This is a genomic window from Paenibacillus eucommiae (assembly GCF_017874215.1).
Lineage (GTDB): Bacteria > Bacillota > Bacilli > Paenibacillales > NBRC-103111 > Paenibacillus_AI > Paenibacillus_AI eucommiae.
The window spans coordinates 1-115343 of the sequence record NZ_JAGGLB010000014.1; the positions used below are offsets into that span (position 1 = coordinate 1).

Consider the following 115343-nt stretch of genomic DNA (forward strand, 5'->3'; position numbering starts at 1 on the left):
AGCCACGCGTTCCCATCTCGAACACGACCGTTAAGCCCTCCAGCGTCGATGGTACTTGAACCGCAGGGTTCTGGGAGAGTAGAACGTTGCCAAGCAAAAGAAAAGAAAAAGAGTGTTTCTGGAAGAACTTCCAGAAACACTCTTTTTTTGCATGCTTACATTTCCTCCATTTGTTTCATACTAACCCAAAGCAGAGGGAGGGATGCCAGTTGGTTAGAAAGATGAATTTTCTCAGGAATTTTTTCGGGTTAATCGTGATCCTTTTTTTAGGCGGATTGTTTCTAACTAATTGCTCTAATGGTGGAATGGCAGTTAGGCAAGCACCCGTTTCGATCAGCTCGCCAGCCAGCTCAACAGCGCCCCAAATCACTAAAATGCTCAAATCAAGTCAAGATGCACCAGCAGCACCAGCAGCACAAGTGGCACCGGAATCATTAGTACTGCCGCCACCATCGCCAGCTTCTTTTAAAAAAGGAGCTTATGCATCATCTAAACACCAAAAAGTAAAAGGTATTTATGTCTCGGCCTGGTCACTAACAAGTTCTAAATTTCCTAAATTGCTTGAGCTCATGGATGCAACAGACTTAAATGCGATGGTCATTGATCTAAAGACAGATGCCGGTCAGGTTACCTATCGTTCGAGCGTTCCAATGGTGGGAAGCATTGGTGCAAATAGCAATGTGATTATTTCTGATATCAAGGGAAAGATCAAACAATTAAAAGACAAGCATATTTATACGATTGCAAGAATTGTGGTGTTTAAGGATCCTTACTTAAGCATCCATCAAAAAGACTACGCATTAAAGGAAAAGTCAGGTAAAGTTTGGTTAGATCCAAAAGGAGTTGCTTGGGTAGATCCTTATAAAGAGAAGGTTTGGGAGTATAACATTCAGATTGCCAAGGAAGCAGTTCAGCTTGGTTTTGATGAAATTCAATTTGATTATGTCCGGTTTCCGGAAAATGGGAAAAGGTTGGATCAGGAGGTCCGCTTTGATAATGAAAAGGGATGGTCAAAAGCGCAAGTTATAGAAGCGTTTTTGAAAAAGGCCAAGGAGGAAGTTGGCGCTTATATTTCTGCAGATGTATTTGGGTTAACGACTTCTTCTAAAGATGATATGGGAATCGGTCAGGACTGGATGTTGATCAGTAAAGAGGTTGACGTTATATCCCCCATGATTTATCCTTCTCATTACTCAAGAGGTGTATATAATATCGAAAATCCGGATTTACAGCCCTATGCAGTTGTAAACAAAGCTGTTGCAGATGCGAATAAAAAGAACGACCAATTGTATCAAGCACAGATAACTCCTGCTCTTATAAGGCCATGGTTTCAGGATTTTACTGCCACATGGGTTCACCCTCATAAGAAATACGGACTTCTTGATGTAAAAGAGCAGATAAAGGCAGCGCATGAGCTGGGGATCGAGGAGTTTTTATTATGGAATTCCGGAAGCTCCTATTCCTATCAATAATGGTTCAATTTGGCATACTGAAAGCTTAAACGACAATTTATGAGCTTTTCCTTGAATTAAAATGGGCACTTTGATAATATTGCAATCATATCAATTGAACGAGGAGGAATTTTTGTTGTGAGGGAAGATAAATTTGGCAAGGAAGGGTTAACCTTCGATGATGTGCTGTTGGTACCAAGAAAATCAGATGTGTTCGGTAAGGAAATAGACCTGGCGACCACACTTTCTCCTAAAGTAAAATTAAATATTCCTTTCATAAGCTCGGCTATGGATACGGTAACGGAAGCAGCTCTGGCCATAGCGATAGCGCGTGAAGGCGGCATCGGTATTATTCATAAGAATATGTCGATTGAACAGCAAGCTGAGGAAGTGGACCGGGTCAAGAGGTCGGAGAGTGGAGTTATAACCAATCCGTTCTCACTCACAGCTGAGCATCATGTATACGATGCGGAAGAGCTTATGGCAAAGTATAGGATTTCAGGTGTTCCTATTGTCGATGAGCATAACAAACTGGTTGGTATTCTGACGAATCGCGATCTGCGCTTTGTGCATGATTATTCCATTAAGATAAGTGAAGTAATGACAAAGGAAGAATTAGTAACAGCTCCGGTGGGTACTACGCTTCAGCAGGCTGAAGGAATTCTGCAAAGGCACAAAATCGAAAAGCTTCCTCTTGTAGATGAGAAGAATGAGCTTAAAGGCTTAATTACTATTAAGGATATTGAAAAAGCGATTCAGTTCCCAAATGCCGCTAAAGATCCTCTGGGCCGCCTGCTAGTAGGAGCAGCGGTAGGAGCATCCAAAGACGTCTTAGAGAGGTCAGCGGCGCTGGTGGAGGCTGGTATAGACGTCATAGTCGTCGATTCCGCACATGGTCACCATATTCATATTGCAGATGCGGTTAGAAAACTGAGAAAGCAGTATCCTGAGCTGCCTATTATTGCCGGAAATGTAGCTACAGGGGAAGGCACTAGAGATTTAATCGAGGCAGGGGCTTCGATGATCAAAGTGGGAATTGGTCCCGGCTCGATATGTACAACTCGTGTTATTGCCGGTATTGGAGTTCCGCAGGTTACTGCTATTTACGATTGTGCTGAAGTAGGAAGAGCTTACCAAGTCCCGATTATTGCTGATGGCGGGATCAAGTATTCAGGAGATGTTGTCAAGGCTATTGCCGCGGGAGCCAGTGCGGTTATGATTGGCAGCTTGTTTGCTGGTACTGAGGAAAGTCCTGGAGAATCGGAAATTTTCCAAGGCCGCAGATTTAAGGTGTACCGGGGTATGGGGTCTCTTGCAGCTATGAAGGAAGGCAGTAAGGACCGCTATTTCCAAGAAAACGAAAGCAAGCTGGTTCCGGAAGGCATTGAAGGCCGCGTCCCTTACAAGGGACCGTTGGCTGATACGATCTATCAGCTGGTTGGAGGTCTAAGATCGGGTATGGGGTACTGTGGCGCCAAAAACATTCTTGAATTGATCCATGATACCCAGTTTGTACGCATTACGGGTGCGGGCCTTAGGGAAAGTCATCCACATGACGTGCAAATTACTAAAGAATCACCGAATTATTCGATGTAAACAAACTATTTTTCAAAAGCAGGCAGAGGGATTGAACCTTTGTCTGCTTTTGTTTGTCTACTAGGTTGTGTTACAATATTACGAGATATAATAGAATATAGGAGAGTGAAAAAGTGAAGAAGTTTGTTTCCTTTAAAAGAAAAATGGCCTGGATACTTGGTGTATGCTTACTTGCGCAAACCGTTCTTTTTCATATAAATCCTACCTCTGTGAACGCAATAGCGGGAGAGGCGGATTTAAAGCTGGACGTAAAGTCGGCGATTCTAATGGAAGCTAGCACAGGTCAGGTTATCTACGAATACAATGCGGACGAGCCGCTGCCGCCTGCTAGTATGACAAAGATGATGACCGAATATTTAACGCTTGAAGCTATAAAGGATGGAAAATTAAACTGGGATGATATCGTGACTGCCAGCAAGAACGCTGCTGAGGTAACCGGTTCAGGACAGTTAATCGCTGAAAATGAGAAATTAACTGTAAAACAGATGTTTTCAGCGATGTCGATCTATTCAGCAAATGATGCTTCTGTTGCTCTTGCCGAACGATTGGGAGGTACAGAAGAGAAATTCGTACAGATGATGAACGATAAGGCCAGAGAATTAGGATTGTCTGATCAGGCCCATTTCATTGATCCTACGGGATTATCCAGGGCTGACTTGAAGAACGTGGCACCGAGCATTCAGGGAGAGACCTTAATGAGTGCAAGGGACTCTGCCAAGCTCGCCTACAATATTATTAAGGATCACAAAGAGGTTCTGGAATTCACCAAAATTCCTGCACAGAAATTGAGGGAAAGAGATAAGGATCCAATGATCAATTGGAACTATATGCTGGAGGGAAATGCTAATAGCTCTGGCTTAAAGATGTATGCTTACCCTGGGCTGGACGGTTTGAAGACTGGAAGCACCGATGATGCCGGCTATTGCTTTACAGGTACAGTTGAGCGTGATGGTATGCGTCTGATTAGCGTCGTTATGGGAACTGTAGGAAAGATTACTAAACGTTTTGATGAAACAAGAAAGCTGCTCGATTATGGTTTTACCAATTATGAGATTAAAACCGTATTAAATGCAGATACAGAAATAGAATCCTTAAAATTAGTGAATATTAAAAAGGGTGTACAAACTAAGGTTTCTCTTGTGACTGGTGGAAATATGACTTTTGTAGTAAAAAAAGGAACCAAAGATGAAGAATTCAATATAACAGCTGAACAGGTCGAAGAGAGCAAACTGGTTGCTCCTATAGAGAAAGGCGCCAAGCTTGGTACAGTAAAGGTTACTTATGATGGGAATGAGAAGACGATAGATTTGGTTGCCAAGGATGAAGTAGAGAAAGCCGGGATGTTTCGTTTGTTCTTCCGGGGCATCAAAAACTTTTTCACCGATATGTTCCAAGGTATTAAAGACATGTTCTAGTACGAACTAGTACGAAAAATAGGTTGTATAATGTACCCTCATCATGTAAAATATTTGTTTAGAAGTTTACAATCGAAACATGTAGGGAACTGCATGATTTTGACATAAAAATATCAGGTAAGCTTAAAAATGTTTTCCACAAGGAAAACTCTTAGGAGGAGTAAGAACAGATGGAAACAGGTACACCGAGAGTTAAAAGAGGAATGGCTGAAATGCAAAAGGGTGGCGTCATCATGGACGTCATGAATGCTGAGCAAGCAAAGATCGCTGAGGCTGCTGGCGCGTCCGCAGTTATGGCTTTGGAACGAGTACCTGCAGATATCCGTGCAGCTGGTGGCGTAGCCCGTATGGCTGATCCTACTGTTCTAGAGCAAGTAATGGCAGTTGTCTCCATTCCTGTAATGGCGAAAGCAAGAATTGGCCATTTCGTTGAAGCTAAGATTCTTGAAACATTGGGTGCTGACTATATTGATGAAAGTGAAGTATTGACTCCTGCGGATGAAGTATTTCACATTAATAAAAAAGACTTTACGGTTCCCTTTGTTTGTGGAGCCAGAGATTTAGGCGAAGCTTTGCGCCGTATTGGCGAAGGTGCCTCCATGCTTCGTACTAAGGGCGAGCCAGGAACTGGCAACATTGTAGAAGCCGTTCGTCATATGCGTATGATCGTTGGACAAATTCGTAAGGTACAAGCTCTGTCCCTTGATGAATTGATGGCTGAAGCCAAAAACTTAGGAGCTCCTTACGAGCTGCTTCTGAACGTACACCAAACAGGCAAACTGCCAGTTGTAAACTTTGCTGCGGGTGGAGTATCTACGCCTGCTGATGCTGCTCTTATGATGCATTTAGGTGCTGACGGTATTTTTGTAGGATCCGGTATTTTCAAATCCGAAAACCCTGAGAAATTTGCCAGAGCAATCGTTGAGGCGACAACTCACTATACAGATTACAAACTCATTGCTGAAGTTTCCAAAAATCTGGGAGCCCCAATGAAAGGAATCGAAATTTCCAAAATTGAGGCTTCCCAGCGGATGCAGGAGCGCGGCTGGTAATGATCAAGATCGGAGTTCTTGCCCTTCAAGGTGCAGTAGCGGAGCATATCCGGGGAATTGAACAATCGGGTGCCCAAGGTATTGCAATTAAAAGAATTGAGCAGTTGGATGAAATTCAGGGAATTATTATTCCTGGTGGTGAAAGCACAACGATCGGTAAGCTGATGCGCACCTATCATTTCATCGAAAGCCTGCAGCAATTTTCCGAACGGGGAAAACCGATATTCGGAACTTGTGCAGGACTTATCCTTATTGCCAAGGAAATAACCGGACAAGCTGAAGCCCATCTGAAGCTGATGGATATGACAGTTGCCCGCAATGCCTTTGGACGGCAGCGTGAGAGCTTCGAAACGGATTTGCCGTTGAAAGGGATCGAAGAAAAGGTGCGGGCCGTTTTCATACGGGCGCCTCTTATTGAAAAGGTTGGAGCCGGTGTTGATGTGCTCTCAACTTATCAGGATCAGATTGTAGCAGCGCAGCAGGGTCACCTGCTGGCCGCTTCCTTCCATCCTGAGCTTACGGATGACTACCGGATGCATGCTTATTTTCTAGATATGGTGAAGCAAAGCCAGGCATAATTCAAGCTGACAAGCACCTTATAGTTACCGTTCATACGGTATGGGTGCTTGCTTCCATATAATCAACTATTTTGCGCTAACGGAGGAATCTTCCTTGTTTGATGTAAAACTACTTCGCAACGATTTGGCGGCTGTTCAAGCAGCTATGGAGAACCGCGGAAAGCGGATAGAAGAACTAAACGGCTTTACGGAATTAGACCTGAAGCGCAGAGAACTGCTTCAAGAGGCCGAGCAACTGAAAAACCGCCGCAATGTTGTTTCCCAGGAGGTTGCCCTGCGCAAACGTTCCGGAGAAAATGCCGATGAGCTAATCGCAGAAATGAAGGTCGTTGGAGAGCGGATCAAAGAGCTTGATGACATTATCAGAGGCTTGGACGAAGAATTACAGCTAATCCTGCTGGCCATTCCTAATATGCCGCATCATACGGTTCCTGTAGGCGCTTCGGAAGAAGATAACGTGGAGCTTAGACGTGTCGGTGATGTGCCACAGCCAGCTTTTGAAATAAAGCCTCATTGGGAAGTCGCTCAAGAGCTTGGCATTCTCGATTTTGAAGCAGCTGCTAAGGTTACGGGCTCACGCTTTGTTTTCTACAAAGGTCTTGGAGCACGTTTAGAGCGGGCTTTATTGAACTTTATGATGGATTTGCATAGCGACGAGCATGGCTACCAGGAAATGCTGCCTCCTTATATTGTTAATCGGGACAGCTTGACAGGTACGGGCCAGCTTCCGAAGTTTGAAGAAGATGTCTTTAAGCTGAAGGATTCCGATTATTTCCTGATTCCAACAGCTGAGGTTCCACTTACAAATTACCATCGTGACGAAATTCTGCATGATGAGCAGCTGCCGGTAAATTTTGTAGCTTTCAGCGCATGCTTTCGCTCGGAAGCAGGATCAGCAGGGCGCGATACCCGCGGGTTGATTCGTCAGCATCAGTTCAACAAAATTGAGCTGGTCAAGCTGGTTAAGCCTGAAGATTCGTACGATGAGCTGGAAAAGCTCACACAACACGCTGAGAAGGTCTTACAGCTGTTGAAGCTTCCATATAGGGTTTTGACCCTTTGCACGGCTGACGTAGGCTTCTCGTCCGCCAAAACGAACGATATTGAGGTGTGGCTACCAAGCAGCGGCACTTATCGTGAAATTTCGTCCTGTAGTAACTTTGAGGATTTCCAGGCACGCAGGGCCAATATCCGTTTCCGCAGAGATGCCAAAGCTAAGCCAGAGCTCGTACATACGCTCAATGGCTCGGGTCTGGCGCTTGGAAGAACTGTAGCGGCTATTCTGGAAAATTATCAGCAGGCGGATGGTTCTGTGACGGTTCCTGACGTTCTGGTTCCCTATATGAGGGTAAAGGTTATTAGCAAAAATTAGAGTGAATATTCATGTGAAAATTAAAGTAAAAATTAGAGCTTGAAATGGCAAAGCGTATATGTTAAAATGCTCTTTGTGACCACATTAGAAAGTTTAGCTTTTTGAAGCGGCACATGTTTCCTGCTAGCAGGAGACGTCAGCTTGGAGAGGTGGTCGAGTGGTTTAAGGCAGCGGTCTTGAAAACCGCCGAGGTCGCAAGGTCTCCGTGGGTTCGAATCCCACCCTCTCCGTATTATTTTTCTAGAAAATGATTTAGCTTACTAAGCCATGTGATCCTAATTGGATCATGTGGCTTTTTTAACTTTTAGGACAAGTATAAAAAGCTTAAAGCTTCCGCATTTTATATAGGTGGAGGTGAGAGGATGAGCAAGCCAGATAAACCGGTAATCAATCAGGAGAGGCTCGTGGAGGAATGGAAGGCAACCTTGCCAGAAACCCTGGAAGCATCGGACCAAGCCCGGATATGGGCTGATGAGAGCAATCCGCAAGCACTGCGCGTTCATATTACAACAGCTGGGCATACCGGCTATACGTTTGATTTTATGGTGACCTATGTGGATTCCCGGGAAGTGAAAGTAGAACTGGTGGATGTGGAGCAGGGGCAGACTCATATTGATGAGCACAGTGACATTGTACAGGGATTAATAAATGACTATGTCAGACATATTCATGAGTGCGCACAGGCTCTTAAAAAGGTCACGCACGCTTAATTATGGTTATGGGAGGCAGATTAAGCATGACGCAACAGAAGAGCAGGGATAAGAATCTGCAAAACGTCGTCAAGGATCTGGATAAAACAGCTGTAAATAGCCATCAAGCCCAGCAAGTGCAGCAGCAAACCAATGATCGCAGACACAAGGATGCTTTGAATCATGAGGAATAAAGGCTAAGGCTGATGTTAATGCTAATCTAATGCAATTAGCCCCTTAGCTAGAGCATGCTTAGGAATGCTGCATAGTAAAATACTGTTTAATAAATAGTGTTTAGCAATATATGCCTAGCTTCTAACGCTTAGCAAATACACGAATACAACTAATCCTATTATTAATGTGGGGAGCTGTCTACATGTCTAAACCAAAAACTCAGCCTGTAGGATCAGGGGAACCAAGTCGGGAAAGAGAAGATAAAGGTTCCATAAACGAGCCGCTATCTGGTTCCAAAAAAGTAAAAAATGCGCAGCATTCCCGTCAAAATCATGGCGAGGGCTCCTAGCACCTATAACCTATGAACCGTCTGGTAAATTACCAGGCGGTTTTTTGTTCTGGGTTTATTAGAAATAAGTTTGGGGTGTGCCTGGAGTGGAAAATTTCTGATTTCACAGTGAAGCATAAGGAATGTGGGGAGGATGAGAGTTACTAGCAGCCCGCCCTCCGCCGAAATGAGCATGTAATCCACTTAGCGATGTTTTTCATCGTTAAAGGAAGTATTCCAGGTCAATCCGTCACGTTAATGATGATTTTCATCGTTAAAAGAGGGAGGATGGCAACTCAGGATGGTTAAAAGGGATTTTAACGATGTTTTGTATCGTTAAAGCAAGAATGTGGAGAGGAAATGGATCTATGTCAATAGAGTGGACGGTCTGAAAAAAGCTTGTTTTTATAAAGCGTTGCTATAGTACATGGCTTCGAAGCGATCAGGTGACATGTAATTCAGATAGCTATGTGTCCGTTTTCGATTATAGAAAAATTCAATATATCTAAAAATCCGTTCCCGAGCTTCTTTTTTGGTTTTAAATCTGTACCGGTAGATAAGTTCTTTTTTAATCAAGCTATGAAAAGATTCGATGCAAGCATTATCATAGCAGTTGCCTTTTCGGCTCATACTTGCAATCATATTGTATTCAAGGAGCTTGTCACGGTAGTCTGAAGACGTATACTGGGAACCACGATCAGAGTGATGGATAAGTCCTACGGAGGGAGCCTTAGTCTTATTTGCCTCTGCCAGGGCTTCTAAGACAAGTTCATTGGTCATGCGGTCCATGAGCTGCCAGCCTACGATTTTACGCGTGAAGAGGTCCATAACGCACGCTAAGTACAATTTCCCTTCTCGGCAGGGAACATAAGTAATGTCAGTTACCCAGACTTGATTAGGCGCTGTTGTTGAGCTGAAGTCCTGATCCAGTAGGTTCGGTGCAATAGGGTTATCATGGTTGGAATCTGTCGTTTGTACCTTAAACTTCTTCACCGTACACGAACGTAGTCCATGTTCTCTCATAATCTTTCCCACTGTGCGCTCTGATACTTTCCAGCCTTCTTTCCACAATTCATTTGTAATCTTTGGGCTCCCATAGATCTCGTCTGTGTCGACAAAGTGCCAGGTAATCCGCTCTACTAGCTTCTCTTTATGCAACTTCCGTTCACTTTTGGGTGCAGTACGCCACTTGAAATAGCCGCTCTTAGAAACTTCCATCACTTTGCACATCTTCGCTAACCGAAACTCAGAGCGATGATCTTCGATGAACTGGAACCTTAGTTCCTTTCTTTGCTGAAGATGTGCTTGGCCTTTTTTAAGATGGCGATCTCTTCCTTGAGGTCAGCAATTTCCTGATCCTTTTCTTTGTTTAATTGATCTTGAGATCGAAGATGTCCGCTTCCTACAAAGGGTTCATCTGGGAATTTTCGGTATTTTCCCATCCACTGCCGCAACGTTCCTATTGGTATATTCATTTCTTCTGCAATCTCAGGCAATGATTTCACCTGTTCTTGAATATATTTCACTGCATTTTCTTTAAACTCTTGGCTATAACTCTTTCTTTGTTCCTTCATCCGTGGTCACCTCTTATTTTGGTTATGCCTATTTTCCCACACTCCTTTCAAGTGGTCCACTCTATATACTAAATAAAAACTGATGCTTGAACAATGAAAAACATCGTTAAAGTCGTTAAAGTTGCAGATCCTCTCAGCTGCGCGGGCACTTCATCTCCCGCGCCTGCACCCGCTAGGAAATCTCCTCTAACCAAGAGAAAAACCTTGCGGGCAGTCCGTTTGAGCGTGGTGTTCGTGTGATTGTAGCTGAATGAGGGAGTGACTGTGGGAGGAAGAGCAATAGCGTTCGCCTTTAAAGATTTGTTCCTACCTCCTCATGTATACCATTCAAGGGAACAAATCTTTAACAGCGGCTGGAGCCCACAACCATTCCCTCCCCGAACCACCAATATTACGAACACGCACTCAAAGGGCGCCGCAAGGCTTTCATAACTGGATTTACAATTTGATGCGTGCTTTCGCCAATTAAGAGGGGCTTTAAAGAGTTTTAATGGTTCTTGGTCAGGACATCCGCCAAAACATCGACTTGTTTCATCGCGAAGATGGGATCGTTAAACAGAAATTGATCGAAGTCAATCCTATATACATGGTTGTTTTTGACGGCATCGAGATTTTTCCATAGCCCGCTAGCCATAAGCTTGTCAACAGCGTCTTGAGCGTTGGAATCCGCGGCCAAAATGATATGATCGCCGACGTATTCCGGAATGGCTTCTTCAGAGATGTCCAGATAGGAGGATTCGTCGTCAATGCCATTAATGACATCTTGCAGCACCTTCTCCTGCGGCTTTAATCCCCAATACGAGTACAAAATATTGCCTCCCATATTGCGATCCCGATAAATCATCCGAGCTTTCTCACTCCGAACATTCAGTATCGTGAAGGTCTCGTCAGGACCGAACACTTGCTGTACCTGCTCTTTAGTTTGAGCGATCTTATTCTCAAATTGAGTGACCCATTGTTCAGCCTCTTCTTGCTTGTTCAGCAAATCCCCAATCAACCGGATATCTTTCACCGGATCCTGATTAGCCTCGACGACGACGGTCGGGGCGATTTTTTTGAAGCCCTCATACCCTCCGCTCGGCTCGAGATAAGCTTCAATGAGTATAATCAGATCCGGCTCTAGAGCAGCAATGGCCTCCAGACTAAGGGGAGCGCCTAAATCTGCGACACCAGTCGTATCCATAGTGTTTTCGGAGTATTGCAGAATGTAAGTCGCGGCGCCAAGCGGTCGTACGCCTAATGCGAGCATATGCCCAAGATGGTAGGCGGTGACTACACGTTTCGGGTTCGTTGGAATTTCTGTCTCGCCGTACTTATGCTTGTACATTCTAGTCTCGGAAGCTGACTCAGCATCTTTATTTGCAGCGGCAGAAGCAGGATTGGCGGCGCTCGCTGCCGGGGACGCAGTGTTTTCCGAGCTTACATTGTTGTTGCCCGCTTGGCAGGCGCTGATGAGCAGCGACAGGCACAGTACGACCAAGGCGGTCATTGAAGATTTGGGACGGTTGTTCGAAATCAATTGTATCTCTCCCTCTTTTTGATAATCATTTTCATTTACATTCTGATTATAGGAGAGTGGCTTAGTCGGAACAATGGAGGATAGTGACGGATTTAATGGATTAAGGTTGTGATCGTTATTTTCCGGCTTTAGCTTGCGAGATTGAAGCGGCGAGACCCCGAACTGTTTTTTGAACAAACGGCTGAAGTAATACACATCCGCGTACCCGACGGATAGGGCAATTTCCCGTAAAGTGAGCTGAGTGGTCAGTAAGTACTGCCGGGCTTGCTCCATTCGTATTCCGATCATGTAATCGTTTGGGCTTTTGCCAATCTCCGCCTTGAACAGTCTGTACATATAGCTAATGCTGCAGCCGAGCAGATCGGCCAATTGATCCATGGTTACGGCTTCGGTGTAATGCTCATGGATGTAACGCAGTGCGTACGCCACAAGATCCGAGGGGCTGCCCCTATCTTTGGAATTTTGCAATTGGCTGAACAATTCATATATAAATTCAAACAGCATCGATTTCATTCGAATCTGGGCTAATACGCCGGTCTGCTGCCAGCCCTCGTACATCCGGCGAACTTGGCTGTGCAGCAGTCCGGGTTCCGGAAGGATAACGTGGTAGAATAGGCCGAATGGTTGTGCCTGCACGATCAGGCTCTTAGCGACTAAGCTTTTTGCGGAAGTGGGCAGAACTGCCTTATAGTAAATGAGGTAAAAAGAAAAATCATGCTTAGCAGGCATGATGTCCACCTTCATCCCCTTGCCTGCATGCAGTAGATGATGCCGCTTGAGATAACATTTACGCTCATCTATTCGCACATAAGCACTACCGCTAACTACAAGCAGAAAGATGTTCGCAGGAAGCTGATAAGAGAGCATATCCTGCCCCTCCCACAGTACTTTATAGCGAATATCCGATATGCTAACAGCCGCCTGATTCCACAGCCCCATCTGCTCGTCCCAGTTCAATGTCTACCACCTCACGATCACCATTTGCAGAATTGGGGTTATTATAATCGATAATGATTCTCATATCAAGGCTCAAACCAGATATTCTGCTATGATTGACAACTTCAAGCTTTCTAACAAACTAGAAAATTTTATTGCTGCAAATTATTTATTGTAATCACTATCCCTTTGCCTCAGGAGCAGATGTCTAATGGCTGTCCGTTTGAGCTTGGTTTTTTCGTGTGATTCGTGTGATTGTAGCTGGGAGGGAAGGGCTGTGGGTGGAAGAGCAGCAGCTTCATTCAATAAAGGACGCCTCAAGCATTTTTCTAAATAAATTGGGACAAGTTGAGGCTTTCAGCTGCATATATTGTTATAATCTGGTTTGTTCTTTATAATAGGATATTATGTGTGTAATTAGTAATAGTTACTGTTAAAATGGTATAAGGAAGTAAGGATGTTGCTAAGTCTGTTGATATGGGAGGTTAATCTTGCGCTCCTTTTTTTCATTTGTAGGAATTAATGCGTTGTTTATTGCTATTGTATTGATTAGTATCGTTATTGCTGTGAATCCTGGTCTTTTTTCTATTTCATTTGGAGGGCCGGAATCTTTACAATCAATGCAATCTTTGCAATCTTTCAAGACCATATTTATTAGTATTATTTTAGAAGCTTTTCCTTTTATTTTGCTTGGGGTATTGGTCTCTTCTTTTATGCAGATTTTTATTTCGGAGAAAACGATTCAACGCTTTATTCCGCGGAATCCGATACTCGGCATTTTGTTTGCATGTATATTAGGCATTGTTTTTCCGGTCTGTGAATGCGGGTTGATTTTGATTATTCGAAGGCTGATTGCCAAAGGTATGCCGCTTTATATTGGTGTCGTGTTTATTCTCGTTGGGCCGATCGTTAATCCTATCGTGTATGCGGCTACTTATATGGCCTTTCGTGCACGTCCGGAGCTGCTTTATGCCCGAATGGGGCTGGCTCTGTTCGTTGGTGTTTTCATAGGTCTGTTTATTTATTATTTTGTAAAAAAGAATCAGCTGAAGAACAGTGCGGCAACACTTTATGCCGGGTCTAAAGGTGATACGACGGAGCATCAGCATGTCCGCGGCGGCAAGTTTTTATCTATGATGGAGCATGCCGGCGGGGAATTTTTCGATATGGGTAAATATTTAATTTTTGGCTGTATGGTTACGGCAGCGATTCAAACCTTCGTCCCGCGGGGAAGTCTGGTTGAAATTGGCCAGGATCCGTTTAGTTCCCAGATGTTTATGATGGGGCTGGCGTACATTCTTTCGTTATGCTCTACTTCGGATGCTTTTGTTGCTTCCTCCTTCGTCAGCACTTTTTCTGCGGGTTCGATATTGACCTTTCTGGTTTTTGGCCCGATGTTGGATTTCAAAAGCACTTTGATGCTGCTTTCCGTTTTTAAAACCCGGTTTGTAATTTTACTCTCTTTACTTATTATTCTGGTTGTCTTTGTTGGAGCGAATATTGCTGAGCAATTTTTTCTATGATAGTGGGGATAAAACAAACAAAAGAAGAAGGGATGGATGGAGATGAATGAAGAGCGTTCGCTGACGTTTCATTACTTTTTCCGTGCTGCCATTTTGCTGGGCTTTTCCATTTATATTATTTATTTATCGAAGTCCGGTAATTTGATGTACTATATTGCTCCCCGTATGGAATCGTATGTGAAGTATGCGGCAGTAGCCCTCTTTGTCATTGCAGCGTACCAGGTATTTCTGGCTATACGAACGTATTCGGATCAGACGGAAGCGTGCGATTGCGAGCATGTGCCGCCGCGGTCTTTTTGGCGAAACTTTATGATTTATGGTTTGTTTCTTTTTCCTTTGCTGCTTGGTTTTAGTATGCCGGATGCCATCATGGGAAGTGATATTGCTGCAGTAAAAGGAATGAATTTAAGCAGCAATATTCAAGTTAAAGCACCACCTACAGACGATGGTTCCGATGGCTCTGACAAGCTTGCAGCCCCAAAAGACAGTATGCCAACGGATTCCAGTCAGAGCAATGTGCTCGACGAACGGCTAACAGAACCGATAGAACCAACAGAATTAACAGAACCTATAGAATCAACAAAATTTACAGAAGACAGCAGCAGCGTCTCAGTTGAAGACGAAAAGCTGAAGGCGTTGTTTGTCGCTGATAAGTATACGGAGGATTTTGCGAAGTTGGGCATGAGGTTATACAAAAAGGAGCTTATTCAAGTCAAGGAAGAGGGCTTTATGGAATTGCTGACCGCGGTGGATTTATTTAAGGATAATTTTGTTGGCAAGGCTATGGAGATTGAGGGGTTCGTCTATCGTGAAGATAATATGGGACCGAATCAGTTTGTAGTGTCCAGGCTGGCTATGCAGTGCTGCTCTGCGGATGCTGAGCCTTACGGAGTTTTGGTGGAATCATCCCTGGCTACTGGCTTTTTGAAAGATACATGGGTTAAAATAAAAGGAACCATTGGAAAGACGACTTATAATGAAATGGAAATTATGAAATTGGACGCAGTGCGTATTGAAAAAATAGAGAAGTCTGAGACTCCATACGTGTATCCTTATTTTGATGATTTCGACACCTTGGAGTGATAGAAAGGGAGAATGAAGATGTCTGAATCCAGTACGATAAAAGAGATGCTTGATGTGATGTCCAGAAATGGATGGAGAATCACAGACCAGCGTAAAACGTTAGCACAAATATTTGTAAGCACGGACGGGTATTTATCCCCAAAAGATGTTTATGATCAAATGAGAGCTAAATATCCGGGGGTCAGCTTTGACACTGTGTACAGGAATCTTCGTATGCTTAGTGAGATGGGCGTCTTGGAGCAGTTCTATTTCCTGGAAGGCGGATTGAAGTTTAAAGGAAGCTGCCTGGCCCATCATCACCATCACTTGATTTGCACGAATTGCGAGAAGACATTGACGTTTGATTATTGTCCTATGGACGAATCGCTCCACCTGCCAGGCAACTTTAAAATTGTGAATCATAGGTTCGAAATCTATGGCATATGCGAACAATGTCAAGAATCTAATTTGGCTTAAGTCCCAACAGCGCAGACCATTCCGCAGCCAACTGTTCTTGATCCAGATCCATGCCTATAAATACGACATAGGGGTCTCCGGTGAAGCTGGAGGGCGCCCAAGTTGTCCGCTTGCCTGCATGCTGCAGCAATTGTATCGGCTGTTCTTTGGAAAAAGAAACGTAACCCTTTGCCCGTAAAATGTGCGCTTCCCATTTATGCAGAAACTGTTCTATTCTCACAGGGGAGATGTCTCCTGCGGGCTTCCATGGCAGCGTGATGCTTTGAACACGAGAATAGGAGAGAGCTTCGTCTTTATTGGGACGAGGCTCTTTGTCAGGGATCAGGGGCGCTGCCTGCACCATCCGGAAAGAACGGACTGGGAGCGGGCTGTGCGCATGCGGCAGTATAGCAGATAAAAGAGATTGTACATCGATTTGGCTGTGTTTTGCATAAACAATCTGTGCTTTTTCATTGTGCTTTCGTATGGCTTTTTCGATTTTGACTAGTACTCGAGAAGTCACAAGATCAGTTTTGTTAACGATAAGCAAGTCTGCAACTTCCATTTGCCGGCGCAGGGTTCGGACAAGCTGTTTATCGGAAGAAAAGATGCTGTTGTAGTCCAGCATATGCTCAGCATCAAGCAGGGTAATGATTTGGTTGAGTTTTACAAGTCCTAGTAAGCCAGGCTCGGTTAAAGCGTCAGCAATTTCCTCTGGATTAGCGACACCTGTTAATTCTATAAAAACAATATCCGGTTTTTGGCCCAGCAGTTTTTTGAGGCAGTCTGCCAATTCTTCCTTTTTACTGCAGCAAACGCAGCCATCCAATAGCTTCTCAATAGCTGTATCTGAATGCTCATCCAGGATCAATCCGTCTACATCTTGTTTTCCTAATTCATTCATTAGAATTCCAGGCTGCAGCCCGCGTCTTCTTGTTTCTTCTAACAAACGCAGCAGAAGTGTAGTTTTGCCGCTGCCTAGAAATCCGCTAATGACCATAACAGGAATTTTCATATCACACTAACTCCCTTCCCCAACTAATATCCAATGCATCATAAAGTAAATATTACGATTTTCTTTTTATTTTACTACATTCCTAATGGTCTGGTATATACTTTCTGGCAGGGTAATCTTGTGTTAAGATGATGAGAATATCAAGTATATCTTTATGGAGGCAGGTCAGATGACCAAATATCCAACCATTGATAGTGAGCTTACACAAGAAACTTTCTCTTTTCCTTTCGTGATAGGGATAACCGCAAGACAATGGGTTGAGCCTCATCATCATCAGTTTTATGAAATATCGTTCTATGCACAAGGAAGCGCGTTGGATCTGGTGAATGGTCAGATGATCAAATCGTCCAGGGGAACAGTGGTCTGCAAGCTGCCTCACCGCATTCACGAAACGAAGCTTGTTAAGGGACAAACCTATACCAAATTCAATTTAATGTTTGATATGGATATTTTGCTGGAGTCGGAAATCGATGCTGGATTGAAGCATTTTTTTTATTTTAGTGCCGACAATGAGAAATCTCCCTTCTTTCAATTGGATAACGAACAAACGGTTCTTATGGAGCGATTATTTCATGAAATTTTTAAGGATTTTAAAGCGGATGATCCGTTCAGGCATTCCTATATCCGTTCGAAGCTGATCGAGATCCTTGTGCAAATTTCAAGAAGTCAGGGACGTATTGAGAACACAGCTCCTGTGGAAGCTCCTGCTGATTCTACGAATACGGGGCTGAACAATAACAAAATCTCTCTGGTGCTGCAGTTTATTAACCGGCATTTCTTGACTGAGGTGTCACTTGGCAGCTTATCTCAAAAGTTCAATGTCAGTACCCCTTATTTAAGCAAAATGATCAAAAAAGTAACCGGCATGAACTTCACGGACTATTTGCATGAACTGAGGATTGAAATGGCCTGCAGCCTGCTGATCTCTACCCGTATGAATATTCTAAACGTATCTGAAGAAGCGGGTTATAGCTCTTTTAAAACCTTTTCCCGTGTTTTTCTCAAAAAGAAAGGTGTTTCTCCGTCCAAATACCGCCTTCAATTTGCTAAGATTAAATATTGAGATGATCTCATTAATAGCTGGCCTGAAATAAGGGCAGGAATGAATTAAACTCTACGTATCAAGGGATACAAGGAGTGGGAGATTTATGGTCGTTCAGGAACAATTGGCTCTTTTTGGCGGTACCGCGGCAGTAAAATCGGTTTATTCAGATATGTTTAAATGGCCCATTATTACGGAAGAGGATGAGGTCGCGGCCCTCGATGTGCTCCGTAATGGAAATATGTCGGGCATCGATATCACTGTACAGTTTGAAAAAGAGTTTGCGGCTTGGCTGAAGACGGACTATGCGCTGGCCTTCAATACGGGTACCGCATCCATTCATGCTGCCATATTTGCTTGCGGGGTAGGCGTAGGTGATGAAATCATCTGCCCTAGTTTGACGTACTGGGCATCGTTGCTGCAAGTGTATTCTTTGGGTGGTACGCCCGTATTTGCGGAAGTCGATCCGGATACGTTATGTCTGGACCCGGATGATATTGAACACCGGATTACGGAACGGACGAAAGCAATTGTCGTTGTTCATTATATAGGTCATCCTGCTGATATGGATCGGATTATGGCCATTGCAAAGAAGCACAACTTGAAAGTGATTGAGGATGTTTCCCACGCGCAGGGAAGCCTATACAAAGGGAGCAAGGTGGGGACGATCGGTGATGTTGGCGCGATGTCACTTATGAGCGGCAAATCGTTTGCGATTGGGGAAGGCGGCATACTGGTAACGAATCAACGCGATATTTATGAGCGGGCTGTCGCATTCGGCCACTATGAGCGGTTCGGAGCCAATATCCAATCCGAGGAGCTGAAGCCCTTCGCAGGACTGCCTCTTGGAGGCTATAAGTACCGGATGCATCAAGTGAGCTCTGCGGTAGGAAGGGTCCAGCTGAAATATTATGAGCAGCGTATTGCGGAAATCGACAAAGCGAGTAACTATTTCTGGGATCAATTGGCGGGCTTGCCGGGAATCCGGGCGCATCGCCCGGCCCAGAATTCGGGAAGCACTATGGGCGGCTGGTACAGCCCCCACGGCTTTTATGTGGGCAGCGAATTGGGCGGGTTATCCGTAACCCGGTTCTGTGAAGCGCTCCAAGCAGAAGGAGCTGTTGACTGCAGCCCAGGCTGCAATCTGCCGCTGCACCTGCATCCGCTATTCCATGAGGCGGATATTTATGGACACGGCAAACCGACACGGATTGCGCACTCACAGAAGGATATCAGACAGGGAGCGGGGAGTTTGCCTGTAACCGAAGGCGTGAATGCGCGGGTATTTGCGATTCCGTGGTTTAAGCACAACGATTCCTCAATTATTGATGAATATGTGCATGCCTTCCGCAAGGTTATCGGAAATGCGCATCTCTTACTGGAGAATGATCCAGGTAATCCGCCCATGACAGGAAACTGGAATTTGTCTACCCGTGTGACGGTCAAAAAGTAACGACGAAGGAAGCTTCACCGAGAGCAAAGCATAAGATGCTTCTGGGGATGAAGAGGTAGGAATAGAGTAGCTCAATAGAGGAGCTCAGCTAGAGTAGAGGTTTCTTTTGTACTTCAGTAAGCGACCCAGGAGGCTGAATAAGGGCCTCCTGGGTTGCTTTATTTTTATTAACTTTGCTGGAAAGTAGAGTAGGTTTTTGAAGGGGCCTAGAGTGATTTGATTACTATTAATTGATTCGGTTCGGTTAACATGGTAATGTTTTACAGCGATAAAGGATTCTTGGGGAATCAGAAAGGAAAAGTCGTTTTATCCTCTCGCCACTATCCCTTTCCCTCAGGAGAGCAACTTCTGCTGGCAGACCGTTCGAGCGTGGCATGTTATGTTCGGCACTTTGAAGCTGAGATGGGAGGGATGTGGGAGGAATAGCAGGGCAATAGTAGAGCAATAGTAAGCAGCCCGTTTTCCTCGAGCAGAGCGTGTGCTTTGTGCTTCACTTAACGATGTTTTTCATCGATAAAGCAGTGTTTCGAGGTCAATCAGTCACTTTAGTGATGATTTTCATCGTTAAAAGAGTGGAGAGAGCCTCTCTGGGGGGCTAAAAGGGATTTTAACGATGTTTTTCATTGTTAAAGTAAGGATGTGGAGGGGACTGATGCTTTTAACGATGAAAAACATCGTTAAAGCTAAAGTAACAGATCTTTTCAGTTCATCATCCACATCCACATCCACATCCACATCCCCTTTGCCTGCTAGGAAATCTCCTCTAACCAAGAGAAAACCCCTTGATGGCTGTCCATTTGAGCTTTGGTGCTCGTACGATTGTAGCTGAGAGGGAGGGGATGTGGGGAGGATGGGCGTTAGTAGATCCTAGTAGCAGCCCGCCCTCCGCCGAAATGAGCATGTACTCCACTTAATGATGGTTTTCATCGTTAAAGCATGTGTATCAGGCCTTTCTCAGCTGCGCTCTCTCTTACTCCCCGGCGCCTGCGTCCGCTAGGAAATCTCTTCTAACCAAGTGAAAAACCCTAACCTGGTGTTGTGCGATTATAGCTGAAGTAGGAGGGGGGATGGGTGTAAAAGCGGTATCGTCCGCATATAAAGATATGTTCCACCCTTTACTTTCAATTCAGGGAACAAATCTTTAGCAACGGCCATGAGCCCATACTCCCTATCTCGCCCAAGCACATCAAAGGACGAACAAGGAATCTTTCCAATTCATCATTCAAATCGGACAGTCCTGTTACTTTCGCTTCCTATCACCTTCTTTTCAACCTCTTTCCATCCTCCCATCAATCCCTTTCCATTCTCTTTCCAACCTCTTTTAAGCCTTTTTAAACCTCTTTTAGCTTATTTTAACCCCTTTTATCTCCATGGAGCACTTTAAGTTTAGTTCAATTGTAGAGGTAACACTTCGTTACCGAACACAGAGTTAACTATGCAACGTTGTGACGATTAATTGTGCGTCTTCGTTAGCCTCTACAGCTGCTTTGGTAGCGGCTAGAATGTCTTCGTGTGTGATCTGGTGCGTATTTTGGTGCGTATTTTGATATACAATCTGATTATTTGTCTTACGTGTTGTCTGGGAAGTGTCTGGATTTGTATTGCCTCTCTCATTGCTAGATATACAAGATATACGATCCAAGAAATCTCCGCATATCGTATACGGGGCCTGATCAAGCGGCAGCTCTGTCCAAATATTGTTGTTGGTCACCATAAGCAGCATGGGTTCACTGGATATCAACGGATCTCCACTAAGTCTGAGCTCAGCATAAGCTTCTGTTCCTGTTACAAAAACCCGCATGTCTCCCCATGCCCAACACGCATCCCTTGTATGCCAATCAGCATATAGTTGTGCTGTCGCACCGCCATTTAATTGCACCTGAACGTTGGCAGAGTCATAGAAGGATGGGTGCTCAGGAAGGATAAGCTTTGTCAAACTTCCACTGGACGATTCGATCTCTTGACCTGTAAGCCAGCGCAGCAGATCGTAATCATGGATAAAGAGGTCATGGATGATAGTTCCGTTAAGAGTTTTGTCAAAAAACCATGATGGACGGCTTTCCTGGGCAAGTCTGTGCGGTTTGCGAATGCCTATTTGAACGATTTTTCCGAAATGGCCAAGATCGATTTGTTGTTTAAGCGTGAATAGTGCTTTGTTCACACGCTCAGTTAGAAGCATGCCAACCTGTATGCGGCCCCTTTGAATAACGGCCAATAGTCTTTCATATCCATCCCGATCTACCGCAGCAGGTTTATCCAGCATAACATGCTTGCCATATTGGTCACACAGCTCGATAATCTGTATTTTCTCCTTATTGATGGCCGAGGTTCCAATGATTCCGATCTCAGCGTCATTCCATATCTCGGAAATGGCATAACCCTCCTGCAGGTATAAGGGAATACCGTATTTAGTGGATAAGCTTTGCGCTACAGGAAATGGATCCCTTTCATATATACCTGCGCAATCGTATCCCATGTTTTGCATTTCCTCAATAAAAATTCCGATATGCCCGTGCTGGCAGCCAATAACTGCAAATTTCTTTTTCTCCGATGCCATAGTGTCGTTGCTCCTTTGTACCATTTTTATATGTTTATTTGTATGTTTGTTACTTGCAATCCTTATTTAGATTAAACGACAATCAGGTTTTGGTCAGGCCTAATCATAACCCTGATATCTCAATGTTTAAACTTCACCTGCGAGTACTGACAAACAAGCCTCCCGTTAAATAACCGGGAGGCTGATCGTCATTGCTGCAACTGAACTATGACTTCATTGTTTTCGTATGATAAGCGGATTTAATGAAGGAACGAATTCAGCGCTTTCTCCTGGCACAGCCCATTTTACACCCATATAGGTTTGCAGGAATGCCTTGACTCCACTTACTGTTCCCGCTTCAGTCAGGCTCATAATGACAATTTTGTCCTCATCCACCTTGATGAAATATTGATCACCCTGCAAGTCTGATACGGCGTCAGCCAGTGCTTCGTCTCCTGCAGGAATAACTCCAATGTAGATTCTGACATCGTCAGGGAATGCAGCAGGTTCATTGTTTAGCCGCTCATTGCTAAATGTCGGCAGGTTAGCTTGAGAAGATTTCCAGACATACTCGGCGAACAAGTCAGATGCATTCGTTGAAATCTGTTCAAAGCCTGCATTTTCAAGTGCCAGCGGCTCTTCATTTGCATCTAAGATCACGACATCATCTGCATAAAAGCTTCTCTTTCCGCTGACATCTGCGAACATCACTACTGACATGTAAGCGGCATTGGCAGGTGCGGTGAACGTTTTTGATAACACCGTCCATGCACCCTCTTGGCCACCTGCAATGAAGGGATATTCATTCAACTGATTGAATTGCTCATCATATAAATAGACCATAACAGCGGGGGCGTCACCCCACTCCAGATACACAGAAGTGTTGAAGGTGTAGCTCGCTCCACCTGTAATCGCAACCCGGTTACTTGCTGCTCCAAAGTTCTTATCATCAGCATCATCGAGAATATGCAAGCTGTATTGCCCGCTTAATTTCTTGTCAGAAACTACACCAACATTTCCGAGACCAGCCCCGTTTGTGTTCGGTGTCCACCAGCCGGCAATCTTCGCATCTTTCTGCTGTGGCACTACAAGCAAGGCTTGAGGCTGCTCATCTTTAACGATGACAAGTCCACCCTTTACAACGAAAGCAACGGTTTCAACACTCAGATCGTCTTTGTAGCTGATCTGGTAAACGACGGACTGATCAGCTGAGTTCTCTTCGACCGTTGGTACGGATAATTGCACGATACGAGAATTCTCGTTCCAGGATTTAGCGGTAGGCGTAACCGTTACAGGAGCACCGCCATTCACAACCTGCTTAATGCTGAAATCGCTTAGTGATGGTTCCGGGGCTTCAGCCGGAAGCTTGACGCTAATGGTTCCATTAACAGCGGAAGCATATAGTTCTTCCTCAGCTGGCTGCTCTACTAAATGAATGATATTGAAATCTCCCCGTGACCAGGTATTTCCGCCATACCAACTGAAATGTACGACAGGGCTGTGATAGTTTCTCAGGAAGAAGCCCATTAGAGAGGAAACCTCATTCGGATTAACTCCCAGGCTGCTAAATGGTATAGCCTGAACTGTATTCCAGCGATCACTGTATACCTGTGACCGTACTTCCCACGGCATGCCAGGGTCTCCCTGTTGGCTCGTTGCACTGGCTTTCCAGCTAAGCTTCACATCATTGAAGTTGCTGAAGAATGCTTTATAGCTCGCATTGATATCGCCGCCCAGGAAGGTTTCAACGGAGTCAGGAGTCGCACCATTCCACCAATTGTTAGTCATATTAACGTCATCATTGGTGACCATCAAGTTGGGATGAGGGTCAAAGTTTTCATAACCGACATAAACATTTTCGTCGTCCCAAAGTATTCGTACTTTGGTTTCAACTGGCGGTTGCAGCTTATCCGGTGTCGTCAGGAAATCGCCAATTGGCTTGGCATGCACCCACGGACCTTGATTGAAATTAAGTGATTGCAGGATGATCTCTTTGCCTGCATCTGTTTTGACCGCATAAGCAGGACGTCTAACTAATCCCGGATATTCAGTCAGGACTTGATCAATAGCCTGTCGGATAGGTCCATTTTCATCCTCGTGAAGATCCACGTAGCTCTGAAGCGCATGGAGTAGAACTTCCTGCACACCATTCCATTGCTGCATGTACCTCATTTGCTTCTCAGCTATATATTGTTTACGAAGCTCAGCCATTTGCAGGCTTTGTCTAAATTCTGCAAGCATGGTGAGTGCTGCCGCTTCGTCAGCAGGAGCTGCAACCGGCTCTATCCGCGGGAAGCTTAGCGCTGAGGCTTCGTAAAACTCAAAGCCTTCCATCAGGAACTTAGCCCGCTTGTATTGATTCTCTGTACCGGAATTCTCCGCTAGATCAAGGACCTGTTCCATTAAAGCACGAGTTTTCTGCAGATCCTCTAATGTAATTGACGTTAAGTACTCATGGGTATAGATATTCAAGTAGTTGTATCGCGGAACTGAATTTTTCCATTTTAAATACCAATCAGTTTCAAACATCCGTGTGGTCCAGAAAAGTTCCCAATGATCGTAATATTGTTCCAGATAAGGAGCTGCTGCTGCTCCAACTGCTGTTTCATACCACTCCCGGGTCAACGCCTCGGCATCCTGCTCCGAATTCCACTGCAGCTTCGCAGCAAGCCATAGCTTGGGTCCTTCTTCAAATCCGGGAAGCCATTCTGCTACGTGTCCGATCACATTGTGCTGCGTGGCGTATTGATAGTTTTCTGCCATCTTCTTCAGATACATACGAGGCGAATTATAGGGAGAACCGTATAAATACTCGTAAAATCCAATGTTTTCTGCCGCTTGGGTCCAATCTGCCATTAAGGCTTGCGCTTCTGCATTGATCTCCGGGTCCAGCCAGGTCAATCGATCGTCCGTAATATAAGGCACTACATTCGGATGCAGCTTATAAATGGATCCATCTTCATTTCTTGGCGGATCATACACTTGTGCATAGGCAAGCAGACCAAAGTATTTATCGTTAAGCTTACCTTCATTTTCCTGACCATCATAATAATGCAAAACGCCTTCCACAATACTGTTTACCCAAGGATAATACAAATCCGAAATGTTCAAGAGCCCCACTGAATTGACATGATCCTCTCCAGGGTAGTTCGGATGATTCGGATCAGATTCACAATGTGTCCGGCTGTCGGTCACGCCCAGTGAATACGAAGTAGCATCGGGATACTTTTCAAAATACTCGACAATTCGCTTCACTGCGGCCGCTGCTGTCTCATCGTTCAAGCAAGGATTCCAGTCCCACGATCCAGCTTCAGGAACTTTGCCTCCGGAATAATATTCAGGATGGTCTTTAAAGACAGTAGGATCAAATAAATGTTCGAGATTATGATGGAACTGAATATTATCATGCATCCGATTATGGCGCATCCATTCCACGTTGTCGGCCAGCCTATCCATAAAGAAAACATGACGCGAGATAGAGGTAGGCTCCTCCACAATCAATTCAAGCGGTACGGCAATTGCAGAGCTTTGTGGTACATGCTCTCCTTCCTCACCTGGCATAAGCCACCGAACGCCGAGATAACGCTCCAAAAACTCAAACACGCCAAATTCGACTGCCCGATCTGTTAATCCGGCAATTCTGATTTCATCATTTTTGGTTTGAATAATAAAGCCGTGTGCATTTAAATCCTGCAGCTTTTGCTTAAGGGCGGACTCTTCAGCGGGAATAGTTCCGCCGACATAAATCGGTATCATGCCCGAGTAGGCGTTGCCTGCTTGCTGCAGCTTTTCTTCCGTTACAATCGGCAATTCGACTCCTGAGGACTTTTGAATATACGAAACCAAGGTTTTGCTTGCAAAGGTAGATATTTCTTCAAACCCGGGATTGTCTATAGGCAGTGCAGCCCCATTTGTTTCTTTTAAACTAATATCATCAAAGTAAACACTTCTTTTCCCAGAAGAGTCTGACTGCAGCACCACAGATGCATATTTGGCACCAGCAGGAGCTACACCTGCAGCCGTCAAGCTTTTCCACGAATTTCTCTGATCGCCGAGGGAGTAAGGATAAGTATCCAGCAATGACTCGCTCTCATCAAAAAAATAAATGTACAACACCGGGTTCAAGTCTCCGGATTCGAGATAATAATGGGCGTTTGCTGTATAGCTTTTGCCTGGTGTTACCGCTACTTTATTGCTCATCATGGAGAAATTAATAGCCCCGTCATCGTCGTTAATATGAAGGCTGTTTTCGCTGCTATTCTTTTGTGTGCCCGAAACATTAACCTTCGTTTTATCAATGGTACCCAGAGGTTTCCAGCCTGTAACGCCATCAACGCCTTCAATAGCCTTGATAACCACAACAGCATTGCCTTGCATATTCCCAACTATCGGAATGCCAGCCGCGATCACTAACTCATTTGACTGTACGGCTGAAGCTTCTTTGTAGCTGATCGTGTAGATAACAGACTGCAGCACATTGCTTGAGGAAATCGCTGGAAGTGTTAAAACAGCCTCCTTGGCATCCGCATCCCAATGAACTGAACGTATCGCTACTGAGACTGGGCTACCCCCATTAATAATTTGCTGCACGTTAAAATCACCTGAGGCCGGCTGTGTATCCGGAGCTGCATCGAACGTAACGGTCGCTTCCCCATTTTCAGCATGGACCGAAACGATAGCTGCGTGTACTGGCGCTGGCGTGTTTGTTGGTGCTGGTGTCGATGTCGGCGATGTTGTTGGCGTAGAAGTTGGTGTAGGTGTAGGAGAAGTACTAGGGGTCTCATTACCGCCACCAGTATTGGTGCTCCATCCTCCTCCTGCTGAAGGAACCGTGCCAGCCCCGCTCGTCTGCTGCGGTTGCTTCTCGAACGTTGTGCCCTTGGCTGATTCGCTGATTGCTGCATGCTCAACTACACCTGGCCCAGTGATTTTTGCAATCGCATCCAGGATGAGACGTATAATTTTTGCTCCATCAGCAATGGTAACGACATTCTCTTGGGCCTGCTTTGCCAATGAAAGCTGCTGAATTACACCCTTAAGCAAGTCAATGGCGATGCCTTTGGCTTTTACTTCGATTTGCTTGAATTGACCATTCAAAGTAATGTTTGATCCAGAGGAAAGCGCTTCCTCAATTTGGATTAAAGGAATGCCATTTTCTTTTTCTGTACTCAATTGCTCCAGAATGACAGGTGTTTTTATGAAAAGTTCAGCTATCGTTGTTTTTCCCTGAGTTACGATACGTACGATTCCCGTCTTGCGATCCACAGTAAGCGTGGTCAGAGCACTATCCTCTATATGGATACTGTTCTTGCCTCCTCCTTGAACCGTTGTCATCCCGGAAACTCTAACATTACGCAGGGTTACGTCCCCTTCTTGAATGCCCTCAGCCAATAGCAAATTTCCGTTAATTTTAATATTTTGCAAGATCACGCCTGAAGCATGGATGGTTACGTCGCCATTCAAAACCTGCATACCGGAACCGGGGCCATATGTACCTGCCTCTGTATAATCCAGCATAGTATTGAAATTCAAAGCCCGGTCGAGGGTAATGATCAGCTCAGCCCTGGTAATGTTTGCTTCTGGCTGGAAACTGCCATCTTCATAACCTAGCATGATATTGGCCTCAGCAACTACATTAACGGCTCCTTTACTCCAGGAAGGAATTTGAGCGGCATCCGTGAAAGGAACTGTACGATTCCCATCATCCTTGGCTTCAAGCCCTAGTAAACGCGTGATCACAATAGCAGCTTCCTGTCTGCTGATCTGCCGTTGTGTACCTATAGTGCCATCCGGGTAGCCTTCTGTATATCCAGCTTTAACCGCTTTCAATACATCTGTGTATACCCAATCGGTTGCGGATAGATCAGAGAATTGCGCATCCACCTGCTCATCGAACCCAAAAGAACGGTTGATCAAGGCGAAAGCCTCACCTCTGTTTATGTCCTGGTCAGGCCGAAAGCTGCCATCCGGGTATCCTTGGATTCGTTCTGTTGAGATCCACTCTGCAAGTGTTTGCTCCGCCCAATGTCCAGCTATATCAGACGAGAGTCCTTGGAAAAGAGAAGGTGAACCCTCCACACTTGTGGATGTCTTCGCTGCCGCAGCATTTACAGATGAAAAGGTCGAAATCATGAGAGAAAACATGATCGTCCATATCAAAAACTTTTTGCATATTAATTGGTGCTTCCTATTCATTTTGCAGCCCTCCGGTTTCATTATTGCGAAACATCTAACTTCTTTTTGAATGGATACCTGCTAACTTGCTTCAATGGTTTCCTCCTTTCATTTTTCGCTACCAAGACTATCCGTGTATCAAGGCTTTGACTCTGTGCGGACATCAACTCATTTAATATGCTACAGCACGGTTTTCTCACTGTCAGGCCTATTATTACTCCCGAGTTCTCAAAATTTAACCTCTATTTCATTCAAGGGAGGTATTTAAAAAAAAGAATTTGACGAAAATAGGGATGGCTGGTAAACTAACATAATGTTATTATCGTAATAATTACTAACAGATGTTAATAAGATAGGATTAGGCCTTGTGAGGACACTGCTCATGCTAGGCAAATCCCCTGTTGATATGTTTGATATAAGAAAGGAAGAGTGCGATGCTCCTGGCATCTATGAAACAAGTGGCTTTCGGCTACACAGATGTTCCTTGTCTGGAAGACGTTAATGTTGATATTTTCTCAGGCGAATTTGTTGCCGTAACAGGGCCGAATGGCGCCTCGAAAACTACGCTGCTTAAGCTTGCTCTTGGTTTATTGGAACCTTGGAGCGGCGAAATATTTCTATCTCCCAAAGGAGAGGAAGGACGAAAGCTCGTTGTTGGTTACGTTCCTCAGCAAATAGCTTCGTTTAACAGTGGATTTCCCAGCAAAATCGAAGAGTTTGTACGCTCTGGCAGATATACAAGAGGCTCCTGGCTGCGAAAGCTGCGGCCGGAGGATTATGCTTTAACGGAACAGGCTTTGCGTCAGGTCGGGATGTGGGATCTGCGTGATCGTAAGATTGGAGAGTTGTCTGGTGGACAAAAGCAGCGGGTTTGTATCGCCCGGGCTTTGGCACAGGAGCCGGATATTCTAGTATTGGATGAGCCTACGACGGGGATGGATCAAGAAAGCCGGTTTGGTTTCTACGAATTGATGCGTCATCAGGTGAAGGATCACGGAAGAACGGTCGTTATGGTTACACACGGGCTCTCGGAAGTAAGTGATTACCTCGATCGCATTATTGAGCTGGAAAGAAAGGAGAACGGTGGATGGAAATGCTGCACTACGACTTCATGCAGCGGGCATTTTATGCCGGTGGGATCATTGCAATAATTGCATCGGTATTGGGCGTCTACCTAATGCTGCGAAGGCAGGCCTTGATGGCTGATATGCTGTCGCATGTGTCACTTTCCGGAGTGGCCGCAGGGTCGCTTCTCCATGTTAATCCAGCTCTTACAGGGTTTGCAGTAGCGGTTATTGGGGCAATTATTGTTGAATATGTCAGACGGGCCTATAAGACATACAGTGAAATATCGATCGCGATTATTATGATAGGCGGTTTATCTACAGCTGTTGTCTTAATGAGCTTGAATAATGGAATTAATAAAGGGTTTACTGCGTATTTGTTCGGCTCTGTCGTTGCCGTTAACCAGACGGAGATTATTATGATGCTGGGTGTGGCTGTCGTTGCAGGGATTTTCTTTTATACATTTAGAAGACCTTTATATCAAATGACATTTGACGAAGAGACGGCCAAAACGAACGGATTGCCAGTCAATCACATTTCCCTTCTATTTAGTATTTTTACAGGAATGATTGTTGCTGCTGCAATGCCTATTGTTGGAGTTCTGCTGGTTTCTTCTTTAATTATACTCCCTGCCGCGTTAGCCATTCGAATAGCTCCCAGCTTTGTTGCTGCTTTATTTTTGGCAATGATCATTGGTTTGGTCGGGGTGCTTTCCGGTTTAACAGCTTCGTATCAGCTTAGTACGCCACCTGGTGGAACAATTGCTATCGTACTTTTGCTCTTTCTCGTAATAGGCATCGGTATTCAAAAGGTCGTATTGAAGCTAAGGAAAAGTAGAAGTAAAAAATTCGCAGCGACAGAAACTGCTTTTTATGGCGATTCTAAACGGTTCTCGAAAGACCCCAAATAAAAAGGAGGTACAGGTTGTGAAATCATGGTTAAAGCACTCATTTATCCTTGCGGTAACATCAAGTTTAATCCTTTCAGGCTGCGGTAATTCAGCAAAAACCGATAACAGTGGAGCCGAATCGGATCCGGGCAGCAAAAAAATAAAAATAGCGGCTACGTTTTATCCTATGGCGGAATTCAGCAGACAGGTAGCCGGAGAGCATGCAGAGGTTATTACATTGGTTCCAGCTGGTGTAGAGCCTCATGATTGGGAGCCATCCCCTAAAGATATGACGGTTATTAAGGAAGCTGACGTATTTGTCTATAATGGCGGCGTAGAAGGTTGGGTCGATAAAGCTTTAGAGAGTGCGGCTAATGATAAGCGCATTGTGGTGGAAACCATTCACGACTTGGAGCTGATCGAAGGCGAGGAGCACAGTCATGAAGGTGAAGAGGCAGGCCATGAAGATGAGCACGCCCATGAAGGGGAAGAAGCGGGGCACGCGGATGAAGACGTTCATGAGCACGGACTCGACCCTCACGTGTGGTTAAGTCCTGTATTGGCGCAAAAACAAGTAGCTGCTATTCAAGCGGCCTTGGAAAAAGCAGATCCTGCTCATAAAGAAGATTATAAGAAAAACGCAGATATCTATATTGCTAAGCTGAAGGAACTGGATGAACTATTCAAATCCGGGTTGAATGGAGCTAAACGCAAAGATTTTGTCACACAGCATGCCGCTTTCGCTTATTTAGCAAAGGAATATGGATTGACACAAGTTCCGATTTCGGGAATTTCTCCTGAGCAGGAGCCTTCTCCTAGCCAGATGGCAGAGGTTATCAAGTTTGCCAAGGAGCATGACGTCAAAACGATCTTTTTTGAAACCTTGGTTGATCCCAAAATAGCTCAAACGATTGCGAAGGAAGTAGGCGCCAAAACCGATGTGCTGAACCCAATCGAAGGATTGACAGAGGAAGATCAGAAGGAAAACCTGGATTACATCGGAGTAATGAAAAAGAACCTGGAAGCTTTGAAAAAAGCTTTGAACGAATAATGCTACTTATGTAATAAAAAATGCAGCTAAGGGAAACCCCTAGCTGCATTTTCTTAATTCATCTTACCAAGAAAAAGTTACGGAAATGATAACCAAGAGAATAAAGAGTACCAAGATTGCTGCAGTGTTTGTTCCACAACCACCTATACCACCTACTGGACCTCCACAACCTACTCCGCCAACTCCTCCAACTCCATAACCCATTATTCATACACTCCTTTGATGTTTAAGTTTTGACTACACCCTAAGTATATGTGTGAGGTTTACCTATTGATTGGACATAAGTCCAGAGTGGATGTTTTTGTTGTAAAATTTATTGAGGAACCGCTGCGCTCTTTTTTTTATGCTGAGTGGCCTTATCAATAAAAATTGCAAGAGCAAGAATAATGAAGAGCAGCAGTGCGAAGCCAGCAAAGATTCGATACGTATTGGCCACGTCAAAGCGATCCAGGCTCCAGCCGGATATTAGCGGAATAACCGCGCCACCAACGCCTCCAGAACCTATCAAGAGGCTTGTAATGCGGTCCGTATTGCCTGGCATCAGATGATCCGCATAAACCAAGGCAATTGAGAAAATACCCGCCATAAAAAGTCCTATGGCAAACACGATAACAAGATTCATCATATAAGTAGTTGCAGCCAAGAGCAGACATAAACTAAGCACAGTACCAACGCTAGCCCAAATTAAAAATTTGGCATAGCCTACACGGTTGGACAAGCTGCCTGCAACAATTCGCCCAAGAGCCATAGCTAACCAGAAGATGGTAACGCTGATCGCCGCTGCGGATTGAGTAACTGGGAATTGTTCAATAAGCATAGAAGGAAGAAAGTTAGCCATACTCATCTCTAATCCGACATAAAAAATAAAGAATAGGACGAGCATAGGAAGTAAAATTCGTTTGATGCCTTTGTAGGAAGGGGCGCTTGAAGCTTGAACGGCTCCTTGTGAATGTTTTCCCGCTCTGTGATCTAATGCATGATCGAGCTCAACACCAAAGGACATCCACCGCCAGCAAACAGCTGTAGAAGCGGATATCACGGCAATAGTCAGAAAAGAAAGCTGCCACATCTCAAAGGAAATAAAAAATCCGGATATTAACGGGATGCTTAGAGCACCTACGCCAAAAAAGATTTCAACACGCGACATGGCAACTGCTTTGTAGCTGCCCAAATGTCCAATAATCATGGCTCCAATTATAGCCTCCACCATCCCGAACCCTAGTCCGGCAATGGGTGACACGCTTAGCATGACAGACCAAGGGGGCAAGAAGACATAAATCAGCTGGGCGATTGTGAGACAGCATAAAGCCATAAATAGTGCGCGACGCGCCCCCATGAATCTGAGAATGCGGGGAGTAAACAGTACGCCCAGTAGAAACCCTGCGAATTGCATGAAGATCAGCCGTCCGCCGTCCTCATACGTAAGCCCATATTTGTTCAACAGCTCGGAAAGCAGTGAGCCAATGACCACATGTGCTAAGCCGATTAATAAGTAAGAAATACAGCCGATCCATAGAAAGCGTTTCATGATAGTCTCCCTTTAAGATGTTAAATGAATTTCCAGTGATATAAATTTCCGGTGATATAGTACCGGCAGTAGCTACTGATGCTATTATCTACACGGGAAGTGCCAGGTGATAGGATTGCGTGTCAGTCATAACCATAGAAAAACCTCCTACAATTTCCGTAGGAGATTTATATAATTTGTTTACTTATGTCCGACGCCAGCTTTGAAAGGAACATCTTTGATGTTACCTTATCGCACAATGAAATACAAGATAAAGCTGTGTAAAGTTGTGTTTTATGAATACTTTTAGTTGACGTAGTGGTATTTTAAATTGATAAAGCGGTAATGTGGTGAAGTATTAGAGGATTATAGAGTTAAAATGTTTGAATAATAATATTTTCATTGTAATCACTATCCCTTTCGATCAGGAACGCTAGTTTTCGTATTATGAAAAGGACTTTGTAAAAAGCTTGCAGCATTACCTACCCAAAAAAGCCCCCAACCCCACTTGAGTAGTGGTTTTGGAGGCCTTTTTTTACGTTATCTGGACACATTCACTCGTTGACACTCTTTTGGAATAACCCCTGGTAAGCTGGTCTAGTCTTTGACTTAGTCCTTCATCCTATGCAAAGACATATTATCGATATAAACTTTACCCGTGGAATCAAGCCCCCAAACAACGGGTCCTAGAATCAATTCATCGGGTACAATTCCATCATATTCAGCCTGGATCTCGAATATAAGCTCCAGCTTCGCCCATTCGCCCCTCGTCCAAGATAACTGCTTCTTGTCGGATGAAAAAGAGAACAATCTGCCATTCCCTGGTAAAGGACCTCCAACGCTTAAGTCAATCTCCCCTGGGGAGGTGGAATCCAACGGGGTATAATAATAGAGAACTATTTTATATTTGCCCGGTGTTATTGGAATAATCTGGTAGGGGCCCGCTGGCTCTTCTGAGCTAATCTCTAAACTATAATTGCCTTCTTTGGCAAATGCATTTGTCCGCTTAAATCCCATAGCAGGCCAGCGATTCCAAAGCGGAAATACTTCCGGATTATCCGGATCTGCCATCTCAAATCCCGGATTCTGTATAAGATTGTTCGGATCAACAAGCTGAATGGGCTTAAAGTCATCCTTCTTCCAGGTCATTCCGCCCCCCCAGCCCATAAATGCCGCGTGACCGTGATAATTTCGGAAGAAATAACCCATTAATGTCTTTGTCTCTTGCAAATTGACGCCAATGCTGGAGAACGGAATCACTTGAATCGTATTCCAGCGATCGGTTCCGATATACGCGCTCGCTTCCCACTCATCGTCCACACCTGGTGCAGGACCCGCGTTCGGTTCCTTATTATAGACGAATTTAACTGCATTGGGATTCGTGAAGAAACCGGTAAAGGCCCCTTCCGGATTACCCGTCACATAAGTTTCAACCGAATCATCAAAAGTGTTCCTCCACCATCCTTCCGGCGCATCATCGCTCAAAGTCATCGCCGATAAGTCACTATCGAAATTTTCATAGCCAACATAGAGGTTTTCATCATCCCACAGTAAGTACACTTTCGTCTCGGCAGGCGGCGTCTCATCCTTAGTTAAAACCGCCAAGAAATCATTGAACGGTATGGCATCTGTCCATGGACCCTGGGAGAAGTCGAGCGATTGTAATATTTCTTCTTTGCTTGCTGTCGTTCTGACAGCAGATGCCGACAAATTGTCTATGAACACATTCATATCCGCTAATGCTTGATAGAAAAGCACACGCACATTCCCGTTCTCCGGTTCCATATCCACATAGCTTTGGAGTGTGGTAATAAGGTCTTTTTGAATACCTTTCCAGGGTCCTTCCCACTCCGACAATTTTGCCGAAAAATCCAGAATCGGATTCCCGCTAAATTCATCCGCCAATACTCTCCGTTTTTTCGCCATCTCATAGCTTTCTTTGATTTCAGCAAGCATATTTAGCGCGTCCTGTTCATTTGCCGGGATTGTGAACGGACCTTTCCGGGGATAGCTGATCACAGAAGCTTCATAGAACTCGAATGCGCGCAAGATAAGTTCTGCACGTGTTTTTTGCTTACCTCCACCTGCATGGGCAACAACCAATTCAAGCAGTCGGCGGCTCTCAGCCATGTCTTCTAGGGTCACACCTTTTAAATAGCTGGCATCAAATAGATCCAGGTAATTGCTTCTATTGGGGGAATTAGCCCACTTCTGGTACCATTCTGTATCAAATATACGCGTTGTCCAGAAATTCTCCCAATAATCATAATACTGCTTCAAATAAGGCGCAGCAGCGGCACCTACTGCCCGCTCGTACCAGTCGTTCAACAATAAGTCTACATCCTGATTTGGATCCCATTGAAGCTTAGCCGATATATAAGGCTTTGGTCCTTCGCCAGCGAAATTTGGAAATAATTCCGCCACATGGCCTATGACGCCGTGTTCGTTTGCATATTGATAATTTTCGGCCATCTTATGCACGTAATTACGCGGTACAAGGTATGCCGATCCGTATAAGTATTCGTAGAAGCCCAAGTTTGACGCCTTGCTTTCCCAAAGCTCCGTATGCTCTTTACCAGAAATCCCGAACGTTTGATCCGTCCATGTCATACGGTCGTCCGTTATATAAGGAATAACGTGGTCATTCAATTGGATTGCAGAAGGCGGATCATACATATGCCAATAAGCGAGCAATCCAAAATATTTATCCGGGTGGACAGCCAGAACACCTTCCGCGATTTGATTCACCCAAGGATAATACACATTGGACAAATTCAACACGCCATTTGAATTCTTTTCGCCATTAGCTAGCGCAGTGTCTGCCGCACAATAGTTGCTGCTATCATTAATTCCTACCGAGTATGATAGCTCGTTTGGATTCTCATCGAAGAAATCAATGATCCGGTCGATAGCCGCAAGAGCTGTTGCATTGTTGAAGCAGGGCTGCCATGCATACGAACCCGGTGACGGTACAACGCCTCCCGCATAATACTCTGGATGAGCAGTAAATTTGGTCGGATCGAACAATTCCGTCATATTATGGTGAAATTGAATATTATCGTGCAGCCGGTTGCGCAGCCCCCATTCTAACTGGCTGCCATTGACCGAACCGAGATCCAGCCCAAAGAATTTGCGAGATATCGCTGCCGGCTCATCGCTTACCGTTTCAAGCGGGACTTGAAGGTCCTGCAGCTGCGGCACATCCTCGCCGTCATCTCCTGGCAACAACCAGCGGACTCCGACGTATCGCTCAAGGAACTCGAAGACGCCAAATTGTGTTCCCCAAGAAGTAGGCCCGATTATTGTTATCGTTTTCTCTTGCGAATCGATAATAAATCCATCGCTATTCAAATTCTGCAGCAATTGCTGATGATCGGCCTCATCTTCCGACTTGCTGACACCGATGTAAATACCCGCCAAATCGCTGCTGGCTAGCCCGCTTCCCGCCACTTCTTCCTTCGTGATAATCTGCAGCTCGGCTCCTGTCGACTTCTTTACATACTCTTTTAATGTCTCGGATGCTTTGCTTATGTCCTGGCTGGCGTTCGTTGCAACAACGATATAAGCACGAGCCTCCCCATTCTCAACTACCTTGATTTGATTGGGCTCAATAACAGGTATTAATGGAACAATAAATGCCGCCGATTCAACCGCTGCTGCGTTTTTAAAACTTACCCGATAAACAACGGACTGCTCGACTTCCGCTCCGGAAACGACAGGAACCGATAATAAGGCTGTCTTCGTTCCGGAATCCCAGTCAGTAAGATTTGCTGCAATAACAAGTGGAGCATTGTTATTAATAATTTGCTCTATTGTAAAATCGTCATTCATTAGTTCTTCGTACGTATTCATCGTAACGCTTATCGAACCATTTACCGCAACTACCGAAATAATCTTTACCTCATCTTTTTGAGGGTTCTCATAATTCCAGCCGCCTGTTCCTCCCCCATAGCTTTGAGTTACGGCTCCGGGTCCTTCCAGTAAAAGCGGCTGCTTCTCAAACGTTGCTCCTTTTGCTTTGGCACTAAGGTTTGCTTTATTAATCTTTCCTTGACCCAACACCTTGACGGCCACATCCAGAAACAGCGAAAGTATCCTGGCTTCAGTGCCTATCGTTAAGCTGGTATCAGTCGCTTGTTCGGCAATCGTTAATTGATTGATTACGCCTTGCGGAATTTCAATAACGATCCCTTTGGCAGCAACGTTGACTTTATCGAAATGGCCGATCATCGTAACCTTTGATCCTGCAGGCAGAACATCCGCAAGCTTAACTAAGCTAAATGGAGCAGCGCCAGCATTATCCGAGCCAATTTGATCCAAAATAACCGGAGATTTCACGATCAGCTCAGCGATTGTCGTCGTTCCTTCAGCAGCAATCCGCACGGTTCCCGGCGTTTTATCGACGATGACGGCAGCCAACATGCTATTGGCCAGATGTATGCTGTTCATGCCTCCGCCCTTAACGGTCGTCGTTCCCGAGACCGCTACATTTCGCAGGGTAACATCGCCTTCTGCGATGCCTTCAGCCAGCAGTAAATGTCCGGTAATCCTCATGTTTTGCAGCGTTACGCCGGAAGCATTGACAACAACATCGCCGCTAATGGATTGAACACCGTCCGCAGGTCCGTATGTGCCTGCTTTATTGTAATTTCTTAGCTTTAACGCTCGATCCAGCGTGACTATCACTTCGGCACGAGTAATGGAGTCCTTAGGTCCAAAACTTCCGTCCCCGTAACCCTCCATAATATTTGCAGCCGCTACAGCTGCAACAGCCCCCTTGCTCCACTTAGCAATTAGACTCGAATCTTTAAATCCATCCGCAGCCTCAACCGGGGTTACTATATCAAGATCTAGCAACCGAGCAATTATGACAGCCGTCTCTTCCCTGCTGATGGGATGCTTGGCACCGATTGTGCCATCCGCATAGCCTTGGATATAGCCTGCCTTTACCGCTTTGGCAGCATCTTCGTACGCCCAATCGGATACCGGAAGATCCGTAAAATCAATGGACGTCTTTTCACTAAAACCAAATGAGCGATTGATAAGTGCGATCGCTTCTCCGCGAATGACCGTGTGATCAGGCTTCATCGTATCGTCCGCGTAACCCTTAACTAGGCCAGCTTCTATCCATTCCGTCAAGGTCTTCTCTGCCCAATGGTTCTTTACGTCTGAGAACGCGATAATGGATGGCGTATTGGAATGGCTGCTTGAACCTGCTTCAGCTCCAACCACCGATCCGACTGCTTGACCATAAGTTGAAAAAATAAGACAAAACACGATGAGTAACAACCATTTTTTTCTTTTGCTATGATGATTTGGAACCATGACACACCTCCATTAGTGTAAGACTGAAACTCTTGTTTTTATTACCTTTGCAAGCATGCATAAACGATCGGTACAATCCTATAATCAACTTCCTTCTGCGGATCCGGTCTAGACCGCATCGCTATTCTTACACTCCCTTTCATCAAGATTGGTAACGCTTACTATTATATAAGAGAACCTTTCCGATTTCTTTAACCCTATTTAATCATGAGTTGTTCATTTTTTACGATTCCAACAAGTAAATTAACATTAATTGGAAACCTAAACTAATTTGAGAGACTGACCTTTCTTCTGGAAAAACAAATAACGCTTGGAAGCCAAGCGTTACAAATTTTTATCGATGAATGAATGATCTCTGTACAACCTTAAAAGATTAATCGTATTTCTGCTTGTATAATGCTTGGAATTCAGTCGGAGCTATGCCAAAGTTTTTACGAAAAGCTTTGCTAAACGTATGAATCGATTGATAATGAAGCTTTTCCGCAATCTGTGTCACTTTCAACTCTCCGCTTTTTAGCCATTCAACTGCCTTCTCGAATCTTTTGAGGTTGTAATAATCTTTAATTGTAAGTCCGACTTCTTTGGAGAATAAATGCGACAAGTGGGGGTAGCTGTAGTGCAATTTATCTGCAATCTCTGTCAGTTCTGCAATCTGATGCAGATTTAAATCGATATAATTAATGACCTCGTATACCGTCTGTTTGGATTCGGAGTCATCGCCTCTCATAACGGGTGCATATTCGGTTGCCCAGTTACTATAGAAGCTGCGATAGGCCAAGACGATGATTTGACGAAGATACGCTTCGACCATAAACGCTGAATAGTTATTTAAGTCAAGCAACTCTTTGAATATATTTACGAAGGGTGTATCGATACCAACCTTATTTGTGGTTATCGGATTTGGGATTTGATTAAGCATTTTTCTGATATGGGTAAATGGACTTTGTTCTCCCGAGTTGTTAATAAAGTCGAAACCAAGATAGAAATAACGAAAGGGCGCAACATCATCAGCCCTGCAGTCATGCAGCCCTCCAGGCACATTAACTATAATGTCTCCCTCTTGTACGGGATAACTTTGTCCATTCATATAATAAAAGCCTCTACCCGAGACGATGTAGCTAATTTCGTAACAGTATTGCTTGTGCTCTCCAACAATATATCCTGCTTTACAGCTTAGGTCACCTATTTGATAAAGTATGATTGACTCATAACGCTTGGGATTCCTGAGGTAAATATTATCAAAATGGAAGTTGGTTTGTTTATCCTCTCGATTATTTGCTACTTCGATCTTCATGATCAAAACCCCCAAGTAAAAGTTTGCTTTGATACGATCATCGAGAAAACGCCAAATAACCCTTTGAACACTGCTATTGCATTATTATGTGTGGGGGAACGTTGCCAAGCGAAGACGCAGGAGTGATTAATGTCGAAAAATTGAAGGAGGAACCTTAATCATTTTCACATGCGGGTTGGAAATTCGTAAAAAGGTGGTGATACAAGTTGGTAAAGATTTAGAAGCGTCGATCGATAAAAAGACTACGGACTCACGTATAAAATATACTAGCATGAAGCATATGGCGATGCAAGGGAGCAGACCTTTAACAGCGATTGAAGCCCACATCGATTCTCTCCCTGAAGTACTGCTGTACGAACACGCTCATCAAAGGACGCCGTAAGATCTTTTTCTTATATTATAAACAGTGGATAACTTCGGGTGTGTGGTTATGAACATGTTAATAACTTCTCGGACGGTGTATCTTTTTAGCTGATTCGTTTGTTGTCCATTGACTATCCTATATAATGGTTTGATCACATTGCGTAAGGACAACGGGCATGAAAAAGGCACTCCTTCATATAGGTGCGCCTTAACTTAAGTGTTAATTTTTATAAGGAAAGCTATTTGTTCGCACTCTGAAATAGACTTTGTAAAAAGCTTGCCGAATTTATCAGTGAAGGCAGAATATATATGGTGTCCAAAATGAATGTAGAACCATGATTTATCCTTTTAAAAAACAAAAAACCTTGCTATATCAAGGTTTTAATCATACAAACGCACCCGAGAGGTCTCGAACCTCCGACCTACAGTTTAGGAAACTGAATAATACCCTATGCATATATATTCACATGTTATCAAAACCTATATAAAACAAGGGTTTTAATGCATGATGTTTTTCAATATTATCCACCATTAAACAATAAAAATCAACATTTGGTTCCCAAATCGTTCCCAAAGAGGGGATTATATTTTTCCAGTATATCTGCTGTATGCCTGCCTATCAAATCGGATTTTTCTGTATAGATATTTGATGTCGTTTCTAGTCGAGCGTGTCTCAAACGCTCTTGTATGGATTTCATATCAACACGTTCTTCGCGAAGTAACATTGCTGTGGTGTGTCTGAGATCGTGCAAGCGTATAGCAGGCAAATTGTTAGATGCCAATAACCTTCCCCATTTAAGAGTAGGAGCATCCGGATAAAATGCCTTTCCAAATCCGGCATGGAAAAGGTATTGTTTGTCCCCACCAACCCAACGAGCACCTGCTTGATTTTTATTATCTTCCCAAATTATTTTGTACTGTTGGAGGGCTTTCATATAGAAGTCTGGCATTGGCACAAAAGCAGCAGATTCTACTGTCTTTACTTCATCTTCAATAACATTTCCCACTTCGTCAAATGTTATTTGTTTTTCGATGTGAATGCCACCAGCAACAAAATCAACAGTTGACCATTCCACGGCTAACATTTCGCCGCGGCGAAATCCTCCAAGTAATACGCCGATGAAGTATAGACGCCAGTGTTCTGGTTCCTCACCAAGTACTAAAATAGCTTGTCTAGCTTCATCTGGTGTAAAGGATTTTTTTCTTAATTTCATTTCACGTTTCTCTTTTTTACTGGTGGTTGGCCTATCGACACCGAGAATAGGATTAACGGAAATGAAATTCCACTTTTTTGCAGCATCAAAAATAGATTTTAAGGCTGTGTATATGTTCAATAAGGTATTTGTAGCCAAAGGCTTGCTTTTGCCGTCTTTGCGGCCTTCAGGAGTTCGGAGTTTAGTCATGTATTTAACTATATGCATAGTCTTAATTTTACCGATTTCCATATGGCCAAATTCCGGACTGAGCTGTGATCTAATCGATGCATAATAATTTTTTCGTGTGAACTTTCCAAGATTGCTTTCTGCATAATCTTTCTTCCATGTTTGTTCTACGAATTGATCAAAAGTTACTCTGCCTGGTTTAATGTACTCCCCTGACTCAACTTGCATTTGAAATTTACGCAGTTCTAATTCAAGGTGGTCTTGTAGTTTTCTCGAAGTTTTGAGCAGGGCTTTGTCATCTACAGTTATTGTTATTTTCTCTTGATTCCGTTGACCGTTGGGTTTGTAACCGTTCTCGACGATTAGCCGCCAGGATCGGGGACCACGCTGTTCGATGCTAGGCATGGCAGTTCACTCCTTTTTTAAATAAATATCATAAACTAATAGAAAACAATCAAAACAAACACCTCCTTTCGAACGTATGTTCTTTTTTATTTATAAGTAAACAGCCCCACGGCTGAAGACGTGCGAAGTTAGATGAAATCAAACATTTCGAGAACTCCTAAAGGTTCAAAACAAATAGTATGCTGAACATCAAATATAAAAAATAATCCATATATTTCTTGATAACGCTTAAGTGCTGATTCTAAAAAGTCCTCAGTTATCTCCATAAAAATGGCTAACTCATGTTTATTCCTAACACCGATTTTATGAGCTTGTATAATTTTTTCAAGATGGAAAAGTTCTTTATAAGCCCAAGTCCTCGCTCGTAATTCTTGTTTGCGATTTTGAAGTGATTTTTGATCCAAAATGTTCCCTACAGAAGTGTAATAGTGCCCTACTTCTTCTCCCAAAATACATGTTTTTTCATTTTGTGTATCAATGAGACAGCTAAGTAGTATTGCTTCTCCTGTAGTTGTTTTAAGATAGAGTCCTTTCATACCATCTGGAAGGTCAGCTTTTTCGTTAATGGGTATAGGGACTAATCGTAATAACCGTTCGTACATGTGACCTCCGTTTTTTTATTTTTTTGCGAGCGCAATTCTCATTGCAAGTTTTATTTTCTCCATTTCTTGTTCGGAGAGATCTCCTTGATGACCTATCCGATGTGCAGCCATTGTTATTATATCTTCGTCTGATAACTCATTATCACGATGTTCTTGTACAATTTCACCATCCACTAAATCATCCAGTTTAACGTTGAAAAAGGAAGCTAGTTTTCGCATTGTTGACAGTTTAATATTATCGGCGCCTTTTTCGAATAATGCAACGATTGTTGTATAAGGAATACCTGCCCCTTTTGATAATTCAGAGCGGTTTATTCCTCTTTCTTTCATAAGTTCGACCAATCTATCAGTTACCGTCATTTTTTTACCCTCCAACGTAGTTTCTCTTACATATTAATACACAAATGATACATTGTAAAGGTATATATTACGTCCCATGGTATTTTGTTCGATAAAATCAGTTGACAAACTACGTTGTAACGTATATATTATGAAACATAACTACCATGCAACGTAGAAAGGAGGGGCGACATGTTTCCTAATATACGAGCAGAAATGGCTAGAAAAAATTTGACAATTGCTGCAATGGCCGAAGTTTTAAAAATTAATGAGAGAACCTTGGGAAGTAAGCTTTTAGGAAAAACAGAGTTTACATGGACAGAAGTTTCAAAAATACGTCAGTTATTTTTTCCTTCCTGCTCAGTTGAATATTTGTTTGAACCAAGAGAACAAAACACCGCCTGAGTTTTCGGGCGGTAGGAGAAAGGGGATGTAATTTTGACAACAACCGATTTTATCCAAGCAATCCGGCAAGACGTTAAAAGTGCGACGAAAGAGGAATTACTTGCTGAAATTATGCCAATCATCGAAAAGCGCCTATATGCCAACGTGTTTACACTGCATCAGGCTGCAAAATACCTAAACATTTCCGAAGCGACTTTGCGGCGGATGGTCAAGGATGAGCAAATCCCATCTTTCCGGATTCGCGGACAAATTCATTTCAGACAGACTGACATTGACTGTTGGATTGATTCGCAAGTTAAAGAGAACTATTCGAAGAAAGGATGAAGGGGTGAGAATTTTGAATAGACACGACAAAAAGCGCAAGGATGATCTTATCTCAGCCCTTGAAAAGGCGAGGCAGAAAGCGGAACTAACCAAATTGTACTTAAACCGCCATAACAGCACGTTTGAGGATATGACTGAGCTTACCCAAGCCATCCACAGTATTGACACGGCGCTTTTTCACTTAGGAGTAGTGGAGCCAGCTCTATGAGGAAGATTATTACAGGCAAGATTTTGAGGTCGGAAGGTAACAGAGTTTTTGTTCAAGAGGGAAACGCGGTTGCAAGTTACAATCTCGATTACTACGTGGTTTTCCCGAGAGGGGGTGAGATCCTTGAAAATAGTCCCAGAGATATGGTTATGCATGAGCAAGGCAGCGAGATTGATGCTGCTGGAGCTGCAAGCAGAGAGGAATTCAAAACGCTGGACACAATGATCTGGATCAGACTATGTGTTAATGGAGACCTGTTTACTAAGGAGAGAGATATACAGACCCTTAGAAAAACTTATACTCTCGAAATTGCAATTAGGGAGTATGAGGCATTAACAAAAAGAAAATCAGCTGCCTGGCACGGCAACTGATCGGGTACATCAAAAATATAGTTATCGGCATTATACCACGCTGAGGGAAGGTTGTGAAGCGTGATTATCTTAAAGGGCGATATCGTCCGTACCAAATCCGGAGAAACAGGCGAGGTAATCGAAACATGGGGAATCGCTCGCACCTTCATACGGCTTAAACGGGACTCTGACGGGAGATCAATACCTATGTTTGAATCAGAGGTTGTCGAACTTATCAGACGCAAGGTGAAAAAATAAGGAAAATAACAAGTTAGGGAGGGGCGTACATGCATGATACGTACCTACAACCGTCCCTGGAAAGCCTGCTTGACCAATATGAGGACATTAGCGGACCCGAAACCTATGGACCGAATGGAACAGCAATTATCTTAGCCTTATGGCGTAAATCAAGGAAACTCGGATGGGACGCATCTTTTAGCATGACCCTTACAGAGCTGCATTACCAAACAGGAATTAAGAGCCGTACAACCATTGATACGTATCGTGACATGCTTGCAGAAGCAGGAATTATAGCTTATAAAGCTCCACCTCGGGGGAAATCGAGAGGTGAATATATCTTGAATTTCGATTTTCTTAGAATAAAAGCAGTCCAAAATATGGACAGGTTAGAGGATGTAGGTGGAAAAGCAGTCCAAGAAATGGACAGGTTTGAGGGTGTAAGTGAAATAGCAGTCCAAAATATGGACAGGTTAGAGGCTAAAAATGAAAAACCTGTCCAAAATTTGGACACTGTATTAAAAGATACTATTACTATTACTACTACTATTGCTGACCCGTTCGAATTCATTTTTAAAGAATTTTGTAACATCCATAAAAAATTAGACATACATGTCAAGCCCACTGACATTACTCTGATGGAGTCAATGATTGATAAAAAGAAAATACCAGCTGGTTTCATCGCTAAAGTAATGGCCCTAATTTATGAGAGAGAAACCCCAAAAGGTACAAAGATTAACACTTTTGCGTATTACGAAGATGCTATTTTGGAAGCTTGGAAGTCTCGGAAAGCCATAACTGACAGGGTGCCATCCCCTACAGTCGCCCTTGGTGATGAGTCCATAACCAGCGGGGTTCCAGTCCCTGGGGTCGCCATTGGATCGCCAAAACGTACAAAGCAGCAGCAAGCACTCGATGATCTACGTAGAAAAGCAGAGGAGGAACGGCAGCGTGAACAGAGCAGAGGTGATAGACCTCATGATTGAGATCAAGGAAGAGTACCCCACTTTTGATGTAAGTGAAGAGGAAATAGAGCGACATTACAAACGACTCAAAGATTTCCCCTTAGCCGCTGCACTGAAAAATGTGGATGATCATGTGAAGACAAATAAATATTTTCCAAAGATTTCAGATATCCGTGGATGTCTCGGTGATCAGCTTGATAGCCAGCGAAGCAAGGAGCAAGCAGCTGCACATGAGGCAAACATGAATGAATGGGCTAAGATTGATAGTCCGCCACCTGATGGATATTGGGAAACAATGAGAACTAGACTGCGAGGCGAACAATTTGATAGCTAACCTGTCTGACATAGAATTACCTGCAGATATCGGCGCGGAGCAATCGATTCTTGGAGCTATTCTCTTGGATGAAACCATGTTCGAAATCGTAAAAGAAAAGCTAATAGGTGGCGAATTTTTCGATAAGAAGAATTCCCGAATTTTCAGGGCAATGTCCCACGTCCGTAACGCTGGAAATCCTCTAGATCTTGTATCGTTGACTGGACAATTGGAAGATTCTGAGGAGCTTGCAATTGTGGGCGGTGTAACCTACTTGTCCAATCTGGCTAATGCGGTGCCGACAGTTGCAAACACTGGATATTACGTGGAACGTGTGAAGGAAATGTTTCTCAAGCGTGAAGCCATTCAAATTGCTCTTGATTTATTAAAGCAAGCGGCTGAGGAGCAAGACATCAAAGGGTTTGTCGCGATGGCAGAAACATCAATTGCTAAGATATCGGATAAATCAGCTAAGGCGAAAGAGTTTGTGGGAATACGAGATGTCCTGATGGAAGTATGGGAAGATGCAGAGCACCGGTATAATAATAGATTTGCTAATCGGGGTGTTACGGGTATTAGATCCTGTTATGACGATTTGGACAAGATGACAGCTGGTTTCCAGGACGGGGACTTGATTATAGTCGCTGCCAGGCCTTCGGTTGGGAAAACAGCATTCGCTTTGAACATCGCTCAGAACGTTTCTATAAAAACGGGGGAAACAGTAGCTATTTTTAGCTTGGAAATGTCAGGGTCCCAACTTGTCCAGCGTATGATTTGCGCGGAGGGTATGATTGATGCAAGTCGGATGCGGAGTGGTTATTTCGAGGGCGATGATTGGGAGAAAATGACGATGGCAGTTGGAAAATTGTCAGAAGCAGATATTTATATCGATGACACACCGGGAATTACGGTGAATGAGATCCGCTCAAAATGCCGGAAGCTTAAAAAGGAGAAGGGACTCGGCATGATCCTGATCGATTACCTGCAGCTCATTCAGGGGACGGGCCGCGGATCGAATCGTCAAGAAGAGGTATCTGGTATTTCTCGGACATTAAAACAGCTGGCGCGTGAATTAGAAGTTCCAATAATAGCTTTGTCTCAGCTCAGCAGGGGAGTGGAGCAGCGGCAAGATAAACGACCTATGATGTCTGACCTTCGTGAATCTGGAGCAATTGAACAAGATGCCGATATCGTAGCTTTTTTGTATCGGGATGACTACTACGATAAGGAATCCGAGAAGAAGAATATCATTGAAATCATAATAGCCAAGCAGCGAAACGGACCTACCGGAACAGTGGAGCTCGCGTTCCTGAAAAATTATAATAAGTTCGTCAGCATGGATAGAAATGTATCTTAAACCAAGTAACATAATGAATATTGTGTTACTAAATAAAAATAGCCCTCAAAAATGGAGGGCATTTCCAGAGTCAGTCAGTATAAACGGATTGTATTATAGCAACCCCATGAGTAAAGCAAACAAAACCCTTCCAACAGTTGCGATAAAGATACCTAACAACACTTTAAGGATGATAGCTTGTCTATATCGCTTGTTTTTCAAGAATTTTTTAAACCAGTTCATGCACATTCCCCCTTTCTACGATAAACATCGTTTTACCCTGTATCATAGTTGCGAAATTTTTTACTTATTCCGAAACAGGGGGGGAGTAAAACGTAGTTGAACCGTTTCAGATTAGATAGGAGGATGTACGTATGGGAGTTCCAAGGATACTCCACTATCCCGGCAGCAAGTGGAGTATGGCAGAATGGATTATCGACCACATGCCGCCGCATGCTGTCTATCTCGAACCATACTTTGGATCCGGCGCTGTTCTTTTTAATAAACAGCCTTCGGGATTGGAAACTATCAATGATATTGACGGTGACGTGATTAATCTCTTCAAAGTGATTCGTGATCAACCAGATCAGCTTGCCCATGGAATTCACTGGACACCATATTCAAGACAAGAATACTTGGACTCACATAAGCCATCTGGAAATGAAATTGAACGAGCAAGGCGCTTTCTGGTTCGCTGCTGGCAGTCGATCAGGGTGAAGACTGGTTCAATATCTGGATGGAAATGCAGAGGTACGGCAGACGATTCTTATCGTGTGAAGCAATGGAATGACCTACCGACAAAGATAATGGATGTAGCTGAAAGGCTTAAAGACGTTCAAATCGAGAATCGGCCAGCGCTTCAGGTAATCACTAGATATAATCGTCCAGACGTTTTGATCTATGCGGATCCGCCGTACCTCATGGAAACTCGTAATGGAAAAATTTACGACAACGAAATGACGGATGCCGATCATATTGAACTTATACGCACGCTGCAGGCGCACACTGGACCAGTCATCTTGTCTGGCTATACTCATCCTTTGTATGAATCAATGCTTTCTGATTGGACACGAGAAGAGCAAAAACAAATTATTGAGAATGGATCCGTACGGACAGAAGTTATCTGGATTAACCCGGTCGCTAGTGGAGTAATGGGCCGACAGATGACGCTTTTCTAACGAACATTCGATGAATATGGAAGGACATGGGAGGTAGGAAGGGATGCAAGAAGCCCGCGTTTTAGACGCTTGCTGCGGCAGTCGGATGTTTTGGTTCGACAAGAAGAATGACAATGCGCTGTTTATGGATAACCGCCAATTAAGCGACACACTGTGTGATGGTAGAAAGCTGGAGGTTAGTCCAGACATAGTAGCTGATTTTAGAAACATGCCTTTTGAAGACAGTTCATTCTATATGGTGGTATTCGATCCGCCGCATTTGTTAAAGGCTGGTGAGGATTCGTGGTTGGCCAAGAAATACGGACGCCTTGGGCCTGATTGGAAAGAGGACATAAAGCAAGGATTTTATGAGTGCATGAGGGTTCTCAAGCCGAACGGCACGCTCATATTCAAGTGGAATGAGGATCAAATCAGCATTAGCGAAATCCTCAAAGCGATAGACCACAAACCGTTATTCGGGAATCGTAGAAGCAAAACACATTGGATTGTGTTCATGAAAGATGACGGGCAACTTTGAATATTAAAGAATTTTAGGAGGTATAAACGTGAATAAGAAACAGTCATTGATAAATGAAAAGTTGTCAGAAATTATGTTATTGTGTGTCCTTGTGAACAATCATACAGACTATTGCGTATTTATGAATCTTTCCGGTCACGTTGATCAAATATCGTTTCGAGTATGTGAATCTAAAGCGCGTTGGCAACGTTCTCTCATTGAGCAAGAGTTTTATTTCAGTCATAACGCTCCACCTAAATTAAATCAGAAACTGGATAAGATTATCGACACTTTAACCGAAATACTTAAAACCAATCACATTGATTTCGGAAAATTCAAGTCAGTTAGAACAACACATACAACGTATGCAATGTTCAATGCTTAGGTAGGCAGATCATGGGAGGAGAATATGATTAGTGATCGTGCATTGCAAATGATCGAGCAGAAGCTAACTCCTATTATTAAGTCGGGCAAGCGGATCGATAGCATAAAATTAATGGTTTGTCCTGTGTCACCGATAGCCAAAGCCGCTATTATAGAAACAAGGTTTGGGCCGCTACGAGTTGTTCCAGGCGAATACCTGAAGATGGGATTTTCATACCTGATAGAAAGTCCCATAAGTAGAGGGGGTATTGGTTTCAATTGGGTATCGAAAAAGGTAAAAACCTCTGATGAGGGGATTGTTGGCAATGGAAAATGATTTTGATAATCAAATAGAATTATTTCAAAGGGCAACGTTAGCCGATATTAAAGAATCAAAGAAACATTTAAAATTATTTATGAAGTATCAAGCAATGATTGCGGAATTTGAGCGGCGCGGCTTAGACACGCTATCTACCCAGCAACATGAAGTATACCAATTGCTTAAAAATAGGGTGCTAAATCTTCAAAGTGCTATTAACCTAATTATCGATGCAGAGATTAAAGAGATGATAGAATATCGGTATATTAAAGGGAACAAGCATGTTGTAACTATTGAACATTTTGCTGAGAACATGGATGACCGAACGGTTGAACGGAAGTTATGCAAAGGAATCGAATCAGTTGCAGAATCGCTTAAAATTATGACGGTAAAATGACGGCAAGTAGACGGGGAACAGTCGGTTATATGTCGTTATGATGCCGCTACGAATTACTCACAATAAGGGTACAGTTGAATTCATAGAGCAGAACTTTGCTCGGGTGAATCCTACTGTACCCTTATCACTTGTAGGACTCGGTCACGCGGTGGGTTTCGATCAACCTTAGGCGCAAGTCGCCAGGCGTGTGATGATGAGGTGGGGTTAAATGCCCTTAACAAGGTTGACTTGTCCCTTGTTCAGCGTTTCGGATAATATCCGGAAAGCTGATGAATGGACAATAGTTTGCATTTCCGCCCTAAGGGCGGTTTTTATTTTGTCTAAAAATGAGGTGGTGATATGAAGTTTGTCCAGCCGATCCGCGACATTCGCAATGTGGAGGCAATCAAACATTATTTAAAAGTCCGTAGCGAACGGGATTATATTTTATTTATGGTTGGTATTAATACCGGCTTTCGTATTTCAGATATCCTTTCCTTATCGGTTAAGGATGTTCGGGGTACGCATATTGAAATTATAGAGGGTAAGACACAAAAGCGTAAGAAAATAAAAATACGTAAGACGCTCAGGAAGGCGTTAGATGACTACATTAAAGGGAAACAAGATTATGAGTACTTGTTCACAGGCAGAAGCAAGAAACACTCAGGACTTATAGGGGAACCGATAGATAGCAGCACGGCATATAAAGCATTAAGTAAAGCTGCTCATGCTAATGGCGTTGAAGAGATTGGGACGCATTCCATGCGGAAAACGTTTGGCTATCATTTTTACCTTAAAACAAGGGATATAGCGTTACTAATGGAGCTATTCAATCACAGCGAACAGACCATTACTTTGCGCTATATTGGGATCAAACAAGATAGCTTGGATGAGGCTATGGACGAATTTGAGCTATAGACTTCCCTTTAATAAGGGTAATGTGGAACTGATTTTAAGCAATCATGTAATTAGTCATATTTCACAATAGTTTAAGCAAAGTTACTCAATTCCCTTCCCTATACACTGAGGGGAACTCAAATGGCCATTTTAGGGCTAAAAGTGGTGGCTAGGTGGAAATGAACCAAGCTGCTGAATTGGCTATCTGGAAACAATTGTTAAAAAATAGGAAAACCAACTCAATTCCCTTCTGAAGGTAGGTGAGATGATGTAATGTCGAGGGGTAGAAGCCCGGATAGAGACCGTGCATTTAAAATTTGGTGTGAGAGTGGCAGAAAAATGAAGCCCTCTGAGATCGCCTTTGAGATGGGTTTAAACGCGTCTCTAATTCGTAAGTGGAAGAGTCTGGATAGGTGGGATGAACAACCGGATCCACTTCCTAGAAGTCGCGGTGCTCCTACAGGGAATAAGAATGCTGTGGGGAATCGAGGCGGGCCAGGCGGACCGTTGCGCAATCAGAAAGCTTTTAAAACTGGCGAATATGCAACGATCTGGCTTGATACATTGGAAGCAGATGAAAAAATACTGCTGTTTGAAGTTGAGACTGATCCAATCGCTCAGATCGAAAATGAAATCAGGCTACTTGATCTTAGGGAACGGCGTATGCTTCAACTGAGGGCAAAGGTGCTGGAGGGATGGGATGCCGATAACGTTTCGAGTAAAAGCGAATTGTTTCGTAGAGAAATCGGAGAGCAGCCGAAATTTGACGGTGACGGCAATATAGAAATGGTTCCGGTTTATGAAGAGTCTCTGAAGGAAATCGAACGAACGATTAAGACACCTCAGAAGCTGGAGCGAATCCTTGCTATTGAGGATGCGCTTACTAGGGTTCAGGACAAAAAAGGAAAGTATCTTGATCTTAAATACAAGGTAGCTGCTAAAGCGTTAACGGAAGAAGAACAGCAGTTGCGTATTGAGAAGCTTAAAGCAGAAGTAAAAGCAATGAATGAAAAGGCGTGGTGACATGGCAAAGTATGTGGTGCTTCATAACTTCTACGGCAGCGAGAAGTGGCAAACATTCCGGATGCTCATCATTAACCAGCGTGGCTTGAGCTGTGAGTATTGTGGAAATCCTGTGGCTAAATCAAGCGAGCTGACGCTTCACCACATAAAGGAGCTTACGCCTGAGAATGTACACGATACCAATATCTCACTTAATCCGGAGAATATCATGGTTGTCCATCATGAGTGTCACAATAAGATTCACGGGCGCTTCGGTCATCAAATGACCAATGGCGTTTTTATTGTGTTCGGTCCGCCGATGGCTGGTAAGACAACCTATGTTCGTGATCGTATGAGCCGTGGTGATTTGGTCGTTGATATGGATCAGTTGTATTCGGCGGTGTCTTTGCTGCCCGACTACGATAAACCCAACAATCTATTTGGCAATGTAATCGGGATCCACAATCTATTGATCGATAACATTAAGACTAGGCTTGGCAAGTGGAGCAGCGCTTGGGTTATCGGGGGTTATGCAGATCGTTACAAGCGCGAGCGTTTGGTGAGTAACTTGGGCGCTGAGCTTATCTTCTGTGATGTGAGCAAGGAGGAATGTATGAGGCGCTTGGAGATCGATGAGGATAGACGATACCGAAAAGCCGAATGGAAAGAGTACATCAACAAATGGTTCGACAACTATCATCCATAATTCCAAACGATTGTAATTTTCTTAATTACCCCATTATGATAACATATATAATTATGTAGAATATTGGGAAATGGGGATCTCAAATGTCGAGAAAAGGTGATGTGTTCGAAAAGGCCGTTGCTTCAATACAATCTAAGATAGATCCAAATTCAAAAGTGACTCATGATGAAAAAATTGTTGATAAATATGGACATTTTCGGCAGTTTGATGTTGTTATACGTGGTAAATTAGGGGGACGCAATTTACTTGGTGTGATTGAGTGTAAGGATTGGAAAGCTAAAGTGGACTTACCTGTTATTGATGCATTTCTTACTAAAATGAGGGGCGTTAACGCTCACTTTGGTATCATCGCTTCAAACTCAGGATTTACAAAAAGTTCTCTAGAAAAATGTAAAATGGAGCAAATTGGTGCTATTTCGCTTATTCCAAATGAAAACACTGGAGTAGGATTCGCTATTAAAATGAGCGTATGCGCAAGAGAGTATAGTTGGACAAATATGTATGCTGAAATGTCAGGAACAGGCTATGTGGTGATTGATCGAAACACGACCATTGAAGAGATGTTTGTCAAAGGAAAAGAAGATTTCAGTTTAGCAGATTGGTTCAGGTATCACCTTGATAATGAATATGAGCATGATGATTATGTAGGAGATTATAGGAAAGAAATTACATTTGTAAAGCCTCAGTTAATTATCGCAAAAGGGTATGAGTTCCCTGTTTCGAAATTTGTGTTTTGTGCATCAAGAATAGTTAAGTATAAACATAGATATATAAACGTTAATGGTGATGGAATGTACGAATGGAATGATGATTGTTTGTTAATTCCACCAGGCGGTGAAGTATTATTCGGTCCATTTACAAATGATCCTTCGGATTGGGAAGAATATGAAGGTGAAGAGTTAAAACGTGAGGGATTTGATTTTATAGTTGCTGCAATAGTGAGACTTTATTACGATGAAAAAGTTCCATTTGATATTAGTAAATTATAGCTTATACATTAAAAGCTGCTCAAAAGAGTGGCTTTTATTTTGATCAATGATCTCAAGATTTGGGGATTTGAATTTTTTTATTTTCCCAGCCCCCCGGTCCAAATTTTAAAAATAAAACCCAAGGGACCGTTGGGGGGAGGCTTTTTGCACACAAACCGAAAAAATTGAAAATGGAGGGAGAGCGAATGAACTTTGAAAAAAAAGGATGTTTATGAGGCAGAACTTGCGAAATTGAATGAAATATTTGAGGATGTAGAGCCTACAAAAGCGAAGCTAGTCGAGGGCCTGGTTGAGGATGCGGCATTCTTGAAAGCGGAAAATCATATGCTCAGGCAATCAATTGCGATAACGGGCATGGTTAAGATCCATCCGCAAAATCAAGACTTGCAGAAGCCGGTTGAGACTGCAAAACAGTACCTAAAAAACGTCAACGCTTATTCTGTCGTGATTAAAACATTAAACGGGATATTAAGCAAAAACGGGCTTGAAGGTGATGATGAGTTTGATGAATTCATCCGAAACGAAAATGCAGGGACATAGCTATCTACAGGAATATCACACCGCGATTAAAAATGGTGAGATTATTGCAGGGATGGAGCTCATCCAGCAACTTGATAATCTTATTGAAGACTTGGTTAACCCTGCTTTTATATATGATACGAGGGATGCTCATTTTCGGATCGACTTTATTGAGAAATTTTGCAAGCATACAAAAAGCCCGTTTTATGGAAAACCGTTTCATTTGGAACTATGGGAGAAAGCTTTCATCGAGGCGTTCTATTCTTTCAAATGGAGTGAAAAGGGGTATGAGGACTATTACGGCGAGAAGCCTCCCAAGAAGTTATTGCGGCGCTTCAAGAAAGCAATATTATTAATCGCCCGTAAGAATGGAAAGTCAACGCTATGTGCTGCTCTGGGTCTAACTGAAATGATGTGCGGCACAGGAGGCAATGATATCGTTTGTTCTAGTAATGATGATGCCCAAGCAAACATTATCTTCGAAGAAATTAATAACATGCGAGAGCAGTTTGACCCAAAGGATAAACGTACCCACAAGAACATGAAAGGCATATTCAATCTTAAGAACAAAAGCAAAGTATTCAAAATCTCGGATCGGACGCGAAATAAGGAAGGACGCAACATTGACGGGGCAATCCTTGATGAGTCCAATGAAATGACGGATAACGTTATTGCAAAATCTATTGATCAATCGCAATCCACGAAGGATGAGCCATGGTTTATTAACATCACAACCGAAGGATTCGTAAATGATGGATATTTGGATAAAGAATTGAAATATGGACGTTCTGTTCTCGAGAAGGAAATCGAGGATCATACACTCTTGGTATGGTTGTATACGCAAGATTCCGAGGCAGAGGTTTGGCAGAATCCGAAATCGCATCAAAAATCAAATCCGAGTTTGGGCGCGATTAAGAAAGTTAAATATATCAAAGATCAAATCCGTAAGGCCCAACACGACAAGGCCGAGCGGGTTTTTATGTTGGCTAAGGACTTTAATATTAAGCAGAACAATGCAGCAGCTTGGCTACTTGCTGAAGAAATTGCGAATGAAGATAAATTTGATATCGCAGATTTTCGAGGTTCGTTTGCAATTGGAGGGGTGGACCTTTCCAAATCAGGTGACCTTGCTTGCGCTCGATTGCTTTTCATTCGAGCTGGACAAAAATACACCTTATCGCAGTATTTCATACCCGAATCCAAACTTGCCATACTTCCTAAAGAGGATTTGCCGAAATTCAAAGAATGGATTCGACTTGGCCGGATAACGGTATGTGATGGAAATGAAAATGACTTCAGTAAAGTGACAGCTTGGTTTGTCAAAATGGTAAAGGAATTCGGAATTAAAATTTACAAGGTTGGCTATGACAAATGGTCCGCAGTTTACTGGGTGAAGGAGATGGAGGGACTTGGTTTTGACATGCAGCGCGTTGTCCAAGATTGGGCTCCAATAAGCGAACCAATGAAACTTGTCGAAAGGGATCTTCGAGGCAAGCTTATTAATTATAACGAGGATTCGCTAGATCGCTGGTGCCTGGAGAATACAGCATTAACTATTAATAACAAGTTGGAAATTATGCCAGTAAAAGTACAAGGCAAAGAGGATAAGAAAATAGATGGTGCGGTCACTTTGATTTTTTGCTATCGCGTCTATATTGACAATCGTTCTGAATTCCTTGAACTTGCCAAGAGAGCGGGGTGAAAAAATGGCCTTACTAAGCAGCTTCAAAAACATGTTGGTCAAAGGAAAAGAATACGTTCGAGCAAAGATGTTGAACGGCTATGTGCCTATATTCAGCCAGTTCGGACAGGACATATATGCTTCCGATGTTGTTCAAAACTGTATCGACGTGATAGCTACAGAAATAAGTAAACTCCAGCCGAAACATATTCGGACAGATACTGGTGGTATGCAGGCAACGCCAAAGGGTAGCCTTAACCGACTATTTAAATTCGCTCCAAATGAGATCATGACGACACGCGATTTTCTTGAAAAGGTCGTATGGTTGCTGTTTTTAAATTACAACGTATTCATTTATCCGACATACGAAATAACTGAGCTCCCAAACGGAAACCAATCAAGAAATTACACGGGATTTTATCCCTTGAATCCGCACCAGGTAGACTTTGTACAAAATGAAGCGGGTGTACTTCACGTAAAACTTTATTTCCGCTCTGGCGATAACTTCACGATCCCCTATTCGGATATCATTCACATCCGGAAGAAATTTTCGGTCAATGACATCATGGGTGGTGGGTTAAATGGGCAGCCAGATAATGCAGCCTTGCTTAAGGTGCTGCAAATTAATGATGCTGTGCTACAAGGATTAGAGAAAGGCATCAAGACGAGCCTTTCCGTTAGAGGCATTCTGAAAATAGCAACAATGTTGGATGATGATGCACAAAGGGCAGAACGGACGAGGTTCGAGAAGCTTCTCGCTTCTGGCGATAGTGGCATTCTTCCGGTTGATCTCAAGGGCGATTATACGCCTGTCAACCTTGATCCTAAGTTTGTGGACAAAGATACATTGTCATTCCTTAAAAGCAGCGTTTTGGAATGGTATGGAGTTTCGATGGCCATTCTTTCTCGTGATTATACCGATGAACAGTACCAGGCTTTCTACGAGAATACGTTGGAGCCATTGGTGATTGGTCTTGGTCAGGCTTTTTCAAAGACTATCTTCACGCCTCGTGAGCTAGATATGGGGAATGAGATTGTCTTTTACCAAAAAGACATGATGTACCTAAGTACAAGCGCCAAGTTGAGTCTTCTTAAGACAGCAGGAGAGCAAGGATTGCTTACAGATAATCAGAAGTTAGCACTTCTTGGATACCCTCCATTAGAGGACGGAGACAGACGCACACAATCACTCAACTATGTAGACACTCGCCTGATAAACGCCTACCAGATGGGAAAAAATAATATATCAAAGGGAGATAACGGAAATGAGCCAAATGAATAAACTCCCAGGAAAAGATGATCCTGTTAAGCGGAGCTTTGGATTAGTTGACTTGAGAGCTGTTGATGATGGCAATTATATCGAGGGACATCCTGCCATCTACGATCAGAAGACAAGTATTGGGGGATGGTTCTTCGAAGTGATTGAACGCGGCGCTTTTGATGGCTGCAACTTCGATGACGTTCTCTTCAGTGTCAACCATGATCTTCAAAAGATACCTTTAGCTCGCAGTCGTCGTAACAATGGAAATTCAACCATGTTATTGCGAACAGATGACTTGGGCCTCTATGTAAAAGCAAATTTAGACGTGGAAAATAATACTGAAGCTAAATCATTATACAGTGCTGTGAAGCGGGAAGACATCGATGGGATGTCTTTTATTTTTTACGTGGACAAAGAACAGTGGGATGATCTTTCAAGCGATACGCCAACTCGCCGTATCCAGAAGATTAAAAAGGTTATTGAAGTCAGCGCAGTCAACTTCCCAGCTTACTCCGGGACTGACATAAATGCTCGTGATCAAACCGTATTGGATAATGCGGTGAAGGCATTGGAGAATGCCCGATCTCAGTTGGATAACTCGAAAGACGAGCTTGAAGTATTGAAACTAAAAAACCAAATTTTGATGAAGGGCTAAGGTGCAAACACATGAATAAGAAAAAACTATTAGCATTACTTGCGAAAAAAGAGGCTCGTAAGGCTGAGCTTGGTACGAAAGCCAATGCTGCTGAGGCAATTGCTGAGTTGCGTAGTATTAATGCGGAGCTTGAGACGCTGAATGCTGAAATTGCTGAACTACGCAGCATTACGGACGCTATGCCTGACGATGAACCCGAAATAATTGCTGGTGGTTCTGGATTAGAGCAACGTTCAGGTAATTTAGGCGGAAATCCTCTGGGATCAGCACATATCCTTGGAACGTATGGCACAGGGAGTGGGCAAGGACAGCAACAGCGAGCGGCTGAACCGGAGGACTTCTATGGAACATTGGAGTATCGAAAGGCGTTCATGTCATTTGCTAAGACTGGAGAAATGAAGCCGGAGCTTCGAGCCAATGCAATGACGACTACAGCAGATGTTTCCGCAGTAATTCCGACGACGATCCTAAATGAGATCATTAAAAAGATCACAGTCTACGGTCAAGTCTTTGCCCGTGTTCGCAAACTGAATGTTAAAGGCGGCGTTGACGTTCCGATTCTATCTTTGAAGCCTGTTGCAACGTGGATAGGGCAAACTCCAACGTCCGATAAACAAAAGTTACAGGCGAACACGAAGGTTTCATTCAGTTACTACGGTTTGGAATGCAAAGTATCGATTTCGCTTTTGGCTGACACGGTGACACTTGATAGCTTTGAGACAGTCATTACGGATTTAATTGTCGAGGCGATGGTCAAGGCAATCGATCTTGCTGTTATTAAAGGTGATGGTGTAGGCAAACCACTAGGTGTAACCTTGGACCCGCGCGTTCCTGCAACTCAAATCGTAACCATGTCACCGCTACAGTTCGCTAATTGGGAAGATTGGGCTAAAAAGGTCCTTGCTAAAATGCCGCTGTCATATAAGGCAGGGGCTACTTTCCTAATGGCTTCTGGAACCTTCGAAGGTTACATCAATGGCATGGTGGATGACAATGGGCAGCCGATCGGACGTGTTAATTACGGAATTACCGAAGGTCCACAAGAACGATTTGGTGGTAAGGAGGTTATTCAGGTTGAAGACGATGTTATTGCACCATTTGCCGATGCTGCGACGGGTGATGTAGTTGCTGTGTACTGTAACCTGAAGAACTATGGTTTTAATTCTAATATGCAAATGACAATGTTCCGTTATTTCGATCATGATACGAATGAATGGGTGGATAAGGCCATTCTAATTGCTGACGGAAAGCTAGTTGATCCAAACGGAGTCGTAATCATTAAAAAAGGTGCAGCAGTATAGTAAGAGGGGCTTCCTTGCCCCTTAAAAAAAGGTGGTGATAATATGACAAAAAAAAATATTGCAAATAAGGTTGATGGCGTAGAACTAAAAAGTACTACAGGTCAAACGGTTCTACTTTGGAAAGCAACAATGCCTCTATCGCATGAGGAACACGAGCAATTATCCGCTAGACTGCGCTATGAGCATGAAAACAGCGGCGTGGTTATTGTATTAGTTCCTTATTCTGTAGAAATAGAAACAACTGAATTGGATTCGACTGAAACAGAAGAAACAGAGGACTCGAATAACACGGACGGTGTTGTAAATGACAAATGAGGATTTAATCATCCAATGTAAAATAGGTCTGAATATCTCTTTGAGCAGCACGGCTTTTAACGGTATATTGTCACAAAAGATTCTAACAGTAAAAGGATTTATGCAGGGAGCTGGCGTATCGGCAGAAAGTTTTGAAAGTGAGCTAGCCGTTGGCGTTATCGTCATGGGCGTTGGTGATTTGTGGAATGTGAAGAGTGGGGAAATTAAATTTTCCCCTGTTTTTCATACGTTATTAACACAATTGGCAATGAGGTGAGGATATGCGACTTGATAGTGTGATTTACTTGATTAGCAAAACTACTGAAGAAAACGAAATTGGCGACCCGATTTTCACAACCGTAAAACGCGAAATCTTTGCTGAGAAAAATTCGGTACGGCAGTCTGAATTCTATCAAGCAGCTGCTCATGGATTGAAACCGGAGCTGACGTTTATTGTTTGGAAACAAGAATACCTGGATGAAGAACGCTTAGAGTTTGAAAAGCGAATATATGACATCATACGTACCTTTGAAAAGGACAGTGAATTCATAGAACTTGTTTGTCAGGGGATTTCTGGCCATCTAATCAGAGGGGATGCAAGACTTGATGGAAATGCGTCGCTAGATTCGGATTTTTTATTGAGCGGCAGCGAAACGGAGGCATAAAGCAATGGCAATGCCTAGAACAGTCCGTGTTAGAAGGAATGGCGTTGAATTTATCTCGAACATTGACCGCACCCAATACACACTCAAGCAATTGCAAATGGCTGGCTTACGAGAAGTAGGCAAAATGATCCGAAAACGTGTCATGCAGCAGGCTAAGCTTCAGGTAGGGATGAAGCGATCCAAACGGATCATGCGATCATTTCAATACTGGGCAAGAAAGAGAGAAACCGATTTAATAGTTGGTATCAAGCATAATACCTGGTATGGATTTGAGCAGGAGCTCGGTACACATGGACAAAGAAAAAAGGCGATCCTTATGAATGCTGTTTTTAGCAATATCGACGACATCCGCCGAATCATGGGGATCTACATTGAATCTATTGAAAATGAGAACAGAGCTGCTGGGCTTATCCGTGATGATGGTGGATGGGGGCCAGACAATGAGTAAAGTAGTTGAAATGAGGAAAGCTCTTCAATCCATCATTAAGGCTAAGCACTCACGAGTGTATTATGAGATGGCTCCTGACGACGTGCAATTTCCTTATGTGACCTACGAGCTACCAAACTCCTATGATGATGGCACCATGGAAAACTTTGTGCTTCATGTAGATGGATGGGATGCGCCGGCAAAGGGGGATACAATGCCGCTTGAAATGATAATGGAAGAGATCGACAGTGTTTTACAAAGACAGGTCATCCGCACAAATGGGATGGCCTTTGTTATTTATCGGGATAACAGACTTTCAATCCCCGATGACGATAAGCGTATTCGAAGAAGGAAAATTGTATATCAAGTCAGAACATTCGGAGGTAATTAAATGCCACAATATTCAGGTTTTACAAGCGGGACTGCGGATCGTTTGGTCATGGACGCCGGGGCGTTCTATAAGAATTACGATCTGCAGGGCGGGACGGGTACGCTGTTGGGAGCGACACGGGGAGGCGGTGAGTTTAAAGCAGTACCCACGGTTCGCGCAATTGAGGTAGATGGGGTAAAGGGCCGCGCTAAGGGGCTTAACGCTATAGATGGCTGGGATGTATCTATCATGGCTAATATGCTTGAGATCACGCCGGAAATACTTAAAATAGCTCTTTCGACGGGTTCTATAGATTCTGTTACAAATGCTGATTATGAAGTTGTTACAGCTAAAAATACAATTGCACTTGCTGATTATATCGACAATATTACATGGGTCGGTAGACTATCAGGCAGCAATAAGCCGGTTATCATTCAAATTTTCAACGCACTGAATACAGAAGGCGTTACACTGACGACTGAGGACAAGGGCGAAAGTGTTTTGCCTATCACCTTCATGGCTCATTATGACGCTTCTGATTTGGACACCGTTCCTTTCAAAATCTATTACCCTAAACTTACACCGGATACAGCTCCACCTACCGCTACCATCGTTCCTGCTGCCAATGCGACTGCTGTTGCCGTTGGAAGCACCATTAAATGGACTTTCAGCGAAGCTATTCAACCGCCTACGGTAAACTCTTCGAACTTCCTTGTGCAGAAAGCCGACGGATCGGCGCTAGTGCCTGGGACTTTATCGCTTAATGCAGCACGCACCATCGTTACATTTACACCAACAGCTGCTTTAACCGCGGCCACGGCCTATATGACAATAGCGGGAACAGGTATTAAGGACATTGCTGGAAATTCACTTGCCGCGCCTATGATTACCAAATTTACAACAGCCTAATATCAAATAAAGGGGAGCCCAGGTGCTCTCCTTTTTCTATTTCTGGGAGGGAACAATTATGAAAATCAGAAAACTCAAAATGAAAGATGTATTCCCAATGTCACGGATCATTAAGAAGATCGGTATCAAAGAAATCATGAAGCAGGCTACGAAAAATTTAACAGGCAAAGAGGGTACGGCCGAAGCACAAAAGCAGGTCGGTACCGAAATGTTTGCCGTAATTTTAGAAAATCTCCATCTTGCAGAAACGGAAGTCACGGCTTTTCTTGCTGATTTGGTAGGTATGAAACCAGAGCAATTTGCGGAATTGGAGTTTGACCAGCTTGCCAGCGTATACGATCAATTGAAGCAGCTCCCAGGCATAGCAAGTTTTTTGAAGCAAGCAAGTCAATAGACGATGTTGAAGTGATTGACTTGCTTTTGAAGCGTTACGGTAACCTGGAGTACATTATGGAACTGGATATAGAAAGCGGCCTCTTACAGATACAAAAGGCTGCTGAGAAGGAAAATGAGCAACGTCACTGGGACATGTACCTATCTCGGTATCAGCACATGACCAAACAAACCTTCAAGCCATTCCATGAGTTCTATAAAGCTCCAGGGGCGGCGGGAGATGCTCCAGTAGAAAACCAAAAATCCAAGGATGAAATAATAACGGATGCTGAAGAGATTCTTGCAGCCTTCCGGAAGAATAATCGGGGAGGTGAATAGTTGTGGAAATTTTTCGCTTGTTTGGATCTATTCTTGTTGAGTCAGGCGAGGCCGAAAACAGCTTATCTAACATTGGTAAGGCTGCGGGCGCTGCCACGCTTGCTTTAGGTGCTGTTGCAATTGCTGCCGCTGCTGCAATAGGGACGAAGGCAGTGCAAGTTGCTGACGAATTTAAAAAGGCAATGAATGGCTTGGCTGCTGAAACTGGATCTACTACGGAAGAGATGGATGAATATGCTGCAGCCACAAAGAGACTGTACAATGCCAACCTTGGTGAAAATTTCGAAGATATAGCTAAGGCGATGGCTAAGGTTAATCAGACCACAGGAGAATCCGGCGAGGAACTGGAGAACTTAACAAAAAATGCCCTCATGCTTCGAGACACATTCGAAATGGATGTTGAGGGATCGATTAATACAGTAAACTCACTCATACAAAACTTTGGCATATCCGGGGAGCAAGCTTACACTTTGATCGCTCAAGGCGCTCAGATGGGAGCCAATAAGAATGGGGATTTGCTGGATGTAATGAATGAATACGCGCCGCACTTTGCCCAACTTGGATTAAATGCAAATGAATTTACTGATACCCTTATTCAAGGGGCAGCAGCAGGAGCCTTCCAGATTGATAAAATGGGGGATGCGGTAAAGGAGTTTGGTATTCGTTCGAAGGATGAGAGTAAACTTAGTGCTGAAGCATACGCCGCACTTGGTTTAAATGCAGAAGAGATGTTTGCAACATTTGCAGCAGGTGGCCCGAAGGCTGGCGATGCGTTTCAACTCGTGATAGAAAAGCTTGGAGGCATGGAAGATCCACTAGCGCAAAATCAAGCGGGCGTAGCACTCTTTGGAACAATGTTCGAGGATCTTGGAGTTGAAGCAATAAAAGCTTTGGGAGATATCGACGACAATGCGGACATGACACGTGACACACTTCAAAAGATGGGTGAAATCAAGTACGATTCCTTCACACAAGGTATTCAAAGTATCGGGCGACAGTTTGAAACCGGAGTGTTAATTCCAATTGGGGAAAAGATAATTCCTAAGCTCGAAGAGTTGGCCACATGGTTCGAAGGGAAGATGCCTCAGATCGAAGGAGCTATCAAGAAATCAATGGATGTGGCCATTGGTTTATTTGACGGTTTAGCCAAAGCTGTCATGTTCGTAACCGATAACATGAACATCTTTTTACCTGTGCTGCTTGGTGTTACGGCGGCGATAGCAGCTCAAGCCATTATCAATACCGTTACAGCTTTGTACGGGGCATGGAAGACGGCCACAACGACCATGACGACCTCACAATGGCTTCTAAATGCTGCGATGAGCGCTAACCCTATTGGACTGGTTGCGCTGGCGATAGGGGCTCTTATAGCTGCTGGAATCGCCCTGTATATGAATTGGGACAAGGTATCAGCTTTCCTCTCTGCTTCATGGGAATGGATCAAAGAAACGGCGGTCAATGTCTTTAATTGGCTTGTAGATTTCTTCATTGAATGGGGGCCGCTCATTCTCGCAGCTTTAACAGGGCCTGTTGGTATTTTAGTCTACGCCATAGTGAAATATTGGGATGAAATCAAGGAATTCACCGTTAACATTTGGAATTCCATTATGAAGTTTTTTACCACGGACGTACCTGCTGCATTCAATAAAGTTGTCGGCTTCTTCTCAGAGCTCCCGGGCAAGATACAAACTTTCCTTCACGATCTGTTCTTCGTGAAAATTCCGTATGCAGTAGGCTATGCTATTGGCTGGATGATCAAAGCCTTTAGCGAAGGCATACCCAAAGTAATCAAATTTTTTGAAGAGTTGCCAGGCAAGGTATGGACGTGGTTGGTCAAACTGTACACCGATTTCGATACATGGCGGAAGGATATGGTATCAAAGGCTATAGAGATTGGCACCAACGTTCTCAAGAGCATTGTTGATTTCTTTGCTGAGCTCCCCGGGAAAGTATGGGATTGGCTTGTATCCACCGTGAATAAGCTAATCGAATGGCGCACAAATGCCGCGACGAAGGCGAAAGAAGCTGGGAAAGCTATCCTAGATAGTATCATCGAGTTCGTGAAGAAATTACCGACGGATATTTCAATATGGTTCACAAACGCTGTAACAACTGTTAAAGGTTTTGGAACAACTGCTTTAGAAGCAGCGGGGACAGTCGGAAAAAATATTGTGAATGGGATTGTTGATTTTATCAAAGGAATCCCTGCGAAAATAGACGAGTTTGTTGGTGGCATTGCAGGTAAGATCACAACAATTGCGGGCAACATCAAAGGCGCTATATCAAGTATCTTTAAAAGCGGAAAAGAGGGTATTGAAGCGGGGGCGGTTACTGCTGGCGGCAGCGCAACAATAACCGTACCAGCACATGCGAGCGGAACGAATTTCGCTCCTGGAGGTCTTAGCCTGGTCGGAGAGGAAGGGCCTGAGTTGGTCAATCTTCCCCGCGGATCTCAAGTGTACCCGAATGATCGTACAGAACAATTACTTGGCGGAGGATCCTCAATTATCATCCAAACCATGTATGTTAGGAATGACCAGGACATCAACAGGGTATCTCAAGAGCTTGAAAGGCTAAGATTACAAAGGCTGAGGGAGGCGGGGATTAGGTGATTAGATTGGATGGAGTCCCTATTGCAGACTATGGATTGATCATGCAGCCTGGTCATGACCATCCCCTAGCGCCAGCGACTATAGACAGAAGTCAAAAGATACAAGGTAGAAACGGTTTGCTTGATTGGGGCTCAGATATAGGGGAGCGGGCATTTTCTTTCCCCTTAGCCTGGGCACAAGAACCGAATCGACATACACTCCAGCAGAAGATAGAAGCATTTACATCCGTTATCTTTGATGGGTATGGGAAGCCGCGAGATATTCAGCTTGTATTCGATTATGAGACGGATGTAGCCTATACAGCAAGGTACAAGGGTGCTGTCAGTACAGAGCGTACGTTTAACCTTGCTTTCTTTTCTTTGCCTATGGTTGCTCACGATCCTTTGCGGTATTCGCTTGCGACTTTAGGCGGTGGGGATATCATTCTCAATAGTGACATCATATTAGAGAGAGATATTAAACTTGATGGCGATGATTATTCATTTTCAATTTCAGCTCCGACGACTGTGGACGTAAATAATTTTGGAACAATGAACGCATTCCCCACGATTAAAGTTGTGGGGAGCTTCAGCACATTTTCACTGTCTACAGGCGGTAAAACGCTTGTATACAGTGAATCGCTGTCCAACAATACGCTGCTGATTGATACCAAGCGAATGACTTGTAAGATAGGATCCACGAACAAATTAAATAAGCTCTCCGGAAGCTGGCTGGATCTAGCCAGGGGGGTCAATCAAATAAGTATTTCGGGAACCGGCTTAAACTGCTCGGTTTCTTTTATTTTCCGACCAAGTTTTTTATAAAGGGGGATCAGAAATGGCAAATCTTGAAACGCTGCAAGGATCTGACAAGCTGCGTGAAGCATATCCCAAGATCAATAATAACGATCAAGCACTCAATGCGGATATTTTAGCAAATGCCACAAATATCGCCGCTGAAATCGCGGAAAGAATCAGCTCTATTTCTGAAGAACAGGCCGCTAGGATTTCAGCAGACTCAGCAGAGCAGCTAGAGCGAATGGCAGCTGATGCAGCTCATGCCGCTGCGATTGTTGCACATGGAGCAGCACAAATCAGCTTGTCGGTATCGGGTATGGTGGCCAGCGATGTAAATGCAGCATTGCTTGAGCTATTGACGCGAATCAATAACATAGTCGCTTCAAGCGGCACATCATCGACTGAGGTAGTGGACGGCAGACTAGGAGCTGACGGAACAGCCAGGGCAACACTAGGGACGCTGATCCGCGAGATCCACGCGCAACTCTTGGCTGCTGCAAGGACTACCGTTAATTTGGTGTATGGTCCGCAAATAGTGACGGTAAGTAAATCCAGCCCTTTTGCGGTCCTGAACATTCGTGGGAATACGCTGGTTAATTTGTTGGGTACCGATGGAAATTTTGAGTCCGACAAGGACTCGAACGGACTTGCTGATGGATGGCTAAGAGTTTCCTCAGCAGGTACATTTTCAATAGACAATACAACAAATTCATATGGTCTATATTCTCAAAAAGTAACCTCTCGTGTTGAAGATGTCACTAATAGCATGGGGATTTACACTAATGGCAGATTATCAATACAATCTGGAAAAAAATATCTGGCAATAGCTAACTTCAATAAAAGTGCAGCAAGCAGGTTGGTTAGACTTTCTTTATATGATTATGCTAGTGGGTCAGCGGCTCATCTAAAATCCGTTACTGACACTTCCAATATAAATGTCTCGCTGATTTGTAAATACGACTCAGTAATAACAAGCGATAAAATATCAATTAACCTGTACTGCGAGTTCCCATTAGGCACAGTAGAATCGGCATCATTTGATGGAGTACGAATTTATGAGATTGATGCTGCCACATATGCCAAAATTGATGTCGATCCCGAATACACTGGCGAGAAGCTTGCAGCAAAATTCCCTTATGTGGATTCTGTGCAGCATTCGAGTGGTGTGTATGTTCAAAAGTATGGAAAGAACTTATTGCCACCATTTACAGAGTGGACTTTACACCCAAATACAGTCGTTACTAAACCTTACGAGTTTATTTTAAACGCTACAGCAAATTATCAATACAGTACGGTTAGGATACCTGTGCTCCCGTCTACCTCATATAGTATCAATTTAGGTAATAGTGTGGGACAGTTCAACAACATTGTTGAGAAAAATTCAAATTTATCTACAGTTACTTTCTTTCAAGGAAGTCCATCTGTTACAAACAAAACTTTTGCAACATCAGCAACTACAATATTTTTAGACGTGCAAATAGCTTCTAATACCGTAGGAACTTTTACTTTCACGAATCCGCAACTTGAAACAGGCCCAACAGCCACACCATTCCAGCCGCGTAACGACGATGCTGTCTTGATTCCATACCAAGCTGCATCGAGCATAGATGGAACTGTTTATGATTCAATCTATCAGCAAGATGGGAAATGGTATAGGCTTAATCGATTTGTTAGGGATGTTGTGTTAGATGGATCATTGGCATGGCAGCCTTTTGATGATGGGATTGGATTCAAACGATTCACATTCCCCAACCTTACAGGCATGATAGCATCTTCTACCAAATTGACTGCTATTAAATATGACGGTAAACCTATTCGTTCAGTACGAACAGCAGAAGTTAGTACATCTGACCAAATAGGCATAGGTGTAACTAGCGTTTTAATGAGCATAGCCGATGTAGAATCAGGATTTGGTGAAAATTACTCTCCATTATCTACAGAAATAAAGGCAATGATGTACGGTTATAAAATGAACAATGGAACATTTGGCATTCCTTATGATGGCACAGGAACCAAGACATGGACTCGATGGGATGCGACAAACAATACTGGAGCCGTTACTGTAATTCCTACTTCCGTTGCTGCTGGGTGGCCTGGATACAAGATCACGTATGAACTTGCTACACCAACGACAGAGCTATTGCCTCTTGCTGAAGGCAATATTTCGCTGCATGACGGTGGGAATTACATCGAGGTCGGGAATGGTGTAGTTGTGAGGGAGAAGGTAGCGCCATATCTTCAAGGGGCGTTATATTGGTTGAATAGATCTGACTATCCAGTGTCACAGTATTTTAAGAGTAGAGTTAATAAGATATTGGCGATTTACAAAAATGATGTTAAAGACTCGAAATGGCTTATAGGAAACTCCATTTTTTCTAACGGGAATCAAAGGGCGTATATTAACGCCTTTGATTATGACCCAACAGCCGAATACACCGTCGATTATATCGCACTAGATCAATACGCACTCACAGCACCTACATTGCAAATCAGCGGAGATTACGCGAGCAACATAGCAACAATCGTTTCAAATCTCGTCCAGAACCAGACGGACCAAGCTGCTATTACAAGTACAATTTCTCGAAGTCTTGTTACGACTTATTTAAAAGGTGCGGGGGAACGACTACAACGCGGCGCGGCATCTGCGACAATTGCCACAGCAGGGACAGCGGTAACAGTGGCAGTTACATTCCCTATTGCTTATGCCAAGCCTCCAACGGTGACATTGACGCTTACAGGAGCGGCAGGTGGCACAGCGGGCTATATCAATATAGCAGCCGAAAATGTAACAACTACGGGTTATACATTGAGAGTAAATGCTTATGTAGCTGGAAAAATCGATGTGAATTGGAGGGCTGAAGGATGATCAACACTATACAGGTACAAGGATCGCTGGAAACAAGCTGGCATAACTTTTCATTAGTCCAAGAGGCCATGGATATTTCAATCTCTTCAGGAGAATATTGGCGCGGCGGCATTCGCCTTGCAACGGTAGAAGAATCCACAAGGATACTGATCAATTCTCCAGAAGAAGATACACAGCTTGAAATCTGGATATGCTCTGATGGTGAGACAGCAGTCATTGAATTGTATCAATCCGGCGATAGCTTGGATGAATTGCAGTATACCCCGATCGATAGATTAGCGTGGTTTAGCGTTCTTTCAGGAGCGGTCACAATGGATGATATAGAAATCAATGTCGTTCAGATGGTCGGAGCCTAACGATATTCCCAAGCGATTGGGAATTTGAGGGTAGGAAAATTTACCTGAGGGGGTGACACATGAATTTTCCAATAATATATGATCAGTTTGAGTCTGCTTATGACGGATTTGGGCTTGCCATTTTGGAGAATGCCGACGAAGTATTAATATCAGATGATCTCAATGGAATGACAACACTGAGCCTTACGCTTCCGCGGTCCGATGAGAAATGGCAGTATATCCAGGAAGATGCACAAATCAAAATGGATGGCGATATCTATATCGTCCGCACATTCGATGAAATCCGTGACGAGAGCGGAATGCTCATTTCTAATATCCAGTGTGAGCATGTCTTTTTTGAACTGCTAAGCGGGTATGTTGAATCCATCATTCAAACAAACACCACAGCGCAAGCAGCTGGTGACGCGCTTATCCTGGGCACTCGTTTTAAGCTGGACGCAACACGGATTGCAGGTAATCATGATTTTGCCGTTGAGGATTGCACGCCAGTTAGTGGATTAAAGACGTTGCTGGAGATGTGGGATTGTGACTTTCATTGCTCGGGTCTACCAGATCCGGACGGCAAATTCAGAATTACACTTTATCCGGAATATGGAAATGATACTGGAGTACAATTTAGGTACGGTAAAAACCAAGTGTCCATCAAGAAGTATACGGACGCTCAAGGTATCGTGACAAGGCTGTATGTGTACGGCAAGGACAAGCTCAGCATTGCAGGAGCTACGGGGAATGTGGCGGGAACGTCTTACATTGACAGTCCCTATATCGGAAACTATCGAATTCCTAAAGCATCCAGCGTAACCTTTGGTGATATCGAAGACAAGGACAAATTATACCAAGCTGGGTTGGATCATCTCACAAAACTGGATACGCCAAAAGTGACGTATGAGATGAGTGTGGTGGAGCTCAAGGCGCTGACCGGATATGATGATTCCGAATCCTTTGGAATAGGCGATACAATCCGCGTCATCGACGAAGAGTTAGGGATTGACATTCTCGCCCGAATTCTTCGTTATAATCGCTATCCGCGCGAACCGTGGCGTTCTCCCGACGTTGTGCTCGGGAACTTCCGTCCTGGCATTGAGGATGCATTGGTTCAGTTCCGGAATGTGCAAAAGGTTGTTGAAAAAACAACGTACAAAGGGCGTGTAAACACCTTTTGGCTGGATGGCATCATAAATACACTTCAGAACCAAATCAAAGCCAGCGGGTCATATGCAAATGCTGAAGTCATCGATGGCAAAGGCATGTTATTCGAGAATACAGATATAAGCAGCCCGGACTATGGCGCTTTGTACATTGGTCCTAATATTCTGGCCATAGCCAGCAACAAGGTTGGTGGATCTTGGAACTGGAGGACGTTCGGCAAGGGAAGCGGGTTTACAGCTGATGAACTAAATGCCGGTATTATTAATTCTTCTTTGGTTAAGATCATGTCAGCGAGCGGGGATACAGTCATTGATGGTGACGTGATTACTTCCACGAGAGATGACAAAAAGTCTCAAACTGTTATATCAGGATCAGGTGGGATCAAGGTCAAGAAGAATATTGGAACACCTCAAGCTCCGATTTGGCAAGATCGATTTTATGCAGATACGAATGGTGATGTACAGTTGATGGGGCTTGTAGTCGGATCAAATGTGCAGATGGGGCCAAATGCAACTATCACCTGGGGGAATGTAGTGAATCAACCATTCATTCCGTCTACAGCAGCTGATGTAGGAGCCTTGCCGAGTAACACGCCCATACCTGTACTTCCGAGCTACATACAATCAACCAAAATTACGTCAACTACCATAGAATCCCCTACCATCTCAGGAGGGGTAATCACGGGGGCTGTTCTACAAACGAGTAATACGTATCCAAGGATACAAATAGACAGCAACGGCCTATACAGTCAATCAAGTGGTGGATCTTACCATGGACTTATCTCTGCAACTCAATTTGCAGGGCCGGGGGCTGCACCAGGGACATTCTCGCTTTTTTACTTTGGGTCCCAAAAGCTTATGTTTTCATCTGATGGATCGACAGTCACTATGATGCCATCATCTCAACTTAATATAGGGGCAGATTCCGGTTCGCCTGATGTTTACGCAAAGGGAGTATGGCGATATTCAAGCGATACTTATTTTACTAACATTAGGTCACGTAATAGCGATCTTACGATCAGCCCAAACAGCAATTTGTACTTAGGCAATTCAAGCGGCACTACTTATGGACAAGGAACCTGGAGGTTCAGGACAATGCTTCAGGATCTTAATTCAGGCTTGCTTGATATCGGCAATACAAATGCAGTAGTAACCGCAAACGGCAGATGGAACTTTGGAAATCTAAACCTTACTTCTCCTGTGTATACTTCAGCAAGCAGTGGAGGGGCTTCCGCACTCCCGGCTACACCAATGGGCTACATTGAAGTAAAAATAAATGGAAACAACAGAAGAATACCATATTACTAATTTTTAGGAGGAAATGATCATGACAATGACAATCGATCCAGAAGTAAGAGAGCAGGTAAAGCAGCAGAGGCTAAAAAACCTGCAAATGCAATACTTTGAATTTCAGATGAACCTTGCTGCTTTCCAGGCGAACGGAGCGACCCAGCAGGCAACAGAAGCGCAAAAGCTTATGAGAGAAGTTGAGTTAGCATATCAGGCAATTGAAGCATTGTAATCAGCGTCGAGAAATCGACGCTATTTTTATGCCCCAAAGGGAAGAGAGGAAGTTATAAATGGATATTAAAATGGTGGGGTTTAATCTTGTTTCGGCCGCGGCGGGAGCAAGCGGGAAAGAGGCTGCAGCTGGCGGGATAGCCGCGGCAATAGGTACGTTTGCTACAGTTTACTTAGGGGGGTGGGATGCTCCTTTGAAGATACTCGCATATCTCATGATTCTTGATTATGCAACGGGCGTTCTGGGAGCCATCAAGACCAAAAACGTGAACAGTGAAGTGATGTTTTGGGGAGGGATCAGGAAAGGAGTCGTTCTACTTGTCATTTTCATGGCTGTGTTGCTTGATGAGTTCGCCGGCGGGAACGCTCCAGTTTTTCGGACATTGGCGATATATTTTTATGCGGGTCGCGAAGGGCTTTCTGTTGTAGAAAACTTAGGTCCTCTTGGCGTAAACCTACCGCCTGGCATCGTGAAGTTCTTGGAACAACTCAAGGGCAAAGGGGATGAAACAAAAGGGGAGGGGAGGCAATGAACCCGTTTGAAGGATATCGCATTAGCAGCCCTTTCGGTTGGCGAGATTCCCCTATTAAAGGGGGAAGGGAATTTCACACAGGAATTGATCTCGTAAAAGCCAGCCAATCCCCTATATACGCCTTTGTTGCGGGTGAAGTCATGCACGCAAAACTAGGAGAAACAGGCAGTGGATTAGGCAATTATGGAATAGTGGTGGCTATCAAGGATCCAAAGACAGGACACCTGCACATATACGCGCACCTTGACATGGCAGTCGTAAAGGTCGGCCAGAAGATTGAAATAGGAAATATGATAGGACGATTGGGTAATACAGGACAGAGCACAGGACCACATCTGCATTATGAGATTCGAAAAACATCCTCGCCATCTTTTGGATATATAGCGTATCGACCTAATAACTGTTTTGAGCCGACTGCATACCTACAGGAGCTCGCGCCAAAGGTACCTGAAAAAGTAGAGGAGGAGATAGACATGAAAGAACTAGACGCTCTAAAAAAAGAAGTTGTGACATTAAAGAGTGAATTAAAGGATATGGAGGAAAAACAGGCCGTGACAAGGGCTCCTGAATGGTTTGTAAAGGAATTTGGCAAGGATGCATTGACCGGACTTGTTTCGGATCCAACTGGAGATTATGGATTCTGGAGGAACTTGGCCACAACGCTGAGGATTTTCAAAACAAAAAAGTAGTTTGCATACAAAAGCCCTCTTTCCAAATGTGGATTGAGGGCTTTTTTTCATTTATCCTTCACAGGCAACTCCATCTCCATCACGATCCAGTTTTGTGCTGAAACCTGGATCTCCTTTATGTATAGGTGCTTTACCAGCTGCTTTAACTTCTGCACAAGAGTTATAAATAATATCTGATGTGTTACCAATTTCGTTACTAGGCTTTGTTACGGGAGTTGTTGTAGTCGCAGTTGAACTGCCATCAAACACAAATAGAACTCGCGTACCATCGGGAAAATCTTCTAATTGGTTACTTACCCAAGATCCAGCACCACGATTGTCCGCGGGCGTTACATATGCAATATCAGCACCTTTACCGCCCTCTGCACACATGGCCATCGGCCATTCATCTCGATCAAATCCGGATTTTGTCGGGAGACCTTTGAGAGATTCTTCCCTGTTTTTATCCGCGCCACCACGATCAATTGAACATATTGCCGATTGTCCCTTGGCTATGGCTGCTTGAATATGTGCTGCTGTTTCGGGGTATTTGTCAACAGGGAATTCTAGTGTAGCGTCATAGGTCGTAGAGGATGCCTTGAAATCCTTTCCTGTGACTGTTACGGTACTTGTGTTTCCATCCCATCCGACAGAAGCATCAAGCATTTCAGCAACTGCACGCAGAGGAACATAAGTTACACCGTCTATTAACTTAGGATCGGCGTTCGTGATTTTTTCCCCATTGACCACGAGGGTTAATTTTGTGGCAGCATAAGCACCGACACCAACAGACATGGCCAAAATAAAAATTGTTAAAGTGATTAGTACCTTTTTCATTTAATAATCTCCTCCATAAAATGTAATCGACATAATTCTACTACAAAAGTCACATTTTGGCGATATATGGAAGAAAGAAACCTCTTTCCCGCGAAATGCGATGTTTTTATTTTCCTCTTGCTATCTCCGTATATGTTCATTGTATAATGAGAACATATATTCGTAATGGAGGGATGGTTATGACGAAAAAACTTGAAGCAAATGGGTTATGGGAGAGCAGTCGGTTTTTAATACCGGAGCATATCGCAGTTCTTAATAAGGGTAAACGTGAAGACCTTCGGATTAAAAAGCCGGAGCTGGACGAACAAGAACTCGCGCTAATATCTACCGCATTCCACACGTCATTGCTGCGGTCGGCAGTCGTGAATATACGCGTGTTTACGGAGTTCGAGATAAGGAAGGTGGCCGGCATTGTTACGCGGATCCAGCGCGATTCTGTTCGGCTAGAAAAGAGCGCGGACGAATACGAATGGTTAATTATCACGGATGTTGTGGGTGCGGAGCTGGCAGAGGAAATCTGGGATTGACAGTACATACAGATTATGGTATATTTTACATGTCCGGAAACACCGGCAAAAAAGAGCCTTGGGTAAGTATATCCAGGGCTCTTTTTTTATTTTGATAGTATCCATCTGGCGGTTCAACGATTGTTCAAAGCCTTCTGGAACCCAGCTTCCTGGGCGTCCATTATCAGGCCCATTAAAGCTCCTGACGTTTCGAGTTCCCATCCGTTTACCCAGTTCATTACCTTGAGCTCCAGTTCGGTTAGCTGCCTGCCTATCGCCATTTCCAGCATTATTTGATTCATAATCTAAACCCCTAAATTTTATTTTACTAAGGCTATTATCAATGCAACTACGCTTATTACAGCTGATACCGCACTAATGGCAATGGCTAGACTCAGTATCTTATTGGCTTTATTCATATCGTCATCCCCTTTGTGGTATAATGGAAGAAAGAAACAGCACCCTTGTATTTCACCATCCGTTTTGCCGAGACCCCCGAAGGGGTCCGGCTTAATGATTTGGCTTAGTCCGCCAGTGTGATGATGAGGGCGATAATTGAGTTTATCAGGCTTATGGTTGCCGTCATAAGCACGATGATGTTAGCTCGATTATCTACTTGCTGTTTCTTTCTTTTTTTCTTCATCTTGTTTGCCACCTCCTTATCTCTATTATATACTCACGTGAGTATAATGTCAATAGAAAATATACTTGCGGTAGTATAATTGAGGTGATATATTTAAAATGGAGGTGGTTACTTTGGACGAAAAGAAAGGGAGCGCGGCAACAAGGGCAAAGAACAAATTCAATGCTGCAAATTATGATCGGCTGTACCCTTACGTCAAGAAAGGAAGAAAAGCAGTATATGAAGAGGCAGCGGCTGCGGCAGGTGTGAGTCTAAATGATTACATCATAACGGCCATTGAGGAAAAAATAGAACGTGAAAAATAGAAATGTTACGTAGAGCCCAGGTAAATTTTCCTAGGCTTTTTTTGTTCTTGCATATAGCACATACGTTCGTATATAATTATGGCAAACAAATGTTCGTAAAAGGAGTGACAACATGGATAAACATATTGGCCATACCTTAGAGATTATCTATCTGGACAAAGCAGGGAAATTGTCGCAACGAAAAATTGAGGTACGGTCTGTTAGCGGCGATAAATTATCCGCATACTGTCTTGAGAGGAAGGAACTGCGGACGTTCAACGCTGATAACATACTTGCCAGTCATCGAGTTGTGGCAGCTGGCCGTGTAGTCCGGGAAAGGCAAATAATTTATCCCGTTTCTGGACATTATGAAGGTAGAAAGCTGCAGGTTGTGATTGATGCTTAGCGATGTCGAACGCAAGTTGCTGCGGATTACTTTGAACAGGTATCGGAATGATTGGCACACGCCTGATATTCAACTGCTTAGTCAATACTCTCAGCGTGATAATGGAACAGTGAGAGCGGGAATGCGACGATTGCATGAACAAGGTTATTTGGAAGCGGACGGTGGAAAGATTCGAGCCGTGCGATGATAAATATATAATAGAAGGTAAGAAACCCCTAGCTTCTGCTGGGGGTTTTTCGTTTATCAACGTTTTAAATTATTTTCGTTCCCAACTCGTTCCCAACGATGATTTTTGAGCATGTTCTTTGACTTCTAAAAAAAAGAAAAACCCTTGATACATAAGGGTTTAATGTGTATATATATGGCGCACCCGAGAGGTCTCGAACCTCCGACCTACAGTTTAGGAAACTGTCGCTCTATCCTGCTGAGCTACGGGCGCACGTATAAAATATAATAGCATGAAGCATATGGTGATGCAAGGGGAGCATTTCTTTTGCAGTCATTTGTTATAATAAGCGGGAATGTACCGGACAAGCTGTTTTGTGCGTCCCTTAGAGTGAAAAAAATTCAATTCCACAGTGCAGCTTTGACCCTTCATTCACCAAAGGGATCAAAAAGGAAGCGCAGATTTTCCTGTCGCCACTATCCCTTTCCCTCAGGAAGCACCGCCTTCCACCGAAACGAGCATGAGCTTCACTTAACGATGTTTTTCATCATTAAAACAAGTGTGTCCAGGTCAATCAGCACGTTAATGATGTTTTTCATCGTTAAAAGAGGTCGGATGGCCCCCTCAGGGTGGAAAACAGGGATTTAACGATGAAAAACATCGTTAAATTAAGGTTGTGGAGAGGACCTGGTGCTTTTAACGATGAAAAACATCGTTAAAGCAGCAGATCCCAGCAGATCCTCTCGGTTGTGCGCGCTGGCGGAACCGTTCTTTATCCCCAGTGCCTGCACCCGCTAGGAAATCTCCACTAACCAAGAGAAATACCCCTGCTGGCAGTCTGTTTGAACTTGGTGTTTGTGTGATTTGTGCGATTGTAGCCGAGAAAAGGGAATGGCTGTGGGAGGAAGAGCGGAAGCGTCCGCCTTTAAAGATTTGTTCCAACCTTCTCATCCATTCCATTCAAGGGAACAAATCTTTAACAGCGGCTGGAGCCCACAGCCATTCCCTCCGCAACGCTCCAACGTCACGAACACGCTCCTCAAAGGATGCCACAAGGCGTGTTTTGTAAATTTATGAACAGTAGTGCAGGGTTTTTCTACTATGTTACGTCTATTTTTATGGGAAAGGGGGAGAGCATGATTGAACAGGAAGAAACGTTAATCAGACAGGTACTTGAAGGACAGAACGAATCCTTCCGCACTCTTATCGACCGCTATTACGCGTATTTGTACCGAGTCGTTAATGGCGTGCTTCATCATCCGAAGGATGCAGAAGATGTGACGCAGGAAGCTTTTGTTAAAATATATGCGGCTCTCCCCCAATATCAGTTCCTCGGATTAAAAACATGGATGACGCGAATTGCTGTTAATGCAGCTATCGACTATAAGCGTAAGCGGGATAGACGGCAGCAAGAGACTACTTATTCGGAGGAGCTTATACAGACCGCAATATCCGAGGAGGAACCGCTGGACGTAGCGCTCATGCGCAAGGAACGTGGGGCTATACTAGCCCGTTATTTGAGTGAACTTCCGCCTAACTATCGTCAAGTGATTGTGGCTTATTATATGGATGGCAAATCTTATCAACAAATTGCAGAAGAACAAAAGGTGGAGTTGAAAACGGTAGAGTCCCGGCTGTACCGTGCAAGAGGCTGGATGAAGAAGCATTGGAAGGAGGATGATTTCTTGTGAACCTTTGTTCAAAGCACGACTGGCAAGCTTATATGGAGAATCGTTTGACGGTGTTGGAAAGCTTAGAATACGAAGAGCATTTATATACATGTGATGCATGCATGAACGTATATATACAGGCCTTAGAAGCTGCTGACACCGAGGAGGCTGGAAGTGAAAGCGGGCTGGTTTCTCCAAGTCTTGAGGTAGTCGATCAAATTATGGCGGCCATTCAAGCAACCAGTGAAGCATCCATTGAGGTACCCACTCAGGCAGTGGCTAAAGCACTCATTCAAAATGGGACGCAGACGCAAGCAGGCATTCCAGAGCTTATTCACCCACAACAACCAATAATCTCCGGCAAAAAGGTGCGGGGAAAACCTTCTTTATTTAAAAGACCGCTCTTTCAGTACGCAGTGGCGGCCGTGATTACTTTAGTATTGATGTCAGCAGGGGTTTTTCAGGATTTATCTACCCGAATGAGTGAAATAGAAACGTTTTCGATACAAAACCGGCAAGAATCCTTCTCTCAGAAGCTAATGGAGAAAACCGTCTCCGTGCTGGATACTGTACAACCACAACCTAAAGGAGGCAAGAGCCATGAATAAAAATGCACTATTGGCATTTTTATTATCATTTATTCCCGGTGCGGGGCATCTCTATCTCGGACGCAAGGTGCGCGCTTTTTTCTATGCTGCTGGTTTCTTTGGCCCGATTATGTTGATCCTTCTAATTGTTTCTATGACAAATGGTTTGGGAAGAGACGCAGGTTATTTCCTTATAGCGGTATCACTTGCCTTTGCTGCTTTTAATATGATTGATATGATTATCACTTTGCTTTCGCCGACCTCTTCCTTTAACAGAAGGCCGGCTGTGTATCCCCAGCATACCTCCCAAGATGGAGGCACCCATACCGGATATGGAGAGCCTAACAAGCCTAATAATCCTTACAATCCTTACAATGCTTATAGCGATCCCTTGCCGGCAGATTCCTATGCGGAGGCAAATCGGCAGCAAAACGAGCGTTTTTTAACGATTTTATTATCGTTTATTCCGGGTCTGGGCCATTTCCAGATTGGTTTGATGCATCGGGGGCTTGCCTTCCTGATCAGTTTCTTTGGATTAATTACGATGGTTTTCTTTGTTAGCCAGGTGACTCGTGTGGAGGGCTTCTTCGTCTTTCTGTTTGCTCTGCCCGTTATTATTCTTTACAGCGTTTTTGATGCGGTTCAGCTGCTGCACCGTAAGCAGAGAGGAGAGGAATTGGTAGATCGGACTATTTTTGAAGAGCTGGAGCAATCGCGGGAGGAAGGACGTAAAAGTAAAATTATCGCGATGCTGCTCTCTGTTTTTCCAGGCGCAGGGCATATGTACCTCGGTCTTCAGCGCCGCGGCCTGCAAATTATGGCGGCTTTCCTGTTTGCTATCTATATTATGGATGTGCTGCGGCTTTCGATTTTTTTATTCGTGATCCCGATTTTATGGTTTTACAGCTTATTCGATGCTATGCAGCTTGTCTCTAAAGGGAGAGAAGAGGAATTGAAGGACATTCCGGTCATTAACTGGCTGCTCCATAATCAAAAATGGCTGGGAATTGCTCTGCTCGCTATAGGCAGCTACTATTTAATCGATCAAATGCTGCTGAAGGTTCTGGAGCGGATGGTTCCTGAGTGGCGTCTTACGATGTGGTTTCATGAGTATTTGCAAATATTTATCGTTTCCACGTTATTCATTGGCGCAGGCTTAAGAATGCTGATCGGAGGCGGCACAGCCAAAAAGGATGGTGGATCCTCATGAAGCGGTGGAGAGTTGGAACATTTTCTATGGGTATATCGCTTGTGATGGTAGGCGCTACCCTGTTGATCTCTACATGGAAGGGCCTCCCTGCCTTCGACATCCTGCTTGGCTGGTGGCCCATTGTGTTTATTATGTTGGGTGTGGAAATTTTATTATTCATCTTTTTTTCCAAAAAAGAACAGCCGGTTCTGTATTATGATATGTTCAGTATCATGTTTGTAGGCGTCCTTTGCTGCTTTTGTGTAGTTTTTTCTCTGGTAACTTCCAGTGGAGTTATGAACGAAATCAGGTACTCTTTGGGCAGTGTGGAAAAGACACTGGATTTGCCGGATATCAAGGAACCGATCTCTCAAGAGGTTAAGCGGATTGTTATCCAGGCAAACGGACAAGTGCCGAAAATTGACAAGATGACCGGACGGGAGCTTCATCTGTTCGGCAGCTATCGCACAAGCACTTACGAGAACCTGGAACCGGTAGTAGTGAATCAGCAGGATGTGGCTACCATTCGTACAGTGGGAGGCACGATGTACATTGCGATTAAAGAGCTTTCGCGGCGGAATGGGATTAATGATACGTATCCGTTCGCAACTATGACGCTTACACTTCCTGAGGATATACCATTCGAGCTTCGGGGAGCGGACAATCGTGAGATTCAGGCTGCACAGTAAATAATCTGGGGCTTCCCTTTACACTCAAAATAACTTTGCTTAACTTTGGTTCTTGCTGCGCAGCATGCGAAAAAAATTAGTTAACAGCGCGGCACATTCCTCCTGCATCACTTGGCTTGTCACTTCCACCCGATGATTAAAACGGTCTTCCTGCAATAAATTCATTAATGTCCCGGCACAACCGGCTTTCGGATCGGTCGTGCCAAAGATGACCTGAGGGACTCGAGATTGAACGATGGCACCAGCACACATAGGACAGGGCTCTAAGGTTACATATAATTGGCAATCTAACAATCTCCATGATTTCAAGTGCTCACTAGCCTGACGAATTGCGATCATTTCCGCATGGGCTGTAGGATCGAGTGATGTTTCCCGCAGATTATAGCCGCGGCCAATAATAACTCCATATTGAACAATGACGGCTCCGATCGGTACTTCGCGGAGCTTTTCTGCTTTTTTGGCTTCTTCTATTGCTGCTTTCATCCATTGGACATGTTCATCCACAAGTGGACACCTCATTCTGCAAAGTTATTAACACCACAAGCTAGAACATGCATTCGTTGTTAACAAGCTGTGGATAATCCTGTGTACAACTAAATAATTTGTGGATATCTTCATCGTAATTGTAAATAGTCGATTCTTCGAAAGCAAGCCTTGAGGTAAAAATACACACATGCAAGCTCGAAGCAGTTCACGTGTGCACGCTACTAATAAGGCAATTAAGGCAATTTTGTAAGGCATTTTTGCGTTGTGTTATCAGCTGGAATTAAGGTATACTATGAGAAAATGTGATTAAAGTCGTAGGCTATAAGAACTATATACAATACGTATTTTCATCGAATACGGCGATTGGCTGCTCTTTCGGGGTGGCCTATTTGTAACGATGGAACAAGAACATCAAGGGGGAATAATGGTGCCGTTAGGCAAGGCAAAAGCGAGAACACAAGTGCAAGATATTTTGCAAACTTATGGAAGCAAAGAGGGCAATGACGCCGAAATTCTTATTCATAGCAAAACAGTTGTAGAGAAGAAGGACTTTGTGTCTACAGGCATACTAACCTATGCATTGGGAGACATTATTGAAATTGAAATTGCCCAGTACAACGCGTTTCAGTTGGGAGACAAGGTAAAGCTAACTGCCTATTCCAAATCAGGTATTTTTGTTTTTGAATCCACAGTGGTTGCCAAGGAGTTTGGCTCGATCATAGTGATTAATCCTCCTGAGAACCGCAAGAAATTTTCTGATAAAAGAGCCCATCCCCGGGTTGTAGTGTCCAGCGGCGGATTTCTCCACAGTATCCATGATTTTTCTAAGGGACAAAAGCAAAGCTTTGAGAAGCCCTTTACCTTTTCTATTAGGAATGTCAGTCTGAGCGGTTTAGGTTTTACGATAGCCCACGAGCTGGAGCTGCATGACAAGATGGAATTGGAGGTAGAGTTGAGTCTCGGCTTCCCCATGTCCTGCATGGCGCAAATCGTGCGCATAGAAAAGAGGCCCTCCTTCACGTTCTGCGGGACTCGTTACATCGGCTTGGCGAAAGAGAAGAGCAATGCACTACGGGCATTTATTCTAAAAAGCCAGGTGGAATTGTATTTCGATCAGAAGCGGGAAACCAAACACAGAAAAGCCGTGCAAAAGCAATAATTTATAAAAGCTATGGGCAAGCCTATTCGCAGTGCACTCTTCTTTTGAAAGCCGTATGGAGCGATTGAAAAAGATGTAAAAATATTACGCAAAATGTAAGCGGGAATGCAAGGATTTCTTGACTTTGAGCCAAGCGAATGGTACTATTTTTATAGCTTATATAGTAATATTACATGAATTTTGTTTAAACAGATGACATTTTCTGTAGGTTGTCTTGTGGGCTATCTAAGGGTGATTGCTTAAAGCAGGGAATATATAGCTCCCCCTTTGGGAGTTTTTTGTTTTTATTTTTGAAGCAATAAGCTAATCTTCACCGCTTGGTGGGGTTTTTTTTGTGTAAATGCTGAAAAAGCTAATGAATATATATATTGCAGATATTTTTAAGGAGATGTTATATAAATGCCGCTTTCTTGTGGAATAGTAGGATTACCGAACGTTGGCAAGTCGACTTTGTTTAATGCGATTACGCAGGCGGGAGCAGAATCCGCGAATTACCCGTTCTGCACGATTGATCCCAATGTTGGAGTAGTTGAAGTACCGGACGAAAGAATGCAGAAGCTGGCTGAAATTGTGGTGCCGAATCGTATTGTACCAACAGCTTTTGAATTTGTCGATATCGCGGGATTGGTTAAGGGCGCGAGTAAGGGCGAAGGGCTTGGCAATAAGTTCCTGGCGCATATCCGTGAGGTAGACGCTATTGTTCACGTGGTCCGCTGCTTCGTGGATGACAATATTACCCACGTATCGGGCAAGGTAGACCCTATTGGAGATATCGAAACGATTAATCTGGAGCTGGTTTTGGCGGATCTGGATTCTGTGGAAAAAAGGATAGACCGTTCCCGCAAAAACCTCAAGGGCGGCGACAAGAAATATACCGCTGAAGTGGAATGTCTGGAACGTATTAAAGAAGCTTTGTATGCGGATAAGCCAGCTCGGAGCTTAGAGTTTAGTGAGGATGAGAAGCTGATCATTCGTGATTTGCATCTGCTAACTATGAAGCCAGTGCTTTATGCGGCTAACGTGAGCGAAGATGAAGTTGCTGTTGCCGATGATAATCCATATGTGCAGAAGGTTAAAGAATTCGCGGCTCTAGAAGGTGCAGAAGTGGTGCCAATCAGTGCCAAGGTCGAATCTGAGATCGCTGAATTGGAAGAAGATGAAAAGGAAGTATTTTTGGAAGAACTGGGGCTTCAAGAGTCCGGTTTGAATAGATTAATTAAAGCGGCTTATAAGCTGCTTGGCTTATATACGTATTTTACCGCAGGTGTGCAAGAGGTAAGAGCCTGGACAATTCGTAAGGGCACTAAGGCACCTCAGGCGGCAGCAGTAATTCATACCGATTTCGAACGCGGCTTTATCCGTGCGGAAGTCGTTTCTTATCAGGATTTAACGGGCTCAGGTTCGATGAATGCGGCTAAGGAAAAGGGCCAGCTTCGTCTTGAAGGTAAAGAGTATGTCGTTCAGGATGGCGATGTCGTCCACTTTAGATTTAATGTATAAACATTCATGCCTAAACAATAATGAGGAGTGATCCAAAATGTTAGATCGACTACAGGCACTGGCGGATCGCTATGAGAAGCTCAGCGAATTGCTCTGTGATCCGGATGTATCCAGTGATACGAAGAAACTTAGAGAATATTCGAAGGAACAATCCGATCTTCAGGATGCTTATGATGCTTATATCGAGTACAGAAGCGTTAGCGAACAGCTTGATTCCGCCAAGACTATGCAGAATGAAAAGCTCGATGAAGAAATGCGCGAGCTTGTCAAGATGGAGATTGAGGAATTGGCAGGGCAATACGAGCAGTTGGAAGAAAAGCTGAAGCTTCTTATGATGCCTAAGGATCCAAATGATGATAAGAATGTGATTGTGGAAATCCGCGGCGCGGCTGGCGGTGACGAAGCGGCTTTGTTCGCTTCAGATTTATATCGCATGTATACACGCTATGCGGATGGCCAAGGCTGGAGGACTGAAATCCTCGATGCCAATCTTAACGATTTGGGCGGGTTTAAAGAGATTATTTTCATGATCGTTGGAAAAGGCGCTTACAGCAAGCTGAAATACGAAAGTGGCGCTCACCGCGTACAACGTATTCCAGTAACTGAATCTGGCGGCCGTATTCATACCTCAACCTCTACGGTTGTGGTGATGCCGGAGGCGGAAGTTTTTGAAATTGAAATTCATGATGCTGATATCCGCGTCGATACGTTCTGCTCCAGTGGAGCCGGAGGCCAGTCGGTAAATACGACGAAGTCGGCAGTGCGGGTAACGCATGTGCCTACGGGAATCGTTGCGACTTGCCAGGATGGCAAATCGCAAAACTCCAATAAGGAGCAAGCACTGAAGGTGCTGCGTGCGCGGATTTCCGACAAGATGCGTGAAGAAGAAGAAGCGAAGTATTCGGGAGAACGCAAGAGTAAAGTGGGTACCGGAGACCGCAGCGAACGGATTCGCACGTACAATTTCCCGCAAAGCCGGATAACAGACCACCGCATCGGGCTTACGCTGCATCGTCTGGAAACGGTCCTGAACGGGGACATGGAAGAGATTGTATCGGCTTTAACGATAGCATCACAATCCGACCTGCTGGAAAAAGGGGAGCAAGCGATGTGAGGCAAGATGTGACCATTCGGGAAGCCTATGTAGAGGCTTCTTCTTTTTTAGCGGAGCAGGGAGTCGGAGAGAGCGGCTCCTGTGCGGAGCTGCTGCTCCAGCATCTGCTGGGCTGGAGCCGGACTGAGCTGTTCCTGCGCTGGCAGGAGCAGCTGCCCTTGGAGCTGGCCGATGCATGGAGCCAGCTCATCTCGAGGAAGGCCGCGGGCGAGCCGGTGCAGTATATCACCGGCAAGCAGGAGTTTTACGGCCTTCCTTTTGCCGTTAACGGCGCGGTGCTGATCCCGCGGCCGGAGACGGAGCTCCTCGTGGAGACAATCCTCCACGAGGGCTCGCGCTTGTTCCCGCAAGCGGCTCCGCTGCTTGCGGACGTTGGCACCGGGAGCGGAGCGATCCCGGTCACTATCGCGCACGCGCGCCCCGCGTGGCGCGTGTACAGCAGCGACATCTCCGCGCCTGCGCTGGAGGTGGCCCGTGCCAACGCTCAGCGCCACGGTGTGGCGGAGCGGGTGACGTTGCTCGAGGGGGACCTCCTCGAGCCTTATCTGGTGCGCCGTCTGGCGCCGGATATAGTGGTGTCCAACCCACCCTATATCCCGGATAGCGACGTACCGGCGCTGCAGCCCGAGGTGCGGCTGTACGAGCCGCACACAGCTCTTGTCGGCGGTCCAGACGGACTGGACCTGTACCGCCGATTGATCGCCCAGCTGCCGCTGCTGCCTCATCTCCCCACCTTGGTGGGGCTCGAGGTCGGCATCCGGCAGGCAGAAGATGTCGCTGCCATGCTCCGCAGCTGCGCCGAATGGGATACGATCCGTTTTGTCCCGGATCTGGCAGGCATTAATAGACACGTCATAGCCATACGTGAAAAAAGATAGATTCATAGGTTTAGCTCCCTTCCCTCTTGCCCATACTGGGTATTACACGAAAGGGAAAGGGGCCTTAACCATGAAACATAGCAAATCTCTTAAACATTTTGTATACATAGCTTTTGCACTTATAATGCTTATCACTTCCTGGGAATCCAACCGTATCAATGCAGCTGTTATCACGCCGGAAATTCCAAAAGAGTCAATCCGGCTGCGCATATTGGCTAACTCCGACTCAGCGCAGGATCAAGCCCTTAAACGGGAAATCCGCGATGCAATTGTAGCAATGATGCAGGATTGGGCAGCAGGTCCACAAACATTGGAAGAAGCAAGAACCGTTGTAACTGCGCACTTGCCTGAATTTGATAGATTAGTAGCCGGCATTATTAAAAAACGAGGATATAACTATAGTCATCAGGTAGAGCTGGGCCTTGTCCCTTTCCCTACCAAAATGTACGGAAACGACGTATATCCTGCTGGAGATTATGAAGCACTTCGTGTGATCATCGGTTCGGGCAAAGGACAAAACTGGTGGTGCGTGTTGTTCCCGCCGCTGTGCTTCGTAAATTCGATAACCGGTGAAGCAGTAGCCGGTGCTGTCCAAACAACAGACGGGACAACCAATCAGAAAACCGACCAGACGAATGATCGCACAACAGGTCAGACAAACGATGGGAACAACGGTTCAACGGCAATTGATGCAGATCAAACCGACAGTCCAACTAAAACCGAGGTTCGATTCTTCTTATGGGATTTAATAGAAGCTGTAATATCCTGGTTCAAATAAAAGTAAGGATGGATTCAACTTGACGAAATATTGGAAGCTGAAGCCTATTAGGCCCGACGACGGGCATCAAGAAATATTTCAAGTTCAAAGTTCAAATGAGGCAATCATTGAAAAAGCCGCAACACTGCTGAAAAATGGCCAAACAGTAGCTTTTCCGACCGAGACGGTCTATGGGCTAGGTGCCGATGCGGGTGACACAAATGCTGTAAAGCTAATCTTCGAAGCTAAGGGCCGCCCGTCTGATAATCCGCTTATTGTTCATATTGCCGACACCGCTCAGCTGAAGGGAATAATCCGGAATGAGGCAATAACTCCAGATATTCAAGCGTTAATGAAGGCCTTCTGGCCAGGTCCTTTGACCATCGTGCTGCCTGTAGAAACAGGCGGCATTTCGCCGTTGGTTACGGCAGGTCTTCCTACAGTAGGAGTTCGAATACCTGATCATCCTGTTGCGCTAAGCTTACTGAGGGCAGTGAATCGTCCTATAGCAGGACCCAGTGCGAATCGTTCAGGAAAACCAAGCCCAACACTTGCTTCTCATGTTCGCGAAGATTTAGATGGGCTAATTGGGGGCGTACTGGACGGAGGCCAATCAGGCGTAGGTTTGGAATCAACCGTAATTCAATGCCAGAATAATGAAATATTTATTTTGCGGCCCGGCGGCGTGACGGCAGAACAAATGCACCAGATACTGCCCAATGCTCATATTCACCAACCTCAGCAGGAAGCGCTCCCTTCTTTTGAAGCACCGATTTCCCCAGGGACCAAATATACGCACTATGCTCCCAAGGGGCTGATGCAGCTAATTGTGGGAAATTCCCACAAGCAGGTTGTGGCATGGATCCAAAAGGATATAGATGCAGCTAAAAAGAGAGGCGAGACGACAGGAGTTCTCACTTTTGAGGAATACCACACATTGTACCAAGCGGATATGGTGATATCCTGCGGTAAACTATCTGAACCGGAAACCATCGCAAAAAGCTTGTATTCAGCCTTACGCAGTTTTGATGAGGCAAAGATCACTTACATTCTGGCTGAGTCTTGCTCAAAAGAAGGAATTGGTCTTGCGATCATGAATCGGCTAAGCAGAGCCTCTGGTCATCGGATTATACATATTTAAGCGAATAGCATGTTTCCTTACTTGTCCGCATATCTTGAGAGAGAAACTGTGGACAAGGGGGACTTGTACGCCATGCTCACTTCTTCAATTGCATTAGGACAATTTCTTACAATTTTGATCATGGCAATTGCGCTGGGAATGGATGCTTTTTCAATAGGTATTGGTATCGGTATGAGGGGCATTCGTCTTCGCGATGTATTAAAAATCAGCATCGTGGTCGGACTTTTTCATATTTTGATGCCTTTAATGGGCATGTTCATGGGTCAATATGTCAGCTCATTGCTTGGCAATGTAGCTACAGCCATGGGTGGACTGCTGCTAATTCTGCTGGGCTGTCATATGATCTACAGCTCATTTCGCGGCGGTAATGTTCCTTCTTTTGATCATCGAACATTTTGGGGGTTGCTTATATTTTCGTTAAGCGTGAGCATTGATTCTTTTTCAGTTGGTGTTTCTCTTGGTATGTTTGCCACAGATATAATGTTGACGATGCTGCTTTTTGGTGCTTTTGGCGGACTTCTTTCCATAGCTGGCCTTATGCTTGGCCGTCATATGGGGAGTTGGATCGGTGACTACGGCGAAGCTATTGGTGGCATCATATTACTGGCATTTGGGTTGAAATTTCTGCTATGATAAAATAATAAACATATAACCAAAACATAACCAATAACGAGCATAACCAATAACGAGCTCAACCAGATATAAACCAATCCCGATTTATCCCAAGAACAATGTAGCCTAATGTAACCCAAGATAGCCCAAGATAGCCCAAGATAGCCCAAGATAGCCCAATATCGGTAAAAAGCCTGATCGCCAAATTACAGTAAGGAGGGATTTTCATGTTGCGAATTCTTTTTGTGTGTACGGGGAATACATGCCGCAGTCCGATAGCAGAGGGAATGCTGCGAATGATGCTGCAGAGAGAGCGATTTGCAGCCGAGGTTCGTTCTGCTGGTGTTTCAGCCTTCAATGGCGGCTCAATTTCATCTAATAGTGCTGCTCTACTACAAGAAGCAGGATTCAATGAGAGATTGGTATCCAGTGCTCTAAGTACTGATGAGGTGGAGTGGGCGGATCTTATTCTAACTATGACGGTGAGCCATAAAGGTGTCATAATCCAAAGATACCCCTATGCTATAGACAAGACCTTTACACTTAAAGAATATGCTGAGGATGATCCAGCTGTATTGGCAAATATAGAAGAACGAGAACAGCTGGCGGCTGAGCTTCAGATGAAGCAGGCACTCTCTCAGTTCATTACAGCAGAGGAAAGAAGCCGTATGATGAAGCTGTCAGGAAGTCTTCCGGATTACGACATTTCGGATCCTTTCGGCGGTTCTCTCGATATATACCGGAAAACAGCCGCTGAAATTGAATATTATCTTAAAAAACTTGTATTTAAGCTATTAAGCACTCAGGACCGAAAATAACTAACCTGCTTACGTGTGAAGGATCGAAGAATGATAATCGAAGACTGATACATGTGAAGGGGCTCCTTGCGGGCTCTTTTTTTGTTTTTAATTTTACGGCCTATAGCTACTATCCCCTTGACTCAGATAAGTGAGTTACACCTACCCAATAAAGGGATGTGGGATGTGCATATGGGCTTGATACTGATTTTATTAATTTTTGATCAAATTAAATCGATCATATGAAATGGTACTTGAAGTAGTACTTGAAGTAATGCTTGAAGTGGCACAAAGATTTATCAGGTTTCGGAGTACAGGCAGGTTATTGAATATGAGGTTACGGCGATAGCAAAATTCATCCAGATAACCCTGCAGGAACTTGGGACCGAGGCCATGAAACGAATCATTGATCCACTTGCATGCCTGCTTAGCTGTTTGCAGCAGTCCTTTAAAACGTTTAAAACTGTATCTTTCGGTGACACAGGTAACATGGGTAGAATCGTTTAGGTCTACATGGTTTTCTGAGAAGGCTTCCGTTCCGCTGCGAAGGACAGACTTTTCCCTCATAGAGGTTAGAGGAACCTTTTTCATCTTGATATAGGTAGATTCGCCCTGCTCATTGATCGAAGAACCGACTAATATAGGATGCTCTTGAGGGTGTCTAAAAACACTAGGATTATAAGGTTTTCCATAAACTGCTGAATTGACCTGTACAGTGCCCGAAAGCAAGGTCTGATGATCGGCTTGGCTCATAGCAAGGCGAATCTTTGTAAGGATAAGCCAGGCTGTTTTGTAAGTTACATTTATGGTGGAGCTTAACTCTACAGCGTTAACGCCCTGCTCTGGGCGTGAGATAAGGAAGAAGGAAAGAAACCATTTTCGCAAAAGGGTTCGGCTGCCCTCTATTACGGTTCCTGAAGTAAGAGATGTTTGGTGTCTGCAGGATCTGCATTCGAAAAGGGGCAGTCTGCGGGAAGAAATTTTATAAGCGGAATCATGTTTACAATGTGGACAACGGAACCCATCTGGCCATTTGGCAGTAAACAAAGCTTCTTCGCATGCCTCCTCAGTGCTAAAAATACTGCAGAATTCTGCAAACGTAATATCAGATAATATTTTATTTAGCAAGGCACTTCAACCTCCTGCCAAAAAGGGAATGTATGTTCTGCATATAAACGATTATACCAAACATTTGTTCTTTTATCCAGTGGATTTAGGAAAAATATCTTGATTTATAAACGTAAATTTAAGTGAATCAAAGTAAATCAAAGTGAATTTCCAGTGACCTTAGGTGAAGCTGAGTATTCTGTCTGATGTAATTCTGAGCAAAAGGGATAGTGGCCATACATTAAGAAACCAGATGTTGTGAAAGAGGAAATAAGTGATCTTTACAGAAGAAGCCGAATGCGATATTATAGAGCTAATGATCAAGACTCGATGTAACTGGCGACGAGTGGGTACAACCACAATGGAGCATCGAGCTATACGGCCGGTCGCCTGGGCAAAAGAGCACCACACATCCGTGTGTCCCGCTCTTTTTTCGTTTTTCGGTAAGCCATGAGCTATAATATGAAATATGTGTGGTGCTGCGCTGAGCTTGTCCTATGTATTCATATATGGAAGCAGGCTGCTGACATTGCAAAAAAGCGAGGAGTGTAGGCTATGAAAATTGCTATAGGTGCAGATCATGCTGGATATCGACTAAAGGATGTAATTATTCCTTATATCGAAGCTCTGGGTCATGAAGTTACGGATTTGGGCTGTAATTGTGAGGACTCTGTAGACTATCCCGATTATGCGCTTTCCGTTTGTGAGAAAGTACTTTCAGGTGAAGCGGACAAAGGCATTCTGATTTGTGGCACTGGCATTGGTATGACGATTGCTGCAAATAAGGTTCCTGGAATTCGCTGCGCCTTGGTTCATGATTTGTTTTCTGCCAAAGCGACCAGAGAGCACAACGATTCAAATGTGCTTGCGATGGGAGAGCGGGTTATTGGTCCTGGAGTAGCTCAGGAGATTGTGAAAATTTGGATTGAAACTGAGTTTTCGCAAGGTGTTCGTCACCAGAACCGGGTAAATAAGGTCAAGGATCTTGAAGATCGTTACACACTGCACCCTTAAGGAGAAGTGATCCGATGTCAGATTCGCAGCTCAGTGAAATTGGTCAGGCTGTAGAGATAAATCTACGGGAATTGGTACGTATAGGTGGGCTTAAGGCCGGGCAATTGCTTGTAATTGGCACGAGCACCAGTGAGGTGCTTGGATATCGTATTGGAACCTCTGGCACATTGAATGCGGCTGAGCCTATTTACTGGGCCGCGGATCGGATAGCGGCTGAATTTGGTTTGTATCTGGCGTTTCAATGCTGTGAGCATTTGAATCGCGCGCTTGTTGTGGAGGAGGAGCTTCTTGCTCTACACAGGCTTGAACCAGTCTCAGCGATTCCAGTGCCTGGAGCTGGAGGCTCGATGGCCTCTTATGCGTATAGACACTTTAAGCAGCCTGTGTTAGTTGAGTCGATCCAGGCCAATGCAGGAATCGATATAGGAGATACGCTAATTGGCATGCATCTTCGGCGTGTTGCTATACCTGTCAGACCGCCGATACGTTTTGTGGGCGAGGCACATGTTACGATGGCTTTTACACGACCGAAGCTTATTGGTGGTCCTAGAGCGGTTTACACAGAGCAAGCGGCAGATGAGGCTATAAGTAAGTCTATAAGCCAGGCTGCGAAGCAACCTGTTCGCGCTGGTAAATCTCTTGAAGCATCTGAAAACCAGATGGCTGCTATCGTATCTGAGACGGATAACTGTAAATAGATATAGTTTTTTGCTGCAAAGTTGTACACATGCATTACCCAATATGTTATTGAGACCTAGGAGGAATTAAAAATGACTGAATTTTTAAGTAAACAAGACCCTGCTATTGTAGAAGCAATGAATTTGGAGATTGGCCGCCAACGTGACAAAATTGAACTTATCGCTTCCGAGAATTTTGTAAGCCAAGCTGTGCTTGAAGCTATGGGAACTGTATTGACTAACAAATATGCAGAAGGTTATCCAGGCAAAAGATACTATGGCGGCTGCGAGCATGTAGACATCGTTGAGACCATTGCACGCGACCGTGCTAAGGAGCTTTTCGGTGCTGAGCACGCGAATGTACAGCCTCACTCAGGCGCACAAGCCAATATGGCTGTTTATCTGGCAGCAGTGAATCCTGGAGATACGATCCTTGGGATGAATCTGGCACACGGTGGCCATTTGACCCACGGTAGTCCGGTGAGTGCTTCCGGTATTTTATATAACTTCGTGGCTTATGGCGTAAGAGAGCAGGATGCCCGGATTGACTACGACGAAGTACGTAAGATTGCTTTTAAAAATAAGCCTCGCTTGATCGTAGCTGGCGCTAGTGCTTACTCGCGCATTATTGATTTTGAAGCTTTGGCTCAAATTGCTAACGACGTGGGCGCTCTTTTCATGGTAGATATGGCGCATATTGCTGGTCTGGTAGCGGCTGGTCTGCATCCGAGCCCTGTGCCTCATGCACATTTCGTAACGACTACCACACACAAGACACTTCGCGGTCCTCGCGGCGGTCTGATCCTTTGCCGTAAGCCATGGGCTGCAGCCATTGATAAAGCTGTATTTCCAGGTATTCAAGGTGGTCCTTTGATGCACATTATTGCAGCAAAAGCAGTTGCTTTTGGCGAAGCGCTTCAACCTGATTTTAAAGTATATGCTCAAAAAGTTATTGATAATGCAAAAGCATTGGCAGAAGCGCTGCAGGCTGAAGGTATTAACCTCGTTTCCGGTGGGACAGACAACCACTTGATGCTGGTTGATCTTCGCAACCTGAACATTAGCGGCAGAGATGCTGAGCATTTGCTTGATGAAGTTGGCATCACTGTGAATAAGAATGCAATTCCTTATGACCCAACAAGCCCATTTGTAACCAGCGGTATCCGCCTTGGTACGCCTGCATCTTCGGCTAGAGGTATGGATGAAGCAGCGATGAAGACCATCGCACAAATTATTGCTCTTACTCTTAAAAATCCTTCGGATGAAGCCAGCCTTGATAAAGCACGCGGTATGGTTAAAGATTTAACTGCAGGATTCCCGCTTTACCCAGGCCTGTCCTACTAATTTTTCATGATAAAATTTTGTCAAAAAGCCGGCTCTTTGGAGTCGGCTTTTCTTTGACAATTAAGAAAAGTTCAAGCGCTTTGCAGCGGTAAAGCGTTAGGGCTATAGTTTATTTGGAACAGGAGAACCTATTGTCGTTTTATGTTCACTATCCCTTTCGCTCAGAACAAGACGCCAGGTAGCTATCAGTTTGAGCTTGGTGTGCGATTGTAGCTAATGAGAGTTAATGGGTGTGGGCGGAAGAGCGGTAGCGTCCGCCTTTAAAGATTTGTTCTTACCTCCTCATCGATACTATTCAAGGGAACAAATCTTTAACAGCGGCTGGAGCCCACATCCATTCACTCCACCCTGCACCGAGGTCTCGAACACGTACCTCAAAGGACGCGGCAAGGGACTGTTGACAAATTACCTTTTTGACGAAATAGACGTTTGAGAACCCGCATAAACACTGGGTATCTAAAAGTCATTTTTCGTAAAATTGGCTTTTGTCAACAGTCCCGCAAGGCGTTTTTCTCAATTAGGAGATATGTGAAATAACATATGCTATAATAAATTGGGTTTGTGTAATATCCAAATTTATTTAGATTCCAGGGGGGCGAGTATGGGGAAAGTTTTCATTTGTGATCATCCTCTCATTCAGCACAAGCTGGCTTACATCAGAGACGAGAAAACTATTACAAAGGATTTTCGCGAGCTGGTAGATGAAGTTGCTACTTTAATGGCTTATGAAATAACAAGGGATATACCGCTTACAGATGCCCAGGTAACGACACCTGTTACGACGGCCAATTGCCGTATGATTTCGGGCAGGATGCTTGGACTCATTCCTATTTTACGGGCTGGTCTGGGCATGGTTGATGGTATTCTAAAGCTTGTACCCGCGGCTAAGGTGGGGCATATCGGCCTTTATCGCGATCCAGAAACCCTTCAGCCAGTGGAGTACTACGTAAAGCTGCCAACAGACGTCCAGGAGCGGGAACTGATTGTTATAGATCCAATGCTCGCTACGGGCGGTTCGGCCAATGCAGCCATTGAGCTGTTGAAGCGCAGAGGCTGCAGTTCAATGAAGCTGATGTGTCTGATAGCAGCCCCGGAGGGCATCAAGGCTGTTCAGAATGCGCATCCGGAGATTGATATTTATGTAGCGGCTATTGATGATTTCTTGAATGATCATGGCTACATTGTACCTGGTCTTGGTGATGCTGGAGACCGGTTATTTGGCACCAAATAGAGAGGGAGAAGTGGATGAAACGACTTAAAATCATTACCATATTCGGTACCAGACCTGAAGCGATCAAGATGGCACCGCTCATCCTTGAGCTGCAAAAGCATCCTGAGCATATCGAATCACTTGTTTGCGTGACCGCGCAGCATCGGCAAATGCTGGATCAAGTTCTTGATATTTTTAAAATTAAGCCGGATTTCGATCTGAATGTTATGAAGGACCGTCAAACCTTGAATGAGGTTACGATACGTGTGCTGCAAGGGCTCGAGCCTGTTTTCCGGGAAGCGAAGCCCGATCTGATTCTTGTCCACGGAGATACACTGACGACCTTTCTAGCCAGCTATGCTGCGTTTATGCAGCAAATTAAGGTTGGCCATGTGGAAGCCGGACTCCGGACCTGGAATAAGCAGTCGCCTTTCCCTGAAGAGATGAACCGTCAATTGACGGGAGTGCTTGCTGATCTGCATTTTGCTCCTACGGAGTGGTCTGCCGGCAATTTACGGAAAGAAAATAAATCAGAAACAAGTATTTATGTGACAGGAAACACCGTTACTGACGTTTTCCAATATACGGTGCAGCAGGATTACAAACATCCCCTGTTAGATTGGGCCAAAGGCAAGAGGCTTATCCTGATGACCGCTCACCGCAGGGAAGCGCAAGGGGAGCCGCATCGGCAAATTTTTCAGGCTGTGCTTAAGATCGCTGAAGAGTTTGATGATGTTGCTATTGTTTATCCAGTGCATCCCAGCCCGGCTGTCAAGGAACCAGCTTTTGAAATGCTAGGCAATCATCCGCGAATAAAATTGGTCGAGCCTCTGGATGTATTTGAATTTCATAACTTTTATCCCCATGCCTATATGATCCTCACTGATTCCGGCGGTCTTCAAGAAGAAGCGCCATCGTTTGGGGTTCCAGTTCTAGTAATGAGGGATAACACAGAGCGTCCGGAAGGCATTGATGCGGGCACCCTGGAGCTTGTCGGGACTAGCGGCGAGAAGGTATATGAGCGTACAAAAGAGCTCCTGACGGATCCAGAATTATATAGCCGGATGAGTCAAGCTGCCAATCCTTACGGGGATGGAAAAGCGTCCGAGCGCATCGCTCAGGCCATTCTACAGCACTTCGGATACAGCAAAGACCGTCCGCAAACGTTCCATCCGTGACAAAATCATGACAAACGCAACAGCATACAGTTTCACTGTTTGGTTTGAAACGGCGGAAAGCCCTGTCGGAAGCGGATTTTCGTGAGATTTAATAGGAAACTTTGAATTTTATCTCAATTGACAAATGAAGGTTTATTTCGATAAAATAAATGAGGATTGTTAGGGGATCAGCCAATGAATCAGAAAGATCCGTACAATCAGTCACCTTGGCGTGCCGCTTTTCTAGTAAGTGCCTTAGGTTTCGATATTATCGTCTGCACATTTGTCGGTTATTGGCTGGGCAACTTCGCAGGTAAACAGTTTGGCGACGTGAAGTCTTGGACTGTTGGAGGGGTACTGTTTGGTTTTGCAATCGGTATCGCCACGGTTGTACTGGTACTCAAAAAGTTTCTGGAGGATAAACAGGAATAATGAATACCCAGTTGAAGCCCATGGTTCGAATCACGTTACTCGTTGTGTCTGTTTCTTTGCTTGTTTGGATCATTTTCCCGTCCTATCGGACTTATGCTGCTGGTCTCGTGCTTGGAGTCGTCATTAGTTTTATTAATGCCTGGTTTCTCTTCATGAAGATCGAAGCGCTCGCACGCAATGCGGCGGAAGGATCCGATAAGCGTATCAATCTTGGCTTTATCTCCAGGGTATGTATGGCTATTATTGCAGTGATGATTGCTGTGAAAATACCAGATTTCAACCTTGTTTTTACCATCATTGGATTGTTTTTCGTCCAAGTGGCAACACTCCTTAGGGGAATGTTTATTAGCAATAAAGATTAATCCGCAATGCATGGAAAGGGGGGAAATGTTAAATGCATGAGTTTCCAGTGCTAGAAATTGGTGGACTGAATATAGACGTATCCACTTTTCTGGGAATCATTGTTTCCAGCATAATCGTTTTGATACTGGCTCGTCTATCCGTCAGAAATTTGTCCGTTACAAACCCGTCTAAGATGCAAAATTTTATGGAATGGGTTATTGATTTTGTACACGGAATCATTGCCAGCACCATGCCTTTAAGTAAGGCGAAAAACTATATTTCACTTGGTATGACGATCATGATGTTCATCTTTGTTGCGAATCTGTTAGGTCTTCCTTTCGGTATTGTTACTACCCATGAGCAGCCTGTTGAGTGGTTTGGGTATACGATTATTTCCCAGGAGACGATTAATAACGCACACGGAGATCATGGTGCGGAGATTGCTTGGTGGAAATCTCCTACGGCCGATATATCCGTTACCTTTGGACTAGCTATTGTTGTTTTCTTCCTGATCCATTTCTTAGGACTTAAACAAAATAGAAAGCATTATTTAAAACATTACTTGGAACCGTTCTGGTTTTTCTTGCCGCTTAATTTGATTAAGGTAGTTTCCAAGCCACTTACGCTCGGTTTACGTCTCTACGCGAATATTTTTGCAGGAGAGGTACTGATCGCAACGATATTGATGGCTGGCGTGTTTGGTACGCCGCTTCTACTTGCATGGCAGGGCTTCAGTATTTTCGTAGCAGCCATTCAGGCGTTCTTGTTCACGATTCTCACAATGGTGTACATTTCAGAAGCAACTGTACATGAAGAGGATCATTAACATCTTATGAACTTACCCTTGTGGATGATCGCTGAAACACGCGGGCAATAAAGGCTAAGATTATATAGAATACAAATCTAACAACATTTTTGAGGAGGATTTTACAAATGGATTATTTAGCAGCAGCTTTAGCAATTGGTTTAGGCGCACTTGGCGCAGGTATCGGTAACGGTCTGATCGTTAGTAAAACAGTTGAAGGTATTGCTCGTCAACCCGAGCTTCGCGGAACATTGCAAACTACTATGTTTATCGGGGTTGGTATCGTAGAGGTTGTTCCAATCATCGGTGTTGTACTCGGATTTTTGATCTTCTTCGGAGCTTAATACTCCGAAGAGCAGGTTTGGCGCGGAAGGCCTAGCCATCCACGCCTTCGTTTTGCTTGAGATGACTGAAAGGAGTGACATGGATAGTGGAAGCAATGGGTTGGCACTGGGAGTCGTTTGTATTTGCGATCGTCGCATTTGTGGCTTTATTTCTACTGTTGCGCAAATTCGCATTTGGTCCGCTGTTTGGGATCATGGAAGAGCGCAAGCGTTTGATTACGGAACAGATCCAAACAACGGAGCAAAACCGTTTGCAATCAGAGCAATTACTTGCTGAACAAAAGCAAGCTATGCAGGATGTGCGCAAAGAAGCTCACGAAATCATCGAACAGGCTCGCAGCATTAGCAGCAAGCAGGGAGATGAAATTATCGGGCAAGCTAAGACCGAAGCTCATCGTCTGAAAAACGAAGCCGTTAAAGATATCGAAAATGAGAAAAATAAAGCAATTTCGGCTCTGCGCAGTCAAGTTAGCGCAATGTCCGTAATGATTGCTTCCAAAATTATTGAAAAGCAAATCGATGAGAAGTCGCAGGAACAATTGGTTGAGCACTACCTGAAAGAGGTAGGGGGCAAACAATGAGCGCAGACATCGTTGTAGCGAAAAGATATGCGAAAGCTCTTTTTGAGGTGGCAAGAGAGAAATCCCTTGTCACAGAAATCGAAGAGGAGCTGCGCAGTATTGTCAAAGTGATTGAAGAGAATGCCGATCTTGGCAAGCTTCTGAATCATCCGAACATTACTACATCGGCTAAAATCGATCTTCTGAAAAAGTTGTTTGAAGGCAATGTTTCTGATGTTCTCTTCAACACACTGCAGCTTTTGTTTTCACGTGGAAGAGAAGCCTTGCTTCCTCAGCTGTTAATCGATTATATTCGCATCGTCAATGATGCGCTCGGACGGGCTACAGCGATCGTGAAAACACCTTTTGCTCTGAGTGAAAGCTCTCAGCAGACAGCCGCAGCTCAATTTAGCAAAGTTACCGGTAAAACCATTCGAGTTGAGAATGTTGTAGATCCAGCTCTAATTGGCGGCATGCAGGTTCGCATCGGCGACCGTCTTTATGATGGAAGCTTGCTTGGGAAGCTCGATCGGTTTGAAAAGTTTTTATCAAATGCTTAAGCACTGTAAGAATAGGGGTGAGGTTCGTTGAGTATCAGACCTGAAGAAATCAGTACGCTGATTAAACAGCAAATTGAGAATTATAAGTCCGATATGCAAGTGGTGGATGTAGGTACCGTCATTCAAGTAGGGGACGGGATCGCTCGTGCACATGGTTTAGAAAATGTAATGTCCGGAGAGCTGCTTGAATTCTCCAATGGCGTTGTAGGTATGGCTCTTAACCTCGAAGAAAACAACGTCGGTATCGTTATCATGGGACCTTATACGGACATCGTGGAAGGCGACCAAGTGAAACGGACAGGACGCATCATGGAGGTTCCCGTTGGTGAGGAACTGCTTGGACGCGTTGTGAACCCGTTAGGTATTCCTTTGGATGGCAAAGGTCCAATCAATACGACCAGCTTCCGTCCCGTTGAATCTCCAGCACCAGGCGTTATGGCGCGTAAATCCGTTCATGAGCCTATGCAAACAGGAATCAAGGCTATCGATGCCATGATCCCGATCGGTCGCGGACAACGTGAGTTGATTATTGGTGACCGTCAAACTGGTAAAACAGCGATTGCGATTGACACGATCATTAACCAAAAGGGTAATGGCGTGAAATGTATTTACGTGGCAATTGGACAAAAACAATCCACAGTTGCAGGGGTAGTAGAAACACTTCGCCGTAATGGCGCATTGGAGTATACGATCGTTGTTACAGCGAGTGCCTCCGAGCCTGCTCCTTTGCTCTTCCTGGCTCCGTATGCAGGCTGCGCAATGGGTGAATACTTCATGTATAAAGGCGAGCACGTTCTTGTCATCTACGATGACTTGACCAAGCAAGCATCCGCATACCGTGAGCTTTCCTTGCTGCTTCGTCGTCCACCGGGTCGTGAAGCTTATCCGGGTGACGTATTCTACTTGCATTCCCGTTTACTGGAGCGTGCGGCTAAGCTTAATGAATCATTGGGAGGCGGATCTTTAACAGCTCTTCCTTTCATCGAGACTCAAGCAGGCGACGTATCCGCATATATTCCTACCAACGTAATTTCCATTACCGATGGTCAAATCTTCTTGGAATCCGACCTATTCTATTCCGGACAACGTCCTGCGGTTAACGTAGGTATTTCCGTATCCCGGGTAGGGGGCGCGGCGCAAATTAAAGCGATGAAAAAGGTAGCGGGAACACTCCGTCTGGAGCTTGCCCAATATCGTGAGCTTGCAGCATTTGCGCAATTTGGTTCTGACCTGGATAAATCTACACAAGCTCGTTTGAATCGTGGACGTCGTACGCTTGAAATCCTTAAGCAAGGCGTGAACGAACCTCTTTCTGTCGAGAAACAAGTCGTAAGTATTTACTGTGCGGTTAAAGGCTTTTTGGATGATGTAGCTGTTGAGGACATTATCCGTTTTGAGAAGGAATTCCTGTCCTTTATGGATACCACTCAAGAAGCGGTTTTGGCTAACATCAGAGATACTAAGGATCTTACTAGCGACAACGAAAAGGCTTTAACAGATGCAATTAACAAATTCAAAAAAGGCTTTGCCGGTTCTGCGGTATAAGAATAGATGATCCTGCCAAGGCAATTTTCACGAGGGGACTGCCCAACAAGGAGCTTGCTTTGGCAATTAGGATTCTGTAACAAGCCTTGTTCAAATATCAGAAAGTTTACAATTTCTTACGCTGCTCTGATATTTCTAGGCAAACGTGCTCGTCCGAGTAGGACGGCGCAGCCGTTTACCCTTGATGCCAGGCTTAGCGCTTGTGCTTTCGAAGTTAGCTTTTCATGAATGAAAAGCTCTAAGGTGGTGAAACAGTTGGCCAAAAGTATGCGCGAAATTAAGCGCCAAATCAAAAGTACTCAGAACATGAAGCAGATTACGAAAGCGATGGAGATGGTTGCGGCCTCCAAGCTCAGAAGAGCTCAGGAAAGTGCACAATCTTCACGTCCCTACGCGGATAAAATGAAGGAAGTTATTTCAAGTATCGCTGTTGGCAGTAAAGGCATTAAGCATCCTATGCTGGAAACAAGGCCGATTAAAAAGACAGGATACCTGGTAATTACTTCAGATAATGGTCTTGCCGGAGGATACAACGCGAACGTGCTTCGTAAAGTAATGAATACCATCAAGAGTAAGCATAAATCCAAGGATGAGTATTCCGTATTTGTAATTGGTCGTAAAGGAAGAGATTTCTTCCGCAAAATGGGCATTCAACCTTTGGAGGCAGTGACAGACCTTTCTGACTCTCCTAAATTTGCCCAAATTAAAACCATTGCTGCTTCTGCTGTGAAAAACTTTGAAACGGGAGTTTACGATGAATTGTACCTCGTGTATAACGAGTTTATTAACGCAATTTCTCAAGTTCCGGTAGAAAAGAGACTGCTTCCTCTGGAGGAAGTTGCCAGCACAGGCGCAGTAACTAGCTATGAGTATGAGCCCTCTGCAGAAGGGGTATTGGAAGAGCTTTTGCCCCGTTATGCTGAAACGCTGATTTATAGTGCGGTTCTGGAAAGTAAAGCCAGCGAGTTCGGAGCGCGCATGACTGCAATGGGAAGCGCGACGAAGAATGCTACGAAGATGATCTCTTCCCTGACTTTGGTTTACAACCGTGCGCGTCAAGCCGCGATCACTCAAGAAATTTCCGAGATTGTTGCTGGAGCGAACGCTCAAGGATAATCGGATGGATATAAATGCTTAACGAGGAGGGAAAACCATGAACAAAGGACGCATCGTGTCCGTTACAGGTCCGGTTGTTGACATTGAGTTCGAGCGTGGACAACTGCCTAACATTCTGAATGCAATCAGAATTGAAAAAAAAGCCGACTCCACAGCGGGAAAAGATATCAGCCTAACGGTTGAAGTTGCCGTTCATCTAGGCGATAACTTGGTTCGCTGCGTAGCTATGTCCACTACAGACGGTCTGGTACGTGGTGTAGAGGCTATAGATTTAGGTGTGCCTATTAGCGTCCCTGTTGGCGCTGTTACTTTAGGACGGGTATTTAATGTATTGGGAGAAGCTATCGACAACAATGGAGAAGTGGACCGCAGCCTAACTAAGCCGATCCACCGTGCTGCTCCAGGGTTTGACGAACTGACTACCCAATCGGAAATGCTGGAAACCGGTATTAAGGTTATTGACTTGCTTGCTCCATACGTTAAAGGTGGTAAGATTGGTCTTTTCGGTGGTGCGGGTGTAGGTAAAACAGTTACGATTCAAGAGTTAATCAATAACATTGCACAAGAGCATGGTGGTATTTCCGTATTCGCGGGTGTTGGTGAGAGAACTCGTGAAGGTAATGACTTGTACCACGAAATGAAGGATTCCGGCGTTTTGGGTAAAACAGCGATGGTATTCGGTCAAATGAATGAGCCTCCAGGTGCGCGTCTGCGTGTTGCCTTGTCAGGGCTGACGATGGCTGAGTATTTCCGTGATGAAGAAGGTAAAGACGTGCTTCTGTTCGTCGATAACATCTTCCGTTTTACACAAGCTGGCTCCGAGGTTTCAGCGCTTCTTGGACGTATGCCATCTGCCGTAGGTTACCAGCCAACGCTGGCAACTGAGATGGGTCAACTGCAAGAGCGTATTACTTCCACTAACAAAGGTTCAGTAACGTCTATTCAGGCTATTTATGTTCCTGCGGATGACTATACCGATCCGGCTCCTGCTACAGCGTTTGCGCATTTGGATGCAACTACGAACCTGGAGCGTAAGATTTCCGAAATGGGGATTTTCCCAGCGGTAGATCCGCTAGCTTCCAGCTCGAGAATTCTGACTCCTGCAGTTGTAGGACAAGAACATTATGATGTAGCTCAAGGCGTTAAGAGAATTCTTCAGCGCTATAAAGAGCTTCAAGATATTATTGCGATTTTGGGTATGGATGAGCTGTCTGATGAAGATAAAGTGACTGTTCAACGCGCCAGAAAAATTCAAGTTTTCTTGTCCCAACCTTTCCACGTGGCTGAGCCATTTACAGGAATCAAGGGAAGATACGTACCAGTTAAAGAAACTGTACGCAGCTTCAAGGAAATTCTTGAAGGCAAACATGATGATCTGCCTGAAGGGGCATTCCGTTATGTTGGTACGATTGAAGAAGCGGTTGAGCAAGCGAAAAAGCTTTAATTCAAGGTCGTCGAACTAGCTAGACCTAAGCGAACGCATAGGGGGAATGGAACGTGAGTACTTTCCTTTTGGAAATCGTAACTCCGGAACGCAAAGTGTACGCCCAGAATGTTCGTATGATCATCGCCAAAGGTTCTGAAGGAGAGCTCGGTATTCTCCCGAATCACATTCCGCTAGTCACTCCACTTCGAATTGCACCTTTGACCGTAAAGCGTGAAGACGGCAAGACCGATTTTATCGCTGTTAACGGTGGATTCATGGAAGTGCGCAAGGATAAAGTGGTAATTTTAGCGGAAAGTGCAGAATTGCCCGGAGATATTGATATTGAACGTGCCAAATCGGCCAAAGAGCGGGCTCAAGGCCGTGTGTCCGGTAAAAAGGATCAAATTGATTTGATCCGCGCCGAGCACGCGCTGCAAAGAGCGCTTAGTCGTATCGAAGTGTACGGTAAGAAAGGCTAATAAACCAAAGAATCAGCTGAAGAGTTTCTCTTAGCTGATTCTTTTTTTTTTGAAATTACTGAAAAGTGTATGGTTGAAGGATGCCTGGAATGAATATTGTACATTTACATGGTACAGCTTTACAGTGATAAAGTGACTAATATTACAATTCCTCTCCGAAGGAAGCAGACAGGAAGTGTAGTTTTTCCATTTGTCCACTATCCCTTTCCCTCAGGAGAGCAATCTCTTGTTGTCAGTTCGTTTGTGGGGTGGCAGGTTCGATACCTTGAAGCTGAGAGGGAAGGGACATGGGGAGGATGAGCGTTAGTAGCATCTTAGTAGCAGCCCGCCCTCCGCTACTCCACTTAACGATGTTTTTCATCGTTAAAATAAGAATTCCTGGGCCATCCGTCAAGTTAATGATGATTTTCATCGTTAAAAGAAGCATGTAAAGCTGAGAAGAGGGAACGGCTGTGGGTGGAAGAGCGTTAGCACCCGCCATTAAAGATTTGTTCTCACCTCTGCATCCTTCCATTCAAGGGAACAAATCTTTAACAGCGGCTGGAGTCCACAGCCATTCCCTCCGCGACGCACCCAAGTCACGAACACGCACCTCAAAGGACACCGCAAAGCGTTTATCCTTAATGAAAAACAGTTGAGGAATAAATTCACTAACATTTGGAAAAAGTAATGGATAGCGAAGCTAGAATTAAGGATCGACGGACATACCCCTTTTTGGTATAATTATGTAGATGCGTATTAAAATATTTGATAAGTTTTATTAGAAAATCGGATATGATGGAGGCGGTTTCATACGGATGTACACGAATAATTATGTCATCGTTGCAATTTTCCTGGGATTGGGGATACTTTTGCCTATTGTCGCTCTGACAGTCGGAAGGCTGCTGAGGCCTAACAAGCCGGTAGAGGAGAAGTATACTACGTATGAGAGTGGTAACATACCTGTCGGTGAAGGACAAGTTCGCTTCAATATCCGCTATTATTTATTTGCTTTGATGTTTGTTATTTTTGACGTTGAGACTGTTTTTCTTTATCCATGGGCAGTAGCGTATAATCAGCTTGGTTTGTTTGCATTAGTGGAAATGTTTATTTTTGTAGCCTTGCTAGCCGTAGGTTTACTATATGCTTGGAAAAAGAAGGTGCTGCAATGGACTTCGATTTGAATTCAATTTCCCCGGAAGAACGGGAAGAGCTTAATCGCAATGTTTTTATGGGAACGCTTGAACAGATTAAGGCATGGGCCAGAAGTAATTCCTTGTGGCCTTTAACGTTCGGCTTGGCATGTTGTGCCATTGAGATGATGGGTACTGGAGCTTCACATTATGATTTGGACAGGTTTGGAGTCATTTTTCGCACGTCACCGCGGCAATCGGATGTGATGATTGTTTCTGGTACGGTTACGAAGAAAATGGCTCCTTTATTGCGCCGCTTGTATGACCAAATGCCTGAGCCTAAATGGGTAATCGCTATGGGATCTTGTGCTACAGCTGGCGGGCCTTATGTGAAATCGTACTCTGTTGTTAAAGGTGTGGATCAGATCGTGCCTGTTGATGTCTATATTCCTGGCTGTCCGCCAAATCCGGCGGCGCTTATTTATGGAATCAACAAGCTTCAGGAGAAAATTCGTTACGAAGCAAAGACTGGGAAGCAGGTGACTAATCGATGAGCGATGAGAAAAAGCCTGAGCATCAGCCTGCTGCCGAAAATGACAAGGAGCAAGCCAAGGAGCTCCAGGCCGAGGGGGGCGTAGCGGCTGATAAAGCTGCCACTGAGCCTGACACCTCTAAGCAGGGCTCAAGCGATGAAGCGCCTGCAGCAGCTGCTGGACGAGCGGCTCAAGAGGAAGCGATTGCACCAGCTGAGGGCGCGGGCGCCGCGCCGAAGGAGCAGGGCAATGCTCCGGCGGCGGAGCAGCAAGGAGAAGGCGGTGTGGACGCCGAAGCCGAAGCGAAGGCGAAAGCAGCGGCTGAGGCGAGGGAAGCGAGAGCAGTAGCACGTGCGGCGAGAGCTGCCGCAGCCGAGGGCGCAGGTGGACCGCCGAAGGATCAGGGCAGTGCTCCGGCAGCGGAGCAGCAAGGTGCTGGCGGCGTGGTAGCGGAAGGGACTGGCGATGCGGAAGCCGAAGCGAAGGCGAAAGCAGCGGCCGAGGCGAGAGAAGCGAGAGCGGTAGCGCGTGCGGCGAGAGCCGCAGCAGCAGCCGAGGGCGCGGGCGGAGCGCCGAAGGATCAGGGCGATGCTCCGGCGGCGGAGCAGCAAGGTGCTGGCGGCGTGGTAGCGGAAGGGACTGGCGATGCGGAAGCCGAAGCGAAGGCGAAAGCAGCGGCGGAGGCGAGAGAAGCAAGAGCAGTGGCGCGTGCGGCGAGAGCCGCAGCAGCAGCCGAGGGCGGCGGCGATCCGGAAGCGGAAGCCAAGGCGAAGGAGGAAGCGAGAGCAGCACGTGCAGCGGCGCGCGCGGCACGAGAGGCGGCAGCCGAGGGTGGTGAGGGTGCTGGTGACGCAGACCCGGAGGCCAAAGCGAAGGCAGCGGCTGAAGCGAGAGCGGCTCGGGCGAGCGCACGCGCGGGAAAAGCGGCCGAGGCGGACGCCGATGCCGGCCCGAAGGAGCCGTCGCCAAATCAGCCGATGCTGGATAGGCTGGTGCAGCTTATTAAGGAAGGCGTAGGCGAGGACGCGGTTGAGCTAGCTTTTATTAATGAAACGGATAGGCATTTGCCATGCGTGGTAATCAAGAACGGGCTGTGGCCGCAAACGGCAAAGCTGTTCAGAGATCATGAAGAATTGCAATGCAATTATTTAAGAAATTTATCCGGTGTCGATCAAGAAACGCATCTGGAAGTGGTTTATCATTTGCTGTCGCTTTCTACAAAGAAAGACTACTGCGTAAAAATAAAGACGGATCGTGAGCAAGCCTCAATCCCGTCAATAACTCCAGTTTGGCCAACAGCCAATTGGAATGAGCGGGAAGTATATGATCTTTTTGGCATAGAATTTCCGGGTCATCCCGACTTAAGAAGAATTATGATGCCCGATGATTGGGTCGGACATCCGCTTCGCAAAGATTATGAACCGCTGGACCCGGAGGTGTAGCTTTTGTTACGAACAGAAGAAATGCTGCTGAACGTTGGCCCCCAGCATCCAAGCACGCACGGGGTGTTCCGCATTATTGTCAAGATTGATGGAGAAATCATCAGAGAAGCTATACCGGTAATGGGTTACCTGCATAGAGGAACAGAGAAGCTGGCGGAGAATCTTTCGTACACTCAGATCATTCCTTATACAGATCGTATGGATTATGTCTCAGCCATGACCAATAATTATGTGCTTGTTCACGCCGTTGAAACGATGATGCAGCTGGAAATTCCGGAACGTGCAGAGTTTATGCGTCTAATCGTCATGGAACTGCAGCGCATTGCCAGTCATATGGTGTGGTGGGGAACTTATTTGTTGGACATCGGAGCTATGAGTCCTTTCTTGTATGCTTTTCGGGATAGGGAGATTATTATTGATCTCTTCAACGAGCTTTGTGGAGCCCGCCTAACCTATAACTATATGAGGGTCGGCGGAGTGAAGTGGGATGCGCCGGAAGGCTGGATCGATAAAGTCAGAAAATTCATTCCTTACATGCGCGGCAAGCTGGATGAATATAACAATTTAGTAAGTGGTAACGAAATCTTTCTTGGACGTATCAAGGGCATTGGTAAATACGACGCGGAGACGGCGATTTCATATGGGTTAAGCGGCGCGAATCTGAGATGTACCGGAGTTAATTGGGATTTACGCAAGGATCAGCCCTATAGTCTTTACAACCGTTTTGAGTTTGATGTTCCTGTTCGCCAAGGCGGAGATTGTTATGACCGTTACTTGATAAGACTGGAAGAAGTGAGTCAGTCGCTGCGCATTCTGGAGCAGGCTGTGGAGCAATTCCCTGCTGAAGGCGAAATCATGGGGAAGGTGCCCAGAGTCATCCGGCCGGCAGAAGGGGAAGTGTATTCACGTATTGAATCCCCTCGCGGCGAAATCGGCTGCTACATTATTTCACGCGGCAAGCAGGAGCCTTTCCGTATCAAGTTCCGCAGACCTTCCTTTGTAAATCTGCAGATTCTGCCTAAGCTTCTGGAGGGCCAAACGATGACTAACCTCATCACGATACTCGGGGGCATTGATATTGTTGTCGGGGAGGTTGATTGCTGATGATGACTCTCTTGGAGGAGAGCTTAAGCTGGACGAATTTCGCTATATTCCTTTTCTGGGGGATCGTCATGCTGCTCATCATTTTGGGCTTTGTGACCTATGCCATCTACTTTGAACGAAAAGTCATTGGCTGGATGCAGATGCGTATCGGACCGAACCGAACCGGACCCTTAGGGCTTTTACAAAGCGTCGCCGATGTGTTCAAGCTGTTAATTAAAGAGGATACAATTCCGCGTAAAGCAGAGCGGCAGTTGTTCATCCTGGCCCCAATCATTACCTTTATTCCGGCCTTTACGGTCATCGCCGTTATTCCTTTTACGGATAAGCTGTTTAATGCAAATCTCAACGTGGGACTTCTTTATTACGTAGCGCTATCCACCATATCGACTATTGGGATTATCCTGGGAGGCTGGGCTTCGAACAATAAATATGCACTGCTTGGAGGAATGCGTTCTGCTGCGCAAATGATCAGCTACGAGATTCCGTTGGTTATTTCCGTTATTGGTGTCATTATGCTTAGCGGCAGTTTGAATCTTCGCATAATTGTAGAGAATCAGGCAGGCGGCTTCTGGCATTGGCATTTCCTGCCGCAAATCGTAGGCTTTGTCGTGTTTCTCATTGCTGGTGTTGCGGAGCTAAACCGTACACCGTTTGACCTTCCTGAAGCTGAATCCGAGCTTGTGGCCGGGTATCATGTGGAGTACAGCGGCTTCCGGTTTGCTTTCTTCATGCTTGCTGAGTATGTGTATGTATTCGCCGTTGCATCACTAATAACGGTGCTTTTCCTGGGAGGCTGGCACGCGCCGTTTCCATTCCTGGATTTCATCCCGCAGATTATTTGGTTTCTGCTGAAATTCTCTTTTATCGTGTTCTGTATGTTCTGGCTGCGGGCAACCATGCCCCGCGTGCGTATCGACCAACTGATGGGTCTTGGCTGGAAGCTGCTTCTGCCGCTGGCTATTGCTAATATTTTCATAACAGCTTTGTATATGAAGATCATATCTTAAAAACCATGGGGTGATGAAAAGTGAAGGGCATAATTAAAGGCTTAGGCGTAACCCTCAAAAGTATGACCCAAAAAAAAGTGACCTACGCATATCCTGATGTCCCTATCAAGATGCCAGACCGCTTCCGCGGCATTCAGTATTTTGACCCCGAGAAATGCATCGTCTGCAATTTATGCGCCAAGGTCTGTCCTACGGAGTGTATTACTCTTACAGGCAAAGCCAATCCGGACCCCGAAAAAAGGGGGAAGGTCATTGATACCTATGATATTAACTTTGAAATTTGTATCTTATGCGATCTTTGTACAGAGGTCTGCCCGACCGAGGCGGTTGTGATGACAAACAACTTCGAGCTTAGCGCATACAGCCGGGATGACTTGTTCAAAAATATGCAATGGCTGAGCGAGAACACTCAGAACATTCGTAAAGAGAATAATTCCGCAATGCCTAAGGGGGGAGCTAAGAAGAATGTTTAATGGCTTTAGCGACTTTATGGCGAATGGCTCCAATTGGATGTTCCTGGTTTTTTCTCTGATGGCTATCGGCGGGGCCATATTTATGATCAGCTTTTTAAAAGTGGTTCATATGGTCGTCTCTCTGGCGCTAACGTTTATCAGCTTGGCAGGCTTGTATGTGATGCTGAATGCTGAATTCGTAGGTTTTGTCCAAATCTTGATTTATGGCGGAGCGATTTCGATTCTGATGATATTTGGAATTATGATGACGAAGCATCGCCAGGGCGAAGAGGATGAGCCGAAGCGTCCGTGGCACACCGCGCTTGTGTTTATTGGAGCGCTTGGATTGTTTGGTATTCTCTTTTATGCGATTCAGCAGTCAACCTTCACCAAAGGTGAATTCCAAGCTGCCGAGGATAATACCATGGCAATAGGAAAGCTGCTTTACAGTGAATATGTGATACCATTCGAAATCATGTCTGTACTGCTGACTGTAGCTTTTATCGGTGCCATTGTCATTGCCAAGAGAGAGGAGGAATAGCTTGTGACTGATATCACTCCTTATTTGACACTTGCAGCGATTCTCTTTTGTATAGGATTGTACGGAGCATTAACGAAAAAGAACGGTGTTATTGTGCTGCTATCGATCGAGCTGATGCTCAACGCGGTTAATTTGAACTTGATTGCTTTTTCCAAAATGGGGAATCATCCGTCTCTGACTGGACAAATTTTCTCACTCTTCAACATTACTATTGCAGCTGCGGAGGCTGCAGTTGGGGTTGCTATTCTGATTACCCTGTACCGTAATAAAGGGACGTCAGATGTTAATGAAATGAATTCTATGAAGCGCTAGGAGGCTGAGAAGGACATGGTATCGGATTTCTCGCAATACGCATGGCTCATTCCCCTGTTTCCGCTACTCGCTTTTCTAGCGCTTACAGCAATGGGACGCCAAATGAAAGAGCTTGGCATTTATATCGGTATCGTAGCTATGTTTGCTTCTTTTGTATTAGCTCTATTGATTTTTATCGAAAGAATGGGCGGAAGCGTCGAGGATTATACGTGGAATCAGCTGGAATGGCTGAAAATCGGCGATGTAACGCTGAACATGGGCTTTGAGGTTACCAATTTGAACTCACTGATGCTGGTCATTGTCACCCTGGTGAGCTTGCTTGTTAACTTATATTCCAAAGGCTATATGAAAAATGATGAGCGGATTCATGTATTTTTCGGTTATATTGCCCTGTTCTCATTCTCCATGCTTGGTCTTGTAATTTCTGAGAATATGCTGCAGCTTTATATCTTTTGGGAGCTTGTTGGGGTTTGTTCCTTCCTGCTTATCGGTTTTTGGTATCAAAAGCCAGAGGCAAGAGCAGCTGCCAAGAAAGCTTTTATCATGACCCGTATCGGGGATGTGGGCTTGTTCATCGGTATCCTCCTGCTGTTCTGGTATATGCCTGGGCACGCACTTGATTTCAGCTCTATACATAATGCTGTGATTTCCGGAGAGATCGCACCTGGCATTATTACCTGGATTGCTATCCTTATCTTTATTGGAGCTATCGGTAAATCCGGGCAATTTCCGCTGCACAGCTGGCTGCCTGACGCTATGGAAGGTCCGACTCCAATCAGTGCGCTTATTCATGCGGCGACAATGGTAGCGGCAGGGGTATATCTGCTTGCGAGAACCTACGACATCTTCTACGCTTCCCCTGATGCGCTTATGGTGGTTGCCTATGTGGGTGGCTTTACGGCGATTTTCGCCGCGACAATAGCTATTGCACAGAATGATATTAAACGGATTCTTGCTTATTCTACTGTCAGTCAACTCGGTTATATGGTGATGGCTATAGGAATTGGACTTTCCTATACTTCAGGTGTTTTCCATTTGTTCACGCATGCATTTTTCAAGGCGCTGCTGTTTCTTGGAGCGGGCAGCGTAATCCATGCTGTTCATACCCAGGATATTAATGAAATGGGCGGCCTATCCCGCAAGATGAAAATAACGACTTGGACCTTCGGGATCGGAGCGCTTGCTTTATCGGGAATCCCACCTTTTTCAGGCTTCTGGTCGAAGGATGCGATTTTAGCCGAAGCTTTTGAGCATCAGCCTTTGTTATTCTGGGTTGGTATCGTTGCGGCTTTCTTCACTGCATTCTATATGGCAAGATTGTTTTTCCTAGTATTCATGGGCCCAAGCAAATCCAAGCATGAAGCGCATGAATCCCCGTCTTCCATGACAATACCTTTAATTGTGCTTGCTGTCCTGGCTGTTGTGGCTGGTTTTGTCAACACGCCATTCAATGCCTGGCTCGGTGGCTGGTTAACAGGAGAGGTTCATGAAGAAACGGCGAATTGGCCAGTTATGATTATTTCTACGCTCGTAGGCTTGCTTGGTATCGGACTTGGTTACTTGATTTACCGCAAGCAGTCTATTCCCAGAGATATTATATCCAGCCGGATTCCCGGTCTTTACACGCTTCTGAACCGCAAATATTTCATTGATGAGCTGTACCATTGGATTATCGTCAAGCCATTGCGTGGCCTGGGTCTTATTCTGGAGTTCATTGACATCTATATCATTGATGGTCTTGTTCGTCTAGCGACATACACCGTTGTTGGTCTTGGCCGTGTCGGTTCTCGTCTACAGAACGGGCAGCTGCAAACGTATGGCTTGATTACCCTGCTTGGCCTATTGATTCTGGCGCTGGCCTTAGCAGGAAGGAGGTTCATACATGTTGGATAAGTTGCCTATCTTAAGTCTTATCGCCTTCTCTCCTTTGCTAGGGGTACTGATCCTCCTTTTCATTCGCAAGGATCAAGGAAAATTAATTAAAATAATAGGGATTGCGACAACCTTTATTCCCTTGCTGCTCGCCGCATGGCTTTACGTGGATTACCAGTATCAAGCCAGTCCGATTCAATACAAGGAACAGTTGGATTGGATCAAGGTGCCGCTAAGTCATGAGGGCATCCAACAAGTTACGACCTTGTTCTTTGAATTTAAATACACAATGGCCGTAGACGGACTTTCACTTCCGCTTGTTTTCTTGACAGCCTTGATCTCAAGTATGGCGGCTCTTGCCTCCGTATATATCAAGAAACGCTGGAAAACTTACTTTATCTTGTTTCTTTTGCTAGAGGTGGGCATGTTCGGCGTATTTATGGCGCAGGATCTGTTCCTGTTCTTCCTCTTTTTTGAAATCACGCTTGTTCCGATGTTTTTCCTTATTGGCATATGGGGATACATGGACAAAGAAAAAGCGGCAAATCGTTTTCTGATCTATAACGGGCTCGGCTCGGCTATTATGCTGATTGCCTTTCTGATCTTGGTAACCACAGCCGGATTTACTCAAATACCGTCAGAAACTTCGCTTGAAGTGTATTACAGCGGGGACATTCAACAGATTGCATATAATCTATTTCAGGATCCCAATTCCTATGTGAACCAAATGGCCGCAGAAAATCCGTTCTACTTGCAAAGCGGCATGAAATGGGCGCTGTTTATTATGCTTCTGGTGGCATTCGGCATCAAGCTGCCGATTTTCCCGTTTCATACCTGGATGCTCAAGGTTCACACGGAAGCTCCACCTTCAGTCGTTATGATCCATTCCGGTATTTTGTTGAAAATGGGAGCGTATGGGCTCATCCGGTTCGGCATTCTCTTCTTTCCGGAAGAGGCCAAGCATTGGGCTTGGGTGCTTGCCCTGCTGGGAGTTATCAATATTTTGTACGGAGCCATTCTGGCGTTCGTTCAGAAGGATTTCAAGCTGGTGTTAGCTTACTCAAGTATCAGTCATATGGGTATAGTCCTTCTCGGGCTTGCGGCATTTAATTTGGCAGGCATGCAGGGAGCTGTGTTCCAATTAATCTCCCACGGACTTATCTCTGCCCTGATGTTTTTACTTGTTGGCATCATTTATGAGCGGACTGGGAGCACCATGCTGGATAAGCTCGGCGGCTTGGCTTCGGCGGTGCCTTTTATAAGCGGAATACTGTTAGTAGCGGGTATGGCATCCTTAGGACTTCCCGGGCTTTCAGGCTTTGTCGGTGAATTTCTAGCTTTCCTGGGACTGTTTGACACATTAAAAATTTATGCAATTGTCGGAACGCTAGGGATTATCCTTACAGCCGTGTATGTGTTGAGAGGGGTTCTGAAAATAACCTACGGACCGATTCCAGAACGTTTGCAAGGCATGAAGGATGCAAGACTTATTGAAGCTATACCGATGATTACGCTGGTTGCGTTTATTCTTCTGCTGGGTGTTTACCCAAGTGTGCTAAGCCAACCTTTACAACAAACGATAGGCGGCTTTGATCAAATGATCCAAAGCATATTAGCCGGGAAGATAGGGGGTTAGATCGGTGGAACAGCTTCGACTCCATGCTGCAGACTTGATGCATCTTCTTCCTGAGATTACTTTGATCGGGACGGCGATTCTTCTTTCTCTGATTGATCTCTTTCTTCCGAAAACGGTGAGTAGATCTTTGATAGGCTGGCTGTCTCTTGTCGGCATTATTGCCACAGCAGCCCTGGTCATCGCCCAGCTCAATCCAGCAGAGCCAATTGAACTGCTGAACCATAGTTATCGGGTCGACGATTTTGGCAACCTGATCAAGCTTATTTTGCTTACGGGCACGGGACTTGTCATTTTTATGAGTTTGGGTTCCATCCGCAAGGATGAAATTCCACATATCGGCGAGTATTACTACCTGCTGCTGCCTGCAACCTTAGGTGGTATGATCGTAGCTTCTTCCGGAGACCTCATGACATTGTATGTCGGTCTGGAATTGCTAAGTATAACTTCCTACTTGCTTGTGGCCATGAATAAAATGAGTAAGAAATCCAACGAGGGTGCATTTAAATATCTCGTTATGGGCGGGATCTCCTCTGCGCTTATTTTATACGGAATGTCCTTTCTCTACGGGATTGCAGGAACTACGAATTTGGGGCAGATAGGGTCTGCGCTAGTGAGCGGGATGGATTCATTCCAGCCTCTCATCTACGTATCCTTCTTCTTACTGCTGGCAGGGTTTGGTTTTAAAATCGCCGCGGCACCATTTCACAGCTGGGCTCCTGACGTTTATCAAGGCGCCTCAACTCCAGTAACTGCGTTTCTGGCAGTTGTATCCAAGGCTGCGGGCTTCGCTATATTGTTCCGCATGTTCTATGTGCTGTTCGCCTTCTCTGATTTTGGCGCCAGCAGTCAGATTCAGCATGATGTATTCCTGACTCTGTCCGTGCTGGCAGCAGCCGCCATGGTAACAGGTAATTTTATAGCTTTGAGGCAAACCAATATGAAAAGGCTGCTTGCTTATTCGGGAATTGCCAATGCGGGTTACCTGTTGGTCCCGATCAGCACTCACTTTTCATTGATTCATTTCAGCAATTTCTCAGAGTTTACTTATTATCTTGTTGCTTATCTCTTTATGAATATCGGAGCATTTGCTGTTTTGATGATCGTGGAGCAATCCACTGGACATCAGGAAATTCGCGGGTTCTCAGGCCTTTATTATCGCGCTCCCTACACTGCAGTAGCCATGGTACTTATTGTTCTGTCTCTTGCGGGCATACCGGTTACAGGTGGCTTCTTCGGTAAGGTGTACATTATCCTCGGTACAATGGGGACGCAGAAATATTGGCTTGGCGCATTAATGATTGGAACGAGTGTCGTGTCGTTCTATTACTACTTTGGAGTAGTTCGTCAAATGTTCATGCGCAGCAGTGAGGAATCAGCGGATGTACGGGTCCCATTGCCTCTGGGCATTACTGCTTGGCTGTGCGCGATCGTAGGAGTGGCCATGGGATTCTTCCCTCAGGTCATACTTGAATATATTGAAAAAGTATTCAGCTTTTTAGGAGATCTAATGATTCATAGCAGCTAAAATGAAAGCATGAAAACCCCCTTTCCATCAGAGATGGAAAGGGGGTTTTCTGCATATATTAGAAAATCCCAAATGCTTACAGGTGATAAAGTGATGGAGTATTTATAAATTCATAAATTTGGATCATGAAAGCTAGAAAGCTGAAAGGAAGTCCAATGCTCATTGTAGTCACTATCCCTTTGCATCAGGAAAAGACGTCTGGAGGCAGTCCGTTTGAATTTTGGGAGATCGTGCACGCGGCAGATGCCGTTCTTTATCCCCAGCGCTTTTGCCCCACAGGAAATCTCCACCAACCAAGAGAAACACCCTTGTTGGCTGTCCTTTTGAGCTTGGTCTCGTGCGATTGCAGCTAAAGAGAGGGAAAGGCTGTGGGTGGAAAAGCGATAGCGTCCGCCTTTAAAGATTTGTTCCAACCTCCACATTCATTTCATTCAAGGGAACAAATCTTTAACAGCGGTTGGAGCCCACAGCCTTTTCCTCCCCTCATGCACCCACGTAATGAAACGCTTCCTCAAAGGACGCTCAAGAAGGGTTTCTTGCAGATTCATAAATGTTCCACGTGAAAAAACACATTATATCCACATTTGATTGTTGCTTTAGATGGTTCCTTAAATATAATTCTTCTATAATAAGAAAGTAGGAAGAAAATTCAGATTTTTTAATGAATGTTCATTTACTTTAACCAGCATTCAGGACCGATTAACAACATACACTAATTGGTATGCTGAGCAAGCGTTTCTTATCCTTTTAATGGATCAAGTCTAGGTCTTTCGTCCTTTTTCTACTTAAGAGGCAGGGATATGCGTGTAAAGTACAGAATTTATGTAAGACGGACTATTCTATTGACACAGAAGGACTTATGCCCATGAAGCACATAAAAAATTTGCTGCTTGCTGCTATTATACTACTACTAATGGAATTTGCAGGGGTTTCGAGCTATGCGGATGCGGCTATTCCGGCATCTACTGATCCCATGCGTGTCAAGCAAAGCTATCTGGACCTTATTCATATAGATAAAGCCTGGGCGGCGGCAGGGGATTCTAAGAAGTCGGTTGTGGTGGCAGTTGTTGATACAGGGGTGGATCTTACTCATCCTGATCTAGTCGGTAATTTCGTAGCAGGAATTAATCTTATTAATTCGGGCGCCAAGCCCTTGGATGATAACGGACATGGTACGAATGTGGCAGGGGTCATAGCCGCATCGATGAACAACGATAAAGGGATAGCGGGTATAGCACCAAATGTGAAGATCATGCCGATTAAGGCTTTGGAATCTGATGGTTCGGGTGGTGAATCGAAGCTCGGGGAAGGAATTCGCTATGCGGTCGACCATGGCGCGGATATTGTGGTGCTCTCTTTAGGTCTGAATAAGAATCCGATTGAGCTTGCTGCAACGGTTCAATATGCCGAAGATCACAATGTTCTTTTGGTAGCTGCTGTGGGCAATGAGGGAAACAGCGTTAAATACCCCGCGGCTTATCCAAGCGTGCTTGCAGTTGGAGGAGTTACTTCAGCCAAGCTTGCCGATGAACGGTCCAATTTTGGCTCAGAGATTGATTTGGTTGCGCCTTGGGATGTTTTTACAACGAAGCTGGGTGGTGGGTATGAATACAAGGATGGAACCTCCATGTCGGCTCCTCAGGTAGCAGGTGTCGCTGCGCTGCTGTTAAGTAAATATCCGCAAATGACAGCTATTCAGCTGCGGAGTCATTTGCTGCAAACGACCGAGAAGCTGAATGCTTCTGGTTGGAATCCGCAAACAGGCTATGGCTTTCTGCGGGCAGATTTAGCTTTGACAATGCCAGTTAGTGACGACCGCTTCGAACCTAATGACCGCAAGGAACAAGCTGCCAAAATCCCTGTGCAATCCCTCATTCATGCCACATTAAGCTCTGGAAAGGATCAGGACTGGTACACACTTGAGAGTCCCTATGATGGAACAGTAGACATTACAATCCGTTCAACGGACCAATCCAACATAACGCTCCGGACCAATTCCGGGATAGCTGGTAAAGAAGCAGCTTACACCCTAGGCAAAGGAAACAAGATAACCCTGTTTGTCAAAAAAGGCACAACCTCTCTTCAGCTTCAACCGGCAGATCTTCTAAGAAAAACGCCTGCCGCGTATTCCATGCTTTCTGAATTTCATATTTACCGCGATCCGTTTGAAGATAATGACAAGCAATTTAAAGCTTTTGTTTTGCCAGGAAGAACTCAAACCATCAGGGGAACTTTTCATCAAAAGGATGATCAGGACTGGTTCCAGCTGTCTTTGGAGCAATCCGGGACGATGCGGATTAAGGTTTCTGTGGATACGGCCAGAATCGATCCAGTCATTCTTTTTCAGAAAAAAGGGGAAAAATC

At 44.6% G+C, this 115343-nt stretch carries 114 protein-coding genes, 2 tRNA genes, 1 rRNA gene, 2 pseudogenes and 1 riboswitch (1 of these 120 running past the window's edge); of the genes and pseudogenes, 100 read left to right on the forward strand and 19 right to left on the reverse strand.

The window, feature by feature from the left end:
• The 11 genes from rrf to J2Z66_RS19795 all read left to right on the forward strand — a co-directional run.
• Window positions 1-95, forward strand: a 5S ribosomal RNA gene (gene rrf / locus J2Z66_RS19745); the annotation flags it as partial.
• A 114-nt stretch (window positions 96-209) separates the two neighbouring features.
• Complete coding sequence (locus tag J2Z66_RS19750; protein ID WP_245375688.1) at window positions 210-1472, forward strand: putative glycoside hydrolase; 1263 nt, start codon at window positions 210-212, stop codon at window positions 1470-1472.
• Window positions 1473-1589: 117 nt separating this feature from the next.
• Window positions 1590-3047 (forward strand): IMP dehydrogenase, encoded by a 1458-nt coding sequence (gene guaB / locus J2Z66_RS19755; protein WP_209973560.1) that lies wholly within the window; start codon window positions 1590-1592, stop codon window positions 3045-3047.
• Window positions 3048-3160: 113 nt separating this feature from the next.
• Window positions 3161-4462: a D-alanyl-D-alanine carboxypeptidase family protein gene (locus J2Z66_RS19760; RefSeq protein WP_312894661.1), complete on the forward strand. Its 1302-nt coding sequence runs from the start codon at window positions 3161-3163 to the stop codon at window positions 4460-4462.
• Between the two features lie 170 nt (window positions 4463-4632).
• Complete coding sequence (gene pdxS / locus J2Z66_RS19765; protein WP_209973562.1) at window positions 4633-5514, forward strand: pyridoxal 5'-phosphate synthase lyase subunit PdxS; 882 nt, start codon at window positions 4633-4635, stop codon at window positions 5512-5514.
• 2 nt (window positions 5515-5516) lie between these two features.
• Window positions 5517-6092 carry a pyridoxal 5'-phosphate synthase glutaminase subunit PdxT gene (gene pdxT / locus J2Z66_RS19770; RefSeq protein ID WP_312894673.1) on the forward strand — a complete coding sequence of 192 codons (576 nt, stop codon included), beginning with the start codon at window positions 5517-5519 and terminating at the stop codon, window positions 6090-6092.
• Between the two features lie 94 nt (window positions 6093-6186).
• A complete protein-coding gene (gene serS / locus J2Z66_RS19775; protein WP_209973566.1) occupies window positions 6187-7464 on the forward strand; it encodes a serine--tRNA ligase in 1278 nt (425 codons plus the stop codon).
• 143 nt (window positions 7465-7607) lie between these two features.
• A tRNA-Ser gene (locus tag J2Z66_RS19780) sits at window positions 7608-7694 on the forward strand.
• Window positions 7695-7826: 132 nt separating this feature from the next.
• On the forward strand, window positions 7827-8174 hold the full coding sequence (locus J2Z66_RS19785) for a hypothetical protein (RefSeq protein WP_209973568.1): 348 nt from the start codon (window positions 7827-7829) through the stop codon (window positions 8172-8174).
• A 26-nt stretch (window positions 8175-8200) separates the two neighbouring features.
• Window positions 8201-8347: a hypothetical protein gene (locus J2Z66_RS19790; protein WP_209973569.1), complete on the forward strand. Its 147-nt coding sequence runs from the start codon at window positions 8201-8203 to the stop codon at window positions 8345-8347.
• Window positions 8348-8529: 182 nt separating this feature from the next.
• Window positions 8530-8676 (forward strand): small acid-soluble spore protein P, encoded by a 147-nt coding sequence (locus tag J2Z66_RS19795; protein WP_209973571.1) that lies wholly within the window; start codon window positions 8530-8532, stop codon window positions 8674-8676.
• 384 nt (window positions 8677-9060) lie between these two features.
• On the opposite strand, the pseudogene J2Z66_RS19800 reads toward J2Z66_RS19795, so the two are convergent.
• Window positions 9061-10229: pseudogene (locus J2Z66_RS19800) on the reverse strand (IS3 family transposase).
• Window positions 10230-10716: 487 nt separating this feature from the next.
• A complete protein-coding gene (locus J2Z66_RS19810; RefSeq protein WP_209973574.1) occupies window positions 10717-12705 on the reverse strand; it encodes an AraC family transcriptional regulator in 1989 nt (662 codons plus the stop codon).
• Between the two features lie 470 nt (window positions 12706-13175).
• On the opposite strand from J2Z66_RS19810, the gene J2Z66_RS19815 reads away from it, so the two are divergent.
• From J2Z66_RS19815 to J2Z66_RS19825, 3 genes are read left to right on the forward strand one after another with little or no spacing between them, the layout of a single operon-like run.
• Complete coding sequence (locus J2Z66_RS19815) at window positions 13176-14207, forward strand: permease (RefSeq protein ID WP_245375689.1); 1032 nt, start codon at window positions 13176-13178, stop codon at window positions 14205-14207.
• A gap of 42 nt (window positions 14208-14249) precedes the next feature.
• On the forward strand, window positions 14250-15290 hold the full coding sequence (locus J2Z66_RS19820; RefSeq protein ID WP_209973576.1) for a TIGR03943 family putative permease subunit: 1041 nt from the start codon (window positions 14250-14252) through the stop codon (window positions 15288-15290).
• Window positions 15291-15308: 18 nt separating this feature from the next.
• Window positions 15309-15746: a Fur family transcriptional regulator gene (locus J2Z66_RS19825; RefSeq protein ID WP_209973577.1), complete on the forward strand. Its 438-nt coding sequence runs from the start codon at window positions 15309-15311 to the stop codon at window positions 15744-15746.
• Here the strand turns inward: J2Z66_RS19825 and J2Z66_RS19830 are convergent.
• The gene (locus J2Z66_RS19830) at window positions 15733-16740 is read right to left on the reverse strand and encodes a CobW family GTP-binding protein (RefSeq protein ID WP_209973579.1); all 1008 of its coding nucleotides are present in this window, start codon (window positions 16738-16740) and stop codon (window positions 15733-15735) included. The genes J2Z66_RS19825 and J2Z66_RS19830 overlap by 14 nt on opposite strands.
• Before the next feature lie 169 nt (window positions 16741-16909).
• Between J2Z66_RS19830 and J2Z66_RS19835 the strand changes: the two genes are divergently transcribed.
• Both J2Z66_RS19835 and J2Z66_RS19840 read left to right on the forward strand, forming a co-directional pair.
• Window positions 16910-17803, forward strand: a complete 894-nt coding sequence (locus tag J2Z66_RS19835; RefSeq protein WP_209973581.1) for an AraC family transcriptional regulator — start codon at window positions 16910-16912, stop codon at window positions 17801-17803.
• An 85-nt stretch (window positions 17804-17888) separates the two neighbouring features.
• The gene (locus J2Z66_RS19840) at window positions 17889-19235 is read left to right on the forward strand and encodes a DegT/DnrJ/EryC1/StrS family aminotransferase (RefSeq protein WP_209973583.1); all 1347 of its coding nucleotides are present in this window, start codon (window positions 17889-17891) and stop codon (window positions 19233-19235) included.
• Window positions 19236-20664: 1429 nt separating this feature from the next.
• On the opposite strand, the gene J2Z66_RS19845 is transcribed toward J2Z66_RS19840, so the two are convergent.
• Together J2Z66_RS19845 and J2Z66_RS19850 are read right to left on the reverse strand one after the other, a co-directional pair.
• On the reverse strand, window positions 20665-21792 hold the full coding sequence (locus J2Z66_RS19845) for a Gfo/Idh/MocA family protein (RefSeq protein ID WP_209973585.1): 1128 nt from the start codon (window positions 21790-21792) through the stop codon (window positions 20665-20667).
• A gap of 213 nt (window positions 21793-22005) precedes the next feature.
• Complete coding sequence (locus tag J2Z66_RS19850; protein ID WP_209973587.1) at window positions 22006-27966, reverse strand: DUF4838 domain-containing protein; 5961 nt, start codon at window positions 27964-27966, stop codon at window positions 22006-22008.
• Window positions 27967-28379: 413 nt separating this feature from the next.
• On the opposite strand from J2Z66_RS19850, the gene J2Z66_RS19855 reads away from it, so the two are divergent.
• Genes J2Z66_RS19855 through J2Z66_RS19865 form a run of 3 tightly spaced genes read left to right on the forward strand, consistent with a single transcriptional unit; the run spans window position 28380 to window position 30950 of the window.
• A complete protein-coding gene (locus J2Z66_RS19855; protein WP_209973589.1) occupies window positions 28380-29096 on the forward strand; it encodes a metal ABC transporter ATP-binding protein in 717 nt (238 codons plus the stop codon).
• The gene (locus J2Z66_RS19860) at window positions 29033-29920 is read left to right on the forward strand and encodes a metal ABC transporter permease (RefSeq protein WP_209973591.1); all 888 of its coding nucleotides are present in this window, start codon (window positions 29033-29035) and stop codon (window positions 29918-29920) included. Before J2Z66_RS19855 ends, J2Z66_RS19860 begins: the two co-directional genes overlap by 64 nt.
• Before the next feature lie 16 nt (window positions 29921-29936).
• Entirely contained in the window at window positions 29937-30950 is a 1014-nt protein-coding gene (locus J2Z66_RS19865) for a metal ABC transporter substrate-binding protein (protein WP_209973593.1), read from the forward strand.
• A gap of 313 nt (window positions 30951-31263) precedes the next feature.
• Here the strand turns inward: J2Z66_RS19865 and J2Z66_RS19870 are convergent, their stop codons facing one another.
• From J2Z66_RS19870 to J2Z66_RS19895, 6 genes are all read right to left on the reverse strand, one after another.
• Entirely contained in the window at window positions 31264-32478 is a 1215-nt protein-coding gene (locus tag J2Z66_RS19870) for an MFS transporter (protein WP_209973595.1), read from the reverse strand.
• A 588-nt stretch (window positions 32479-33066) separates the two neighbouring features.
• On the reverse strand, window positions 33067-37782 hold the full coding sequence (locus J2Z66_RS19875; RefSeq protein ID WP_209973596.1) for a DUF4838 domain-containing protein: 4716 nt from the start codon (window positions 37780-37782) through the stop codon (window positions 33067-33069).
• 373 nt (window positions 37783-38155) lie between these two features.
• A complete protein-coding gene (locus J2Z66_RS19880; protein WP_209973598.1) occupies window positions 38156-39076 on the reverse strand; it encodes an AraC family transcriptional regulator in 921 nt (306 codons plus the stop codon).
• A 908-nt stretch (window positions 39077-39984) separates the two neighbouring features.
• Complete coding sequence (locus tag J2Z66_RS19885; RefSeq protein ID WP_209973600.1) at window positions 39985-41226, reverse strand: tyrosine-type recombinase/integrase; 1242 nt, start codon at window positions 41224-41226, stop codon at window positions 39985-39987.
• 128 nt (window positions 41227-41354) lie between these two features.
• The gene (locus J2Z66_RS19890) at window positions 41355-41828 is read right to left on the reverse strand and encodes an ImmA/IrrE family metallo-endopeptidase (RefSeq protein WP_209973602.1); all 474 of its coding nucleotides are present in this window, start codon (window positions 41826-41828) and stop codon (window positions 41355-41357) included.
• 15 nt (window positions 41829-41843) lie between these two features.
• Window positions 41844-42188 carry a helix-turn-helix domain-containing protein gene (locus tag J2Z66_RS19895; protein WP_209973604.1) on the reverse strand — a complete coding sequence of 115 codons (345 nt, stop codon included), beginning with the start codon at window positions 42186-42188 and terminating at the stop codon, window positions 41844-41846.
• Between the two features lie 171 nt (window positions 42189-42359).
• Between J2Z66_RS19895 and J2Z66_RS19900 the strand changes: the two genes are divergently transcribed.
• Genes J2Z66_RS19900 through dnaB form a run of 8 tightly spaced genes read left to right on the forward strand, consistent with a single transcriptional unit; the run spans window position 42360 to window position 46326 of the window.
• Window positions 42360-42572, forward strand: coding sequence for a hypothetical protein (locus J2Z66_RS19900; RefSeq protein ID WP_209973606.1), 213 nt, complete (start codon window positions 42360-42362; stop codon window positions 42570-42572).
• Between the two features lie 33 nt (window positions 42573-42605).
• Entirely contained in the window at window positions 42606-42896 is a 291-nt protein-coding gene (locus J2Z66_RS19905; protein WP_209973608.1) for a helix-turn-helix domain-containing protein, read from the forward strand.
• A gap of 13 nt (window positions 42897-42909) precedes the next feature.
• Window positions 42910-43104, forward strand: coding sequence for a hypothetical protein (locus J2Z66_RS19910; protein WP_209973610.1), 195 nt, complete (start codon window positions 42910-42912; stop codon window positions 43102-43104).
• The gene (locus J2Z66_RS19915; protein WP_209973612.1) at window positions 43101-43475 is read left to right on the forward strand and encodes a hypothetical protein; all 375 of its coding nucleotides are present in this window, start codon (window positions 43101-43103) and stop codon (window positions 43473-43475) included. The genes J2Z66_RS19910 and J2Z66_RS19915 overlap by 4 nt, the downstream gene beginning before the upstream one ends.
• Before the next feature lie 60 nt (window positions 43476-43535).
• Window positions 43536-43712, forward strand: coding sequence for a hypothetical protein (locus tag J2Z66_RS19920; RefSeq protein WP_209973613.1), 177 nt, complete (start codon window positions 43536-43538; stop codon window positions 43710-43712).
• A gap of 29 nt (window positions 43713-43741) precedes the next feature.
• The gene (locus J2Z66_RS19925; protein ID WP_209973615.1) at window positions 43742-44677 is read left to right on the forward strand and encodes a hypothetical protein; all 936 of its coding nucleotides are present in this window, start codon (window positions 43742-43744) and stop codon (window positions 44675-44677) included.
• Window positions 44643-44990, forward strand: coding sequence for a replicative helicase loader/inhibitor (locus tag J2Z66_RS19930; protein ID WP_209973617.1), 348 nt, complete (start codon window positions 44643-44645; stop codon window positions 44988-44990). The genes J2Z66_RS19925 and J2Z66_RS19930 overlap by 35 nt, the downstream gene beginning before the upstream one ends.
• Entirely contained in the window at window positions 44980-46326 is a 1347-nt protein-coding gene (gene dnaB / locus J2Z66_RS19935; protein ID WP_209973619.1) for a replicative DNA helicase, read from the forward strand. The genes J2Z66_RS19930 and dnaB overlap by 11 nt, the downstream gene beginning before the upstream one ends.
• 93 nt (window positions 46327-46419) lie before the next feature.
• Here dnaB and J2Z66_RS43470 read toward each other — a convergent pair whose 3' ends face one another.
• Window positions 46420-46548 carry a hypothetical protein gene (locus J2Z66_RS43470; protein WP_281068865.1) on the reverse strand — a complete coding sequence of 43 codons (129 nt, stop codon included), beginning with the start codon at window positions 46546-46548 and terminating at the stop codon, window positions 46420-46422.
• Window positions 46549-46679: 131 nt separating this feature from the next.
• On the opposite strand from J2Z66_RS43470, the gene J2Z66_RS19940 reads away from it, so the two are divergent.
• From J2Z66_RS19940 to J2Z66_RS43475, 30 genes are all read left to right on the forward strand, one after another.
• Complete coding sequence (locus J2Z66_RS19940) at window positions 46680-47483, forward strand: DNA adenine methylase (protein ID WP_209973622.1); 804 nt, start codon at window positions 46680-46682, stop codon at window positions 47481-47483.
• A 43-nt stretch (window positions 47484-47526) separates the two neighbouring features.
• Window positions 47527-48000 carry a class I SAM-dependent methyltransferase gene (locus tag J2Z66_RS19945; RefSeq protein WP_209973623.1) on the forward strand — a complete coding sequence of 158 codons (474 nt, stop codon included), beginning with the start codon at window positions 47527-47529 and terminating at the stop codon, window positions 47998-48000.
• A gap of 28 nt (window positions 48001-48028) precedes the next feature.
• A complete protein-coding gene (locus tag J2Z66_RS19950; RefSeq protein WP_209973625.1) occupies window positions 48029-48364 on the forward strand; it encodes a hypothetical protein in 336 nt (111 codons plus the stop codon).
• A gap of 24 nt (window positions 48365-48388) precedes the next feature.
• Window positions 48389-48679, forward strand: coding sequence for a hypothetical protein (locus J2Z66_RS19955; protein WP_209973627.1), 291 nt, complete (start codon window positions 48389-48391; stop codon window positions 48677-48679).
• Window positions 48669-49058, forward strand: a complete 390-nt coding sequence (locus J2Z66_RS19960; protein WP_209973629.1) for a hypothetical protein — start codon at window positions 48669-48671, stop codon at window positions 49056-49058. The genes J2Z66_RS19955 and J2Z66_RS19960 overlap by 11 nt, the downstream gene beginning before the upstream one ends.
• Window positions 49059-49397: 339 nt before the next feature.
• A complete protein-coding gene (locus tag J2Z66_RS19965) occupies window positions 49398-49955 on the forward strand; it encodes a tyrosine-type recombinase/integrase (RefSeq protein ID WP_209973631.1) in 558 nt (185 codons plus the stop codon).
• A 252-nt stretch (window positions 49956-50207) separates the two neighbouring features.
• Complete coding sequence (gene terS / locus J2Z66_RS19970) at window positions 50208-50957, forward strand: phage terminase small subunit (RefSeq protein WP_209973633.1); 750 nt, start codon at window positions 50208-50210, stop codon at window positions 50955-50957.
• 1 nt (window position 50958) lies between these two features.
• On the forward strand, window positions 50959-51642 hold the full coding sequence (locus J2Z66_RS19975; protein ID WP_209973635.1) for an HNH endonuclease: 684 nt from the start codon (window positions 50959-50961) through the stop codon (window positions 51640-51642).
• An 83-nt stretch (window positions 51643-51725) separates the two neighbouring features.
• Window positions 51726-52631, forward strand: coding sequence for a restriction endonuclease (locus J2Z66_RS19980; RefSeq protein WP_209973637.1), 906 nt, complete (start codon window positions 51726-51728; stop codon window positions 52629-52631).
• 192 nt (window positions 52632-52823) lie between these two features.
• Window positions 52824-53171, forward strand: coding sequence for a hypothetical protein (locus tag J2Z66_RS19985; RefSeq protein WP_209973639.1), 348 nt, complete (start codon window positions 52824-52826; stop codon window positions 53169-53171).
• Window positions 53137-54852 carry a terminase large subunit gene (locus tag J2Z66_RS19990; protein WP_209973641.1) on the forward strand — a complete coding sequence of 572 codons (1716 nt, stop codon included), beginning with the start codon at window positions 53137-53139 and terminating at the stop codon, window positions 54850-54852. Before J2Z66_RS19985 ends, J2Z66_RS19990 begins: the two co-directional genes overlap by 35 nt.
• A gap of 4 nt (window positions 54853-54856) precedes the next feature.
• Window positions 54857-56113 carry a phage portal protein gene (locus J2Z66_RS19995; protein ID WP_209973643.1) on the forward strand — a complete coding sequence of 419 codons (1257 nt, stop codon included), beginning with the start codon at window positions 54857-54859 and terminating at the stop codon, window positions 56111-56113.
• A complete protein-coding gene (locus J2Z66_RS20000; protein ID WP_209973645.1) occupies window positions 56097-56747 on the forward strand; it encodes an HK97 family phage prohead protease in 651 nt (216 codons plus the stop codon). Before J2Z66_RS19995 ends, J2Z66_RS20000 begins: the two co-directional genes overlap by 17 nt.
• Before the next feature lie 11 nt (window positions 56748-56758).
• Window positions 56759-58048, forward strand: coding sequence for a phage major capsid protein (locus tag J2Z66_RS20005; RefSeq protein ID WP_209973647.1), 1290 nt, complete (start codon window positions 56759-56761; stop codon window positions 58046-58048).
• A gap of 42 nt (window positions 58049-58090) precedes the next feature.
• Complete coding sequence (locus tag J2Z66_RS20010) at window positions 58091-58363, forward strand: hypothetical protein (RefSeq protein ID WP_209973649.1); 273 nt, start codon at window positions 58091-58093, stop codon at window positions 58361-58363.
• Window positions 58353-58619: a hypothetical protein gene (locus J2Z66_RS20015; RefSeq protein ID WP_209973651.1), complete on the forward strand. Its 267-nt coding sequence runs from the start codon at window positions 58353-58355 to the stop codon at window positions 58617-58619. The genes J2Z66_RS20010 and J2Z66_RS20015 overlap by 11 nt, the downstream gene beginning before the upstream one ends.
• A gap of 4 nt (window positions 58620-58623) precedes the next feature.
• Entirely contained in the window at window positions 58624-59007 is a 384-nt protein-coding gene (locus J2Z66_RS20020) for a phage head closure protein (protein WP_209973652.1), read from the forward strand.
• A 4-nt stretch (window positions 59008-59011) separates the two neighbouring features.
• Window positions 59012-59455, forward strand: coding sequence for a hypothetical protein (locus tag J2Z66_RS20025; RefSeq protein ID WP_209973654.1), 444 nt, complete (start codon window positions 59012-59014; stop codon window positions 59453-59455).
• Window positions 59448-59825: a hypothetical protein gene (locus tag J2Z66_RS20030; protein WP_209973656.1), complete on the forward strand. Its 378-nt coding sequence runs from the start codon at window positions 59448-59450 to the stop codon at window positions 59823-59825. Before J2Z66_RS20025 ends, J2Z66_RS20030 begins: the two co-directional genes overlap by 8 nt.
• A complete protein-coding gene (locus J2Z66_RS20035) occupies window positions 59826-60713 on the forward strand; it encodes an Ig-like domain-containing domain (protein ID WP_209973658.1) in 888 nt (295 codons plus the stop codon).
• A 58-nt stretch (window positions 60714-60771) separates the two neighbouring features.
• Complete coding sequence (locus J2Z66_RS20040; protein WP_209973660.1) at window positions 60772-61107, forward strand: hypothetical protein; 336 nt, start codon at window positions 60772-60774, stop codon at window positions 61105-61107.
• 56 nt (window positions 61108-61163) lie between these two features.
• Window positions 61164-61424: a hypothetical protein gene (locus tag J2Z66_RS20045; protein WP_209973662.1), complete on the forward strand. Its 261-nt coding sequence runs from the start codon at window positions 61164-61166 to the stop codon at window positions 61422-61424.
• A gap of 2 nt (window positions 61425-61426) precedes the next feature.
• Window positions 61427-64036, forward strand: coding sequence for a phage tail tape measure protein (locus J2Z66_RS20050; RefSeq protein ID WP_209973665.1), 2610 nt, complete (start codon window positions 61427-61429; stop codon window positions 64034-64036).
• Entirely contained in the window at window positions 64033-64839 is an 807-nt protein-coding gene (locus J2Z66_RS20055) for a phage tail domain-containing protein (RefSeq protein WP_209973667.1), read from the forward strand. Before J2Z66_RS20050 ends, J2Z66_RS20055 begins: the two co-directional genes overlap by 4 nt.
• Window positions 64840-64852: 13 nt before the next feature.
• Window positions 64853-67678 (forward strand): H-type lectin domain-containing protein, encoded by a 2826-nt coding sequence (locus tag J2Z66_RS20060; protein WP_209973669.1) that lies wholly within the window; start codon window positions 64853-64855, stop codon window positions 67676-67678.
• Complete coding sequence (locus J2Z66_RS20065) at window positions 67675-68034, forward strand: hypothetical protein (RefSeq protein ID WP_209973670.1); 360 nt, start codon at window positions 67675-67677, stop codon at window positions 68032-68034. Before J2Z66_RS20060 ends, J2Z66_RS20065 begins: the two co-directional genes overlap by 4 nt.
• 59 nt (window positions 68035-68093) lie before the next feature.
• The gene (locus tag J2Z66_RS20070; RefSeq protein ID WP_209973672.1) at window positions 68094-70490 is read left to right on the forward strand and encodes a phage tail protein; all 2397 of its coding nucleotides are present in this window, start codon (window positions 68094-68096) and stop codon (window positions 70488-70490) included.
• A gap of 19 nt (window positions 70491-70509) precedes the next feature.
• Entirely contained in the window at window positions 70510-70704 is a 195-nt protein-coding gene (locus tag J2Z66_RS20075) for a hypothetical protein (RefSeq protein WP_209973674.1), read from the forward strand.
• A 58-nt stretch (window positions 70705-70762) separates the two neighbouring features.
• Entirely contained in the window at window positions 70763-71236 is a 474-nt protein-coding gene (locus J2Z66_RS20080; protein WP_209973676.1) for a phage holin family protein, read from the forward strand.
• Complete coding sequence (locus J2Z66_RS43475) at window positions 71233-71925, forward strand: M23 family metallopeptidase (RefSeq protein WP_209973678.1); 693 nt, start codon at window positions 71233-71235, stop codon at window positions 71923-71925. Before J2Z66_RS20080 ends, J2Z66_RS43475 begins: the two co-directional genes overlap by 4 nt.
• Before the next feature lie 51 nt (window positions 71926-71976).
• Here the strand turns inward: J2Z66_RS43475 and J2Z66_RS43850 are convergent, their stop codons facing one another.
• Complete coding sequence (locus J2Z66_RS43850) at window positions 71977-72174, reverse strand: excalibur calcium-binding domain-containing protein (RefSeq protein ID WP_312894676.1); 198 nt, start codon at window positions 72172-72174, stop codon at window positions 71977-71979.
• Window positions 72172-72612 (reverse strand): annotated as a pseudogene (locus tag J2Z66_RS42785) (stalk domain-containing protein); the annotation flags it as partial. The gene J2Z66_RS43850 and the pseudogene J2Z66_RS42785, both read right to left, overlap by 3 nt.
• A 308-nt stretch (window positions 72613-72920) precedes the next feature.
• On the opposite strand from J2Z66_RS42785, the gene J2Z66_RS20095 reads away from it, so the two are divergent.
• Complete coding sequence (locus tag J2Z66_RS20095; protein WP_209973680.1) at window positions 72921-73268, forward strand: YolD-like family protein; 348 nt, start codon at window positions 72921-72923, stop codon at window positions 73266-73268.
• Window positions 73269-73381: 113 nt separating this feature from the next.
• Here the strand turns inward: J2Z66_RS20095 and J2Z66_RS20100 are convergent, their stop codons facing one another.
• A complete protein-coding gene (locus tag J2Z66_RS20100; RefSeq protein ID WP_209973682.1) occupies window positions 73382-73549 on the reverse strand; it encodes a hypothetical protein in 168 nt (55 codons plus the stop codon).
• Between the two features lie 454 nt (window positions 73550-74003).
• Between J2Z66_RS20100 and J2Z66_RS20105 the strand changes: the two genes are divergently transcribed.
• The 3 genes from J2Z66_RS20105 to J2Z66_RS20115 all read left to right on the forward strand — a co-directional run bounded on the left by J2Z66_RS20105 (window position 74004) and on the right by J2Z66_RS20115 (window position 74767).
• Window positions 74004-74195 carry a transcriptional regulator gene (locus tag J2Z66_RS20105; RefSeq protein WP_209973684.1) on the forward strand — a complete coding sequence of 64 codons (192 nt, stop codon included), beginning with the start codon at window positions 74004-74006 and terminating at the stop codon, window positions 74193-74195.
• Between the two features lie 112 nt (window positions 74196-74307).
• Complete coding sequence (locus tag J2Z66_RS20110) at window positions 74308-74580, forward strand: hypothetical protein (RefSeq protein WP_209973686.1); 273 nt, start codon at window positions 74308-74310, stop codon at window positions 74578-74580.
• Window positions 74573-74767 (forward strand): hypothetical protein, encoded by a 195-nt coding sequence (locus J2Z66_RS20115; protein ID WP_209973688.1) that lies wholly within the window; start codon window positions 74573-74575, stop codon window positions 74765-74767. The genes J2Z66_RS20110 and J2Z66_RS20115 overlap by 8 nt, the downstream gene beginning before the upstream one ends.
• A 175-nt stretch (window positions 74768-74942) precedes the next feature.
• Here the strand turns inward: J2Z66_RS20115 and J2Z66_RS20120 are convergent.
• Window positions 74943-75019 (reverse strand) — tRNA-Arg (locus tag J2Z66_RS20120).
• A gap of 863 nt (window positions 75020-75882) precedes the next feature.
• Here J2Z66_RS20120 and J2Z66_RS20125 point away from each other — a divergent pair.
• The 4 genes from J2Z66_RS20125 to J2Z66_RS20140 are packed head-to-tail and all read left to right on the forward strand — an operon-like array spanning window position 75883 to window position 78881.
• Window positions 75883-76437: an RNA polymerase sigma factor gene (locus J2Z66_RS20125; RefSeq protein ID WP_245375692.1), complete on the forward strand. Its 555-nt coding sequence runs from the start codon at window positions 75883-75885 to the stop codon at window positions 76435-76437.
• Complete coding sequence (locus tag J2Z66_RS20130; RefSeq protein ID WP_209973690.1) at window positions 76434-77024, forward strand: anti-sigma factor; 591 nt, start codon at window positions 76434-76436, stop codon at window positions 77022-77024. The genes J2Z66_RS20125 and J2Z66_RS20130 overlap by 4 nt, the downstream gene beginning before the upstream one ends.
• Window positions 77017-78213: a hypothetical protein gene (locus tag J2Z66_RS20135; protein WP_209973691.1), complete on the forward strand. Its 1197-nt coding sequence runs from the start codon at window positions 77017-77019 to the stop codon at window positions 78211-78213. Before J2Z66_RS20130 ends, J2Z66_RS20135 begins: the two co-directional genes overlap by 8 nt.
• Window positions 78210-78881, forward strand: a complete 672-nt coding sequence (locus J2Z66_RS20140) for a hypothetical protein (RefSeq protein WP_209973693.1) — start codon at window positions 78210-78212, stop codon at window positions 78879-78881. The genes J2Z66_RS20135 and J2Z66_RS20140 overlap by 4 nt, the downstream gene beginning before the upstream one ends.
• 39 nt (window positions 78882-78920) lie before the next feature.
• Here the strand turns inward: J2Z66_RS20140 and tadA are convergent, their stop codons facing one another.
• Window positions 78921-79385, reverse strand: a complete 465-nt coding sequence (tadA, locus tag J2Z66_RS20145; RefSeq protein ID WP_376774446.1) for a tRNA adenosine(34) deaminase TadA — start codon at window positions 79383-79385, stop codon at window positions 78921-78923.
• A gap of 379 nt (window positions 79386-79764) precedes the next feature.
• Between tadA and J2Z66_RS20150 the strand changes: the two genes are divergently transcribed.
• The 8 genes from J2Z66_RS20150 (at window position 79765) to J2Z66_RS20185 (ending at window position 87346) form a co-directional block, all read left to right on the forward strand.
• Window positions 79765-80526, forward strand: a complete 762-nt coding sequence (locus tag J2Z66_RS20150) for a PilZ domain-containing protein (RefSeq protein WP_209973699.1) — start codon at window positions 79765-79767, stop codon at window positions 80524-80526.
• A gap of 399 nt (window positions 80527-80925) precedes the next feature.
• Window positions 80926-82026 (forward strand): redox-regulated ATPase YchF, encoded by a 1101-nt coding sequence (gene ychF / locus J2Z66_RS20155; RefSeq protein ID WP_209973701.1) that lies wholly within the window; start codon window positions 80926-80928, stop codon window positions 82024-82026.
• Between the two features lie 37 nt (window positions 82027-82063).
• On the forward strand, window positions 82064-83140 hold the full coding sequence (prfA, locus tag J2Z66_RS20160; RefSeq protein WP_209973703.1) for a peptide chain release factor 1: 1077 nt from the start codon (window positions 82064-82066) through the stop codon (window positions 83138-83140).
• A gap of 8 nt (window positions 83141-83148) precedes the next feature.
• Window positions 83149-84018 (forward strand): peptide chain release factor N(5)-glutamine methyltransferase, encoded by an 870-nt coding sequence (prmC, locus tag J2Z66_RS20165; protein WP_312894663.1) that lies wholly within the window; start codon window positions 83149-83151, stop codon window positions 84016-84018.
• A gap of 70 nt (window positions 84019-84088) precedes the next feature.
• Window positions 84089-84796, forward strand: coding sequence for a stage II sporulation protein R (gene spoIIR, locus J2Z66_RS20170; RefSeq protein WP_209973704.1), 708 nt, complete (start codon window positions 84089-84091; stop codon window positions 84794-84796).
• Window positions 84797-84815: 19 nt separating this feature from the next.
• Window positions 84816-85916 (forward strand): L-threonylcarbamoyladenylate synthase, encoded by a 1101-nt coding sequence (locus J2Z66_RS20175; protein ID WP_245375693.1) that lies wholly within the window; start codon window positions 84816-84818, stop codon window positions 85914-85916.
• Between the two features lie 72 nt (window positions 85917-85988).
• Window positions 85989-86549 carry a manganese efflux pump MntP gene (locus J2Z66_RS20180; RefSeq protein WP_209973707.1) on the forward strand — a complete coding sequence of 187 codons (561 nt, stop codon included), beginning with the start codon at window positions 85989-85991 and terminating at the stop codon, window positions 86547-86549.
• A 206-nt stretch (window positions 86550-86755) separates the two neighbouring features.
• Window positions 86756-87346 (forward strand): low molecular weight protein arginine phosphatase, encoded by a 591-nt coding sequence (locus tag J2Z66_RS20185; protein ID WP_209973709.1) that lies wholly within the window; start codon window positions 86756-86758, stop codon window positions 87344-87346.
• A gap of 192 nt (window positions 87347-87538) precedes the next feature.
• On the opposite strand, the gene J2Z66_RS20190 is transcribed toward J2Z66_RS20185, so the two are convergent.
• The gene (locus J2Z66_RS20190) at window positions 87539-88453 is read right to left on the reverse strand and encodes a transposase (protein WP_209973711.1); all 915 of its coding nucleotides are present in this window, start codon (window positions 88451-88453) and stop codon (window positions 87539-87541) included.
• 301 nt (window positions 88454-88754) lie between these two features.
• Window positions 88755-88835: riboswitch (ZMP/ZTP riboswitch) on the forward strand.
• 152 nt (window positions 88836-88987) lie between these two features.
• On the opposite strand from J2Z66_RS20190, the gene rpiB reads away from it, so the two are divergent.
• The 26 genes from rpiB to J2Z66_RS20320 all read left to right on the forward strand — a co-directional run bounded on the left by rpiB (window position 88988) and on the right by J2Z66_RS20320 (window position 112979).
• The gene (gene rpiB / locus J2Z66_RS20195) at window positions 88988-89446 is read left to right on the forward strand and encodes a ribose 5-phosphate isomerase B (RefSeq protein WP_209973713.1); all 459 of its coding nucleotides are present in this window, start codon (window positions 88988-88990) and stop codon (window positions 89444-89446) included.
• A gap of 14 nt (window positions 89447-89460) precedes the next feature.
• Window positions 89461-90144, forward strand: coding sequence for a TIGR01440 family protein (locus J2Z66_RS20200; RefSeq protein ID WP_209973715.1), 684 nt, complete (start codon window positions 89461-89463; stop codon window positions 90142-90144).
• 72 nt (window positions 90145-90216) lie between these two features.
• Window positions 90217-91467: a serine hydroxymethyltransferase gene (glyA, locus tag J2Z66_RS20205; protein WP_209973717.1), complete on the forward strand. Its 1251-nt coding sequence runs from the start codon at window positions 90217-90219 to the stop codon at window positions 91465-91467.
• 601 nt (window positions 91468-92068) lie between these two features.
• Complete coding sequence (gene upp, locus J2Z66_RS20210) at window positions 92069-92698, forward strand: uracil phosphoribosyltransferase (RefSeq protein ID WP_209973719.1); 630 nt, start codon at window positions 92069-92071, stop codon at window positions 92696-92698.
• A gap of 14 nt (window positions 92699-92712) precedes the next feature.
• Window positions 92713-93855 carry a non-hydrolyzing UDP-N-acetylglucosamine 2-epimerase gene (gene wecB, locus J2Z66_RS20215; RefSeq protein ID WP_209973721.1) on the forward strand — a complete coding sequence of 381 codons (1143 nt, stop codon included), beginning with the start codon at window positions 92713-92715 and terminating at the stop codon, window positions 93853-93855.
• A gap of 174 nt (window positions 93856-94029) precedes the next feature.
• Window positions 94030-94266: an AtpZ/AtpI family protein gene (locus J2Z66_RS20220; RefSeq protein ID WP_209973723.1), complete on the forward strand. Its 237-nt coding sequence runs from the start codon at window positions 94030-94032 to the stop codon at window positions 94264-94266.
• The gene (locus J2Z66_RS20225; protein ID WP_209973724.1) at window positions 94266-94628 is read left to right on the forward strand and encodes an ATP synthase subunit I; all 363 of its coding nucleotides are present in this window, start codon (window positions 94266-94268) and stop codon (window positions 94626-94628) included. Before J2Z66_RS20220 ends, J2Z66_RS20225 begins: the two co-directional genes overlap by 1 nt.
• Before the next feature lie 32 nt (window positions 94629-94660).
• Window positions 94661-95434, forward strand: coding sequence for a F0F1 ATP synthase subunit A (gene atpB / locus J2Z66_RS20230; RefSeq protein ID WP_209973726.1), 774 nt, complete (start codon window positions 94661-94663; stop codon window positions 95432-95434).
• Between the two features lie 107 nt (window positions 95435-95541).
• Window positions 95542-95757 carry a F0F1 ATP synthase subunit C gene (gene atpE, locus J2Z66_RS20235; RefSeq protein WP_209973728.1) on the forward strand — a complete coding sequence of 72 codons (216 nt, stop codon included), beginning with the start codon at window positions 95542-95544 and terminating at the stop codon, window positions 95755-95757.
• Window positions 95758-95852: 95 nt separating this feature from the next.
• On the forward strand, window positions 95853-96338 hold the full coding sequence (atpF, locus tag J2Z66_RS20240; RefSeq protein ID WP_209973921.1) for a F0F1 ATP synthase subunit B: 486 nt from the start codon (window positions 95853-95855) through the stop codon (window positions 96336-96338).
• Entirely contained in the window at window positions 96335-96877 is a 543-nt protein-coding gene (locus J2Z66_RS20245) for a F0F1 ATP synthase subunit delta (protein ID WP_209973730.1), read from the forward strand. Before atpF ends, J2Z66_RS20245 begins: the two co-directional genes overlap by 4 nt.
• A 27-nt stretch (window positions 96878-96904) precedes the next feature.
• Entirely contained in the window at window positions 96905-98422 is a 1518-nt protein-coding gene (atpA, locus tag J2Z66_RS20250; RefSeq protein WP_209973732.1) for a F0F1 ATP synthase subunit alpha, read from the forward strand.
• Between the two features lie 255 nt (window positions 98423-98677).
• Window positions 98678-99538 (forward strand): ATP synthase F1 subunit gamma, encoded by an 861-nt coding sequence (gene atpG, locus J2Z66_RS20255; RefSeq protein WP_281068866.1) that lies wholly within the window; start codon window positions 98678-98680, stop codon window positions 99536-99538.
• A 37-nt stretch (window positions 99539-99575) separates the two neighbouring features.
• Window positions 99576-100982, forward strand: a complete 1407-nt coding sequence (gene atpD / locus J2Z66_RS20260; protein WP_209973733.1) for a F0F1 ATP synthase subunit beta — start codon at window positions 99576-99578, stop codon at window positions 100980-100982.
• A 53-nt stretch (window positions 100983-101035) separates the two neighbouring features.
• On the forward strand, window positions 101036-101443 hold the full coding sequence (locus tag J2Z66_RS20265; protein WP_209973735.1) for a F0F1 ATP synthase subunit epsilon: 408 nt from the start codon (window positions 101036-101038) through the stop codon (window positions 101441-101443).
• A 797-nt stretch (window positions 101444-102240) separates the two neighbouring features.
• On the forward strand, window positions 102241-102606 hold the full coding sequence (locus tag J2Z66_RS20270) for an NADH-quinone oxidoreductase subunit A (RefSeq protein WP_209973737.1): 366 nt from the start codon (window positions 102241-102243) through the stop codon (window positions 102604-102606).
• On the forward strand, window positions 102591-103109 hold the full coding sequence (locus J2Z66_RS20275; protein ID WP_209973738.1) for a NuoB/complex I 20 kDa subunit family protein: 519 nt from the start codon (window positions 102591-102593) through the stop codon (window positions 103107-103109). The genes J2Z66_RS20270 and J2Z66_RS20275 overlap by 16 nt, the downstream gene beginning before the upstream one ends.
• A complete protein-coding gene (locus tag J2Z66_RS43485) occupies window positions 103106-104530 on the forward strand; it encodes an NADH-quinone oxidoreductase subunit C (protein ID WP_209973740.1) in 1425 nt (474 codons plus the stop codon). Before J2Z66_RS20275 ends, J2Z66_RS43485 begins: the two co-directional genes overlap by 4 nt.
• Window positions 104531-104533: 3 nt before the next feature.
• Window positions 104534-105634, forward strand: coding sequence for an NADH-quinone oxidoreductase subunit D (locus J2Z66_RS20285; protein WP_209973741.1), 1101 nt, complete (start codon window positions 104534-104536; stop codon window positions 105632-105634).
• Entirely contained in the window at window positions 105634-106641 is a 1008-nt protein-coding gene (gene nuoH, locus J2Z66_RS20290) for an NADH-quinone oxidoreductase subunit NuoH (RefSeq protein WP_281068867.1), read from the forward strand. Before J2Z66_RS20285 ends, nuoH begins: the two co-directional genes overlap by 1 nt.
• 20 nt (window positions 106642-106661) lie before the next feature.
• Window positions 106662-107114, forward strand: a complete 453-nt coding sequence (nuoI, locus tag J2Z66_RS20295) for an NADH-quinone oxidoreductase subunit NuoI (protein ID WP_209973743.1) — start codon at window positions 106662-106664, stop codon at window positions 107112-107114.
• Window positions 107107-107634, forward strand: a complete 528-nt coding sequence (locus J2Z66_RS20300; protein WP_209973745.1) for an NADH-quinone oxidoreductase subunit J — start codon at window positions 107107-107109, stop codon at window positions 107632-107634. The genes nuoI and J2Z66_RS20300 overlap by 8 nt, the downstream gene beginning before the upstream one ends.
• A 3-nt stretch (window positions 107635-107637) precedes the next feature.
• The gene (gene nuoK, locus J2Z66_RS20305) at window positions 107638-107946 is read left to right on the forward strand and encodes an NADH-quinone oxidoreductase subunit NuoK (protein WP_209973747.1); all 309 of its coding nucleotides are present in this window, start codon (window positions 107638-107640) and stop codon (window positions 107944-107946) included.
• Between the two features lie 15 nt (window positions 107947-107961).
• On the forward strand, window positions 107962-109839 hold the full coding sequence (gene nuoL, locus J2Z66_RS20310) for an NADH-quinone oxidoreductase subunit L (RefSeq protein WP_209973749.1): 1878 nt from the start codon (window positions 107962-107964) through the stop codon (window positions 109837-109839).
• Window positions 109829-111454 carry a complex I subunit 4 family protein gene (locus tag J2Z66_RS20315; RefSeq protein WP_209973750.1) on the forward strand — a complete coding sequence of 542 codons (1626 nt, stop codon included), beginning with the start codon at window positions 109829-109831 and terminating at the stop codon, window positions 111452-111454. Before nuoL ends, J2Z66_RS20315 begins: the two co-directional genes overlap by 11 nt.
• 37 nt (window positions 111455-111491) lie before the next feature.
• Window positions 111492-112979 carry an NADH-quinone oxidoreductase subunit N gene (locus J2Z66_RS20320; RefSeq protein WP_209973927.1) on the forward strand — a complete coding sequence of 496 codons (1488 nt, stop codon included), beginning with the start codon at window positions 111492-111494 and terminating at the stop codon, window positions 112977-112979.
• A gap of 110 nt (window positions 112980-113089) precedes the next feature.
• On the opposite strand, the gene J2Z66_RS20325 is transcribed toward J2Z66_RS20320, so the two are convergent.
• Window positions 113090-113392 carry a hypothetical protein gene (locus J2Z66_RS20325; protein WP_209973752.1) on the reverse strand — a complete coding sequence of 101 codons (303 nt, stop codon included), beginning with the start codon at window positions 113390-113392 and terminating at the stop codon, window positions 113090-113092.
• A 452-nt stretch (window positions 113393-113844) separates the two neighbouring features.
• On the opposite strand from J2Z66_RS20325, the gene J2Z66_RS20330 reads away from it, so the two are divergent.
• Window positions 113845-115343, forward strand: the 5' portion of a protein-coding gene (locus tag J2Z66_RS20330; RefSeq protein ID WP_209973754.1) for a S8 family peptidase. The gene runs 1033 nt beyond the window's last position; 1499 of the gene's 2532 nt are visible here — the first part of the coding sequence; its start codon is at window positions 113845-113847; its stop codon lies off the right edge, out of view.

Excerpts from the sequence above, each read along its gene's own strand:
- J2Z66_RS19785 (WP_209973568.1), top strand. The coding sequence starts at position 7,827 with ATGAGCAAGCCAGATAAACCGGTAATCAATCAGGAGAGGCTCGTGGAG.
- J2Z66_RS19890 (WP_209973602.1), bottom strand. The coding sequence starts at position 41,828 with ATGTACGAACGGTTATTACGATTAGTCCCTATACCCATTAACGAAAAA.
- J2Z66_RS20220 (WP_209973723.1), top strand. The coding sequence starts at position 94,030 with ATGAATCAGAAAGATCCGTACAATCAGTCACCTTGGCGTGCCGCTTTT.
- J2Z66_RS19880 (WP_209973598.1), bottom strand. The coding sequence starts at position 39,076 with ATGAAGATCGAAGTAGCAAATAATCGAGAGGATAAACAAACCAACTTC.
- J2Z66_RS20005 (WP_209973647.1), top strand. The coding sequence starts at position 56,759 with ATGAATAAGAAAAAACTATTAGCATTACTTGCGAAAAAAGAGGCTCGT.
- J2Z66_RS20275 (WP_209973738.1), top strand. The coding sequence starts at position 102,591 with ATGGACTTCGATTTGAATTCAATTTCCCCGGAAGAACGGGAAGAGCTT.
- J2Z66_RS19850 (WP_209973587.1), bottom strand. The coding sequence starts at position 27,966 with ATGAATAGGAAGCACCAATTAATATGCAAAAAGTTTTTGATATGGACG.
- J2Z66_RS19795 (WP_209973571.1), top strand. The coding sequence starts at position 8,530 with ATGTCTAAACCAAAAACTCAGCCTGTAGGATCAGGGGAACCAAGTCGG.
- J2Z66_RS20180 (WP_209973707.1), top strand. The coding sequence starts at position 85,989 with ATGCTCACTTCTTCAATTGCATTAGGACAATTTCTTACAATTTTGATC.
- J2Z66_RS20200 (WP_209973715.1), top strand. The coding sequence starts at position 89,461 with ATGTCAGATTCGCAGCTCAGTGAAATTGGTCAGGCTGTAGAGATAAAT.
- nuoH (WP_281068867.1), top strand. The coding sequence starts at position 105,634 with ATGATGACTCTCTTGGAGGAGAGCTTAAGCTGGACGAATTTCGCTATA.
- J2Z66_RS43470 (WP_281068865.1), bottom strand. The coding sequence starts at position 46,548 with ATGAACTGGTTTAAAAAATTCTTGAAAAACAAGCGATATAGACAAGCT.
- J2Z66_RS19915 (WP_209973612.1), top strand. The coding sequence starts at position 43,101 with ATGAGGAAGATTATTACAGGCAAGATTTTGAGGTCGGAAGGTAACAGA.
- J2Z66_RS20270 (WP_209973737.1), top strand. The coding sequence starts at position 102,241 with ATGTACACGAATAATTATGTCATCGTTGCAATTTTCCTGGGATTGGGG.
- J2Z66_RS19895 (WP_209973604.1), bottom strand. The coding sequence starts at position 42,188 with ATGACGGTAACTGATAGATTGGTCGAACTTATGAAAGAAAGAGGAATA.
- atpE (WP_209973728.1), top strand. The coding sequence starts at position 95,542 with ATGGATTATTTAGCAGCAGCTTTAGCAATTGGTTTAGGCGCACTTGGC.
- J2Z66_RS19980 (WP_209973637.1), top strand. The coding sequence starts at position 51,726 with ATGTCGAGAAAAGGTGATGTGTTCGAAAAGGCCGTTGCTTCAATACAA.
- J2Z66_RS20035 (WP_209973658.1), top strand. The coding sequence starts at position 59,826 with ATGCCACAATATTCAGGTTTTACAAGCGGGACTGCGGATCGTTTGGTC.
- J2Z66_RS19945 (WP_209973623.1), top strand. The coding sequence starts at position 47,527 with ATGCAAGAAGCCCGCGTTTTAGACGCTTGCTGCGGCAGTCGGATGTTT.
- J2Z66_RS19960 (WP_209973629.1), top strand. The coding sequence starts at position 48,669 with ATGGAAAATGATTTTGATAATCAAATAGAATTATTTCAAAGGGCAACG.
- J2Z66_RS20115 (WP_209973688.1), top strand. The coding sequence starts at position 74,573 with ATGCTTAGCGATGTCGAACGCAAGTTGCTGCGGATTACTTTGAACAGG.
- J2Z66_RS19860 (WP_209973591.1), top strand. The coding sequence starts at position 29,033 with ATGGAAATGCTGCACTACGACTTCATGCAGCGGGCATTTTATGCCGGT.
- J2Z66_RS19840 (WP_209973583.1), top strand. The coding sequence starts at position 17,889 with ATGGTCGTTCAGGAACAATTGGCTCTTTTTGGCGGTACCGCGGCAGTA.
- J2Z66_RS20015 (WP_209973651.1), top strand. The coding sequence starts at position 58,353 with ATGACAAATGAGGATTTAATCATCCAATGTAAAATAGGTCTGAATATC.
- J2Z66_RS19955 (WP_209973627.1), top strand. The coding sequence starts at position 48,389 with ATGATTAGTGATCGTGCATTGCAAATGATCGAGCAGAAGCTAACTCCT.
- rpiB (WP_209973713.1), top strand. The coding sequence starts at position 88,988 with ATGAAAATTGCTATAGGTGCAGATCATGCTGGATATCGACTAAAGGAT.
- J2Z66_RS20065 (WP_209973670.1), top strand. The coding sequence starts at position 67,675 with ATGATCAACACTATACAGGTACAAGGATCGCTGGAAACAAGCTGGCAT.
- pdxS (WP_209973562.1), top strand. The coding sequence starts at position 4,633 with ATGGAAACAGGTACACCGAGAGTTAAAAGAGGAATGGCTGAAATGCAA.
- nuoL (WP_209973749.1), top strand. The coding sequence starts at position 107,962 with ATGGTATCGGATTTCTCGCAATACGCATGGCTCATTCCCCTGTTTCCG.
- J2Z66_RS19845 (WP_209973585.1), bottom strand. The coding sequence starts at position 21,792 with ATGGCATCGGAGAAAAAGAAATTTGCAGTTATTGGCTGCCAGCACGGG.
- J2Z66_RS20125 (WP_245375692.1), top strand. The coding sequence starts at position 75,883 with ATGATTGAACAGGAAGAAACGTTAATCAGACAGGTACTTGAAGGACAG.
- J2Z66_RS19925 (WP_209973615.1), top strand. The coding sequence starts at position 43,742 with ATGCATGATACGTACCTACAACCGTCCCTGGAAAGCCTGCTTGACCAA.
- J2Z66_RS19875 (WP_209973596.1), bottom strand. The coding sequence starts at position 37,782 with ATGGTTCCAAATCATCATAGCAAAAGAAAAAAATGGTTGTTACTCATC.
- J2Z66_RS20245 (WP_209973730.1), top strand. The coding sequence starts at position 96,335 with ATGAGCGCAGACATCGTTGTAGCGAAAAGATATGCGAAAGCTCTTTTT.
- J2Z66_RS19790 (WP_209973569.1), top strand. The coding sequence starts at position 8,201 with ATGACGCAACAGAAGAGCAGGGATAAGAATCTGCAAAACGTCGTCAAG.
- J2Z66_RS19885 (WP_209973600.1), bottom strand. The coding sequence starts at position 41,226 with ATGCCTAGCATCGAACAGCGTGGTCCCCGATCCTGGCGGCTAATCGTC.
- J2Z66_RS19900 (WP_209973606.1), top strand. The coding sequence starts at position 42,360 with ATGTTTCCTAATATACGAGCAGAAATGGCTAGAAAAAATTTGACAATT.
- spoIIR (WP_209973704.1), top strand. The coding sequence starts at position 84,089 with ATGAAACATAGCAAATCTCTTAAACATTTTGTATACATAGCTTTTGCA.
- ychF (WP_209973701.1), top strand. The coding sequence starts at position 80,926 with ATGCCGCTTTCTTGTGGAATAGTAGGATTACCGAACGTTGGCAAGTCG.
- J2Z66_RS20010 (WP_209973649.1), top strand. The coding sequence starts at position 58,091 with ATGACAAAAAAAAATATTGCAAATAAGGTTGATGGCGTAGAACTAAAA.
- J2Z66_RS20060 (WP_209973669.1), top strand. The coding sequence starts at position 64,853 with ATGGCAAATCTTGAAACGCTGCAAGGATCTGACAAGCTGCGTGAAGCA.
- J2Z66_RS20300 (WP_209973745.1), top strand. The coding sequence starts at position 107,107 with ATGTTTAATGGCTTTAGCGACTTTATGGCGAATGGCTCCAATTGGATG.
- terS (WP_209973633.1), top strand. The coding sequence starts at position 50,208 with ATGTCGAGGGGTAGAAGCCCGGATAGAGACCGTGCATTTAAAATTTGG.
- J2Z66_RS19825 (WP_209973577.1), top strand. The coding sequence starts at position 15,309 with ATGTCTGAATCCAGTACGATAAAAGAGATGCTTGATGTGATGTCCAGA.
- atpD (WP_209973733.1), top strand. The coding sequence starts at position 99,576 with ATGAACAAAGGACGCATCGTGTCCGTTACAGGTCCGGTTGTTGACATT.
- J2Z66_RS20320 (WP_209973927.1), top strand. The coding sequence starts at position 111,492 with ATGCATCTTCTTCCTGAGATTACTTTGATCGGGACGGCGATTCTTCTT.
- J2Z66_RS20020 (WP_209973652.1), top strand. The coding sequence starts at position 58,624 with ATGCGACTTGATAGTGTGATTTACTTGATTAGCAAAACTACTGAAGAA.
- J2Z66_RS19855 (WP_209973589.1), top strand. The coding sequence starts at position 28,380 with ATGCTCCTGGCATCTATGAAACAAGTGGCTTTCGGCTACACAGATGTT.
- J2Z66_RS20075 (WP_209973674.1), top strand. The coding sequence starts at position 70,510 with ATGACAATGACAATCGATCCAGAAGTAAGAGAGCAGGTAAAGCAGCAG.
- J2Z66_RS19835 (WP_209973581.1), top strand. The coding sequence starts at position 16,910 with ATGACCAAATATCCAACCATTGATAGTGAGCTTACACAAGAAACTTTC.
- J2Z66_RS20030 (WP_209973656.1), top strand. The coding sequence starts at position 59,448 with ATGAGTAAAGTAGTTGAAATGAGGAAAGCTCTTCAATCCATCATTAAG.
- J2Z66_RS19990 (WP_209973641.1), top strand. The coding sequence starts at position 53,137 with ATGAATTCATCCGAAACGAAAATGCAGGGACATAGCTATCTACAGGAA.
- J2Z66_RS20140 (WP_209973693.1), top strand. The coding sequence starts at position 78,210 with ATGAAGCGGTGGAGAGTTGGAACATTTTCTATGGGTATATCGCTTGTG.
- J2Z66_RS19975 (WP_209973635.1), top strand. The coding sequence starts at position 50,959 with ATGGCAAAGTATGTGGTGCTTCATAACTTCTACGGCAGCGAGAAGTGG.
- J2Z66_RS43485 (WP_209973740.1), top strand. The coding sequence starts at position 103,106 with ATGAGCGATGAGAAAAAGCCTGAGCATCAGCCTGCTGCCGAAAATGAC.
- atpB (WP_209973726.1), top strand. The coding sequence starts at position 94,661 with ATGCATGAGTTTCCAGTGCTAGAAATTGGTGGACTGAATATAGACGTA.
- J2Z66_RS20225 (WP_209973724.1), top strand. The coding sequence starts at position 94,266 with ATGAATACCCAGTTGAAGCCCATGGTTCGAATCACGTTACTCGTTGTG.
- J2Z66_RS20045 (WP_209973662.1), top strand. The coding sequence starts at position 61,164 with ATGGAACTGGATATAGAAAGCGGCCTCTTACAGATACAAAAGGCTGCT.
- J2Z66_RS19995 (WP_209973643.1), top strand. The coding sequence starts at position 54,857 with ATGGCCTTACTAAGCAGCTTCAAAAACATGTTGGTCAAAGGAAAAGAA.
- J2Z66_RS19870 (WP_209973595.1), bottom strand. The coding sequence starts at position 32,478 with ATGAAACGCTTTCTATGGATCGGCTGTATTTCTTACTTATTAATCGGC.
- J2Z66_RS20080 (WP_209973676.1), top strand. The coding sequence starts at position 70,763 with ATGGATATTAAAATGGTGGGGTTTAATCTTGTTTCGGCCGCGGCGGGA.
- glyA (WP_209973717.1), top strand. The coding sequence starts at position 90,217 with ATGACTGAATTTTTAAGTAAACAAGACCCTGCTATTGTAGAAGCAATG.
- J2Z66_RS20040 (WP_209973660.1), top strand. The coding sequence starts at position 60,772 with ATGAAAATCAGAAAACTCAAAATGAAAGATGTATTCCCAATGTCACGG.
- J2Z66_RS19820 (WP_209973576.1), top strand. The coding sequence starts at position 14,250 with ATGAATGAAGAGCGTTCGCTGACGTTTCATTACTTTTTCCGTGCTGCC.
- J2Z66_RS20095 (WP_209973680.1), top strand. The coding sequence starts at position 72,921 with ATGACGAAAAAACTTGAAGCAAATGGGTTATGGGAGAGCAGTCGGTTT.
- J2Z66_RS20000 (WP_209973645.1), top strand. The coding sequence starts at position 56,097 with ATGAGCCAAATGAATAAACTCCCAGGAAAAGATGATCCTGTTAAGCGG.
- J2Z66_RS20110 (WP_209973686.1), top strand. The coding sequence starts at position 74,308 with ATGGATAAACATATTGGCCATACCTTAGAGATTATCTATCTGGACAAA.
- J2Z66_RS19965 (WP_209973631.1), top strand. The coding sequence starts at position 49,398 with ATGAAGTTTGTCCAGCCGATCCGCGACATTCGCAATGTGGAGGCAATC.
- J2Z66_RS20025 (WP_209973654.1), top strand. The coding sequence starts at position 59,012 with ATGGCAATGCCTAGAACAGTCCGTGTTAGAAGGAATGGCGTTGAATTT.
- J2Z66_RS20100 (WP_209973682.1), bottom strand. The coding sequence starts at position 73,549 with ATGAATCAAATAATGCTGGAAATGGCGATAGGCAGGCAGCTAACCGAA.
- J2Z66_RS20070 (WP_209973672.1), top strand. The coding sequence starts at position 68,094 with ATGAATTTTCCAATAATATATGATCAGTTTGAGTCTGCTTATGACGGA.
- J2Z66_RS19940 (WP_209973622.1), top strand. The coding sequence starts at position 46,680 with ATGGGAGTTCCAAGGATACTCCACTATCCCGGCAGCAAGTGGAGTATG.
- atpF (WP_209973921.1), top strand. The coding sequence starts at position 95,853 with ATGGGTTGGCACTGGGAGTCGTTTGTATTTGCGATCGTCGCATTTGTG.
- J2Z66_RS20185 (WP_209973709.1), top strand. The coding sequence starts at position 86,756 with ATGTTGCGAATTCTTTTTGTGTGTACGGGGAATACATGCCGCAGTCCG.
- prfA (WP_209973703.1), top strand. The coding sequence starts at position 82,064 with ATGTTAGATCGACTACAGGCACTGGCGGATCGCTATGAGAAGCTCAGC.
- J2Z66_RS19830 (WP_209973579.1), bottom strand. The coding sequence starts at position 16,740 with ATGAAAATTCCTGTTATGGTCATTAGCGGATTTCTAGGCAGCGGCAAA.
- J2Z66_RS20150 (WP_209973699.1), top strand. The coding sequence starts at position 79,765 with ATGGAACAAGAACATCAAGGGGGAATAATGGTGCCGTTAGGCAAGGCA.
- wecB (WP_209973721.1), top strand. The coding sequence starts at position 92,713 with ATGAAACGACTTAAAATCATTACCATATTCGGTACCAGACCTGAAGCG.
- J2Z66_RS43475 (WP_209973678.1), top strand. The coding sequence starts at position 71,233 with ATGAACCCGTTTGAAGGATATCGCATTAGCAGCCCTTTCGGTTGGCGA.
- J2Z66_RS20315 (WP_209973750.1), top strand. The coding sequence starts at position 109,829 with ATGTTGGATAAGTTGCCTATCTTAAGTCTTATCGCCTTCTCTCCTTTG.
- upp (WP_209973719.1), top strand. The coding sequence starts at position 92,069 with ATGGGGAAAGTTTTCATTTGTGATCATCCTCTCATTCAGCACAAGCTG.
- J2Z66_RS20135 (WP_209973691.1), top strand. The coding sequence starts at position 77,017 with ATGAATAAAAATGCACTATTGGCATTTTTATTATCATTTATTCCCGGT.